Source organism: Hwanghaeella sp. 1Z406, assembly GCF_048892425.1.
Lineage (GTDB): Bacteria > Pseudomonadota > Alphaproteobacteria > UBA8366 > Aestuariispiraceae > Pacificispira.
Genome location: NZ_JBLZHU010000001.1, coordinates 630315 through 743294, shown reverse-complemented (window position 1 = coordinate 743294; position 112980 = coordinate 630315). Strand labels below are relative to the sequence as shown.

Sequence of the window (112980 nt, the reverse complement as noted above, 5' to 3'; positions counted from 1 at the left end):
ACATCGCGGATATAAATTACATCCGTCCGCCGGTTCCCTTCCTGCTCAACCCGGTTCATAAAACGACGAACATACAAATCTGTCGAAACGGGGCGACCAAGATCGAGCAGGCTGTCGATATAGACCTGAATTTCTGGCGGAATGTCACCCTTGGTCGTGTCCAGGCAGAACACTTGCGCATTATAGCTGCTGCGAGACAATTTCACCAAAGTGCCCGAGGATTCCTCAAAACTGTCATCGCGCGTCAATAGATGAATGGCAAGGAACTGTTCCGGCATTTCCGCAGAGCGTTCTTCGTACCACCAGACCGGCCCTGAAAACATACCCGGCGCGTCGATATAGCTATCGCCATCCTCAGATTGGGTAAATTCGTAGGATATGTTGATCCGTTCCGCCTCAGGCAACACAATGCCCAGCTCGTTCTGCAGTTCATACGTATTGCCTGCGATTTTTGGATAATACCGGGCCTCTTTGGGATTAACCTTGCATCCCGCCAGCCCCAGCGCGCCGACCATTATCGTCGCAAAAGTAATCGCCTTGCTGTATTTCACCATTTCATGCCCTCATGCCCAGACGCATCCCATCAAAACCGCTATCTATGTCTTATTACCCGTATTCGCGCCCAACATCTAGTGTTTCTATCGAAATCACCCTCAAATTACAGCAGTCAGACAATATGCAAGGGTCGGTACATGAATTGACTGTCAGGGGGTGCTAAAAATGGGATGTAAAACCCTATCCCCTGGTTTTATGCCCAATCGCGATACAGTGCCGCCCGGCAGTTCCAAAACGCCCCGCACGAAGCCTTTCGCGGATATCGGGTCCAGGGAATGCGGTCTGGCGCGTTCTTTCAGGTTTTTCACAATGCCAGTTCGATCAATAAACAGCATATCCAGGGGAATAAGCGTGTTCTTCATCCACATGCTGGCCTGGATATCGCGTTTGTAATCAAACAGCATACCGTGATCTGCGGCCAGTTTATCGCGAAACATCAGGCCCCGGGCCCGCTGTGCATGATCTGACGCAACCTCAACCGCAAATTCATGTTTTGCGCCATCTGACGTCACAATCGTCAGGGGACTGACCGGAAACGTCATATCCTGCGCGGGGGCGACACCCGGTATCGCGCCCAAAAGGCCAAGGCTCAGCGCCGCGTATAGAAAAAATCTTCGAAACATGATGCATTTCAATTACCGCGAAATGCATCACGGGGAAAGAGCTAGATCCGCTGCGTGTCAGCCTGTCGCATTCAGAACCGCCCGAACAGTTTCCCGAATGCTGTCACGAATGGATCCTGTATTTGGCGGGTCGATCAATTGATCAAACCATCTGGCCGGTGGTGATTTAGCCAGGCTGTGCCGCCAGTGCACACCCTTCAGGACATTCCGTGCTGCTTGGGGAAGCTCCATTTCCGTCCCGTCCCGCCCATCGATGGCAGCCCAGATCAAGGTCCAGGCCCGCGCGACGGCAAAGGGATTGTAGCCACCGCCGCCCAGCACAATGTGCCGTGGGGCCAGTCGCATCAATGCGGAAACCGCTACCGGATAGACATTATTGGACAATGACAATTTGGACATGGGGTCATCCGCCAACCCATCAACGCCACATTGGATAACAATCGCAGCGGGCTCAACATTCTGGACGATCGGCAGGATGGCTGTTTCCAGAATGTAATAGAATTCGTCATCCTGAAAGCCGGGTTCTACGGGAAAATTGATCACCGTTGGCCCCAGATCGTGATGCAACCCGCCGGTGCGCGGCCAACGCCCCGCCTCGTGGATCGATAGGGTGGTAACCCTTGGATCATGCTGGAATGCGATTTCCACCCCATCACCATGATGGGCGTCCAGATCGACATAAACCACAGGCGCAATACCAGCATCCAGTAAGGTCAGGATTCCCAGAACCGGATCATTTAAGAAGCAAAAGCCGCTGGCGCGATCCCGGCGGCCATGATGGGTGCCGCCTGCCGGACTGTGGACCGTCCCCCCGTCGCGAACCATGTGTGCCGCCAGAATGGAGGATCCGGCCGCGGTTGCAGGCCTGCGAAAAACTTCCGGATAGATCGGGTTACCGTTGCGCCCGATGTTCCAGCGATCCTTTTCCGCCTCCGTCAGATTCCCCTCTTCAGCCCGCAGCAACGCCGCGACATAATCCGGATCATGAAATCGATGTAACTGCTCCGGCGTTGCGATTGGCCCTTCAACAAAGCGATCCTCCGGGAACCATCCCATTGCCTTGATAAGATCAACCGCCAGTGAAACCCTTGGAATCGACAAAGGATGCTTCGCCCCATAGCGGGACGCGCGATAGATTTCGGAGGAAATGAGATGCGGGTATTGCAGCATAAATCATGAAGCTAGTCACACGTCAGGCGACGTCAATCTTCCTGATCAGGCGGGCCCGAACAAATCGTTTCCGCAAAGACGGTTTTCGCAGGCGAAATTTTCTGACATTACAGGGGCAATCAGGCCCGTTGAGCCTATGAGACTCGAAACTCTGACATTTGGATCGCCGCTATGACGTCAACACTTCGCCCGGTTCTTGTAATTGGTGGTGGCCTTGCTGGCAGCGAGGCCGCCTGGCAATTGGCCCAACGCGGGGTCCCTGTCACGCTGCAGGAAATGCGCCCGACCGCCAAGACCGCCGCGCATCAAACCGATGGCCTGGCGGAACTGGTCTGTTCAAACTCCTTCCGCTCTGATGATCCAGAGGGCAATGCCGTCGGTCTGTTGCATGAGGAGATGCGCCGTGCCGGATCCCTGATCCTGCAAATGGGCGATCTGGCAAAGGTTCCTGCCGGGGGCGCGCTGGCGGTAGACCGCGATGATTTTTCCAGACGCGTCACCCAGGCCCTGGAAAACCATCCCCTAGTTACCATCGCGCGGGGTGAGATAAATGCCCTTCCCGATCCAAGTGACTATGACAGCGTGATTGCGGCCACGGGTCCGCTGACCTCCTCTGCCCTGACGCAATCAATCCTATCGGTGACGGGAGAGGCGCAATTGGCATTCTTTGATGCGATTGCGCCCATCATTCACCGCGACAGCATCGATTTTGACAAGGCCTGGTTCCAGTCGCGCTATGACAAAGGCGACGGACAGGATTACATCAACTGTCCGATGACAGAAGATCAATACAATGACTTCATCGATAGGCTGCTGGCGGGCGACAAGACCGAGTTCAAGGAATGGGAGAAGGATACGCCGTATTTCGAGGCCTGCCTGCCCATCGAAGTGATGGCGGAACGCGGTCGTGAAACGCTGAGATTTGGCCCGATGAAACCCGTCGGGCTGACCAATCCAAAGACCGGAACCCGCGCCCATGCGGTGGTTCAGCTGCGCCAGGACAACAAGCTGGGCACGCTGTACAATATGGTCGGATTCCAGACAAAACTGAAATATGGTGCTCAGGCGGATATCTTTCGGGCTATTCCGGGGTTGGAAAATGCCGAATTCGCCAGATTGGGCGGCATTCATCGCAATACCTTCTTAAACAGCCCCAGACTGTTGGACCCGCTGTTGCGGCTAAAGGCGCGCCCGACGATCCGGTTTGCCGGTCAAATCACCGGGGTGGAAGGATATGTTGAATCCGCCAGTATCGGCCTTCTGGCCGGTCGGTTCGCGGCAGAGGAACGATTGGGCCAAACCGTAACCCCACCCCCGGTAACAACGGCGCTGGGGGCATTGCTGTCGCATATTACAGGCGGTGCGCAGGCAGAGACGTTCCAGCCGATGAATGTCAATTTCGGTCTGTTCCCAGGACTGGACGGGGACGATCACCGCAAAACCCGCAAACGCGGGCGTGATCGCAAGGCCGCTATTTCCGTCCGTGCCTTACAGGATCTGACGGGGTGGTTATAGCAGGTCCCGAGCAAATGGAACCGTTTGCGACGATCTATGTGCTGAAAATAAAAGTGGTTAAGAGCATCTCGTGCTTGCGCATGATGCTCTAAACCACCCGACCGAACAGGCTGGTGCCTAGCAAAGACCATGCGCGCCGCGCCGGGCCCAGCGTATTAATTTCCAGGTGATACGGATCATATCCGCCCTTCTGCAGCCGTTTGGCATACACGGCTGCCAGTCGCGCCGGGGCCAGGGCGGCCAGGCCTGATTTATCGGTTCTGGCCGCCCCTTTATGGACAGTTGGGAATTCCGCGCGGGCCTGATTGACCAGCCATTCCGTCCAGGCCCTGGACGCCGCCCCGACTTGTGCCAGCGCCACCTCTTTCGATAGGTCTGGATGGCGCGCCAGCCAGGTTGCGGGAATGGTATGGCGGCCCATCACGGAATGAACATGCAGACCGCGCACCAGACCGATCCAGGCCCAGGCCCGACCAGCGGCCCGCCCCGCCTGAAGCCCAATTGGCGTCAAATCGTCTTCGGGCACGGCACAGCGATAGGCCAATTCCCCAAGCGCGCCGCCTGATCCCTCGATATAGGCTTTCAGTTTTTCCTCATCCACCGGGGGGAAGTCGTCCAGGTCACGGGCCCGTGCGTCGATCACTTCCAGAAAACAGGCTTCGGGCAGGTTACTATCCAACATTGCCGTGGCCAGTGGATGGACGACCTGATGGCGCCTTGGATTGCCTGCCCGGCATTCCGCAACAGCATCACGCCACCATTGCAGTCGGATTTCACCAATCATCGGTTCCCGCACTGCTTCGCGGGTCTTGGAGACTTCGATGTTAAAGGCATAAAGGGCAAGCAGCCGCCACCGACCCGGCGTCGGACACAGCATCGCCGTGGCAAATCGATCAGCATCCGCATCGCGCACCAGATCCGCACAATAGGTTAAATCCGACACGCTGTCTGGTGGACCATCCTGCATCAGCCAACAATCCCCAATTTCTGTATCAATTTATCCCTAAGGCGCGCCGTCAGGCCCGTTCTGTCGACCAGGGGCGACGGATCCCGCAACAAACTGTCATGCAGATGTTCATAGATGGATAACAGCGACACCAGAATACGGGCCTCAACACCGCCCAATGTGGTCTTCAGATTGTCAGCCATTCTGCGTGCAGCGACCCGATGTTCCTGCGCCCGAGCGGCCAAATCCTGTAACAGCGGCAGGGCAGCCATTGGATCTGCAGAAACCTGCTGGCGTGTCAGATTATGGGCGACAAAGCATTCCTGGGGTATCGTGACCAATTGCCCGCCCCTGGCAAAATCCTTCGCAAAATCCCTTAAGATGTGAACCAGATAACAAAAGATCGCCATATCGCGGGCCTGCGCAGCCAGCACATCGGCAGGGATGCCCGCCTGAATGGTATCATCAGCCCCTATCCGTGCTTGCAGGACATACAGAAAAACAGCGGCAGGCGCGACAGTCGCCCCTTCGCAATAGGTCTTAAAATCCTGCCAGGAGTCTAAGGCCCTCTCGTCCACATCGAACTGCATCGCTGTCGCCAGATTATGCCAGGGATCTGAGGGTAAATCTCCGCCTCGTGCGGCCTGTCGCAGGGCCCGGCATAGCTGTGCCTCAATTGCAGGAATGCCCGATGTTTCCGGTGCACCGGAAATCGCCGCTTCGGAGGCCGTTAACCAGGCTGCAACCCGATCCCTGGCCGCAGAGCGCGTCCGGATTCTTTCTTCTTCAGATCGCGCCAGAAAATCATCATCGACAAAATCATCAATCACCCGCATGGTCGCATAAGCAGCCTCAAACAGCATTCGCTTTTCAGAAACCAGGGCGCGCCCGACAAACCACAGATTTGACGCACTGCGGCGTGTTACAGACGCCGCCAAGACATCGGGGGCTGGCAATGCATGTTCATTATTCAGATTGGGGATATCTGTGCTCATAGCGGCACTGAACGCGATCAATGCTGGCTTGGCAAGACTGCCGATTGCCGATCATCCCATAGTCCATTAGTTTGCTACGAAAGTTTACTGGGCCTGTAACATTATGACGGATTCAGATAAAGGCGCTCTCCTGCCGCAAGGCCGGGAGTCGGTGATGTTCAAAACCCTCCGTCAGATGATTGATCTTGCGGGGGTAGGCCTGTTTGAAACCACCGTTGATGGGCAATATCGTTTTGTAAATCTGTCTTTGGCTAAAATGCTGGGCTATGAATCCGCCATCCAGTTGATGACTGGAAACCGCACTTCCGGCAGTTACTATGCAGACCCAAAAGATCGAATCCGGTTCATGCGCCAGATTGAAAAGCATGGCGAAGTTCGGGGATTTTTGAGCGCCGCTAAACGTGTCGATGGATCTGTTATCTGGATAACGGAAAACGCGACCGCGTTACAAGACGCCAAGGGTGAAGTTACCGGTTATGTTGGGTCAATATCCGATGTGACCGAACTGGTGGAAACCCAGGCACGGTTGATTGAAACCGAGGCTGATTATCGCCGTATTTTTGAGCGTGTATCGGAAGGTATTTATCGCTCTTCCCTTGATGGCAAACAACTGCGCGCCAATCCCGCGTTGCAACGCTTGAACGGGTATGACAGCGAAGAAGAAACCTTGAAAAAGGTGCATGATATCGCGTCGGAATGGTATGTCGATCCAAACCGTCGGGAAGAATTCAAACGCCTGCTGGACGAAAATGACAGTGTTGAAAATTTCGAATCGGAAATCTATCGACACAAAACCCGCGAGCGTATCTGGATAACGGAAAATGCCTATGTGGTTCGCGACGAGGGTGGAAATCCCCTGTTCTATGAGGGGACCGTACAGGAAATAACCGCCCGCAAAGAGCATGAAAAACTACTGAAGGCCGCCAAGGAATCCGCAGAAGACGCCAATCGCGCCAAATCCCGGTTTCTGGCGAATATGAGCCATGAACTGCGCACGCCGCTGAACAGCATCATTGGATTTAGCGAGCTGATCCAAATGCAGCCACATGGTCCGATCGGATCCCCAAAATATTCGGAATATCTGGGGGATGTGCAAAAAAGCGCCCTGATGCTGTTACAATTGATCGATGACATCTTGGACATCGCCAAGTTGGATGCGGGAAAGATGCAAATCCAACATGAGCTATTAAATGTCGATGATCTGGTTCAGGATGCTATCACCATTCTGGCCCCCAAGGCCCGAAGTGGCGGACTGACTCTGCAAAAAGACGTTCCTGGCGATATTCCAGACCTTCTTGGCGACAGCCGACGCATCTGTCAGGTATTGGTAAACCTATTGTCCAATTCCGTGAAATATACGGATCCGGGCGGCACGGTAACCGTGGCCGCACGGCTGGACAGACCATGGCTAAGCCTGATTGTCGAAGATACCGGTGTCGGCATTCCCAAGGAAGATTTGGCGCGGGTTTTCATTCCCTTTGAGCAGTCAAGCTATGCCATAGGCAAGGCCAAAGACGGGACCGGATTGGGCCTGCCTCTGGCGCGGGAGCTTGTGGAACAGCATGGCGGTCAGATCACGCTGGAAAGCACTGTCGATGTCGGAACGACTGTGACGGTGCGCCTTCCAATGTTGCCCCCACCGGAAGATCCCGCGCCTTAGAAAGGCGGGTCCTAATCCGATCCGCGGACCGCAATCGTTGCGCCTGGCTTTGGTCGAAAGACCCGCTGCACAAAAATGACAGCAGCGGCAATGCCAATCCCAACCAAATCAGTATACAGCCCCCCTTCGATCATCGACAAAGCTGCAATGACCAACGCGATGCGCAGGAACCAGACGGCACGGCTGCCAAAGAACCAGCCCTGCACCCCTGCCGACAGCAGATAGACCCCAACAATCGCAGTCACGGCTGCCCGCAAAATCTCCAGTGTTTCCCCCTCCATCAGAATGGCGGAGTTATAGAAGAACATGAACGGCACGATGAACGCGGATATCCCGATCTTGAAGGACGCGACCGATGTCTCCATCGGATTGGCACCCGATATTCCCGCCGCGGCATAGGATGCCAGCGCGACCGGTGGCGTGATTGCAGAGACCACGGCGAAGTAGAAAACAAAGAAATGCGCCGTCAGCATCGGGATTCCCAATTCAACCAGCCCCGGTGCCACCACTGAGGCCGCCACAGCATAGGCCGCCGTGGTTGGCATGCCCATGCCTAACAGAATGGCAATACACATGGCAAAGAACAGGGCGAGCAATTGCGATGCTTCCGCAAGACCCAGCAGAAGGTTGGAGAATCGCGCCCCGACGCCCGTCAGGGAAATTACGCCAACAATGATCCCGGCACAGGCACAGACCGCAATGATCTGAATGGACATCAGCCCCGCCAGATTAAAGGCCTTTAGAATGGATTTTGGTCCCATTCTGTACGGTGTTAGCCAACTTACCACTGCTGCCGCCGCAATCGCCAATGTTCCGGCGCGGATCACGGAATAGCCCTGAAACAGGGCATAAATCAGAATAATGATCGGTATGAACAGGAAAACCTGCCGCATCATCTTGGCCAGCTTTGGCAATTCCTCTGAGCGCATACCGCGCATGCCCAACTTTGCGGCCTCAAAGTCGACCATGAAATAGATAGAAACGAAATACAGGATGGACGGAATAATCGCGGCAATCGCGATCTCAGTATAAGGAATACCGGTGATTTCCGCCATGATGAAGGCCCCTGCCCCCATGATCGGCGGCATGATCTGGCCGCCTGTGGAGGCTGCGGCTTCGATCGCGCCGGCGGTCTTTTTGTGATACCCGACCTTCTTCATCAGGGGAATTGTCAGGGACCCTGTTGCCACAACATTACCGGCCGATGTGCCGTTGATCATCCCCATCAGGCCGGAGGCGAAGATCGCAACCTTTGCCGGTCCGCCGCGCGCACGCCCGGCCAATGCAAAAGCGAAATTGACGAAATAATCGCCGACTTTCGAGGCCTGCAAAAACGCCGCAAAGATGATGAACAGGATGATATAGGTCGATGAAACCGCCGTCGTCGGCCCCAGAATACCCGCATCCGTATAGACCTGACTGAAGAACCGCTCCCACGCGATGGGGGGAGAATTCAGGAATCCTGGCAGATACTGACCAACGAAGACATAAATCAGGAAAATCACCGAAATCACAACCAGGGCCAATCCGGCAACCCGGCGCGTCAATTCCATGATCAACAGCACACCGGCAACTGCAGAAATGGATATCCCGATCGGCGCGAACGGTGTGCCGGTGGAATTGCGCATCAGTGTGTCATAGATCGTGATCAGATAAAATGCGACGGCAATCCCGCAGACCGTCAATACAATATCAGGCAGTGTATAGCCGCTGCGCACGCGACGATGAAACCAGGAAATGACAATCGAGCCGACTGTCGCGATCATCAGGGGCAGTCCGAACAACCAGGTTTCATTGAACTTGATCGTTGCATCCATGCCATTCCACATGACGCCATTTGAGATCTGGAAGGCGAAATACGCTGCCATCCCGGTCGCCATTAAGGAAAGCGCCAGCAACAGATAAGTCACATAACCAAGCGTCTTTGTTTCCTCTGATGGATCTTCGGCAAATTTGGCCCCTGAAAACAAAAGAAATCCCAAAGCCAATGCACCGGCGACGTGAACGATCCGGAAATTCCAGGTTTCCATAGGGAATGTCGGTAAAAACGGCAGATTGATTAGGTCCGATGTCATGCCGGATACGGAAAAACCATTTAGCGCCAGAATATGAAACAACGAGTAGAGAACCGTCAGGCTGCTCATCAACAACAGGCCGCGCCCTTCGAACAGGCGGCGATTGCCCTCAACCGGTTCCTCATCCACACCATCGGCGTGAATTGGCATGATTTCATCGGTGTCGTCGGATTTATCGTTGCTCATTATCTGCCCCTTTAGCCTTTATGGCGCAGTTCATAGCGCCATCCCTGTTTTTTTATAGTGCCATAGTCTCAGAACGATTGCACAAAATGAAGGCCGCACCCGATCAATCGGATGCGGCCAATCATCATTTCAAACCACAGGCGTCGTCTTACATGCTGCCGTGGATCATGTCTTTGGGAATGGATGCGCCATTCTCATTGAACCACTTTGCTGCACCCGGATGCCAGGGCAGGAAGGTGTTCTTGTCCCAGTTTTCAACAACGGTTGACCGGGCTGCCTTGTGAATATTGACCATGCGGGCATTGTCCGACATGACAACCTTGGTTGCCTCGTAAACAAAAGATTCCGGCAGGTCGCAATTGGCAACGGCAAAGTTCCACATGGACACCGAACGCGCCGGCTCCTTCAGCGTGGTATAGGTATCAGCCTTGATTTGGAAATTGGAAACCGGATAGGCCTCCATGATTTTGGCCTGTTCTTCTTCCGTGAACTCGATGATGTTCACTTCGGTCTGAACTTCCAACTGGCTGACCGCAGGAACAGGCACACCGGCTGCAAAGGCAATCACGTCCAACAGGCCATCCTGAAGTTGCCCGCCCAGATCAGACCAGCCCCCATTGCGGCGTTCAAATTTCACGCCCAGGGTTTCCAGCATTTTCGGGAAATAGGTATCAGAGGTCGATCCAGCCGGACCAAACCCGATTTTCGCACCCTCTGGAATATCAGCAACAGAGGTGATACCCGATGATTTCAGCGTCGTGATTGAAAACGGCGTTTGATACATGGGGAACATCGCGCAGGCATTGGTCATTTTCAGACCAGGCGCAATCGGGTTCGTGCCGTCCAGGGATTCCCGCGCCGGACCCATTGTGGTCATGCCGAAAGCGGCATCGCCGGTATGGACCAGTGCCATATTCTGCATCGGCCCACCGGTGACTTCGCCACCGCCAGAAATGCCCAGCTCTTCGGCCACCAGATTTGCCCAGCCAGAGCCATAGGCAAAGTAAGTTCCACCCTGAGACGCTGTGCCTACGGTAAAGCTGTCAGGCCAGCCGGTGCGATCTTGTGCAAAGGCACCCGTTGCGGAAAGGGCAACAATGGTTGCCGCGCCGATAATCTTTGAAATTTTCATGAATGACTCTCCCTGTTTCGATTGGTTGGGGCTAATTTTGCCATAACCCCTTTGGTTACCCAACCTCGTACATAAATCAAAACGAGAGAGATTCAAGCGATTCCGCGCATTGCAGATCAAATTACTCTTTTTTGTCCAAGCCTGATTTTTCGATCCAATCGGCATAGCTGGGACGGTCTAATTGAAAACTGTCCTGCGTTCGGGTGTACCAGCCACTGCCATGTAGCCGCCCGATCATTCCCAAGGCAGGCGTGTCAATATACCCCTTATCAGCATCCAGAATATAGGCATCATCGATGCGTATGCCCAGAACCCGCCCGATGGCAATGACTTGCCCCGGTCCAGTCACGACCGTTGTATGGGTTACGCATTCGAATGAAACCGGCGATTCAGCAATTTGGGGGGGCGTCACATGCAGGGATGGGCGTGCTGTCAGGCCAGCTGCAGAAAGCTCGCTAACGTCACTTGGCGCATCCATTGAGGTGATGTTCATCTGTTTCGCCAAGGATTCAGGCACCAGATTGACCACGAATTCCCCCCTGCTCATTATATTCGCCGCCGTATCTTTGAATCCCTTCTTTGGATCCCGAAGAAGCCCGACCACCACCGTTGCAGGATTGCTGCCCATGGCATTAAAGAAGCTGTAGGGGGCGGCGTTCACCACCCCCTGCTCCGACAAAGAGGTCACCCAGGCAATGGGCCTTGGCGTGATGGTCGATGTCATCAGCTTATAGGCGATCTGCGGATCGATCTGTGCGACATCGAAATCCATGCTGATTGCTCCCCTTGCCTTGAACCCTAGTCTTCCGCGCTGATCGCAACGACCGGATGGCGGATCTTGCCGATCCCTTCGACGCAGGCAACAACGACATCGCCTGGCCACAGCCATTCCTGTGGTGTCCGCCCTGCCCCGACGCCTTCCGGCGTGCCTGTTGCGATGATATCGCCTGGCTCCAGCGTCATGCCCATGGAAATGTCAGAAATCAGGGTCGGGATTTTAAACAGCATGTGGCGGGTGTTGGACCGTTGCTTTTCCACCCCATTGACGGTCAGCCACAAATCCAGCCCTTGCGGATCGTCGACTTCATCCGCGGTGACAATGCAGGGCCCGAACGGTGCGAAGGTATCCTGACCCTTGGAATAGATCCACTGACCCGCACGACGGTTATCCCGCGCGCTGATATCAATCATGACGCTGTACCCGAACACATGGGACATGGCGGTATCCTCGCCAACCTTGCGGGCGGTGCGCCCGATGATGACGGCCAGTTCAACCTCCCAATCCAATTGCTGGGTTAGGGCCTTGTTGTGCTCAATGGCGGCACCGGGACCGATCACGGTCGTCGGCGGTTTGGAAAAGATCACTGGCTGGGTCGGCAGGTCCTTGGACGTATCCAGGGATTTACTGGATTCCGCAACATGTTCGACATAATTCAGACCGATGCCAAAAATATTCTTTCGCGGGCGGGGAATGGGGGCCAACAGGGTCACATTCTCAATTGGCAATGCGCTTCCAATCGGCCAGCGTCCATCGGCTTCCACCAGGGCATCTTCAACCGCAGCCAGGCCAGCCGGCCCTAAATCAATCAGGTCCAGCATGGATGTCGGGAATTCCTCCCCAAATGCTGCGCCCAGCAAGCCGACATCAATCACCTGATCGGATTTCACAACACCCAAACGGGCCGATGCTTCAACCGAAGCACGGAAGGTAACAAGTTTCATAACACACCCTTTTCGTCAGATTATCTGGGGATCAGGCGGATAGCGGCTGGTTGCCGCCATTATCGCCAAACGCTTCTTCGCGATACAGGCCCAGGGCCTTCATCACGGGTAAATCGTTGAAACAGAACAGACAGGCATCCTCTCTGTCCGATGCATTGGCATGTTCATGCCAGGCCCAGGAGGGGACACAGAAGATGTCGCGCTCCTGCCAATCAAATCGCTGACCGTTTATGATCGAATGCCCGCTGCCCTTGGCCACTTGATACAGATAGCTGCCGGTATGGCGATGTGCCTTCGTCGCCTCGCCAGGTCGCAGCATCTGCATACTGGCTCCAATGGTTTGCATGACCGGGCCAGCAGTCACAGGGTTGATATAGTTCATCATCACGCCATCGAACGGGGACCCATCCGTCGTCGCCGCATATCGGCTCAACGCCTCATAGGTTGGTTCCCATTCGTATTTGAACATCGGGGAATAGGCCTTTTCCCAAGCGCCGCCTACCGGGGTCAGGCCGGGATTGCCCCAGGTCTTGGTCATATCATCCACGGCATAGCCCACAGCTTGACCTAGATCCGGATGCACCTGATAGAAATTTGCTTCCATCGCATTCACGAAGGGGATATCCAAACCATCCTGCCAGATACAGGGGCTGCCCCCTTCGTCCACGCCATGTTCGTGCCAGGTGCCATTGGGGGTGAGGACAAAATCATTGCGCCCCAGGGTCATCTTGTGCCCATCAACGATGGTATAGGCCCCGCTGCCTTCCATGATGAAGCGCAGGGCGGAGGCGGAATGGCGATGCGCAGAGGCCCGTTCGCCCGGATGCATGACTTGCAGACCGGAATACAGCCACCCTACCGCCGCAGCAACATCGGTGCGGCCCGGATTATTCAGATAGATCACGCGACGCCCAGCCTTTTCCGGTGTTACCAGATCAACCGACCGCATCACATGGTCGCGCAGGTCATTATACCGCCACAGCATGGGAACAGAGGAGGACTGCGGCTCCCACGGTTCAATCTTGTTGGCAACCGTCCACAAGGCCCCAGCATTCAGGTCATCCAATTCATCGTAATAGGCCAATAGCTCCGGCGTATCATCGACATTGGCCCGTCCGGCCACATCTTCCTGATAGTTCTGGCGGGTTGCTGGCATCACACACATCCTTCCTGCACAAGCGGGGTGGCACTCAATGACCCGTAGTGTGGCCTGTCATATTTTCGATGTAAATAAAGATTTTCGAAAATATTGCCATAATGAAAAAATCAGGCTAGAAGAAAGTACTGAGAAACAACAGTAATCGAAGTCATGACACTGGCAGAACAAGCCTATCAGCAGGTCCGATGGGATATCATCAGCGGTGCCCTGCCCCCCAATCAACCGCTGCGGCTTGAGCAGTTGAAACAGCGCTATGGCGTCGGGTTCTCCCCGATACGGGAGGCCTTGAACCGGCTGCAAAGCGACCGGTTGGTGGTCAATGTCGCGCTGCGCGGTTTCACCGTTGCCCCGATATCCATTGCCGAAATGTGGGACGCCATCGAAAGCCGCTGCCTGATTGAAGGCGACGCCCTGCGCCGGTCCATCGACAAGGGCGACGATGCCTGGGAGGCGCAAGTTGTTGCCGCCTATCATGCCCTGATGCTGAAGGCGAAAAGCGTCTCAACCCTGCCGCGCCCGGTAAACGATGCGGATCTGCGCGCCCTGGAAGAGCGCCACCATGCCTTTCATCGCGCCTTGATCGCGGGGTGTCAGTCCCAGTGGCTGCTGGATTTTGCCGATAAGTTATATGTCGAGACAGAGCGCTATCGCTTCCCGAACCTGCGGGATTCCAGCCCACTGCCGGACCGGGATATCGGCAATGAACACCAGGTCCTGATGACCACGGTCCTGGCGCGGGATGCCGATAAGGCAACAGAGCTGTTACAGGCGCATTATCGCAGCACCGGGCGAATTCTGGCAGACTTGATCGGCCCCCTCACCGCAGTGTGATTTGCCCCCCAGGCCAATCGCCCCATATCCGCCCCCAACAGCAATCTGTTTCAGGGTCGGAACTCCAATGGTGCGATGGGCGCGCAGAATTCAGTCTGGCAAGCATGACGTGACGCGCCGCCTGTTCAACGGGCTGGCGCTGGGTTGCGGCGTCACTTTCATGGCGGGATTTGGCGGGCTTTCCCGCGCATTAGCCCCCGGCGCCAAGCGTTGGGACCGATGGCAGGCGCACGCCCCCGCATCGACACGCGCGATTGATCACAGCGCATGGAGTGACCTTCTGAACAGGTTTGTGGTCGTGCAGCCCGGCGTTAATCTGGTGCGCTATGGCGATTTTGACGAGGCCGCCACGCAACAATTGGATGACTATCTGACCCTGTTGCACGCGGTGCCTGTCAGCAGCCTGAACCGGGACCAGCAATTTACCTTCTGGGTCAATCTGTATAATGCCCAGACCGTGCGGACGGTGCTGGATCACATGCCGGTATCGTCTATTCAGGACATCAACATCTCGCCAGGCCTGTTCGCCACCGGCCCCTGGGGTGCGGACCTGATGCGCGTTGAGGACCAGGACCTTTCTCTAAATGATATCGAACACCGCATCCTGCGGCCCATCTGGCAGGACCCTCGCATTCACTATGCCGTCAATTGCGCCTCCATCGGCTGCCCGGATTTACAGCCACGGGCCTTTATAGCCGATACTCTGGAACAGCAACTGAATGGGGCCGCAGAAGCCTTCGTGAATTCAGAAAGAGCCATTCAGATCGACGGTGATCGCCTGATCCTGTCCAGCCTTTATGATTGGTTCTACGAAGATTTCGGCGGGACCGACGCATCCTTGCTGGACCATCTCAAGCTCTACGCCGCCCCCACCCTGAAAGCCCGCCTGGACGGGTTCAGTGCCATCTCAGACGACCGGTATGACTGGTCCCTGAACGCCGCCTGAACCCTGTCCAGAGGCACTTTTAGAGATCAGATGTACAATGCGCGCATTTGGTTGCTTTGATTGGCACGCTGGACAAGCACAGGGGACAATCCTTTGTCGTCGGATCTGCCGGTGGCGGGGCCTTTTTCAGCCGGTTCATCTGTTTGACTACAATGAAGATCGCGAAGGCGACGATGATGAAGTTCAAGACATTGTTCAGGAACAGCCCAACATTAATCGTCGCCGCCCCGGCTTCCTGAGCCAGCGCCAGGGTGGCATAGGTCTGGTCGGACAGGTTGATAAAGATTTCGCTGAAATCCACGCCGCCCAACAGCATGCCCAGCGGCGGCATAACGACATCCTGCACCAGGGATGCGACGATCTTGCCGAACGCCGCCCCAAGGATCACGCCGACAGCCAGGTCAATGACATTACCCCGCATCGCAAATTCTTTAAATTCCTTCAGCATTGCTATTCTTCCCTTTCAAGCAACACGCTGCGCCCCCAGACTCGCCCTGAGCGCCAGACACATAGGAAAAACCCTATAAAAAACTCTCCCCCAATTCGCTGAATCGGGCAATTGTTTTGGCATCCCTTATTCTCTGCACCCAACTGGCACTCAGATTCGTTTTTGACAGGATTGAAACCATACTTTATTTGTGGATTTGTATCTTCGTCTATCCATTTGCTGATGCAAACAGATTCGGCGTCACGATCCGCAAAAGGCGCGCGTATGAACACAATCGTTAAGAATACGCTGAAACACTATCACCAATCCGCCTGCGGTAATCTTCTGGTCGGGCACTTGCATAATTCCGGGTCCAGTTTCTACGCGATCCGTACCGAATACAGAGATCAGGACCGATTCCCCGGCGCCTATCTATTAATGCTCAGCACAGAACTGGACGACATTGACCCCCCTTACCTGTTCAAGCCGGCCTATGAATTTCCAATGGTGATTGATCTGGGCAAGGACTGGACCTTTGACATTCAGGTCAATGAACAATTGCCCTTTCTGCCGGTCACCCATCGCCCGCCGCTTGTGCTGAAGGATGGATGCTTCTACCTGCCCCTGCATAATGATGATGTGTCGTATAACTGCGCCACGGGCCAGATCGAAATCGGCACCCTGACCCAGACCATGGAAGATGCCAGCTACATGGTATCGCGCAGCCTCTACAGCATCTCCATCCCAAATCCCCAGACGCCCAACAAACGAACCCCGGTCTTCCACTGGCCCGAAACCAAACTGGAGCCGGTTTCTTAGCGGGACGGGCAACACATGTTTTTATTGTCAATCGTATTAAACGGTTTCAGAGAATAACCCTATCTTTTCAGATCTGATCGGATCAACCTTCCGATAGACGAAACCCATCAAGATCTTCGCCAATAGAAGCCAATGCCTGCTGCAGGATCGTCACGCTTGTGTCGCGATTTTTCTTCGGCATCATTTTAAGGCCCTTATCGATAGCGGCGCGCCATGCTGGACCTCTGTGCCAGGCTTCTGTCAGCGCTTCCGCCAACTCATCCAGGCGATGGGTCACATCCAATGCTTTAATCAGAAGGCTCGCCTGAAGAATATCTTTCTCTCTCTTCGCGGCACCCGCCGCATCTGATCTTCTGCGGGATGCCACAATCAACTTATGGATCGCGAATCGTTCCGGTGAGGGAACGGTGACGGGGACACCGGATCGATGCAACATCACTGTGCGAACGGGTTCATGGATCAGGAAATCCAGAAACCTGAGCGGTTGCGCGGCCGCTCCACCCAGCGCAGGCATTGGGGTTGCCTGATCCAGATATTCATCTGACCCTCGGTTGGGCGTTAAAAACTCTATTCTGTAGCGGGTGGCATTCTCGAATTGTGTTGAATGCTTCGGGTCAGATAGATGCGGAACGGGTCGAAAACTCGGATCGACGCTATGCAGAATATCCATTACCGGTGGCAAACTCTCTTCGATAGAAGAAGACACAGAATAATGCTGTGCGAAATCCGCATCGCCGGTCTGAAGCGCCGCACCCGGTAATTTGACGCCCAGATATCCCGCATAGGTTTGAAAGGCAACGGTCCCGATCAGGACAGCACGAAGACGGAATATCCCGGCAGTTCCCATAGCGTCCACAATATCGCCCGTAAAGCGGTTTGGGGCGGCCAACCCGGCCTCGCGGGTCAGCGTTGACACCAGTTTTCGCAAGGCCCGTTTATCCTGCTTTACCTCTTTGTGGGCCTCGACCCGCTGTGTAATCTCAGGATCCTCCGCAGGTCCGACATATTTTCGCGTTTTTTTTGGCCTGGTAACCTCAAAATACCAGTAATCCCTGCCCTTCACCGGAACCCGGACAAAGTTTCCCTCAATTGAAAACTCAGTTTCAAATGTTGCATCCAGACATCTTTGCACCAATTCGGCAAACATCGTGCGGTATGCAAGATCAATCGTTTTCACGAAACTAACCCCAGCTATAAGAATTTCGCATTTTTCTTATAACGATATTTTGCCCTTACGGCAAGGCCCCGACTTTGTTTGAGATATAGAGATGATTACAATCAGAAGGAAAAAGAGAACCGGATGCAGCACGAACGCAGAAGCGCACGCAACACCCTAGAAACAATGCCCCATAAATTCCCAAAATAGAAACTGCTAAGTCATTGAAAAAAGTGGCGACCCCTACGGCATTCGAACTAATCTTTTATTTTCAATCGCTTTGGAAAAAATCTTATACCACGATTGTATAACTGTTCCTAGCGGTTCAACCTTTTTGAACCAATGATAAAGAGGCTCGATTAGCGTTTTCTAAAGGAGGAAGATTTACGCAACTTAACAGTAGACTTTATAAGGATAGGTTATGTAAGAATTCAATTTAGGATATAATTACGCTTAAGAGTTTCCGCCATGCCTGTATGCCCAAACTGCAGACGAACCGTTCCAAAAAGCGAGATGGTAAGGACCGATGTAATGCGCGGCTACAATGGAAGGCGGCACAAAGGTAGCCTCTTGATGTGCGATAGCTGTAGCCGTTCAGTATCAGACAACAACAAGATTATATCTGTTATTGCGCTAGTAGTTATGGCTGTTATTGCTATTATTTTCATAAAACTAGAAAAATAGTTAGGCGTATATAAAAATATCATATATTTTTACAGTATAGAAAGATAAAATTACATGAAAGATTTAGTCTATTGCCCGTACCTCGGCGAAAAAATCCCCAAAGAAAACTTAAGCATTGAACATATCATCCCAAAATCGTTGGGAGGGCACGACAAATTCACCATCCATGTCGATAGAGAGACAAACTCAAAGCTAGGATCATTCATAGATGGAGCTGTCGCAAATGACCCAATTCTCGGCATGAAAAGAGTACGCTCCGTAAGTTTTAAAGGGAGTGCAAAGACTTTTAATTGGAAGAACGGTAGGACAGAATCTGGTGCTCCATTTCAACTCGTGTTTGACCAATCTACGTTAAAATTTTTCGACCCAATAGCCGGACATGTCGTCAATAGCCTGCCAACTGGCACCGAACAGATAACAAGCAAATTTAAGATTGATCCTTACATAAGAATGCCGTTCAGCGCGAAAGTCGCCCTTGGAACCGGGCACTATCTTTTTGGAGAAGAATTTAGAAAAAATGCTCTCCACAACGAACTTAGGATAGCGCTCAAACCTATTCATGAAGTAGAACAGAGCGTTCTAAGAAAAAATAAAGTTCTATATACGGACTATTTATTTGATAAAAATAATGATAAGCACAAGCAATCACATAGAGTTCACGAGGCTGTAATTAAACATTTTGGAGGTGCGTCTGTATTAGTTGATATTGACCGGAAACATATGATTTTCACCATCGGTTTGTTCGGAGAATGGTTTTCTACGATCTCTGTACCTATCACAAAAGACCGGTTCCCATATGATGGCGAATACGGCTTAGGACATTTCGTTGTGATAAGTGGGGGTAGTTTTTCTCAAATAAGCTATCGAGAGGCTTTGCATAAAGTAGCTACCGAACAGTTTGGAATAAACCTTCCTTCACTTGATAAAATTCAAGACGGTTCGGTCAAACTACGTTCGAAATCGATTGTCTGTCAAAAATGTGGATACAAAGAGCAACTTACCGGCTGGAAGGTAAAAATCCTTCTGGATAAGCGGACAGAGTTTAAGGAATCCATTAGGTTGATACCATGCCCTCAATGCGGTGCAACTACCAGAGAACTCTCGGAATAAAGGCCACTACGTTAATATTCCCCCATACACACAGGGGATGGAACGCGACTCCTAAAGCCACATGGAATTATGGGCGACGCGAACCGCTTTCAGTTTCGTAGCGATGCCGACAAGCGTGGTGTTACAGGTCGTCCTAGGGGGGCGAATGGTCATCGTACTTTGCCGGTATAATTTTGTTATATCGAGAATGGGGCGCTACCGGTGACGTTTAACCGCCGAAGACGGTCAGCATCGCGTAGAGCTAGAGCAACGGCTGCCCAAGAATGGCGAGAACATTTTACTTCGTTGCATCGCAATCGACGCCAAAGACAAGACGCCGAAATAAGCGCGCACTCGGCATCCTTGCCAACATTGCCGGTAGGAATGCATCACCCTACGACATTTCCGCCGCCAACCGTCACAGGGCCAAAAAAGCCAAACCGGACCATAGGAAAAAGTCCTAAAAAAGTCCTAAGTCCTAAGTCCTAAACCAACGCTATCTAAGTCATTGAAAAATTGGCGACCCCTACGGGATTCGAACCCGTGTTGCCGCCGTGAAAGGGCGGTGTCCTAGGCCTCTAGACGAAGGGGTCGCGATCGAGGCGCGGCGGTGACGCCGCTTCGTATGCGCAGGGATTTACCGAGACCCGGGGGCTAGGTCAAGCGCCAGTTTTCATTCTATCGACTTTTCTGAAAAATCTGTGAAATCGCCCCCTAAACTTGGGGCAATGACTAAAACGGCATGGGGATTGCATACAAATCTGTGGGCCCGTCTGTTTGCGGTCCACTTATTAACGGTAAGAGGCTTGCCATGGTTGCTTATTCTATGTTCTCCCCAGCCGTGAGCGCGATGAACGCGCAATCGCTGGCCTTTCAGAACATCAGTGACAACATCGCAAACAGCACGACCACCGGCTATAAGGCCGGACAGGTCCGCTTTCAGGAGATGGTCGCCTCTAAATCCAAAGGCAGCACATTCAGCAATTTTCTGGGCACACAGGCCAATCAGCAGATTTTCCGGGACAAGGAAGGCGTCATTTATGGCACCCAGCGACGCCTGGATGCGGCGCTCTCCGGATCAGGGTTTTTTATCACCTCGCCCAGCCTGACGCCGTCCGATGATACGCTGGAACTGACCGATGCAGGCATATTCGGCGAATCCGTCGTTTCCAATGGTGGGGCCGAAGAGGTCTATCTGACCGACCTTAAGGGCAATTACCTTATGGGCTGGCCGTATGATGTGGCGACAGAGACATATTCCGTCGACACAAACTCTACCGCCGGGCTTCAGCCAATCCGTATCGATCCGGAAGGCAATGTTTATGAGGCCGTGGCAACCACGGAAGGCGGCCTGAAGGTCAACCTGCCCGGCACCGCTGCAACCGGAGAAACCTATAGTTTTGACCTGCCGGTTTATGATGGCACGGGCGACGATGACGGTTTCAGTGACGAACAGCAACTGATCGCGACTTTCGTCAAAAATGCTGCTGCAAATACCTGGGATATGACAATCAGCGGGACAGGCGGTACCGTCGCCACCCCGGCCGTTCAGCCTGTCGCCGTGACATTTGATGCCTCTGGCAATCTGACGACCGTAAACGGTGTCGCCAATACCCCCCTGGACATCTCTGTTTCCTGGGCCGATTCCGGCGCGACGAATACCATGACGCTGGATCTGTCCGGCACCACGCAATATGGCGGCAGCGTCACCCAGGAAAGCTTGTCGTCGAATGGCAGCGTTCAGGGTCAATTAAGCTCTGTCACATTTGGCAAGGATGGCAATGTCATTGGTAACTTCACCAATGGTCTTCAGCGTCCCATCGGGCGGATCGCGGTGGGCGATGTTGTCGAGCCAAACCGATTGGTGCGGACAGGCGATACTCATTTCAAACTGGGCGCGAATTCAGGCACGCTGCAACTGGTTGATCTGGCAAATACCAGCCGCGTCACCTTCTCTGCCAATTCATTGGAACAATCGACAACCGACCTGGCCCTGGAATTCAGCACCATGATCATGACGCAACGGGCCTATTCCTCCGCCGCGACAAGCTTGAAGACGGTGGATGAAATGGTGCGCACGGCAACCGAGCTTAAGAGCTAGTTTTTTAGCAAATACGTCGTCATAAACGAATCCGTTTGTTTGGGATTTGCTCTAGCGGGCCTCGGCCACATCATCGACCATGATCTGAACTCGGTCGACGCCCTGCCAGCTGTCTTTGCGCAGGCGCCCGACCAGATGCACGGCACGGTCGCCCCTTGCGCGCAGCAAGGCCTGCCCCATCGGGGTATCGGCACAGCGAAAGGCGATGCCTTTCAGGCGTCCACCCATCGCATCCCCGATCAACAGCTTCACATGATCCTCCCCCACGATATCGGCCTGATACAGGCGCGCATCGGGTATCACAAATCGCGGCTCTGCATTGCCCTGACCAAAGGGTTGCAGGCGTTCCAGCGCTTCGACCAGCGCCAGAGACGCCCCCCCGACACTGACCGTGCCATCCAGGCGCAGCACAGGCACCAGACCGCCCTGCCCGGCTTCCCTGTGCACCCTGTCCTGCAGGAAGGCTTGAAGGTCCGCCAGGCTGGTGGCAGCAACAGTGAAACCGGCAGCCATCTTATGCCCGCCACCATTGATCAAAAGCTCGCTTTGACGCGCGGCAATGATGGCCGATCCCAGATCAATGCCGGGCACAGAACGTCCAGACCCTTTCCCCATGCCGGTGTCATCCAGCGCAACGACACAGGCGGGGCGGTTATAGCGTTCCTTCAGACGGCCCGCGACGATGCCAATCACGCCTGGATGCCAGCCCTGGGCGGCGACCAGAATTAAGGGGGCATCGGTATCGCCAGACGCCTCAACCTGGGCAATGGCTTCATCCAGGCAGATTTTCTCAATTTCACGGCGTTCTTCGTTATAGGCATCCAGACGCTGGGCAATCACCTGGGCACGGGTCGCATCATGGGTCGACAGCAATTCTGTGCCCAGTGCCGCCTCCCCCACGCGCCCGCCCGCATTGACCCGGGGCCCCATCAAGAAACCGGCATGATAGGTGCCGGGTGCCTCATTCATCCGCGCGACATCCGCCAGGGCATTCAGGCCAATATTGCCGCGTAATCCCATGACCTTCAGGCCTTGCGATACCAGGGCGCGATTGACCCCGACCAGCGGCACGACATCGCAGACAGTGCCCAATGCGACCAGGTCCAGATAGGACATCAAATCCGGGGCCGGTCGGGATTTGAACCAGCCATCGTCTTTCAACAGGCGATTGACCGCGACGATCAGAAGGAAGGTGACCCCAACCGCCGCCATATGGCCATGGGGGCTGTCTTCATCCAATCGGTTTGGATTAACCACGGCCAGGGCGTCGGGCAGGCGGGGTTCAGCGACATGGTGATCAATGACGATGGTTTGCACGCCCTGTTGCGCCGCCGCCGCCAGCACGTCAAAGGCGGTGATGCCGCAATCAACGGTGATCACGACCGCAGCCCCCTTCTCCTTAAGGGAGATCAGGGCGGGCAAGTTCGGGCCATAGCCTTCTGCAATACGGTCTGGGATATGGCTGATAATTCTGCCGCCTGCCGCCTGAACAAAGCGGATCAGCAAGGCCGATGACGTTGCACCATCCACATCATAATCGCCAAAGACGGCAACCAGCTCCCCCGCTTTGATCGCGTCGGCAATCCGGCGGGCCGCCTTGTCCATATCCAGCAGATGCATCGGGTCTGGCAGGTCCCGCGACAGCTTTGGATCCAGAAAGGCCTCTGCCCCTTCCAGACCAATGCCACGGGCCGCCAGGGCGCGGGCGACAGGCTCTGGCAGATCAAACCGTTGTGCCAGGGCGGCGGTCAGCCGGGGTTCATCCGCCCGCGCCTCCCAGCGCTTGCCAGAGGCGGAAAGGGAAACACCCAGATAGCCAGACTGTTGATCTGTCGGCAGTGCATCGGCCTGCATCGGGTGTATTCATCCTTTTCTGCGAAACGCGGTTAAATTTTGATCCAGTCTTTGCGGGAAAAATCATGCACGGTTTCGATTTTGCGCACGGTCCCGGTGGAGGAGCGCATGACCAGAGACTGGGTGCGGGCACCGCCATCGGTCATCTTCACCCCATGCAAAAGATTCCCATCGGTAACGCCGGTCGCTGCAAAGATAACATCGCCTGCGGCCAGTTCCATCATATCATATTTACGGTTCAGGTCCTTGATCCCGATCCGATCGGCGCGGCCCTTTTCCTCATCATTGCGGAACATCAGGCGACCCTGGAATTGCCCCCCGATACAGCGCAGGGCGGCACAGGCCAGAACTCCTTCCGGCGCGCCGCCAGAGCCCATATAGACATCGATGCCGCTGCTGGCCTGGCTGGTTGCCATCACGCCATAAACATCGCCATCGCCAATCAGATTGATACCGGCCCCAGCCTCCCGCACGGCCTTGATCAAATCGGCATGGCGGGATCGGTCCAGAATGCAGACCATCAGGTCGGAAACTTTACAATTCTTTGCTTCGGCAACGCGGCGCAGATTTTCCGCCGGGGTGTCATCCAGATCGACAATCCCTTGTGGCAGACCGCCACCAACGGCAATCTTATCCATGTAAACATCTGGCGCATGCAACAATTTGCCATCTTCTGCAAAGGCAAGGACCGCCAGGGCATTGGGCTCCCCCTTTGCCGTAATCGACGTGCCTTCCAGCGGATCCAGCGCGATATCGACGCGCGGACCCTTGCCGGTTCCGACCTCTTCACCGATGAACAGCATCGGGGCCTCGTCACGCTCTCCCTCACCAATCACGACACGACCGCGAATGTCCAGCCGGTTCAGCGCGGTCCGCATTGCGTCCACTGCTGCCTGATCGGCTGCCATATTGTCGCCGCGTCCGCACCATTTCCAAGAGGCAATTGCCGCCGCTTCTGTCACGCGGGCTGCATCCAGCACCAAATTCCGATCCATATTCACCATTTATCGCTTCCTCTTATCACATGTATTGTTCGGGCCGCTTGGCGACACCGAATGTTTATCAGGCCCCGGTTATCGTTCGATCCGGATCACATGCGGCGGTTCTATCACCGCCGACAGTTCTTCGATCCGGCCCAGCGCCCGCTTCATTGCCGCTTCCGTCGTCTCATGCAGCGTCAAGACGACATCCACAGGTTCATTCGGATCACGGCCCCGTTGTATAATCGATTCCATCGAAACATGCTCGTCCCTCAGCGCGGCTGTCACGCCCGCGATCACACCTGGCTTGTCGATCACACGCAGGCGCACGTAATAGGCCCCTTCCCGCCGTTCAATTGGATGGCTGGCAGAGGGCAATAAATGCGAGACAGGAACACCAAAAATCGGTCCGAAACGCCCTGCGGCAATGTCCATGATATCACTGACAACCGCAGATGCCGTTGGCCCCGCCCCTGCGCCGCGTCCTTCCAGAACCGTCGTGCCCACCGGATCGGCCTGTGTCACCACGGCGTTGAACACGCCTTCAACACGGGCAATCGGCGAATTTGCTGGCACCAGAACCGGATGGACACGCTGCATCACACCCTCACTGTCAGCGGAAGCCATTCCCAACAGTTTGACGCGAAAGCCCAGTTCTTCTGCGAAATCAATATCAACGGCGGCGATGCGGCTGATGCCTTCAATATAGACACCGTCAAAATCAACCGCCCGTCCGAACGCCAATGTCGCCAGAATGGCAAGCTTATGGGCGGCATCGATCCCCTCAACATCAAAGGTCGGATCAGATTCGGCATAACCCAGCTCCTGAGCCTCCTGCAGCACCTCTTCATAAGCACGACCCGTATCGCGCATCGTCGACAGGATGTAATTACAGGTGCCGTTCAGAATGCCCTGAACACTTTCGATCTGATTGCCAGCAAGGCCTTCCCGCATGGCCTTGATAATAGGGATACCCCCGGCAACCGCCGCTTCAAAGCTCAGCGCAGCCCCTTGCTCTTCTGCCAGTTTTGCCAGTTCCGTGCCGTGGATTGCAATCAGGGCCTTGTTTGCGGTCACCACATGACGCCCGGCCTTTAGGGCTGCCTCGCAGACCGCCTTCGCGGTCCCTTCGCTGCCACCGATCAGTTCAACGACCACATCGCAATCGGCCTGCGACGCCATTGTCACAGCATCGTCAAACCAGGCGATCGAGCCGATATCACAGGCGCGCGTGCGATCACGATCCCGCGCCGAAACAGCAGTCACCAGAATGGGGCGACCGCTGCGGTGCGCCACTAATTCCGCCTGTCGTGCCAACAAGGACACAACACCGGCACCAACGGTACCAAGCCCTGCCACCGCAACTTTCAATACCTCGGCCATAGCCGTTTACTACCCCCTATGCGAAGACCAATTCGGCGCCTGCACGGTCATGCATCCGCCCCGCCGAGAAAACTGCGGATGTTGCGCAGCGATTGGCGTATGCGCTGGGTATTCTCCACGAGCCCAAAACGCAAGTACCCCTCGCCATATTCTCCAAATCCAACGCCCGGCGCGACGGCCACTTCCGCCTTTTCCAATAACAGTTTTGAAAACTCCAATGATCCCATATTCGAAAACCGGGGTGGTAAGGGTGCCCAGACAAACATGGTGGCTTCCGGCGATGGAACGACCCACCCAGCGCGGGCCAGCCCCTCAACCAACACATCGCGGCGTTCCTTATACAGGGCGCGAACCTCGGCGACACAATCCTGTGGCCCGTTCAGCGCCGCGGTTGCTGCGACCTGGATGGGGGTGAACGCCCCGTAATCAACATAGGACTTAATCCGCGCCAGGGCCGCGATCAGCCGCTTATTGCCCGCCGCAAAGCCGATACGCCAACCCGGCATGGAATATGTCTTGCTCAGGGACGAAAACTCCACGGCGATGTCTCTGGCATTCGGAACCTCCAAAATCGACGGTGGCGGCACATCGCCAAAATAAATTTCAGAATAGGCTATGTCGGACAGGACGAAGATTTCGTGATGACGACAGAAATCAACGACCTCCGCATAGAAATCCAAATCAACGCATTGCGCGGTTGGATTCTGAGGGAAGTTCAAAACCACCGCCAGGGGTTTGGGGATGGAATGCGCCACAGCGCGGGCCAGCGATTCCATGAAGCTGCGGCGAAAGACGTCCAGCGGCTGATCCATCTCGCCCCCCGCTGGCATACTGCGCACAGCCCCGCCGGCCATTATGAAGCCAAAGCTGTGGATGGGATAACAGGGGTTTGGAACCAGCACAACATCGCCCGGGCTGGTAATCGCCTGAGCCAGATTCGCCAACCCCTCTTTAGAGCCCAGCGTCACGATCACTTCGCTTTCAGGGTCCAGCGACACGTTAAAGCGTCGCTCGTAATACCCGCTCAATGCCTTGCGCAAACCGGGTATGCCGCGGCTGGTGGAATAGCGATGCGTGCGGGGGTCTTTCACCGCCTCAATCATCTTGTCGACAATGTGTTGGGGGGTCGCGGAATCCGGATTGCCCATACCGAAATCGACCACATCAACACCCGCCTGACGCAGCTTGGCCTTTGCCGCATTGACTTCTGCAAAGACATAGGGGGGAAGGCGTTTTATTCTGTGAAAATCGGACATTACAACCGCATCCTCATGCTACGACTGAACACCAGTCTCTCTGTCTAGGTCCCTACAATGAGGCCAAGACGGTCATACTGAAATTCTCTGCTTTTAATATTGCAGGAAGATTTCGGCGCGGCGATTTCCAGCCTCTCCCGCCTCGGTTTCCTCTGAATATTTCAATTCCGTGGAGCCCCTGGCATCAACGACGATATCATCCAGGGGAATGCCCGCATCGACCAATGCCTGGCCAACAGAGGCGGCGCGGTCCAGCGATACCTTATAGTTCACAAGCGCTTGTTGAGATTGCGAACCCTGCGCGCCGGACTGGCTGGAATGGCCCACAACAACGACCCGCTTGCCGCCATCACGCTGATAAATCTGCGCGACCTGCCTCAGAATTCCGCGGTCCCGTTCGGTCAGAGCCTCCCCACCAGACGGAAAGTAAATTGTTGCGATCATCTGTGTTGCCGTGGGGGCAGCGGCCACGCTGGCTGTCTGCTGGGCGATTGGCGCAGCAGAAGGCGGCGGAGCAGAAGGCTGCACCGGAGCCGTCCCGGCAGAAGATGATGTCAAAGGCTGGGGGGTTGGTGCAGGCTTTGGCGCAGGGCTGGCCGTTGCGCTGGGGGCTGGCGCCGGGGTTTGCGCCGGGGTTGGTGCTGGGGTTGGTGCTGGGGTTGGGGCAGTCGCCAAAGGTGCTGGCGCTGGCGCCGGTTTAGGGGCCGGTGCTGGCGCTGAACTTTCCGGCGGTGGTGTGATAGAAGACGCCGTTGGTGGCTCTTCAGGAACCGCGCTTGGCAATGGGGCGGCTGACATGCGCACCGGAGGTGCTTCGCGGCGAATAACTTCGTCCGTATAAAGTGCGTTTTCACGATCTGCGGCCAAAACATCCGACAGCTTCATGTATTCCCGCTTTATCGAAGGTTCTTCCGGCGCTTCGGGCACCGCCCCTAACTGCGGATAGGGCCCGTTGGCTCCTGGAACCGGCTTGGGTTCGGTGTTTTCAGCCGCCTTATCCGCGTCACTGCCTTCAAACCATTTGACGGGGTTGACGGCATCCACAACGTCCTTGCTGGATTCACAGGCCGTCAACAGGACCGGCACGGCTGCCACCAATAGAATATGCATCGATCGCCGCATCACCGTGTCACCCATCGCTCTTAGAACCAACATCAGACCTGTCACCCTTTTAAAATCCCGCCCTTTTCCCAAGCGGCGCATCATAGAAGCCATAGGCGCCAGCGGCAACCGAGCGATTACAAACCAATACCCCTAAATTCGACGTATCAGGATTCACTGGCCTTGGGTTTTACGTTGCAGTTCAGTATAACCAGCATAGCCTTTTATCGGAGAGTCGACGCACGCCGTCCAGCCTTTCGCATTCGGGCGCTATTGGACGATGTGCCGACCCTGAAACGAGTGGTCATAGTGGGAGATCGTGTAGCATGAGCCAGCAAACGCCAGAACCCGACGATCCACAAAACTGGGGTGATCCGGTAGAGTGGTCGCACAATATGGTCGCCATTGCGGAACGCAGCCAGCGACTGGTTCAGGATTTTCTGCAACGCCAGGCAAAAGATACAGAAAGCCCCTTTGGTCACGGCGACCCAATGCATATCGGTCACACCTTCCTGGAAATGACCCAGGCAATGATGCGGAATCCATCGGCTGTCTTGCAGGCGAATTTGAATCTGTGGACGGACTATATGAACCTGTGGACCGCAACGACGCGGAAAATGCTGGGGCAGGAATCCGAAGAAACGATTACACCTGAGAATGACGACCGCCGTTTTAAAGACGCCACCTGGACCGAAAACACCCTGTTTGACTATATCAAGCAATCCTATCTGCTGACCGCCCGCTATATGCAGTCAACGGTGCACGATGTGGAAGGCCTGGACGAGAAGGCGATGAAAAAGATCGACTTCTATACCCGCCAATTCGCCGATGCCATGGCCCCGACCAATTTTGTCCTGACAAATCCGGAAGTTCTGCGTGAAACCCTGGATACCAAAGGGGAAAACCTGGTTCGTGGCCTGGAAAACATGCTGGACGATGTTGAGCGCGGCAAGGGCAAGCTGAAAATTTCCATGACCGACGCCGACGCGTTTGAGGTAGGGGGTAATCTGGCCGTTTCTCCGGGGGAAGTCGTCTATCAGAATGACCTGATACAGTTAATTCAGTATGCCCCGACGACGGAAACCGTCCATAAAGTGCCCTTGTTGATCGTCCCCCCCTGGATCAACAAGTTCTATATCCTAGACCTGCGGGAAAAGAACAGCTTCATCAAATGGGCTGTCTCTCAGGGATTGACGGTCTTTGTCGTCTCCTGGGTTAACCCGGATGCATCCCTGGCCCAGAAGAACTTTACCGACTATATGCTGGAAGGCCCGGTCACCGCGATTGACAAGATTACGGAACTGACTGGCGAGCCTGCGGTGAATATGATCGGCTATTGCCTGGGGGGCACGCTGACCGCCGCGACCCTGGCCTATCTAAAGGCGAAAGGGCAGGAAAAGAAGGTCAAATCTGTCACCTATTTCACCACCATGATCGATTTTGCGGAAGCCGGAGAACTGGAAGTCTTCATCGACGAGGAGCAATTGGCGTCCCTGGAAGCGAAGATGAATGAGCGCGGTTATCTGGAAGGGTCGGAAATGGCGACCACGTTCAACATGCTGCGCGCCAATGACCTGATCTGGTCGTTTGTGGTGAACAACTATCTGATGGGCAAGGATCCCTTCCCGTTCGACCTGTTATACTGGAACAGCGATTCAACCCGCATGCCCGCGGCAATGCATTCCTTCTATCTGCGCAAGATGTATCTGGAAAACAAACTGATCGAACCGGGTGGCATTGAATTGGATGGTGTGCCGATAGATCTGTCGACCATCAAAACGCCGACCTTTGTTCTGTCAACGCGTGAAGATCATATTGCGCCGTGGAAATCGACCTACGCCGCCGTGAATACCTATTCCGGACCCGTGAAGTTCTGTCTGGCCGGATCAGGGCATATTGCAGGCGTGATCAATCCGCCCAATCCCGACAAGCAGAAATATGGCTATTGGCTGTATAACCGCAAGGTGAAGGATCCAGAGGCCTGGCTGGAAAAAGCCACGCATCATGAAGGCTCATGGTGGCCGGAATGGAAAAACTGGCTGGATAAATTCGACGGTGCCCAGATCGACGCCCGCCCGCCCGGCTGTGGCAAAAAGACAATAGAGCCAGCGCCAGGGTCTTACGTGAAGGCCAAGATCGGCTAATTTGCCTGGCGCTGCTTATCCAGTGGCATCCATGGGCAACATTTGCGTCAGCGAACCGGGCCGTATCCGTAGGTGTGCAGCAGGAAACGTTCTATACGGTTCAGCACGGTTGCGGTGAATTGCAACTGTTCTGCGTTGATACCGCTTTCACTGAGCTTCACCTGTTGTTCATCAATAACGTCATTGACCTTGTTGCGAACATTCAGGCCTTTTTCAGACAACCGCACCCGGATCGACCGGCGGTCATGGGTTGAGCGCTCTTGTATAAGATAGCCATTCTCAACCATTTTCCGCACATTATAGGATACGTTGGAGCCAAGGTAATAGCCACGGTGCGTCAACTCACCCACGGTCAGTTCATCCTCTCCAATATTATAGAGAATCAACGCCTGAATGTTGTTGATGTCGCGAATGCCAAGCCGATCAATTTCACCTTTGACCACTTCGAGAAATTGTCGATGCAGCCGTTCGATTAATCGGATGACGCTAAGATACTCCTCCTTCACCGGCACATCTCTTTTATCGTTTTACCATTGCCTTGGCGTATTCGACCAACCGAACCACCAACGACAATTGTGTTACACCCATTTGCTCCCATCGCATAGCGGCAACCTTAATCGACGGGCTAAAGCTTTGTCTAGCCTCGATTTATGGGCCTAGCTGTCGCGCACCATTTTTATGATAGCAGAGAAATCCATACCCTCATTTCCCGAATCGGTAAATCGCTCATACATTTCCAATGCGCGCGCACCCAATTCAGTCTGTGCCTGAAAGCTTTTCGACGCCCCCTGGCTCAACCGCAGGTCCTTAACCATCATGGCCGCCGCAAAGCCAGGCTTATAGTCCCGGTTGGCAGGAGAGGTCAGTACCGGCCCTGGAACCGGGCAATAGGTTGTCAGCGACCAGCACTGGCCAGAAGCCTTGGATGAAACATCGTACAGCTTCTGATGATCGAGACCCAATTTCTCTGCTAAAACAAATGCTTCAGCAACAGAAATCATCTGAATACCCAGCATCATATTGTTACAGATCTTCGCAGCCTGACCGTTTCCGGCACCACCGCAATGCACGATGGTTTTGCCCATCTTTTCCAGCACGGGTTTGGCGCTGGCAAAATCCGCATCGCTGCCCCCCACCATGAAGGTCAAAGTGCCGGCCTCTGCCCCACCAACACCGCCAGAAACTGGCGCATCGACCATGGGATAGCCCTTATCGGCCGCCATCTTCGCCACGATGCGGCTGGTTTCCACATCAATGGTCGAACAATCGATCAACAAAGCGCCCGCCGGCGCGGACCCCAGAATAGTGCCTTCATAGACATTCAGAACATGCGGCCCGGCAGGCAGCATGGTGATGACTACATCGACCCCGCTTACCGCCGTACGGGCGCTTCCAGCGCCTGTCGCCCCGGCATTGACCAGGGATGCGACATGATCTTCCGATAAATCAAAAACAGTCACATCATGGCCCGCCGCAATAAGATTGCGAGCCATGGGTCCCCCCATATTCCCAATACCGATAAATCCAATTTTCATGGCACTTCTCCCTAACAAGTGGCGCGCCCTATCCTAGCGCGTCCATTTCTTCATTTTACTGTTCCGAAACGCCGACGCAAACACTCAGAATTGCAAGTCCCCTTCCAGCGGCCGCTGAAAGAATGCCTCAACATCTGCGTCTTGGACCGCCTCCACTGTATCTGGCGCCCAATGCGGCGATTTATCCTTATCAATCAACAGCGCGCGGACTCCTTCATGAAAATCGGACCCCGCTCGCAGGGCATGGCGAACCATCCTGTATTCCATCTGCATATTCGCATCAAAATCCTGCTGTGCGCCCCGTCGCAGTTGGACCAGTGTGACCTTCAACAAGGTTGGCGACTTTGTCGACAGATGTTTCAGAATGGTTTGCGCGATATCGCCCCCATCCGCCCGCAAGCGGGCCAAAATATCTTCCATCGATCCATCAGAAAATATCTCGTCAATCTGACCCCGCAAGGCATCCAGGGCGGATGCTTCCGCCTTTGCGACATGCTGGGCGGCACAGGCACGAACAATGTCCCCCGGCGATCCGGCGGACCAGTCCACCGCTTCTAGCGCTGAAAAAAACGATTCTCGCGCCGATGCTGGCATGTAGTGATCGGCCAATCCGATAGACAGCATATCAGCCGCCCCCAGACGCGCGCCGGTTAAACCCAGATATAGCCCAACCTGGCCGGGACAGCGTGACAGGAAATGACTGCCGCCCACATCCGGAAACAGGCCGATCCCGGTTTCCGGCATGGCGAAAACAGTTCGTTCCGTGACGATACGACAATTGCCATGCACCGACAGGCCAACGCCACCGCCCATGGTGATTCCATCCAGAAAGGCGATATAGGGCTTTGAATACAGGTGAATGGCCCGGTTCAATCGATACTCCGCCTGAAAAAACTCCCGGCTTAAAGGATCCTGTGCCTGACCGGCCTTACTGACCGCAATAACATCGCCGCCGGCACAAAAGGCCCGGTCCCCTGCCCCTTCAATAACCACGGCCTTGATACCTGGGTCAGCCTCCCATTTGGTCAATGCGGATTGTATGCAGGTCACCATATCAAACGTGATCGAGTTCAGGGCCTTTGGCCTGTTCAACACGATGAACCCGACGCTGCCGCGTTGCGACAGCAAAACATCTTCAAAATCTTCCATCGAAAACCCTACACCAGACCATCGAGAATGAGCTTGTGCGCAGGATACGGGAAGGCAATCGTTAGTCAACAAACTCAGCAACAACAGACCGGTCAGGAACCAGTCCGCGCTTAAGTCTGTCCAGCACCACAGTTATTCACAAATGGACACAACGCAGGGTCGCCAGACGTGACCATGCAGGATAAGGTTCGCCCAATACGCTTTCGGACTGTCTTACGTCAGCGGATATAAAACGAATGATACCGCTGTGTTCCTTTCACTATTCGGGCCCTTACTATGTCACTGACCTTGTATTACGCACCTGACAATGCCTCTCTGGCCCCGCATATTGCGCTGCGCAGAATTGGCGTCCCGTTTGATTTGGTGATGATTGATAAATCCAGAAGTGACCAGAACAGCGATTGGTACAAGGCGTTAAACCCCCATCAACGCGTTCCAACGCTGGTACATCGAAACCCTGCAACCGGGGACACTGTTGTGCGGGAAGCCGCTGCTATCTGCCTGTATCTGGATGACCAGTTTCCCGCAGCCGGATTGATGCCCCCCACCAAAAGCCGGGATCGAGGCGTTGCGCTGGATTGGCTGATATACCTGACCAACACGGTGCAGGCCGACCTGATGGTCTGGAACTACAATTTTCGATACGCACAAACAGACGCGCAAAAAGCGACCTTGCGCGAACTGACCGGCGCCCGACTTGTCGAGATGTTCAAGACCGCAGATCAGCATTTGGCAACGTCGGGCCCCTGGATCAGCGGTATCGCGCCCAGTTGCGCCGACTATTTTCTATTGATGTTGGCGGGTTGGGGGGAACAGTTTGGTATCTCACCCCTGCCCTCCACCAATGTCAGTATCCGACGCCATGCGCTGGCCTGTCAGGCCCTGCCGGAGGTTCAGGCCGCTTTCGAGGCGGAGCAGATCTCCGTGTTTTTCCAATAGAGGCTTGATGGTTCGTGGCATTTAAACTCAAAGGTCCCAACACACTGGGCATAGTATGTGTCCTGCTGGCGGTGATGTTCTTTTCCGCCTCCGACATGCTGATCAAATGGTTGGGCGGCACCTATCCGTTGCATGAAATCATCTTTGTGCGGGCCTTCGTCGCATTGTGCATTATCGCAGGTCTTTTCGTGCCGTTGGAAGGCGGCTATCGCAATCTGCTTACCAAGCGCATGCCGCTGCATATTCTGCGCGGCTGCAGTGTCATTATCGCCAATATGGCGTTTTTTACCGGTGTTGCATCCTTGCCCATTGCCGATGCAACGGCGATCTTCTTTGTCGCCCCCCTGTTCATCACGGCCTTATCCGTCCCCTTTTTGGGTGAAAAAGTGGGGTTTCGTCGCTGGGCAGCGGTCAGTGTCGGTTTGATGGGCGTCATCATCATCATCCGACCGGGCACCGATGCCTTCAAATGGGCCGCGCTTGCGCCAATTCTGGCCGCTTTGGCCTATGCGACGATGCAGATCACGGCACGACGATTGGGGGTCACCGAAAAGGCTTCGGTCATGGCCTTCTATATTCAGCTAACCTTCTTATGCTTTTGCACGCTGGCCGGGCTTACCGTTGGGGATGGCCGCCTCGCAGAAGGGTTGGAAGACCCAAGTTTACTGGCCCTTTTACGGGCCTGGCGCATGCCCAGCACCGATGATCTGTTGGTGATGCTTGGTGTTGGCGCATTATCAGCCTGTGGCGCCTATCTGATTTCACAGGGTTACAGATCCGTCGAAGCCACCATCGCCGCCCCCTTCGAATACATCGCCATGCCCATGGCCGTGATGTGGGGGGTGGTCGTATTCGGCGAGCTTCCAGACAAAGTCGCCATCGGTGGCATTTTGTTGATCGTCGCCAGTGGCCTGTACTCGTTCTGGCGCGAAAACATCCGAGGAACCCCAGTTTCTGCAAAGGCACAAATCATCAAGGGGCGATAACAGGGGCCCGATCCAACGGCCGTGTGAAGAGAACGATTATGCCCGCGCACGCAATGAACACCATTCCAACCAATGTGGTCGCGTCTGGAATTTCTCCAAAGAAAACGTATCCCCAGAAACCAGCAAAGATCAAAAAGGCATAGTCGAAGGTTGCTATCACTTGCGGATGGGGTGACTGATATGCTTTTGCCAGACCGATGCTGATCCCGACCATCAACACGGCTAAAATCCCAATCACCTGCCAGTTTTGCGCCGTCATAAAGCTCCATGCGCCCAATAGGAATGGATAATTCACCGACCAGAATACGTCGCCAATGAAGCTCATTAGCAAGCTGACCACGGATCCAACGGTGAACAGCGTCATATTGAGCCACAGTGCAAGTATGGGTGCCGAGACGTGACTGCACTTTGCCCGCGTTAGAATGGCCGCAATGGCATACATGAAGGCCGCGAAAACCGGAACTAAGGCCAACAGTGAAAAATCACTGGTCGTGGGTTTTACAATAATCAACACACCGGCAAAACCGATCAGAATAGCGATCCAATGCCTGCTGGTGATACGCTCCTTCATAACAAATGCAGACAATCCCGTAATAAAGAGTGGGGCCGTATAAAGTGCTGCGGCAATCACTGACAGGTCCAGGACAGGAAGCACACCATAGATACTGAGATACATCAGGGCGAGTGCGATGCTGCGCAAAAACACCCAGCCAAACCCGGCTACATAAACCTTTCTTTTGGTGATCGAAAAGAGGATTGGGACGACGATCACAGATCGTAGAACATATATCTGCCAAAGCGTCATGTCGGAGCTGGATTTTTTAACGAACGCATCCGCCAGCGCCATTGCGAAAACCGTCGCGAGAATTGTCGCGATACCAATGGCAAGCGGTATAACAGTCTGTTTAGAAACAGAAATAGAATGGGGCATGGCCGATCTCCTAAAGGCTTGCCCACTGTCTATCAGCATTAGATAATAGCGAATAGTAAGCTCAAAATTACTTTAATGTTTGGTGAAATCGAACAATGAACCGATCTGATCTTCACGCCCTGCAAACGTTTTTAGCCATTGCGGATCAAGGGTCCCTAAGGGCGGCTGCGCGTGTTCTTGGTGTCAATCCACCGGCCATATCGCATCAATTAAAGAACTTTGAAGATCGCCTTGGAACGCCGCTATTTGTTAGAACGACACGGTCTGTCACACTCACCGATGCTGGGCAGACTTTGTATGATGGTAGTCGCTATCTGTTGGGAGCGATTCAAGATACTGTTGATAACACCAGAAATGCCGCGCAGGCTAAGACAGGCCAGCTTCGTATAACGCTGCCATTCCGCGCCTGGCAGGTGATCGTGGCGCCAAAACTCGCCGGTTTCCAAGATACCTATCCAGGTATTGAACTGGACTTAACAATCGAAGAATCGCTAACAGATATCATTCAAGGCGGATTTCATGCAGGAATTCGTCTGGGCGACCATTTGCAAGAGAACATGATTGCGACACGACTCTCCGCAACTGAGGAGGCCGCTTATATCGCGTCACCCCGCTACCTCGAAAAACACGGAACACCAAACAGACCCCAGGACCTGCTGACCCATCATTGCATACGGCATCGATGGCAGAGTTCTGGACGCATTGCGACTTGGCAGTTTACGGGCACGAAAGAAAACTACACGGTATCCCCACAGGGTGGACTTATTTTCAATGATTTAAGGTCTGTTGTCGATGCTGCATCTCGTGGGTTTGGTATTGGCTGGTCCCTTAAACGAGGCGTCCAGGAAGACCTTGATACAGGCCGACTGGTCCAAGTCTTAGCGGATTATACGCCGATGCGCCCCGGCTTCTTCCTATATTTTTCCAAGCCACTCAGGTCGCTTCGTTTACTCCGCGTTTTCATCGAACATTTTCGGGCGACCTAAAAGCCCGCCTCTATAGCATCAATTTCATGCCATGGTGGCTGGCGACGAAGCCCACCTGTTCGTAAAAGCGCTTGGCGTCCTGACGAGCGGTGTTGGTGGTCAACTGTACCAACCCACAATTCGCCGCCTTCGCCTGATCAATCGCCCACAGCATCATTTCCTGGCCGATCCCCTGGCCGCGCAAATCACTGCGAACGCGCACGGCTTCTATCTGCAGCCGTTTTTTGGCTTGCTGGCTGATGCTGGGAATAAGGGTCAATTGAAACGTGCCGACGGCCTCCCCATCGCGCTCCACCAACAGGACACGGTTGTTGGGGTCTGCATCGATTTCAGCGAGGGCTTTCAGATATAGCGGATCAGCCGGATCACGGTTTTCCCGGATCCGGCCTAAATCATCATCCGCAAGCAAGGCAATGACCGTGGTCAGGTCGGCGGGGCCGATATCGCGATAGGTCAGTCCCGCCATGATGCGCCCTTACCAGGTATCCATTTCCTTTTTCAGGTTGCCATCAATGGCATCCAGGAATTGGGTTGTGGTCAGCCATTTCTGGTTCTCACCGATCAACAGCGCCAGATCCTTGGTCATGTGGCCGCTTTCGACGGTTTCAACGCAAACGCGCTCAACCGTTTCAGCGAATTTAATGACATCGGGCGTATCGTCGAATGTGCCACGGGCCTTAAGACCGCGCGTCCAGGCAAAGATCGACGCGATCGGGTTGGTGGAGGTTTCCTTGCCTGCCTGGTGTTGGCGATAATGCCGCGTCACCGTGCCATGGGCCGCTTCCGCCTCAACCGTTTTGCCATCTGGTGTCATCAGGACAGAGGTCATCAGACCCAAGGAGCCAAAGCCCTGGGCCACAGAATCCGACTGAACATCGCCGTCATAGTTCTTCGCGGCCCAGACAAAATCGCCAGAGCTCTTCATCGCAAAGGCAACCATGTCATCAATCAGACGATGCTCGTACCAGATGCCAGCCTCTTTGAAGATCGATTCGAATTCCTGTTCATAGACTTCCTGGAAGAGGTCCTTGAAGCGGCCATCATAGGCTTTCAGAATGGTATTCTTGGTCGACAGATAGACCGGGAATCTTCGATCCAGACCATAGGTCATGCAGGCCCGAGCGAAACCGCGGATCGATTCATCCAGGTTGTACATGCCCATGGCGATGCCAGAGCCTTCAAATTTGAAGACCTGGTGGCGAATGGTCTCCCCATCCGGGTCTTCCGGGGTGAAGGTGATCGATAGCAGGCCAGCACCTGGGATCAGGAAGTCGGTTGCCTTATACTGATCCCCGAAGGCATGACGCGCGACAATAATGGGTTTGGACCAGCTGGTTACCAAACGCGGCACATTCTGACAGACGATCGGCTCGCGAAAGACGGTGCCATCCAGAATGTTACGGATCGTACCATTGGGAGAGCGCCACATCTTCTTGAGTTTGAATTCCTCCACCCGCTGTTCATCGGGGGTGATTGTCGCGCATTTCACGCCAACGCCATACTGTTTGATCGCATTCGCGGAATCGATGGTGATCTGATCATCCGTCTCGTCGCGCTTTTCAATGCTAAGATCATAGTATTTCAGATCGATATCAAGATAGGGCAGGATCAGTTTGGACTTAATAAAGTGCCAGATGATCCGGGTCATTTCATCGCCATCAAGTTCTACAACCGGTTTAGCGACCTTAATCTTTGACATGCGTGGGGCTCCCCTCAACGTCAGTGATAGGAGGGACCGCAGACCAAGCCGCATCGCGCGCCCGGCATCGGCCCCAATGACTTTCGGCGCGGACCATACAAGACCGCCCCGGAACCCGCAATCATCCCGCACATGATTGTGGATATGTCATATAATTTTGCCCACGCATCATGCGCCCGCATGAGCGCGATAAAAAACCATCATGCGCCCGCATGAGCACAACAAAACCATCATGCGCCCGCATGAGCGCGATAAAAAACCATCATGCGCCCGCATGAGCGCAACAAAAACCATCATGCGCCCGCATGCACGGCTGGAAAGACCCCTACCGGACGAATTGGCCACGCAGGGCGATTGGGTTCTGTCCGAAGCGATGCCTGAACGCACGGGTGAAGCCTTCCGATGATTTATAGCCATAGCGCCGTGCGATGGTATCGACCCGATCGCCTTTGGCGACATCCTGCTGCGCCAGGGTCAGGCGCCAACTGCGCAGATAAGCACTGGGAGGCTGGCCGACTGTCAGAGCGAAAATCTCGGTAAAACGACTGAGCGATAGACCGGCGATTTCCGCCAGTTCCTGATTGCGCCAATCGCGCCCTGGCCTGTCATGCATCGCGACCAGCGCGCGGCTCAACCGGGGATCTGACAGACCGGCCAGTAAGCCAGACCGATCTGACCCCCGCTCAATCTGCATCCGCATCAAGCGTATGATCAGCACTTCACACAGGCGACTGATCACCGGATCTCCGCCACAGCGTTTCCCCGTTAGCTCACTTTGGATCAGGGCGGCAAGGCTGGCACTTTCCAAATCCTGCTTCAGGTCCAGCGTGACACAATCCGGTAAAGCCGCGATCAAGGGGTTCGACAGGCCGCTCCACTCTATCGCGGCACAGAACAAAAGGGCCGCCTCGTCAATATCACACCAGTCTTTGTCCAGACGATAGTGGACCATTCTGGGCAGACCATCCGGACCGGCCAGCAATACCAGTGTCGCCTGCGCCAAGGGTGCCGGGCGGACATCCAGACTGAACCGTTTCAAAAAGGTCGCAAGGCGATCGTAAGGGCACATTTCGGGTAAACCATCGATTATTTCGGATTTTTCTGACTTTTATATTGTTATACTCATCCCCATATCAACGCAAATACAGATTGGAACGACGATGCTGCTGCCCCGACAAAAGACCCCGTCCCTGACCCTTGAGACCCTGAAAGATGGTGAATTCGATCTGGCCAGCGATGGGGGTGAACGCGGTACTGTGATTTGCTTTTATCGCGGGCTGCATTGTCCGATCTGCGCCAACTATCTGGCAGAGTTTGAAAAGCGCGTTCCTGATTTCGCGGAACGTGGCGTGAAAACCATCGCGATCAGTTCCGATACCAGGGAGCGCAGCCAGGCAATGGCTGATAAGATCGGCGCCCAGGCCCTGCGCTTCGCCTATGACCTGCCCTTGGCAAAGGCACGAGAATGGGGGCTTTACATCTCTACCTCTCGCGGCACCACCTCAATAGGGATTGAAGAGCCTGCATTGTTCTCTGAACCAGGCCTGTTTATGGTGACCCCAGAGCAAACCCTGTATTACGGATCCGTGCAGACCATGCCCTTCGTGCGGCCACATTTTTCCGAACTGGTTGGCGCCCTGGATTTTGCCATCAAGAACAACTATCCGGCGCGCGGAGAATATAACGGCGCCGTCTAACCAACCCGAAAGGTGATCATGACTGATACTTCGACCTATACACCCCCGAAAGTCTGGAAATGGGAAAAAGAAAATGGTGGTGCCTTTGCCAGCACCAACCGACCCATTGCCGGGCCGACCCATGATAAGGACCTGCCGGTTGGGGAACACCCCTTCCAATTGTATTCCCTGGCGACGCCCAACGGGCAAAAAGTCACGATCATGCTGGAAGAACTGCTGGCCCAAGGCTATAGCGGCGCGGAATATGACGCATGGCTGATCAAGATTGGCGATGGCGATCAATTCGGCAGTGGCTTTGTCGACGTTAATCCCAATTCCAAGATTCCAGCCCTGATGGATCACAGCACGAATCCACCGGTTCGGGTCTTTGAATCCGGTGCGATTCTGCTGTATCTGGCGGAAAAGTTTGACGCGTTTCTGCCGTCTGATCCTGCCGCCCGTACCGAATGTCTGAACTGGTTGTTCTGGCAAATGGGCAGCGCCCCGTATCTGGGGGGCGGCTTTGGACATTTCTATCACTATGCCCCCATCAAGATTGAATATGCCATTGATCGGTTCGCCATGGAGACGAAACGTCAATTAGACGTCCTGGACCGTCATCTGGCGGAAAACGAATACATGGCCGGTAAAGACTATACGATTGCTGATATCGCGATCTGGCCCTGGTATGGAAATCTGGTGGCTGGAAAGCAATATGGTGACGCCGCCACCTTCCTGGAAGCCGACAGCTACACACATGTCGGTCGCTGGCAAAAGGCAATTGCCGCGCGTACCGCAGTTCAGCGTGGGCGTATGGTCAACCGGATGTCCGGAGATCCATCAGAGCAACTGCACGAACGTCACAATGCCAGTGATTTTGACACCAAGACCCAGGATAAACTGAACGCGGCAGAATAACCCCGCCGCATTTTTCGAACTGAAGCCGGCTCAGGCGCGATCCAGACGGTCTTGACCCGTCCGCGCCTGAGCCGCGCCTTCCATCAGGGTCGGCAAGACATCGTCGACATGATCAACGACGCGAAACAGCCGCAAATATTGTTCGCGCACAAATCCTTCGCGAACCTGATGTTCGACCAAATGCACAAAATGGTCCCAATAGCCCTCGCTGTTTAACAGAACGATGGGTTTGGTGTGCAGGTTCAACTGCTTCCAGGTCAGAATTTCAAAAGTCTCGTCCAGGGTTCCCAATCCACCGGGCAATACCACGAAACCATCGGAAATTTCCGCCATGCGAGCCTTGCGATCATGCATGGTTTCCGTGCGAATCAGCTCTGTCACATTCATCTTACCGACTTCGGCCTGATCCAGAAAATGCGGAATAATCCCCGTCACACGCCCGCCTGCATCCAGAACGGCCTGGGACACGACCCCCATCAGGCCAACCGCGCCGCCGCCATAGACCAGCCGGATATCCGACTGCGCCAACAAGGTTCCCAAATGTCTGGCCGCTTCTGTAAAGGCCGGTCTTCCGCCGAAACTGGAACCGCAATAAACACAAACCGATCCGATTGAAGAATGCACTGGTTCAATATCCTTTTGCCGCACGGGGCGTCTGATTGATAACGCTGGCAGTGTACCGCCCCTGACCAGACGGGTAAAAGCCGAATTTTCCGTGATCCTGTCAGGGACAGCGTTGGAATTGCACGAAACGGCGTGGCGCATTATGCTGCGGCACGAAACAGGCACTCACGATAGATGTGAGTGTGGAATGAAAGTGGGGGCTAGCGTGAACCGAACAGTATTGATCGGCGTGATCGGGGGCGTGTTGGTTTTGCTCGCCCTGCTTCTGACATGGCTCAGCACGGACAGCACACCGCCGCCCATAGACGCTACCCCGACGGAGCAATCTGAGGGGACGGATACTGGCACGGCGGCGTCAGACAGCAATGCGGCCAGCACTGAGGCACCCCCCAAGGCGGACTCTAGCGCTGCTGACGCGTCGGCTGCCAGTGAAACTGTGACGGACACTCAGCAAACATCCACTGAGACTCCCAACGCAGCGCAACCCGCTGAACCCGCTGCGGTTAGCCCGCCCAGCTTCGACGTTGTTCGCATTGATCCCAATGGGGATACGGTCATTGCTGGTCGTGCTCAGCCTGGGTCCAAAGTCACCATTATCGACAATGAAAAGGATCTGGGGGTAGTTGATGCGGACAGTCGCGGGGAATGGGTCTTCTTACCCGGCAGCCCGTTGGACCCTGGCCCACATGAACTAACCCTGCGATCGAAAATGCCAGAAAATGAGCCTGTTACCGGTGACGGCAAGGTGGTTCTGGTGGTTCCTGCACCGGGCAAAGATATCGCCGGGCGCGACACAGACAGCGAAACACCGCAAGCGCCCGTCGTCGTGCTGGTCCCCGACAAGAACAAGCCGGGCGCGGAATTGCTGCAGGCCCCGCCAAGAAGCAGCGGCCTGTCAGAACCGGGCGGCGTGCAGAATGCAGATGGCACGTTAAGTGTTGAAACCATCGACTATGACTCGGCCGGGAACATTTCTGTTGCGGGCAAAGGCCCCTTGGAATCGGTCATTTTAGGCTATCTGGACAATCGGTTGATTGGCAGCGGCCATGTCAATGAAAGCGGCAAATGGCGCATCAATCCAAGCCAGGAAATCAGCCCTGGCATTTACACGATGCGGTTTGACGCGGTGCGCGGCAATTCAGTGATTGCCCGCTTGGAAATTCCATTCAGCCGCGCGGCTCCGCTGACGGATCTGCAAGGCGATGCGTTCATCATCGTGCAACCCGGCAATAGCCTGTGGCGGATCGCCCGACGGGCCCTGGGCAGCGGTTATAACTATACGGTGATCTATGAGGCCAACAGTGACCAGATCATCGACCCGGATCTGATTTATCCAGGACAGGTTTTCGAGGTTCCAAAGAACTGAGGCAAGGTCACCGGGAGCATTCAACCGCCTGGAATTCAATTTGATTTTCCAGGCAGAGCGCCCATTTTAAGGCTGGTGAACCTTTTGTTCCTGACAACACCGTCGCAGCAATCGACTGGCAAGGATTGAAATGATGAAGAGTGCATTGGAAACAGTTATGGTGCCCATTCACCGTGAAGGGTATCCGTTCATCCTGCTCTTTGCCGTATTCGGATTAGGGATCGGCATGCTGTGGGCCCCGCTATGGGGTGTGGGCATCGTCCTGACGGCCTGGTGTGTCTATTTCTTTCGCGACCCGAACCGCGTTACCCCAACGCGGCAAGGCCTGGTCATTAGCCCGGCCGATGGTGTTGTGCAAAGCGTCGGCAAGGCGGTTCCCCCTGCTGAACTGGACATGCCCGACAAGGCCGTCTGGCGCGTCTGTGTCTTCATGAATGTATTTGATGTCCATGTGAACCGGTCGCCGGTCGATGGGACAATCACCAAAATGGACTATCGCCCTGGCAAATTTCTCAATGCCTCCCTGGATAAGGCCAGCGTTGATAATGAACGTCAGTCCTATCGTATTGAAACACCGACGAACAAGGAACTGGCGGTTATTCAGATCGCAGGGCTGGTCGCGCGGCGCATCCTGGCCGATGTCGAAACCGGGGATGATGTTCAGGCCGGGCAGCGCATCGGCATGATCCGCTTCGGCAGTCGCGTCGACGTCTATCTGCCGCCCAATGTGGTCCCAATGGTCTGTGAAGGCCAACGCGCCGTCGCTGGAGAAACCGTGCTGGCGGATATGGGCGGGGTAAAGGGGAAGGAAGGCGTTCGGGAAGGCGCCATCCGATGATATCGTCATTTCATTCCAAGGCCACTAAAGAGGCTTATTCATGTTAAGGAAACGCCCGTCCGATAAGGATCGCCCGGCCCGGTTCAAGGGCACAACGGTAGCGCGCATGATTCCCAACATGATTACGGTGGCGTCGACTTGTGCCGGCCTAACGGGCATCCGATATGCACTGGAGGCACGATGGGAATTTGCCGTCGCCGCCATTCTGGTTGCCGCCCTGCTGGATGCCCTGGATGGGCGCATGGCGCGGTTGTTGCGCGCCACCAGTGACTTTGGCGCCCAGTTGGATTCTTTGAGCGACTTCGTTGCTTTTGGCGTTTCGCCCGCCTTGATCGTCTGGCTGTGGGGCCTGTCAGAACTGGGCGGTATTGGATGGGGCATTGCCTTGTTCTATGCGGTCTGTGGCGGATTGCGATTGGCGCGCTTCAACAGCCGGTTGGATAAATTGCCCCCCTATGCTTTCAACTATTTTCAGGGGGTTCCCGCCCCGGCGGGGGCAGCGATTGCTCTGTTGCCGTTGGCGATTGGCTTCACGCTGGGTGACCCCAGCACCATTCCGGCCTGGGCCGCCGGCATTTGGATGGTCTGTGCGGCCCTGTTGATGGTCAGCGAAGTCCCGACCTATTCTTTCAAGAAATTCAAACTGGCCCCCAAATTTGTCCTGCCCTTCATGGTATTGATCGGTTTGCTGATTGCAGGTCTTGCCAGTGCCCCCTGGGAGGTTCTCAGCCTGGTCGGCCTTGCCTATCTGGCCACGATCCCTCTATCACTTGCCAGTTATCGACGCCTAAAAAGCGAAGCAGAGCGCCTGCAGGCCGATGCCCCGGTTAACCAGACAGACTCCGCATCTGATCAGAATGGTGCTGCCATTCACCCGCTGAGGAAATCCTAAACCACAACCGTCCTATCACTTGAGACAGCGATAGGTGACGCGGTTTTTTTTGTTGATGGGACAATCATTGAAAAATGTGTCGTGGTCCCAGACCTCAACCCGCCGCGTTTCATCCGGGCAAGCCTCCAGCGCCAGTTCCGCCAATGCTTCCCGTGTTGTGTTGCTGGCGGAATAGCACAGGGCGACACGCGGGTCCTTGGATAAAGGTGTCGCCAATGTCCCGGTTGTCGTTGGCGGTTCCGCACAGGCCGACAGCACACCCGCGCACAGCGCGACGGCGATCAGCAGCTTACCGGGGGCAATTGTCACGATCATTTTCATATCGCGGTTATGGCATGATTTTTCCAAACGAACCAAGTCTGTTTTCATCAAATCAAACCAAAGCCCTCATAGCGTCATCCAGACCTTGCACCGTCATTGGAAACATCCGACCTTCGATCTGCTGCTGAATCAATTTGATGGACTGGTGATAGCCCCAGCGCGCCTGTGGTTGCGGGTTGATCCAAACAGACCGGTCAAAATGATCCAGAATGCGCTGCATCCACACCTGACCTGCCTCCTCGTTCCAATGTTCAACACTGCCACCTGGATAGACGATCTCATAGGGTGACATGGTCGCATCCCCTACGAAGACGACCTTATAGTCCTTTGGATAGGTGCGCAGGAACTCCCAAGTCGAGATCCGACTGCGATGGCGATTGCGCATATCAGAAAATAGATATTCATATGTATAGTTATGAAAATACAGCGATATCAGATGCTTAAATTCCGTTCCCATGGCATCGAACAGCTTTTTGCTGTCCAGGATATGATCATCCATGCTGCCCCCCACGTCATACAGGGCGATGATCTTCACCGCATTACGTTTTTCGCGCTGCCATTGAATATCAACATAGCCGCCATTGTCAGCCGTGCGGCGAATGGTGCCATCCATATCCAATTCCATGCCCGACCCCGTGCGGGCAAAGCGCCGCAACCGGCGCAAAGCCACTTTCATATTGCGATTGGATAGGGGTTCATTAGTGTCCAGGTTTCTGAACTCGCGCTTATCCCATACCTTCACCGCCTTGCGATGGCGGCTCTCATCCTGACCAATTCTGACACCTTCGGGATTATAACCATAAGCGCCAAACGGGCTGGTGCCCGCCGTGCCGATCCATTTGCTGCCGCCCTGATGACGTTTCTTCTGTTCCTCCAGGCGTTGCTTCAGGGTTTCCATCAAATTGTCAAAGCCCCCCAGGGCCTCAACCATCGCCTTTTCCTCGTCGGTCAGGTGCTTTTCTGCCAGTTTCATCAGCCATTCGGTAGGAAGCGCCATGGCTTCGGGACCACCTTCTGATAAGACACCCTGAAAGACCTCTGAAAAGACACGGTCGAACCGATCCAGATAGCGTTCGTCCTTCACCAGGGCCGCGCGCGCAAAATAGTAAAACTGCTCTGTCTCACGCCCACAAATATCCTGAGACAGCCCTTCTAGAACGCTGAGATACTCCCGCAGGCTAACCGGCACACCAGCAGATTTAAGCTTGTAGAATAGCGTGGGAAACATGGACTGCCTCTATGATGTTACACAGGAATACTAACGGTCAAAAGGACATGATCCAAGGATCAAAAGCATTTATGAAAAAATCCAAATAATCGAAACGCTTCAGAATATTTCAAATGAAGCACGAAATAATCAGACTTGCTCCCAGAATCACATTATCTTATTCTCATATGTGGTCTTAAGAAGAAATAAATCTGGACCTTTTAGCGATTGGATATGCGCTTGGATTCGGGATTTTTTCAAATGCATCCAGGTGAAAAGCTATCCAATATTAGGAACGCGGGATGAGAAACATTCCGGTGGAAAATCTGGTGGATGTCGCACGCAGTGGGCGGCGGGAAGATCGTTCTGCTCTGGCGGAAGCGATTGGTGAATTGTGCCTTAAGACCGGGCGCAACCTGTCCAACAAAGAAAAGGCGCTGGCTTATGACATCATATCGGCCCTGATACGAGACGTTGAATCGCAGGTCCGGGCCGCGCTGTCGCATCAGTTGGCAGACCAGAAAGACGCGCCGCATTCCCTGATCGTGACATTGGCAAATGACATTATAGAAGTCGCCCGCCCCGTCATTATGCGCAGTGTTGTTTTGCAGGATAATGACCTGATCGATATGATCGTCAGCAAGGCGGAATCCCATCAGGTAGCCGTGGCGCAACGGGAAAGCCTGCCGCAAAATGTTACTGAATCCCTGGTCCGGACAGAAAATTCTTCGGTGATCGCCGCCGCGCTTTCCAACACAGGGGCGCAATTTTCCGAACGTGTACTTGAAGATGTTGTCGGTCTGTCGCGCGAACATGAAGGGCTGCAAGGTCTATTGATTCAGCGCCAGGAACTATCGACCGCCCAGGCCCGGAAGATGTACGAATTCGTCGGGCAGGCCATGCGCAAAGGCTTAGAAGAGAAAATCGTCGCCAGCGGCAGCGATGTCGAAATGGACATAGAACAGGTTGTTGATCAGGCAATCGCCGAAGCCCTGGAACAGGAAGATTTTCTATCGCATCTGGATCAACCCGATGGGCATAATGAAACGGCGGGATCCGGCCTGCGACCGCATCCCCGGCAATTGGTGGGCGCGCTACAGCAGAATGACCTGTTCCGGTTTGAGGAACTGTTTCAGGAGCTGACCGACCTGACCGAACAAGGCGCCACACGTGTCCTGTATGATTCCGGTCCGGAAGCGATCGCCATTGCCTGCAAGGCCTGTGGTTTTGATCGACGAAATTTTGGGGATCTGCTGGCTCTGTTGCAGGGTGGTGGGGAGCCTGACAAGTTCCGTCAAACATCTGCCTATACAAAGATCATCGATTATTTTGAACGCATCGATGCTTCAGGGGCGGGGCGTGTTCTGGCCGCATGGCGTCGCGCACCCGATGACAGCTGGGTTCGCTGACGGCGCCAGGGTCAGCCAAAATTAAATGACGCCAGAACATCATGTTATCACACAGGGTGCCCTTACCACATTTTTCAGATAATACGACATTGCCAACGGGTCTGTTTGCGCAGGCGTTGCTTTAAGAAAGCGCTGTTACCGTTGCAGTAGTCGATGCCGGCTCTGAGCCTGATTTTTCAGGCTGATGCGTCACCAGATTCGGGGAATTCCCTGGCGCATCTGGCGCATCTGCGACCATCCGCTTGCACAACCCCTGAAGGAACGCCCCGGCGTCAATAGACAGGCTTTTGTGATGGATGTCCCCTATCACCTTTGCCGTCGATGTCAGGATGACTGTGCCGCCCCGGACCTCCCCATTCACGGTGCCAGAAATCTTGATCGTATCACCACAAATGGAGCCGTTTATTGTCGCGCCCTGCCCGATCGTGACCGTGCGGGTCCGTAAATCACCATCGATGCGGCCATCAATCTGAGCATCGCCTTCGGTTTCCAGATCACCCACAATCCGCATATCTGCGGCCACAATAGAGGGCGGCCCAGGACGCTGCGGCTTTCCGGTGTTTGCTGTGTGAGAGGGTTGCTTTGACATAGTACTGTTACGCTTAGATTTTGTGAACATGACGCCCTGCTTCAATAAAGCCGACCGGGTCCATGGCTGCGCCGTCAACGCGAATTTCATAATGGACATGCGGTCCCGTGCTACGCCCCGTGCTGCCCAGTGTACCGATTACGGTGCGATGTTCCAAGACCTCACCCACCTTGACCTTAATGCGCCGCAAATGCGCATAGACGGTTTTGATGCCACAGCCGTGGTCGACTTCAACCATATAGCCATATCCGGCATTGCGCCCTGCGAAAATCACCTTGCCTGGCGCAGAGACATGAACCGGAATACCGGCCCATCCGCCAATATCAATGCCACTGTGCATCGCAAGTTTTCCATTAATCGGATCTTTCCGCTGACCAAAGGGCGATGTCAGTTGGTAGTTATCGACCGGAGAGATCAAAGGCACACAACGCATCAGGTCATTCAAGGCTGACATACGCGCCAGGCGACTTTGCAGGATATCAACATCCGCTGCCAATTCTGCACCTGGGTTACCAATCGCCTCCCCAGCGTCGGCGCTGGCCACCTGAACACCATGATCCGGCAGCGCCCCATTCGTCTCAGGGATAATTTCCAACGGCCCACCCGTCCCGGCCTCGAAACCCGCACTGCGCAACAGCCGATCAACATCCAAACCGGCCATTTCCAACACGGCCTCATTGCGCGAAATGCCAAGCTCTGCCTCGTCCGTCAGGCGAGAGATCAGAACGGCCTGGTTCTGCTGCACACTGGTCACTTCATCCAACAATTCACGGGTCAGTGAAACCTTTTGCTCCGGAGCATTCAGCGAATCCAAACGGGCGGGAGAATCGCCCGCAACCTGCGCCAGCCCGACGACGACCTCACCAATCGCGGTTTCCATATCCACCGCATTATTGCGCGCCGTGCGCAGTTCCGCTGACAAATCCCCGATCTGGGATTCAAGTGCCTGTAATGCACTGACATCCCCCGCATCTTTGGGTCCGGTATAGGTGTCATTGGTCAGTTCCGCCAACCGCGCGACAACCACTTCCAGGCGGTGGCGGGTCTTATCCGTTGCGGCCTGATGCAGGTTCAATTCCGCCTCTACAACTGAAAGATCCGATGTCAACGCCTCCCGCTCCCCAGCCATGGCAACACGTTCGGTTTCCAGTTCCTTCAAACTCTCAGTTAAATTCGCGACATTGTTTGTCAGGCGCTCGCCTCGGGCCTCTGCCGCCGACAGCCCTGATTGCAGGGTTTCAACCTGTTGCGCCAAACGGGCGCGAATGTCATCCAGCCCTTCAACGCGGGATCGTTCCTCCGACAAGGCAGCCGTTGTGATTTGAAGCCGGGTCTCCAGCGTATCAATCTTACCATTTGCCTGAATCAATGAATGATCCAGCGCCGCCACCTTATCGCGCAATACCTCGCCCGTATCGGTCAGGGATACGATTTTCTGTCGTTCCCTGGTCAGAACATCATCGCGCTCGGATACGGTTTGCTCCAGACTGGCGACGGCATTCTGGCTGCCCTTCAGCGCATCTTCCAATTCTGCAATCCGGGCATGCAGTGCATCCCGGCTTTGGATAATACGATCCCGATCCGCCTGTGTCAGATCCAGGTCACGATTGATCTGATCGAATGCGCTTTCAATACCAGTCGTGACACTTGCCAGTTCCTGCAATTCGACGGCCCCCTGAGGCGCCGCGCTGTTATTCTGGCTCAAGATACCCTGCGCCAGACCCGCAATCTGGCTCTGATAATTCTGCAAGTCACCACGCAATTGCTCATAGGCAACACGGGCCTCCAGAATTTCCATCTGCTTTTTATCCAGATGTCGGTTCTGCAGCCAGACAAAACCATTGGCACCGGCAAGCCACAGAAATGTGCCACAAACCGCTGCCGTCATAACCATCTGGGGAACGGGCCTCAGCCGCAAATAGCGGACTTGCCCTTCAGACCGCAAAAGCAGTTCACGCTCCCGAAAAAGCCGCGCCAGCTTCGCTTTAATAGATTTGCCTGTTCCCGAACCTGTCTGGCCCGCCCGTGTCTGGAAATCCGTCATACCTGCCCATTACTGAATACCAGTGACTCAGATTGTGGCGCATCTGCCGGTTCTTGGCTCAGCGATGCGCCGTCAATCGACTCAGTGCGTTGATGGCTTTTAAGTCCCCTAACACCCTTCTGGGCCATCAATACATACCCGATGAAAGCGCGTCATGCGAGTCTAGATTTAACCACGTTCAATCAAGCCCGGCTCCTTCGGCCGATGTCTTCAGACAAGCCTGTAACCAATCCTTGAATTTCAGGATACGCGGTTCGTTCCGACGCTCTTTCGGACATACGAAATACCAGGGTGCGCGGCTTTCGACGGAAAATTCAAAGGGCTTTACCAGGCGACCACGATCCAGATCATCCGCCACAAAAGCCTGGGTCGCCAGGGACACGCCCTCGCCAGCGGCGGCTTCTTCTAAGGCCAGAAGGTAACTGTCGAAGCGCGATCCTTTCGGGGATGGGCTAAGGTCGGATATACCCGCTGCATTCAACCAATCAGGCCAGTCATTTTTTGCCGGATAGACTTCCAGCAATCGGTGATGACGCAAATCTTCAGGCCGCTTCAAGGGCGGGCCGGATTCCAACAGGCTGGGCGCGCAAACCGGAAACAGCTTTGCCTTTCCCAGGGATGTATAGTCCAGGTCTGCGTGTTTTGTCTCAACGAACAAGATTGCCGCATCCACCTCTCCGCGCGCAAAATCCCAATCGGTATAAGATGTCGCCAGGGCTATTTGAACATCGGGATGTTCCTTCGAAAACGCATGAAGGCGCGGCAGCAGCCACTTCACGGCCAGGGTGACATAAACCTGTATCGTCAACGGGCCGGAACTGTGCTGACGGCGCAGCATTTCCGTCCCAGCAATGATGTTATCAAACGCCTCCCGCAGGATGGGAAACAGGATTCGTCCTTCTTCCGTCAGATGCACAGCACGCCCCCCGCGCGAAAACAGGGGAACGGATAAATGATCCTCCAATGCCTTGACCTGATGACTGATGGCGGAATGCGTCACATTCAATTCATCCGCAGCCATCCGAAAGCTGCTATGGCGGGCCGCCGCCTCGAACGCCCGCAAGGCGCTTAAAGATGGCAGACGCCGATGACGGCTGATTGGCGTGTTTGTGTTAGTTTCTGTCACCTTGTGCATCCCCGAAAACATAACGGATCAAGGAAATCCCTGACTGTCAGAGAGTCCTATCAATGAATTCAATTTACCGATATTTGAAATGAAACCCATTGTCGAGCCACAGAATGACCACACGACTGTATGTGAATTTAATTCCTGCTCAACACCGATGTAAGCACCGACTGGATTGGTCGAGAAATTCAAGAGATCATATAGGGCGCGATGCGCAAATTGAACAGTTTGACCTTATTACAAAGTCTTCCTAAAACACTCCCATGAGCAAAACAGACACCCTTCCCCTGCGCGATGCGACCGAACAGGATGGTCCCGCGCTTCAGTCGCTGTATTCCGCCTTTTACGCGGAAGAAGGCATTGTGCTGGACCCAGATCGCCAATGGCAAAACCTGCTGGCCATGATCCGGGCGCCTGGATCCAAAATGCTGGTGGCAGTCGCCCCCGATGGCAGCCTTGTCGGGCTTGTAACCGCTACAATTACCTGGGGCGTGGAATTTGGCGCCTGCGCAGAGGTGGAAGATCTTTTCGTGCTGCCTGCCCATCGTGGGAAAGGTCTGGCAAAGCACCTGATGCGAACGGTCATTGATTTCTGTCAGGATCAAGGGGCAGAAATGGTCAGTGTGGTTGTAACCCCCGATGGATTGGAACAAAATCTAAAGAAATTCTACACGACGTTGGACTTTGTTGAGAGTGATCGGACCGTTTTCTATAAGTCCCTAAAAAGAACTGGCTAGGATCCACCCTATGGGCTTCAAGCGCTATGCCGTCTATTTTGGGCCAAGGCCGAATGAACCTTTACATGATTTTGGGAAATTCTGGTTTGGGATCGATCCCGAAACCGGCGCGTCCCTGCCAACCAGTCCTTTGCCCGGACATTCCGAGGATATGCATTCAGCGATCATCAAGGCACCCAGGCACTATGCCCTACACGGAACATTGAAGCCGCCTTTTGTCTTAGCTGATGGCACAGAGTATGACGCCCTGAAAGAGGCGGTATCAGACCTTGCCGCAACACTAAGTCCAGTAACGCTGTCGCCCTTATATCTGAAAGATTTAAACGGGTTCCTGGCCCTGTGTCCCACGGAACCATCGGCTTCTTTGCGCGCTTTGGCAGGACGCTGTGTCACAGAACTGGACGCCTTTCGACGCCCCGCATCGGAAGGTGAAATTGAAAAGCGACGCGCTGCCGGACTGACGCCCAATCAGGACTCAAACCTGCTGCGCTGGGGCTATCCCTATGTGCTGGATGACTTCCGCTTCCACATCACCCTAACCAGCCGGTTACAAGACAAGGAGAGACAGACAGTCGCTGCGACTTTGTCCCCCAGAGTGAGCCCAATACTGACAGCGCCTACTGTGTTACAGGATTTGTGCCTTTATGGGGAACCGGAAGACGGCAGCCCGTTCCGCATCGTTGCGCGCATCCCCTTAGGGTGACGCCCGCTGATTCAAGGCGGCGATGAATGCTGCTTCTGCGTCCGCTAAAGACCCATTATTCTGGATGGTGACGACATCGGGGCCATGGGGGAACAGCGGGGGCGCCCGACGCAATCTGGCTTCTATATCAGCCGCAGACTCTCTGCCGCGCACACTCAGCCGCTGTGCCAGAATGTCAGGGCTGGCGGTGACAACCAGAATCAGGCGGTTGGGAAATCGCGTGCGGATATCATCGATAACACTGCGCGACAGATTAACGAGGACAGAGCGGCCCAGAGCCAGAGTCTCTTCGATATCAATCGGGATCCCATAAGACAAACCGTGCGCTTGCCAATGCAGGGTAAACCCTCCAGCGGCGGCTCTGGCCTGAAACTCAGCTTCAGAAAGGGCTTCATGGGCCTCTCCGCCTGCATCTTGGGATCGGGTAATCGCCCGTGTGACGAAGCGGACCGGGCCATGCTCCCCGAAATGGCGACGGGCGGCATCAATCAGGCTGTCCTTGCCAGCGCCACTGGGGCCGACCACGCCAATAAAACGCCCCCGCGTCATGGGTCAGGAAACCCGAATGCCGTCGCGCCAGACCCCGCGCAGGATAGGATGGTGCGGATGGTCATGAACCCGCACCACGTCCCCTTTCAACCCCACCGCAATTTCTCCACGATCCGTCAGTTTGGCGGCCCGCGCAGGATTGCGAGTCACTGTCGCCACAGCCGCTGGCAAGTCCATAGTGTCGGCCTGATCGACAAGCAGGAAGGCAGAATGGACCAGGCTGGCCGGGACATAATCGCTGGAGACAATATCCAGAAGTCCCAGTCTGGCCAATTCAATCGCAGCCACATTCCCCGAATGCGACCCGCCACGCACCAGATTCGGCGCGCCCATCAGAACGGCCAGGCCCGCCGCATGGGATGCTTCCGCCGCTGCGACTGTGGTGGGAAATTCCGCAATCGTCATGCGGTCGGATACGGCCTCGGCGACATGGTCTACGGTCGCGTCGTCATGGCTGGCCAGGGCATGCCCGTGCTGATGGGCCAAATCGACGGCATAGCGACGGTTTTTTTCGCCATACAGGCCCTGTTCCACCCGGCGCTCATCCATATAGACCTTCATCTGTTCGTCGTTGAAGCCTTTTTTGTGTTTGTAGTACTGGACATATTTGCTCTCATCGACAAATTGGCGCTGTCCGGGTGTGTGGTCCATGATCGACACAAGTCCGGTCAAGGGGCGATTGATCAATGGCTGTAGTAAATTTTCCAGATCCGGGAAGCATATTTCACAGCGCAGATGCACCAGATGGCGCGCCTTGAACAGGCCGTCCCTTTCGCCCGTCTCCAGCGCATCACAAATATCCTGCAACGCCTTCAGGCGAATATCGCCTTCGTCAAAGGCCCCAACTGAAACGCTGTCATAAACCGTCGTGATGCCCGCAGATATGATTTGCGTGTCATGGGCGATAGAGGCCGCAACAGACGGCCAGACCGCACCAGGGCGGGGCATGATGTGCTTTTCGATATTATCGGTATGAAGCTCGATCATGCCAGGCATCAGATAATCACCCGCACAATCAATGACCTGCGCACCCGGCAGGGACGGAACCGCGTCTCCTTCTTCAATGGCCGTGATCAGACCATCTGTCACGGTCACACGCCCGGCCCCCATCACGCGATCGGCCAGAATTACCCGCGCATTGGCAAAAATGGTTGTCCCGATTGCATCCTGTAGATTGGCGTTCCTGGTGGTGCTTCGAATATCGTTCATGTCCCATTCCATATCTTTTGTTCAGGCGGATACCTTGAAATCGCCAATCGAGAATTCCCGATCACAGATCGCCGCCCGTGTATCGGCATCATGAAAGATGCCAACCAAAGCCCGTCCTGCCGCTTTTGACGATCTGATCAAATCCAGTACCGCCTCGCGATTGGCCTGATCCAGCGATGCGGTTGGTTCATCCAGCAGCATTACCGGATAATCTGCAACAAATCCCCGTGCAATATTCACACGCTGTTGTTCCCCGCCGGAAAATGTCGCGGGGGCAAGGTGCCACAGGGATTCCGGCAAATTGACCCGGGTCAGCATCACGGCGGCCTGATCCCGAGCCGTTGCGCCATCAACGCCGCGCATTATCAATGGTTCTGCAACGACATTCAGCGTCGAAACCCGGGGCACGACCCGCAGAAACTGGCTGATATAGCCCAATGTCCAGCGCCGCACCTGCAAGATGTCGCGTGCATTGGCTTTTGCGATATCGACCCAGCCCCCCTTATGCAAAACCTCTACCTGTCCCCCCTGGCACAGATAATTGCCATAGATCATGCGCATCAGTGTGGATTTCCCCATGCCCGATGGGCCTGCCAGGGCAACACATTCCCCGGCACGGGCCTGCATGGTCAATCCCTTGAAAACCGGCAATGTGATCCCATCCTGATTGTGCAGAGTGAAGGATTTTTCAACATTGGTCAGGCGCAGTAAATCAGTCATAAAAGCTCCCTCCCCGTCTCATGGATGCAAGACAGAGGATACAAGTAGCTGGGTATAGGCATCTTGCGGATCATCCAGGACCTGATCGGTTAGTCCCGTTTCAACGATCAGGCCACGCCGCATCACCACCAGTCGATGGGACAGCAACCGGGCCACGGCCAGATCATGGGTGACGATGATCGCACTGAGCCCCATTTCCGAGACCAGCCCCCGCAACAGATCCAGCAATCGGGCCTGAACTGAAACATCCAGCCCCCCTGTCGGCTCATCCATGAAGACCAGACGCGGACCGGTCACAAGATTTCGTGCGATCTGCAATCGTTGCTGCATTCCGCCAGAGAATGTGTCCGGGCGGTCATCGATGCGGCTGACATCCACTTCGGTCTTTTCCAGCCAATCCAGTGCCTGTTCGCGAATATTGCCATAGTGGCGGGCACCGCCTGCCATCAGCCGTTCGCCCACATTGCCGCCAGCGCTGACTGTCATGCGCAATCCGTCCCGCGCATGTTGATGCACAAAGGCCCAGTCGGTGCGCATCAACATACGGCGTTGAGGCTCTGATACAGTATGCACATTCAATGCGGAGCCGAGGCGATCTGTATACAGAATCTCCCCTGAATCCGGCGTCAGTCGGCCGGCCAGACAATTCAACAGCGTTGTCTTACCCGACCCGGATTCTCCGACGATGCCGATCACTTCCCCTGGATACAGATCAAAGCTGATATCAGAACAGCCAAGATGCGGCCCATATGTCTTGGTAACGGATTGGACCGATAGTAAAGGCGTTTGGGCGTTTTCGGTCTCAGTCATTCTGCGGCCTCCTGCCCTGGGCCTTGATAGCCCTGCTGCTGACGTGTCGAACAATGATCGGTATCAGAACAAACGAACATCCGCGTGCCCTGATCATCCATGATCACCTCATCCAAGAAGCTGTTGGTTTCCCCACATAAAGAGCACGGTTCATCCCAGGCCTGAATTTCAAAAGGGTGATCCTCAAAATCCAGACTGACCACATCGGTATAGGGCGGCACGGCATAGATCCGCTTTTCCCGACCCGCGCCGAACAATTGCAGGGCGGCACAGCGATTCATTTTCGGATTATCAAATTTCGGCGTCGGCGATGGGTCCATGATATAGCGATCATTCACCTTCACCGGATAGGCATAGGTCGTCGCGATATGACCGTGGCGCGCAATATCCTCATACAGTTTCACATGCATCAGGCCGTATTCTTCCAGCGCATGCATTTTACGGGTCTCGGTCTCACGCGGTTCCAGAAAACGCAGCGGTTCCGGGATCGGCACCTGATAGACCAAAATCTGCCCTTCATGCAGCGGCATTTCGGGGATGCGGTGACGGGTTTGGATCAGGGTCGCATCCTCGGTCTTTTCTGTCGTCGCGACTCCGGCGACACGCTGAAAGAATTTACGGATAGAAACCGCATTGGTCGTGTCATCGGCCCCCTGGTCGATCACCTTCAAAACATCGTCAGGTTCCAGAATTGAGGCCGTGACCTGGATACCGCCCGTGCCCCAACCATAGGGCATGGGCATTTCACGCCCGGCAAAAGGAACCTGATAACCCGGCACGGCAACCGCCTTCAGCAAGGCGCGGCGGATCATCCGCTTGGTCTGTTCATCCAGATAGGCGAAATTGTATTCCAGCTCATCGTCTTGTGTTTCCGTACTCATTCTGCGGCCTCCTTTGCTTCGAAGGCTGTACCCTCTTCCACGTGTTTGCGCATTTTCCGCACCAGATTTAGCTCCGACTGGAAGTCCACATAGTGGGGTAACTTCAAATGCTCCACGAAGCCCGTTGCCTGAACGTTGTCACAATGGGACAGGACGAATTCCTCATCTTGGGAAGGCGCTGTGCGTTCCTCTCCCAGTTCCCCTGCCCGCAGTGATCGGTCCACCAGCGCCATGGCCATGGCCTTGCGCTCCCCATGTCCCAGCGCGACGCCATAACCCCGCGTGAATTGCGGCGGCGCAGTCTTGGAGCCCTTGAACTGGTTAATCATGTTGCATTCGGTCATTTCCATCTCGCCGATCTGGATGGGAAATCCCAGCTCTTCTGGCTGAAATTCAACCGCTACCCGCCCGACACGAATTTCACCGGCAAAAGGATGGTTCTTGGCATAGCCACGTTGGGTGGAATACCCCAAGGCCAGCAGGAACCCTTCATCCCCCCGCGCCAGGCTTTGCAATCGGGTCGATCGATCCATCGGGTATTCGACCGGGGTACGGGTAATATCCCCAGGCTGTGCCTGATCCTTGGATGCTTCAGGTGTCTCCACCAGCCCTTCGCCTGCCAGCAGGTCCAGCACGTGCCGCGCCTGAGGCATCGCTTCATCCATGGAAATCGCTTCCTCTGCACTGCCGCCATCTGCCGCCAGTTTGAAGTCAATCAGCCGATGCGTGTAATCGAAGGTCGGGCCCAGAATTTGACCGCCCGGCACATCCTTGAATGCAGCAGAGATACGGCGATCAATTTTCATTGCGCCAGTTTCGACCGGCAAACTATTGCCGAAACGAGCCAATGTCGTGCGATAGGCACGCACCAGAAAAATCGCTTCAATCATATCTCCGCGCGCCTGCTTCAGCGCTAGGGCCGCCAGATCTGGATCATAAACGGACCCTTCGGTCATCACACGCCCCACGGCCAGCTTCATCTGTTCGCGGATCTGATCCACCGTTAAGTCCGGGGTGGACGTCTTCCCGCGCCGATCTTCGGCCAGCAAGCGATGGGCATTATCAATCGCGCGCTCACCGCCTTTTACAGCAACATACATGGGTCTAAGCCTCCAATCGGGTTAGGCGTGTGCTGCGGGGGATCGCGGCAAGACTGTCTGGTCCCGCGAAAATGGTATCCACCCCCAATGGAAACAGCATCGCATTGCGCTCAAGGGCGTCCCAGGCGTCCGCGGTCATTCCACCAGGTGCAAAATCACACGTTGTTTCAATGCCTGGCCCGGCCAAACGCGCGCCCCCGACCACATCGAATCCGGGCACCAATGCTATGGCTGTCGCAGACCGGTCTGGGTATTCATCCGTGCCAATCGCTAAATCCAGCATGACTTGCGGCAGATCCGCGACCGGGAAAAAAGCGAACTGTGCCTTTGCAATATCCGCATCAAAGGGGGCACCGGTATGGAAGCTGAAATGTCCAATGATACGGTCATTGCGCAGATCTGGCGCCAACCAATAGGGCGTATCTGGATCCATCAGGCTTAAGGCAATGCAGACCGCCGCCCCATTCAAGGGGGCAGGAACCGGGGCCTTCACAGGCAGTAATTTCAATTCACCCGGCCGGGCCATCGCATCCAGAATGGTGCGAAAACTGACTGCAGCATCGCGAACCGGATCTGCAAAGCCGGGGGCCAAATCGGTAAGGGTCATCGTTTAATCCTCCCCTCGCACAAGGGTGAAAAAATCAACCTTCGTCGCCGCAACCTTTTTAGCGCGCGCCATATCCCGCGCCGCCTGTTCGGCCTTTAACGGCTCTATGATTGAATTCATGATTTCCAGTCGACGCTCCGGCTGTTGCAGCATCGCGTCCAACAGGGCACAGCAGCGCGCCTTTTTCTTGTCACGGCCCGCCTGATAAGCATGCCCGACTGTCCCATCAGACAATTTCACACTGCAGCGTGTCACCGTCATTTCGCCCATGTTAAAGGCTCCACCGGCCCCACCGATTCGGCCCTGGGTCATGATCAACCCGCTTTCCGGCTTCCGAAGAAATTCATAATCCGGTTTTTCAGGTACCGCTTCGAACAAGTCTGACAAACGGGCGGAAGGGGCCATGGACAAGACCCCTATCCAGGCTTGCCGGGCGCGCTGGTCATCAGACAAAGGCGCCCGCCAGGACCGATCATCCTCTATATCTGGGTTGGAATTTTCATTCCTCACAAACCGCCTCCTGTTAAGACAAAGATGCCACGACACTCAACAAACCAGTCAAAGGTCTAGACAGTCGTCAATTTTTCGTATAGACGTCTAGACAAATATAAGATGCCTAAGCTTAGACCCAATTGCAAGATCGAAGCATGGCATTGATGATGAAATTCTTGTGACGGGTGGCATAACCAAAGGGGCAAGTCGTGTATCTTTCTGATGGAGAACCAATTTGGCGACAGATTGCCGGCTCATTAGAGGCCGAAATCGACCAGGGCGTCTATGAGCCGGGGGACCGTCTTCCCACAGAAGCCGACCTGTCGCGTCGTTTTGCTGTCAATCGCCACACCGTTCGCCGCGCAATGAGTTACCTTCAGGAAATTGGCAAGGTCCGAATTGAACAAGGGCGCGGCACATTTGTCCAAAGTGACCTGATCGAATATCCCATTGGGGAGCGTACCCGCTTCACCCAAAACATCACCAGTGGCAACCGCATGCCCAGCAAGACACTGCTGCGGACCGAACAGGTCCGTGCCGACGCGGTCATTGCCCGAAATCTGGATCTGCGGAAGGGTGCCCCCGTCGTGCTGTTGGAAGCGGTCAGTGAAGTTGATGGTCGCCCGATCAGTGTTGCCACTCATTACTTCCCCGCAAAACGATTTGCGGGAATGATTGCAGCCTTTCGTGACACTTTATCGATCACCGCCGCCCTGGATGCCTGTGGCGTGCACGATTACAAAAGGTTTTCCACACGCATCACCGCCACAATGCCAACGCGCCAACTGGCGATTCATTTACAGCAGCCTCCAACACGCCCCGTCCTGCAGACAGAAAGCATCAATGTGGATCTGGACGGGCGCGCAATTGAGTACGGCCTGTCCTATTATGCAAGTGACCGCACGCAATTGATTGTAGAAAGCGAACCCCTGCGAGAGCACTCGGCCATTAAAAAGCCCAGCTGATCCGCGCGCCATTGGCATAACGCTTGCATAAATACCCTCAATGCAAACCGATTGAGGATTTGGGTTATGCTGGAAGCCGCAGCGTTTAGCCTTTTCAGTGCTGGAGCCTCCCTATTAACGGGAACAGAAAAGCGTCCGGAAAAAGAGGACGTTGCCGATTCTAACGCAAACTCTTTTATCGCCAACCTCTTCAATTCAAATGACAAAGAGGTAAAATCAACCAGCCTGTCCTTTGCCGACATTGCAAAAATGTTCGATGTCACCGGCATATCCCCAACCGAGATTGACCAACTGGCAGGCGCGTTGAAAGACAGCGGTGCTGCCAGTGATCAGGATATCCTGCAGTTACAGACCAAGGGCTCAGAGTTCCTGTCAAATCTGCCGGGCAATTATTACTCTGGCGGAAAACTTGACGAGAAGACCGACCTGCTCGGATTCATGCAATCGGCCCTGTCACAGGCTCAGGCGGCTGGAGAGCCAACAGAATCCCTGGCGTCCCAGGTTTCCCTACTCTCCAATCTGGCAGCAGCAAATTCCGCAGGAACCGCGCAAATCAATGCAGGGTTTTCCTCAAATCTGGCTTCTGGAACATTGCGGACTTTGATCGCGCTTCAAGGCTAGAGTCTTGATTGCGCAAGGGGGGCACACTAGGGTCAGTGACCATCCGTAACCCTTGCCCTCAGGATTATCCTCAATGCGCTTTACCAGCACGTCCAGCTATGTCGCCTCCGAAGATCTTGCCGTCGCCGTGAATGCCGCTGTCACACTGCAACGCCCCTTGCTGGTCAAGGGAGAGCCTGGTACCGGAAAGACGCAATTGGCGCGGGAAATCGCAACCGCCCTGGACCGCCCCTTTATCGAATGGCATGTGAAATCCACCACCAAGGCGCAGCAGGGTCTGTATGAATATGATGCCGTCAGTCGCCTGCGCGACAGCCAGTTGGGCGATGAGCGGGTGCATGACATCCGCAACTACATCATCAAAGGAAAACTGTGGGAGGCGTTCACGACTGATCCGGCCCCTGTCCTGTTGATTGACGAGGTGGACAAGGCCGATATCGAATTCCCCAATGATCTGTTGCTGGAACTGGACCGCATGGAATTCCATGTCTATGAGACAAAGGAAGTGATCCGGGCGGAAAAGCGCCCCATCGTGATCATCACGTCGAATAATGAGAAAGAATTGCCCGACGCCTTCCTGCGACGCTGTTTCTTCCATTTCATCCGCTTCCCTGACCCTGAGACCATGGAACAGATCGTTCAGGTTCACTTTCCCGATATCAAGAAGCGGCTGTTGAGCGAGGCCCTGGCCCTGTTCTTCCAGGTGCGCGAGGTTCAAGGCCTGAAAAAGCGCCCCTCAACCTCTGAATTGCTGGATTGGATCAAGCTGCTGATGGTGGAAGATATCTCCCCCGAAACATTGCGTGAAACAGACCCCAGCAAGGCCATCCCCCCGCTGCATGGCGCGTTGCTTAAGAATGAACAGGACGTACATCTGTTTGAGCGTCTGGCCTTCCTGTCCCGCCGGGAAGGATCAAGAGGCTAAGGATTTGGGCTGGTTGTCAAAGCGAGTTTGATCAGGCCAAAGAACGTTTCGGGCCCACTGAATTCCCACCCGATATGGGTTCCGCATTCAACACACAGCGCAACCCGCCATGCGAGTCCCGGAAACCAGGAAAATTGTGTGCTGGGCCGGCCCAACATACCCGCGCCTGGTGCGTGAATAAAACACTGTACCGTGAAGACGTGGCCTGCCGGATTGAAGACCGTGTGTTGATGTGCGCCGCGCCTATGAATGGCGAAACATTGCCGCGTCACTGTGGCATGGCATTTCGCACAGAAAAGACGATCATCGCCCTGCCCTTCCTGCACTTCATTCTTGTCGCTTTGTTCCGTGTCCAGCATGGTGCGCAAACAGTGTGAGTCCCCACCCTATGAGGCAAGCAAAAATGAGCAGATTTAACGGACAACGCGCCATCGTGACCGCCGCTGGGGGCGGCATCGCACGGACCATCGCGGAACAATTACATCGCGAGGGCGCTGCGGTCTTTGCTGGCGATGTTGATATCAAGGGCCTGTCCAGTCTGCCCGATGGGATATCCTATCAACGCTGTGACGTTTCAAACCGCATAGAAGTTGATGCGTTCTTTGATGCCGCCCTAGCCCATCTGGGCGGTGTGGATATCCTGATCAATGCAGCGGGAATAAAGGGACCAACCGGCGTCATTGAAGATACCGATCCCTCCGCCTGGGCTGCCTGCATCGATGTCAATCTGACCGGTGCCTATCATTGCCTCAGGCGGGTATTGGGCCCAATGAAGGCGCAGGGCTCCGGCTCCATCATCAATTTCTCCTCAACAGGCGGCCTGTATGGCTATCCGGAACGCAGCCCCTATTGTGCGGCGAAATGGGCAATTATCGGCCTGACCAAAACGGCAGCTGCAGAGGCTGGCCCGTCCGGTGTGCGGGTCAATGCCCTGTGCCCCGGCTCCGTCGAAGGCGACCGCATGGACAGGGTAATTGCGGACGAAGCCTTAACGACCGGAAAAAGTGTTGAGCAGATCCGTGCGGATTATGTGAAAGATACCAGCATGCGCTGTTTCGTGACCGCAGAAGACATATCCGAAATGGCGCTGTTCCTGTGCTCCAAGGCCGGTGCACGGGTTTCCGGCCAGGCCATCAGCGTGGACGGCCATACCAGCATGCTATAAGGGCCGCAGCCGCCTTGCATCCAGGGCACCCTGAAGGATGAAGCTGGCTGCCATTTTGTCGACCACCTGACCGCGCCGGGCGCGGGTCATATCGGCCTGTTCGATCAGCACACGTTCCACCGCGCTGGTCGACAGACGCTCGTCCCAGAAGGCGATGGGCATGTCCCATTTCGCGACGGAAATCAGATTGCGGGCGAATTGGCGTGACGACTGACAGCGCTTGCCTTCCGTTCCATCCATATTGACCGGCAGGCCGATGACCAGGCCGCCAATACGGCGATCCGCCACGATTTCAGCCAGCCGCGCGACATCCTGCGTGAACTTTGCGCGCCGGATGGTTTCCAGGGGCGACGCAATGCTGCCGGCGGGATCCCCAATGGCGATCCCGATGGTTTTTTCCCCCAGATCAAGGCCTAAAAGGCTGACCCCGGCGGGCAGGTCATAGACGGTTTCTAAGATCATGACTGTGCATAGGGCGTGATCAGCCTTTGGGCAAGCCTGACGACTTGCCGCGCTGGAAGGCGGGTGATAGTTTCCGCGCACAAATTCATCCCGATATTCAACGCAGAGAGCCGCACATGGCCATTGATACCAAAACCGTCGCCCGCGTTGCCCATCTGGCGCGCATCGCATTGCCAGAAGACCGTCAGAACTCGCTGGCGGCAGAACTGGATACGATCGTCGCCTGGGTCGAGCAATTGTCCGAAGTGGATACGGACGGCGTGCAACCCATGTCATCGGCCGTTGAGATGACCGCTCAATGGCGGGAGGATAAAGTGACAGATGGTGGCTATCCGGAAAAGATTGTCGCCAATGCACCAGACCCGGTCGGTGATTTCTTCTCCGTCCCCAAAGTTGTTGAATAGGAGCTGGGGGCGATGAGCGACCTTCTGGATTTAAGCCTGGCAGATGCCCGAGACGGCCTGCGTAAGAAAGCATTCACCGCTGTTGAACTGACAGAGGCCTATCTGGCCGCCATGGATAAGACCAGGGTGCTGAATGCCTATATCACCGAAACACCGGACCAGGCCCGCGCCATGGCCGCAGACAGCGACAAGCGATTGGCTGCAGGCACGGCGGGGCCATTGGAAGGCATCCCCTTGGGTGTGAAGGATCTGTATTGTACCGAAGGGGTGCTGACGACAGCCGCCTCTCACATTCTAGACGGGTTCAAGCCGCCCTATGAATCGACGGTCAGCGGCAAGCTGTGGTCGGCAGGTGCAGTGCTGTTGGGTAAGACCAATCTGGATGAATTTGCCATGGGGTCGTCCAACACGACCAGTTTCTATGGGCCCGTCCGTAATCCCTGGCAGGATAAGACCGATCCGGACAAGGCCCTGGTGCCCGGCGGGTCGTCCGGCGGGTCGGCGGCGGTTGTTGCCGCACGCTCCGCCCTGGCCAGCATTGGTACAGATACCGGCGGATCGATCCGCCAGCCTGCGGCCCTAACCGGTACTGTGGGCCTGAAACCGACTTATGGCCGGTGCAGCCGGTGGGGTGTCGTCGCCTTCGCCAGTTCCCTGGATCAGGCTGGGCCCTTCACACGAACGGTTCGCGATGGCGCGATTATGCTGGGTGCGATGGCCGGACATGACGCGAAGGATTCAACCAGCGCCAATATCGCTGTCCCTGATTTCGAAGCTGCCCTGAAACGGGGCGTCAAAGGGCTGCGCATCGGCATTCCACAGGAATACCGCCTGAAAAGCCTGGCCGATGAAATCGATGATCTGTGGCAACGCGGCATTGATTGGCTGCGGGCGGCCGGTGCGGAAATTGTGGATATCTCCCTGCCCCATACGAAATATGCGCTGCCCGCCTATTACATCATCGCCCCGGCGGAGGCCTCATCCAATCTGGCGCGGTATGACGGCGTACGGTATGGCCTGCGCAGCGAGGGCAAGACCCTGGATGAGATGTACGCGAACACCCGTCGCGATGGCTTTGGCAATGAAGTACAGCGCCGGGTTCTGATTGGTACCTATGTGCTGTCCGCCGGGTATTACGATGCGTATTACCTGAAAGCGCAGAAGGTGCGTACGCGCATTGCAGAAGACTTCCGCAATGCCTGGTCTCAATGCGACGTCATGCTGACGCCTGCAACACCGTCTGCCGCCTTTGGCATAGATGACAAGCAGGATGACCCGATCCAGATGTATCTGAACGATGTCTTTACAGTGACGGTCAATCTGGCGGGGCTGCCAGGAATTGCCGTCCCTGCCGGATTGGACCACAAGGGCCTGCCGCTGGGCCTGCAATTGATCGGCAAACCGTTTGATGAGGAAACCCTGCTACAGACGGCCCAGGCCCTGGAAGACGCCGCACAGTTTTCCGCCGTCGCAGGATTGCGCGCGTAACGAAAGCATCACGCGGACGCGTGATGCTTTACCGGGGCACCTGCTGGTCTATTTCTTCTGCGATAGCCGGGGCGGCTAAATCCGGGGCATAGGCGGCCTGGGCAGCACGGGGTTCATAGGCTTCCTGATCCTCCTCCGGCACCGGCTCTTTGCGCATAATGCGATAGGCGACAAACAGCCCATAGCTACAGGCGATCACCACTGCCACATACATATAGGCCGTAACGCCCAAAAAACTGGTCAGAACTGTTGTCGCGCCAGGCAGGATAAAGGCCGATGCCGACCAGGCGAACAGCATCGTCATGGACAGTGAAACATAATATTGCGGCTCTGCCCGGTCATTGGCATGGGCAGTAGCGACAGCATAAATCGTCTCCGTCGCCCCGGCCCAGATCCCAAACAAGGCAATCATCAGCCATAGGTTCATTCCTTCCAGCCGCGTACAGATCAATGCAAAAACCACGATGATCACACAGGCAATGATCAGAACGATCCGGCGATCCATTCGGTCCGACAGGGCACCCAACGGCATCTGCACCGCAATCATGCCAAACTGCATCAGGAAAACCAGCAGCCCGATATCAGACTGGGAATACCCTGTTTCCTGGGCATAAATTGGGGCGAAGCCTTGCACCATCATGGTCAATCCACCAACAGCGAGCAACCCAACCAGACCCACAGGGGATATGCGCCACACCGCGCGCAGTGCGACCTTAACGGCCTCTGGCGGTGGCGGGGTGGGTAAATTGGTCAACCCCACCGGCAAAATAGCCAAAGTCCCAAACAGCACCGCGATCATCGGGCCAATCGGTGTTTCAAGGTCAATCCACGCGATCAGATACCCACCAAGTCCGATGCACAGCACATAAGACATATAGAAAATTGCCATAACGCGGCCGCGCCACTCATTGGGGCAGGAATCATTCATCCAGCTTTGCGCGATGATGAACAGGCCCGTCACAGCAAATCCATAGGCAAACCGCGCCCCGATCCACAGGATTGGATCAAGGGTCATGCCGATCAATAGATGGGTCAGCAACATGACCGACGCCAATGTCATGAAGGCCCGCGCATGCCCTACCCGCTTCACAAGGCGCCCAACGGCCAGACATCCCAGGAATCCCCCTGCCGCCATACCTGTCAGTATCCATCCCGCCATCGAGGGGGGATAGCCCAATCCTCCCAACCGGGTCGGCACATAGGCGAATATCAGACCATTCCCAACCGCCACCAATGCCATGGACAAAATCAAGCCCGCAACGGCAAAGGGCGGTGGGGTAATGACGCGCTGTGACGCCGACAGTCGGGATGTTTGGGTCATAAGGCCTCAACGAAAAAAAACGGTCATCCTCTTTCGGACGATCTGGCCCTGGGGTCAATCCGTTCCATGCGGTCACCTTGTGATAAACCGACTGTGATTTGTGCGGATCAAGAACCCGGCCCTATTCTAACGGCGGTTCAACACACCAAGAGATAAGGTAAGGTTTGATGAAGAAACTGACATTTGCACTGTGTTTCGCCCTATCCAGCTTCGCCCTATCCTCAACCCACGCAGCCGAAGGGCAGCGCGTCACCCTGACAGGGGAATTGATTGATACCTGGTGCTACACGTCTGAAATCATGTATGCGCTGGGCACCGCCCATCACAAATGCGCTGTGTGGTGTGCCGTGGGCGGCATCCCCGTCAGCATTCGCACCGACGATGATCAGGTTTATGTGATCCTGAAGGTGGAAGAAGATGACACCAGCGTCGCCAATCCCCGGCTGGTGCAGATTCAAACCCATCAGGTCACCGTGAACGGCGACTTATATGCCCGTGACGGTGTGAATTACCTGATTGTCGATCAGGTCGCCGATGATCATGGCATCGTCCATGTAAATCATGAAGATTTTGGCATTCAGCCGTTCTGAGGAGGAGAATAAGTGATGATGAAGCGGTTCCTTCCTTTCCTGATGCTCAGCCTTACAGGCTTTTCCACCCCCATTCAGGCCGCCGATTCGTGGGGCATTAATGGTGAGGAAAAGGCCCGCATTCAAGTCACCGTGGTAGACCTGTTATGTGAACTGACAGGAAACTGCGCCGACAATTGCGGCGACGGCACACGTCAACTTGGCCTGTTGCAGGATGATGGAACCCTGCTGCTGCCAGCCAAGAATAATGATATTTTTGCAGGCGCAACGGCGGATTTGATCCCCTTCTGTGGCAAGAAGATCGAAGCAGACGGCCTACTGATCAAAAAAGATCAGATCACCATGTTCGCGCTGCAGTTCAAACGGGAATTGCCTGATGGAAAATGGAGCCGCGCCAATTGGTTCACCAAAGACTGGGCCGAACGCAATGGTCAGGATGCGGATCGCTGGTTTGAAAAAGATCCAACGATTAAGGCCGAATTAGAAAGAACCGGTATTCTGGGTCTGCCGGGCGTACCTTATGTCCCGCAATAAGGCCTTTCTGATAGCAGTTCTGATCTTTATCGGGATTGGAACGGCCCGGGCAGATACCGTGTTTCCCCCCAATCTGTTTGGCGGTCCCTTCAGTCTGACAGACGAAAGGGGAAACACGGTCACGAATGCGGATTTTCGCGGTCAATTCATGCTGATCTATTTCGGCTATACATTTTGCCCGGATATCTGTCCCGGCGATTTATCCAGACTGGCAACGGCGTTGGACAGCATGCCACCAGAAAATGCTGATCGGGTGCAGCCGATCTTCATCACCGTGGACCCGGAACGCGACACACCGGACATTACGGGCCCTTATGCCGCCGCCTTTCATCCAAGATTTCTGGGCCTGTCGGGCGCCCCGGACGCTGTGAAGCAGGCAGTTATCGCCTATCGCGTCCATCGGGCAAAGGTTTTCCCGGAAGGGGCCGCGCCCGATGATTATCTTGTCAGCCATTCGCCAAATGCCTATCTGATGGGGCCGGATGGTGGGTTCCTGACCCTGTTCCCCCACGACAGCGATCCTTCAGCGATCGCAGCCGCCATCACGGCTTATGTGCAGGATGCCAGTGGCAGCTAGAGCAAACTCAAATCATTCATGGTTGCTCTGGTTACTTCCCTGACAGACGGGCGATGGTGTTGGTGGTGGATTGCCCCTCCACCAATTGGGCCAGAACGATCCGACCGCCCCAGGATTCCACTTCCTTAGCGCCGACCACGGTTTCCCGGGTATAGTCAGCCCCTTTGATCAGAACATCCGGTTCCAGCGCCTTGATCAGGGTCATGGGGGTGTCTTCGCCAAAGATCACGACCATATCGACATCGGCCAGTGCTGCAAGGACACTGGCCCGTGCGACCTCTGCCTGAACCGGGCGGCTGGGGCCCTTCAGGCGCGCGACAGAGGCATCACTGTTCAAGCCCAGCACAAGGCGGTCACACGCCGCCCGCGCCTGAGAAATCAGGGAGATATGGCCTGGATGCAGCAGATCGAAACAGCCATTGGTAAAGCCAACGGATTTCCCCGCCCGTCGCCAGGCGGCAACCCGATCCTGTGCCTCCGCCAGGGTCAGGACCTTGGCCTCCCCCCGTGCGAAACTTTCTTCATGGCTGTCATTTAAGATTTCGCCGGGATAGGCAACGGCGGTGCCGGTTTTCGCAACAACAATCCCCGCCGCCCGATTGGCAAGCGTTGCCGCATCCTTTTGGGACAGACCAGCGGCAAGCCCCGCCGCCAGGGCCGCAACCACCGTGTCACCGGCCCCCGCCACATCAAACACTTCCCGTGCGCGGGCTGGCAGATGGTCCACGGAAACCGTTCCTGATGGATCCTGCCGATACAGGGTCATGCCCTGTTCGGACCGGGTCGCCAACACGCCCTTCACCCCACTGATGCGAACAACGCTTTCACACGCCGCGATGACAGCCGGATCACTATCGGTTGGTGCATCACTTGCCAATGCCAGTTCCGCCCTGTTGGGGGTCACCAGATCCGCGCCGCGATATTTAGAAAAATCACGCCCCTTCGGATCCACGATAATCGGACATCCCTGGGCCGTCGCTGCCGCAATCAAATCCTGAATCAGGCGGTCAGACAGCACCCCTTTGCCATAATCAGACAAAATCAGGGCACCGACAGAAGGCAGGGCGGACAAGGCCGCATTGCGCACCGCATCCGCCGTCGGGATTTCCAAGGGGCTGCGTCGTTCCTGGTCGGCACGCAACAATTGCGCGCGCCCGGCCATAAACCGCGTCTTGACTGCTGTCGGGCGGTCGCTGGCAGGAATCAAATGGGCCGTCGCCCCCACGACACCATCAATCAGCCCCTGCACCTCTTGCGCCGCACTGTCATCCCCTACCACACCGACAAGAACACAGCGTGTGCCCAGAGCACAGACATTTCGAGCCACATTGGCAGCCCCACCCAGAGCGGCGCGCTCGCGCGTTACACTCAAGACCGGGATCGGGGCTTCAGGCGAAATTCGCTCAACTTGCCCTTCAACGAACCGGTCCAGCATCACATCGCCGACACACAGCACAGCCGCTGCGCTTATCTGCTCCAGAATGGCCGCAAGATCGGTATCTCTCATTGGTGTTTAATCCTGTCTGGATAGGCATGAAGGAAGGATCCCTCGGTACTCCAGAACAGTCCCGCCGTCAAATATCCCCCCTTCCCGCTGCCGGTATCCAAACCGATCCGGTTGGGGTGAATATCCGGCTTGGGGCTGGGCGAATGACCATGAACGACACATCCCCCAAAATCAGCATCAGAGTGAAGAAAGCGGTCTCGAATCCAGATCATGTCCTCATCGCGTTGATCCGCAAATGGAATGCCGGGCCGTAAACCTGCATGCACAAAGATATAATCCCCAGCCCGATAGGAAACCTGCAAGCCTTCCAGAAACCGCCAGTGCGCGTCGGGCACCACGGTGGCCAAGACACTGCGGAATTCAATCAGTGCATTGGTGTCATCAAGATCATTTGGTGTCTCAACGCCATAGCTTGCTGATGTCATGTCACCGCCATTACGCAGCCAATGATACCCCTTGGTCAAATCCCCGGCTTGCAGGAATGCCACCATCATTTCTTCATGATTGCCTTTCAGGAAGACTGCGGTGGGATCATCCTGTTGCACACGACACAGGCGATCAATGACCTGAGCGGAATTCGGGCCGCGATCCACATAATCCCCCAGAAAGATCAAACGATCCGTCCTGCCCTGTCTCCTTCGATCAGGGCGATCAGAAATCTGGCACAGCAGATTATTCAATAGGTCCAAATGACCATGAACATCACCCACCGCGATCAGGCATTCACCCTGCGGTGCATAATATTTCGACGCATGGTCCGGGTCCGGAATGCCTTAAGCTCCTGTTTCCGTGGGGGCCTCGCCATAGCTGGCCCATTCTTCGCGACCGCCGCGGTTATCAAGATAATTGGCCAGCGCCACCACAACGGCGCGGTCATACTTCTTGTTCCCATCGGCCAGCAGGATATCCAGTGCCTTATCGACACTCATGCCCGACCGCCAGGCCCGTGCGCTGACCATGCCGACAAAGGCATTGGCGACGGCTGCAATGCGCGCCGTAATGACAATATCCTTGCCCGCCAGACCATCAGGCGTGCCCGTGCCGTCATAGTGTTCCTGCAAGTGGCGCAAGGTATCATAAACCGGCCCATCAAAGTCGATCTTGGACACCAGTTCAGCGCTGGTCAACACCGACTCCTGAATCATCCTGACCTCTTCATCGGTCAGCTTACCCTGTTTGGTCAACAGTTCTTCGGGTACCGTGATCTTGCCCAGATTCATCAGACTGCCCGCGATCGCAGCGGTTTCCATCATCACCCGCTCGGCCTGCATTTCCTGCGCAACGGCGCGCGATACTTCACCCACACGAACCGAGTGATTGGCAGAGAATGGATCGCGGCGATCCACGACTGACACCAATGTACCGACCAACTGTCGCATAACGGTTTCGCGCTTTTCGCGTTCCAGCACGCTTTCAGTGATGTCCTGGCTGACCATCAGAACGCCCGGCGGGAAATCTTCCCGTGCGGGAAGTGGCTGGAAATCCGTCCGATAGACCTTGGGCCCATCATTCCCCAATTCCATTTCATGGGTGACGGTCAGACGCTCGTTCTTCGCCAATGCCTCTTTGACCCAGGCATGAATACGCTTGCCCTCAATTGGCCCCAAAATGGCGGAGACGTGCTTGTCAAACATGTCAGACCGATCCATGCGGGACAATTGCAGCGCGGTTTTGTTAAACCAGCGGTAATGACCATTTTCATCCAGAATCACGATGCTGTTGGGCTGGCTGTCGGTCACGGTGTGCATAAAGTTCCGCTGACCCTGGAAACGGTTTGCCAGTTCTTCAAACTTGGCCGCCGCTTCCGTCGCACGCTGGGACGTTCCATAATACCACAGCGCCAGCATCCCGATCAGAACCAGGATGATGATCACCCCGAAAACGATCATCAGCAATTGCAGTCGGTCTTCCGATTCCTTCAGGGCTTCTGCGGTATCCACCTTATAGACCAACGTCCACGGTACCTGATTGAAGGCCCGGGAGATTGCCAGCACCTCGTTCCCGGCATAGTCGGTAACGGTCGCAAAGCCCCCCACGGTGCGCACCGCCCAGGCCGACGCCAGATTGGGCGTATCAGCCGCCAGACTTTTCTGCAGCGGGGCCGTCCCATCGGCGCGCGGTGTCAGATATTCGATCTTGTTGCCATTCTGACGCACGATCATGGTCTCAGCGGTTTCTTCGGTCGCGCCTGGCTGTTCCAACAGGGGATACAGTTCGTCGGCAATTTCCTTAACGCCAACCACATACCCCAATTGGGATTCCGCTGACTCATCGGCCTGTACCGCATAAACCGGCACAAGGAAGGCCATGGCAGAATTTCCGCGCTCGTTAATGAATACATCGGAAACTGAGGTCACACCCCGTTCCGCCTGTTCCAAAAAGGCCCGGACAGGCCCTTGCAAAGGGGGGAAACCTGAACTGGAAACGATGATGAAATTGTCCATGTCAATCAGGGCCAAGCCAGCGACGCCCGCCTTTTGCACATTGGCATTCACCTGAGGGCCCTGAACATCGCTTTTAAAACCCGCGCGCTCTCCAACCACTTCCAACAAATTACCCAGATATCCTAATTCTGGCGGGGCATCATCTGCACTGGCGCTGGTGCCGGATTCATGGAAAACGGTCAGATACAACTGCACAGACGCATTATCCGCAATCCCGCGCAAATCTGCCAATTGCCGGTCAATCCAACGATTAATGTCCGTATAACGGCTGTCGATGACGATAGACATACGGCTTTGCCACTGACGCATTTCGCGATCCCGTTCAGACGTCGCGAACTGCATCATCAGAAAGACGCCAACGGCGATGAAAATCGCAACGCCGCCCCCCGTCAGAGCCATTTTCAGGCCGGCGCTCATGCTTGCCTTGCCTGCTTTACTATCGTCTTTGGTCGTGCTGCTCACAAAACCTTCCCCCCGGTCAAATACCTTAAAGCCTGAAACGTTTCTCACCAACGGCGCTCAGACCAATTCGCGTTTTTTCGCGGACCGATAATGCCCAAAAACCGAACGCTCGTACACCCTTTACAGTAAAATTTAAAAGGTCCCTGACATTCGAGCAATTTTTCATGCAAAATTTTTGCAGGCCCGACGGATTGATCCTATAGTCGCGGCGTTGTTGGTTCGACTTTAAGAGGCCTCTATGGCACAAAACAGATCAAATTGGATGTGCATAATAGGGTTGCTGGTCGCCCAACTGACGCTGTCGCTTATCTGGACAAGCGGCGCATCGGCCGCTGTTAATTTGTTTGGCAGCAAAGAACTCAGTTCCACAAAACTGGAAAAGTTTGAAAAGTGGACCGGCGTGCTGGAACGTTATGCCAAGGACGAACCCAATGAACTGGCAAAATGCCAGATCACCGCATCGGAACCCTGTCATATCGCCAAATGGCGAATATTCCTGAATAAATTGAAGGGCTTGGCGCCCCTGGATCAATTGGAATACGTCAATAAGTACCTGAACCAATACGCCTATCTTCTGGATCCCATCAACTATGGCAAAAAAGATTACTGGGCGACCCCAAAGGAATTCATGTATCGCACCGGTGATTGCGAAGACTATGCCATCAGCAAATATGTATCCCTGGTTCATCTGGGATGGCCCAAGGAAAATATGCGCATTGTCGTCTTGCAGGATCAGAACCTGAATGTCGCCCATGCCATCCTGGTTGTGTATATCAACGATCAGGCCCTTGTGCTGGACAACCAGATTCCACAGGTCATCGATTCAACCCGCATCAAACATTACAAGCCCATTTTCTCAATCACCGACGGACGCTGGTGGCTGCATCGCAGCTAACCGTCTTTGGTCGTTTCGGATTTTCAATGATAGCCTGCCTGCAAATAGCGTGTGGGCGTGTCCCCCAAAGTCCGACGGAACATGGCGATAAAAGCAGACGGACTTTCATACCCCAAATCCAGTGCAACCGTTGTCACAGGCGTTCCGGCAGACAGGCGCTCCAACGCCGATAACAACACCCGCTGTCGGCGCCACGCCCCGAAGGTCATTCCCGTTTCCTGCTGAAACAATCGCGCCAGGGTTCGGCCCGCCGCACCAACGCTGTGGGCTATTTCCTCTAGCGGGCGACGATCCGACGGATCGGCAAGCAATGCATCTGTTGCCGCCTTAAGCCGGGGATCGTTGGGCAATGGCAGATGCAGGAATGCGGGCAGTGCTGCGCGAATGCGGTCCAACAGGCACGCCATCAGACGACCATCTGCCCCCTCTTCATCCCAATCACGGGGCAGCGCCGCCGCCGCCAGGATCAGATTCCTCAGCAGCGGGTCAACGGATAGAACCGTGCAGGTTTCCGGCATTCCCCCAATCCGATCCGCTGCAATATACAGGCTGCGAAACTTTGCGAAACTGACGGTTTCAATCGTATGCATGACGCCAGGCGGCAGCCAGACCGCCATGGCGGGTGGGGCCAGAAACCGCCCCTGATCCGTCACGACAGTCAAAACCCCTTCGGCAGAATAAGTAAATTGCGCCCAGTCATGGGCATGGATGTTAAACTGTTCCTCTCGTGCCATATCAAAGGCACGGACTTCTACGGAGCGGGCCAGTGCCGTGGGAACCGGCGAACGTGGGCTTTGTCTCTTTTGCGTCATAATTCAATTATATATCGTAAAACCGCCCAGAAAGCGATATTTCTTTTCAGCGACAGGCTGCTACTGTCCGATACATGTCCGCATAAAGACAACAAGGTTCAGCCGCGCCCATGATATCGATTATGATCTGCAAAACATTGAGGGATATGGCGAAATGGCAATCATGCTTCGCCCAAACTCGCCGCGCCAACCTGTTGCAAAGCATCGAATACGGCCTGTCCTATGGCCAGTTCATGGGTCAGAAGCCGCGTCAGGCCTTCATCCAGATTGATGGACAACCCGCTGGTATATGCCAGTTGATGGAGGCCGGTGTGCTGAACAATGCGATACATGCCATCATTGTGGATCGGGGGCCGCTGTGGCTGGACGGATTTGGTACAAAGGACCACCATGTCGCATTCTGGCAGGAATTTGATCGCCTGTATAAACGCCGATTGGGGCGCAAACGACGCATTTTTCCGGAATTGACTATGCGGGAAGCATCAGTGGCAGATATGGAGGGGCTGGGATTCACGCGCCTTGCCGGTCCAGGCTATCAAACCATCTGGCTGGATTTGCGCCCAGGCCTTGACGTATTGCGCGGGAATCTCAAGAGCAAATGGCGCGGCCCTCTATCCAAGGCAGAACGATCCGATCTGGAGGTTCAGTGGGACAGTGATGGCACGTCCTTCCCAATGCTTTTAAACGGCTATGTCGCCGATAAAGGAAACCGGGGGTATCAGGGGCCTTCGTCAAAGCTGCTGCAAATCCTGGCCCGATATTTCAGTGTCAAACAGAACCTTCTTATCGGGCGGGCCCAGCAAGGGGCGACAACCGTCGCGGCCATCATGATCCTGTGTCATGGGCGCAGTGCTACCTATCAGACCGGCTGGACAACACCCGCAGGCCGCGCCTGCAATGCGCATAACCTATTGTTATGGAATGCCCTGCAAGTGTTGCAGGATCGTAATATACAAGATTTTGACCTGGGGGGCGTCAGCGACGGGGCCGCCCGTGCCGTAAAAAAATTCAAAGAAGGCATGGGGGGAGAGACCGTCGAATTGCTCGGGATATTTAATTAGATCATCTGGCTGTTTCTAAATATCGAATGTCATTATATCGCAAGCAAGCCGATCCAGTGGGGCGTATATCTGTCTCCACACTTTTCTTTGGAGCCCCCTATGTCCCGTTACGTTCCCAAATTCCTGCAAGGCCCACGCGGCATGCTAATCCTGATGGCCTTTGCCATGGCGGTCAGCATGAATGCCTGGTTCGCGCTGCTGAACAATTTCGTGGTGGAACGGGCCGCTTTTACCGGGCGAGAGATTGGCTTCTTACAGTCTATTCGAGAAATTCCAGGCTTTCTGTCCTTTGCAGCCGTGCTGCTGCTGCCCTTCATTCGGGAACAGAACCTGGCCTTTCTGTCACTGGCCTTGCTGGGCATCGGGACCGCGCTTACTGGCTATTTCCCCACTGAATTTGGGCTGTATGCCACGACGCTGCTGATGTCGACAGGATTTCACTATTACGAAACCATGAACCAGTCGCTCACACTGCAGTTAATCGACAAGAAAAATGCGGCTGTTCATCTGGCAACTCAGTTGAAAGCCGCCTCTTTGGGCACCTTGGCAATCTTCATCGTGATCATGATCTGCTTTGATGAAAAGCTTATGCTGTTGGTGCAGGATTTCTTTGGTGTCGAAAACCCCTTTCCCGGGTTCAATCTGGGCTATGTGCCGCTGTATGTTGGGGCTGGTATTTTCACGTTGGCTGTCGCCGTTTTCTGCAAGGCCTATTATCCCTTTTATGAAGGGCCGGAGATTCAGACAAAAACCCTGTTTCTGCGCAGCCGGTACTGGCTGTATTACGCGCTGACTTTCATGGGCGGTGCGCGTCGCCAGATCTTCATGGTCTTTGCCGCCTTCCTGATGGTGGAGAAATTCGGCTATGACGTCACCGCGATCACGCTTCTGTATATGATTAACCTGATTGCCAATATTTTCATCGCGCCGACTTTGGGGCGGCTGATCCGCCGTTTTGGGGAGCGCAACACACTGATCTTTGAGTATATCGGTCTAATTTGCGTCTTCACAGGGTATGCTTTCGTAGACGATCATATCATCGCCGCAGCCCTATATGTCATAGATCACCTGTTCTTTGCCTTCGCGATCTCCATCAAGACCTATTTCCAGAAGATCGCCGCGCCCAAGGACATCGCATCGACCGCGGGGGTCAGTTTCACAATCAACCATATCGCCGCTGTAGGCCTGCCTGCTGTCTTTGGCTTTATCTGGTTGGGAAATCCATCGATGGTCTTTTTCATTGGCGCTGGGATGGCTGTGATTTCACTGCTGCTGGCCCTGCTGATCCCAAGGGATCCGCATGAAGGGAATGAAACCACCTTGTCTGCCTCTCGCCCCCTAGCGCAACCAGCGGAATAGCAGCAGATCGAGTGGACCGATCTATTATCTTTACAAGGCATCCCAGGAGTATCTGTGGCTGTGCGCATAGCCAGCCGCCAGGGCTGGCCACAGAAATCCCGCCACAACTGCCAATTGCTGATTGCATTTCTCTGCGCTATACTTCCAACGAATCGTTTTGGGAGACGCAGATATGAAACAGACGGTGCAAATACTTGTCTTCACGGCACTAATCGCCGGGTTTATGCCGCTTCAATTCGCAGTTGCGCAAGAAACTTCATCCCAATCCACCGGCGCGAACGACGTCGCCGTTGATGCAAGCGATGACACTGATTTAACGTTATGCCTGTGCTCCTTTAGTTATAGCGACGAACCCTGCGTCACCCGCTGTGAACGGACGGGCGGTCCGGGCGCTTTTGCGTCCCTGCCGCAAATTTGGCAGGCTGTAGGCTTAACAACAGATATCGATGTCACAGCGGCCATAGCCGAAAATCCTAATATTCTGGCTAAGGTTTTCAACATCGACATTCCCGAAGAGGCTTCTCAGGCGGAACTGGAAAACTATCGGGAAGGCCTTGAATCCCTGCGTGTTGAGGTTGTTGAAAATTACCGGGAAAAGCTGGATCAACTGTTTGCCACCGGCGATATCGACCTGCAGAAATACAATGAAAATCTGGGCAACTACTTTGTAGGAATTGAAAAATATCGGGAGGGGATTGATGTCTATAGAGACATGACGAACCAACTGAACAGACAAGAATTCCGCGGGTAGGACTCGTCAGCCATGGCAACAAATCCAAACGCCTTTGATCCCTGGCAAACATTGGCTTCTGTTGGCGGCGATATAATGGCACCCTTGCTTGTCGCAGTCCTGATCTCCTCTGTCGTCGGTCTCCTCCCATTCCTTAAATTCGTGACGGGGGCTTCAACTGCCTTTCTACTGGCTATTGCGTTTGGTCTGGTCGGTGGGACCATCGGTTTGTTTACCGGCGCAAGCCAATCACCCGTCGTGGGTGCTGTCTTACCAGCATTGCTTACCTTGGTTGGCGGCTTTGTGACTTATATCATTGGAAAGGATACGATAAAGGCCTCAGACAATGCCCCAGCGCCTGATCCGAATACCAAAAAGTTTGGCATCACGATCCTGATCGCATTGTCATTGTCCAGCGTATGGATGGGCTTTTATGGCAACGCAATTCGAAGCACCGTTGTGCGCAATATAGAGACCGCAGCCTTTGAACGTGCAACCACCGAAAAACTGGTCACCCATTGCCTTGCGAATCCAAGGGACAGCTTCTGCAAGCCTGTCTTTGAGGGGATCTTCAAATAAACCCCTTACTGATTTGCCTTTGGCACCATGCCCTTCATCGGACGTCCGCCGAAAATATGGACATGCAGATGCGGGACTTCCTGGAAGGCTGCGGCGCCATGATTGGCAATCAGGCGATAGCCAGGTTCATCCAGGTCTAACTGACGCGCCACAGTGCCAACGGCGCGATAGAAACCAGCGATTTCGGCATCGCTGGCTTTCTCTGAAAAATCCGCATGGGAAATATAAGGCCCTTTCGGGATCACCAGAACATGGACCGGGGCCTGAGGCGCGATGTCATGAAAGGCCAGTGCATAATCGTCTTCATAGACCTTGTTGCACGGAATCTCGCCCCGCAAAATCTTCGCAAATATATTCTGATCATTATAGGCCATTATCGTGATCCTATTCCCATCTCTAACCGCTATTCCTTCAGCCTTGCGGCTTTCTCCGCCAGGCCGGATGTGCCCTGACGCGCGGCAAGCTTCGCCCAAACATCGTCAGGCTTCAAGCCTGCATCGGCCCATAGGACCAAAAGATGATACAGCAGATCAGCACTTTCCGAGGCCAGCGCATCCTTGTCCCCGCCCAGCGCCTCAATGACAGTTTCCACCGCCTCCTCCCCCACCTTCTGGGCGATCTTTGGGCGGCCTTTGGAAAACAGTTTAGCGGTGTAAGACGTCGTTGGGTCCGCCCCCTTGCGACTTGCCACACGCTGATACAGCCGGTCCAGAATTGTCGAATCTGCGGGCATCGGCATTGTATTACTTCCTTTCTGTAACAGCGGCGCTGCCGCCATCCACGGGGCGCACCAGAATGCCACTCTTCGCCATATGCGCCTTGGCCTGGGCAATGGAGAACTCACCGAAATGGAAAATGGAAGCAGCCAGAACCGCAGAGGCATGCCCATCGCGCACGCCTTCCACCAAATGATCCAAGGTGCCAACGCCGCCTGATGCAATGACGGGCACGGATACAGCATCGGAAATAGCGCGGGTTAGCGGAATGTTAAAACCACTCTTGGTTCCGTCTTTATCCATCGACGTCAACAGGATTTCCCCGGCACCCAGGTCGACGACCTGTTGTGCGAAGGCAATAGCATCAATGCCCGTTGCCTCTCGCCCGCCATGGGTGAAAATCTCCCATCGATCCGGGGCTACTGCCTTGGCATCAATCGCCACGACAACACATTGCGACCCGAACCGCTCCGCCGCCTCGGCCACAAATTCGGGGCGCTTCACAGCCGCGGTATTGATCGATACCTTATCGGCCCCGGCCAACAACAATTTGCGGATATCTTCGACGACACGCACCCCACCGCCCACGGTCAGGGGCATGAAGGCAACCTCTGCCGTGCGGGAAACGACATCATAGATGGTTTCGCGATTGTCAGAACTGGCCGTGATATCCAGGAAGGTTAGCTCATCCGCGCCAGCCGCATCATAAATCCGGGCCTGTTCCACCGGGTCGCCCGCATCGCGCAAATCAACGAAATTCACACCCTTGACCACGCGGCCGTCTTTCACATCCAGACAAGGTATCACGCGGGTGGTCAGCATCGCGCCTAATCCTTCTTCTGTTTCAAGACGGCCAGGGCTTCGGCAAGATCCATGCGCCCGTCATACAAAGCCCGCCCGGAAATCGCCCCAGCGATACCCCCGACTGCCTTCAAGGCCATCAAATCATCCAATGAAGACAACCCGCCCGATGCGATAACCGGCGTCGACAGGGCATCTGCCAAAGTTTTGGTTGCGGTGACATTGACGCCCTGCAAGGCCCCGTCGCGATCAATATCGGTATAGATGATTGCAGCGACCCCTTCATCCTCAAACTTCTGGGCCAGATCCAGGGCTTCAATCTCTGTCGACTCTGCCCAGCCTTCAACAGCGACCTTGCCGTCGCGCGCGTCGATGCCAACCGCGACACAGCCGGGAAAAGCCGCGCAGGCGGCGCGGACGGTACTGGGGTCTTTGACAGCAACTGTTCCCAAAATAACCCGCGACACGCCCCGGTCCAACCAGGCGGATACATGCCCAACCGACCGGATGCCACCGCCCAGTTGAACCCTTGCCCGACTGCCAACGGCCTTAAGGATGGACGACACGGCATCCGCGTTTTCTGACTTTCCGGAAAATGCACCATTCAGGTCCACGACATGGATCCAACTTGCCCCAGCTTCTACAAAAGCCATGGCCTGGGCTGCAGGGTCTTCATTAAAAACCGTTGCCGCCTGCATATCGCCGCGCAACAAGCGCACGCAATGGCCGTCTTTCAGATCAATCGCGGGGTACAGAATCATTGATAACTCACTTTGCCACTCAGGGCGTCCAGGTTAGGAAATTTGAAATCAGTCGCAATCCAGGGGCCTGGCTTTTCTCTGGATGGAATTGGACACCGACCATATTGTCGCGCCCCACCATCGCCGTCAGCCTTTCACCATAGTCAACCTGTGCCAAGCAGTCTGTGGCCTTGTCCGTCTTCAAATGAAAGCTGTGCACAAAATAACAGTAAGCCGACGCTGATATGCCGTCCAAAACAGGATGCGGCGCGCAATTCACCAGATTATTCCACCCCATATGCGGAACCTTCAGCGCAGGATCATCCGGCCGGATCGGGGTCACCGTGCCTGATATCCATCCGAAGCCATCATGTGTTCCGTGCTCTTCCCCCACTGTGGCCATCAACTGCATACCGACACAGATACCCATAAAGGGACGGGCCTGGTCAATCACGGTTTTCTGCAGGGTTTCGTAAAGTCCCTCAACCTTCATCAGGCCTGCACGACAGTCACCAAAAGCCCCCACTCCGGGCAATACGATGCGGTCTGCCGTGGCGATTACAGAAACATCGTCCGTGACACAAATCCGATCAGACGGCCCCGCCATGCGTTCAAACGCCTTTGCGGCGGAATGCAGGTTCCCTGACCCATAATCAACGATTGTGGTCAGCATCAATTACAGGGTCCCGCCCAATGTGCCTTTGGTCGAGGGGATCTGATCCGCCTTGCGCGGGTCCAGCGTCACCGCGGCCTTCAAGGCGCGGGCCAACCCTTTGAAGCAGCTTTCCGCGATATGATGATTGTTTTCCCCATACAGGTTTTCGACATGCAGCGTCGCCCCCGCCGATTGCGCGAAGGCGGCGAACCATTCCTTGAAAAGCTCTGTATCGAAATCCCCCAACTTCGGGCGGGTGAAATTCACCTTCCACACCAGATAGGGGCGGCCGGACAGATCAATGGAGACGCGTGTGAGCGTTTCATCCATAGGGATATAGGCATGCCCATACCGCTCAATCCCTTTGCGATCGCCCAGGGCCTTGATCAGGGCTTCGCCAACCACATAGCCGGAATCTTCCGTCGTGTGGTGATAATCAATATGCAAATCCCCGTCGGCGCGCAACGTTAGATCAATCAGGCTATGCTTGGACAGTTGCTCCAGCATATGATCCAGAAAGCCAATACCCGTGGCGACGTCATATCGCCCTTCCCCGTCGATTCCAACGGTGCCGGATATCTTGGTTTCCTTTGTATTTCGCTCAACCGATGCCTGCCGCATTTTGCTGTTCCTTCCGCGCTGGCGTGACTGCGGACTAGCAGATAGCAGGCGTTGGCGAAAAATACCAGAATTAGAGCAAATTTAACGCTCTATCTCAAAATGCAGCCCGTCCCCATCGGCAAGCACCGTATAGGGACGGGTTAACAATCACCTTGATTACAGGCAGACGGCATCCAACGGAGGGAACCCATTGAACCCAACGGAGCTGTAGGTGGTGGTATAAGCACCGGTCGCCAGGATCAGAACCCGGTCGCCTTCCTGCAGGCTGATCGGCAAGCTATAGGCGTTCTTTTCATACATTACGTCTGCGCTGTCACAGCTAGGGCCCGCGATGACAACCGGGCCTTCCGGGCCACCATTGTCAGGGGTTTCAAAGCGATAACGGATCGCTTCGTCCATGGTTTCTGCCAGACCGGAGAATTTACCGATATCCAGATAGACCCAACGACGGTCGTCGCCATCGCCTTTTTCAGAGACCAGAACAACTTCGCTGACGATACAGCCTGCATCCGCTACCAGGCCACGGCCAGGTTCGGCAATCATGTGAACATTCAGATCACCAAAATGACGCAGCGCATGTGCACGAACGGTTTCTGCATACTGGCGGGGCTCTTGAGCCTTGGACCGGGTCATGGTGGACGGGAAACCGCCGCCCAGATTGATCAGGCCGATTTCAACGCCACGTGCGGCCAAACGGTCGATCAAGGCACGGGCACGGCCAAAACAGCGATCCCAGGCCCCCAGATCGGTCTGCTGAGAACCAACATGGAAGCTGATCCCGGGGCGCTGGAAGCCAAGTTCCACTGCACGAATCAGCAGGTCTTCCGCCATTTGATCGGCACAACCGAATTTCTTACCCAAAGGCCATTCAGCGCCGGTGCCATCCACCAAAACGCGGCAATAAACCGTCGTGTTCGGGGCGACATCAGCTAATTTGGTCAATTCCGCTTCTGAGTCGAACGCGAACATGGTCACGCCAGCAGCCGCAGCAAAGGCGATATCGGCGCGACGCTTGATCGTATTGCCATAGGACAAACGAGAGGCCGGGATACCAAGCGCCAAACACTGTTCGATTTCACCACGGCTGGCGACATCAAAATTTGAGCCTTCAGCAGCCAAGCGGGCCAGCAATTGCGGGGCCGGGTTCGCCTTAACAGCATAGTGAATATGGGCAGGGCTCAAAGCCGCAGCCAACACACGATAGCGTTCGGCGACCGCATCCAGGTCCATCACCAGGGTCGGGCGGTCAAAGCGCGCATTGGCGACGAAATCCGCCAAACGCCCGGACAGCGCGGTTGGAGCCGGTGTACCAGCATCCACCAGATGCAAACCATGGGCATGCACATTGTCGATAGAAATAGCAGAGGTTTCAGCGACCGCTAGGCCGCCGTGTACGATAGTCATATCCCGGCACTCCCTTAAGGATGGGGTAGGACGATCCCACTATTGGAACCGCTTTACCCAAACTGTCCAAAAAGGACGCCTCCGTCGTTACATACACCCATCCTCAAACGGCTTTCGCCGAGGGGGGACAGGATCGGTGGGGCCGGGATATCCAATTTCTTGGGAGGCCTTTCCCGATCGCAGGGGCCAGTGGCACGTGCTTCGAGCGTCTGTCTTCTGAATTTCGATATATAGCCAAGTGACGCTGACGAGTAATCTTCATTACGCAGGGGAGCCATGCGTAAAATGCACGACTTGCCCCTTAAAAATTAAATGGCAAACCCGGCAGGTGTTTCAGCGGCGGACCACCAGGAAACAAGCATGAAAGATCAGTCGCTCGATACCTTCAACAGCACCAACCCTGAAACAATAAGGGTAATAGCAACCAGTCTCAATGCACTAACAGGTTCAGCCAGAAAGACTATCCCGACGATAAAGGCCCCTACCGCGCCTATTCCAGTCCAGATCGCGTAGGCCGTTCCAAGCGGAATGGTTTGCATGGCAAGGGCCAACAGCCAGAAGCTGGCCACCATCGTAGACACTGTGATGAGAGATGGTATGAGCCGACTGAAGCCAAGAGATTGCTTCATTGTGTACGCCCAAACAATTTCGAGAATGCCGGCAACAAGAAGGTAGAACCAGGCCATTGACCCCTCCCAAGTCTAAAGGGTCCAGGTCGTCCTGGTCATTACTGCCCAATATGGGGGAGGTCGTCCTCCAAGGAAGAGGCGCATACTAGCCCGCACGAAACTGTCGATCCACCAGATATTCCAGATACCTAAAACACCACGAAAAGGAATTTAATTCAATGTCTTGCCCGTAAGTGCGGCATTGCCGCGTCGCCGCAGCAAATCCGCCGTATCAGAATTGGTAATCAGTTCAACCAATCGCACGGTCGTTGCCAGATGCGCACTAGCCTCTGGCTTGTTATCAGGGCCAACCTTTGGCAGCTTTTCAATGATTTTGGCCGCATATTGCTCAAGGTCCTTTCGCAGTTGATTGACCTTGCTTTGACAGGCGGATTGCAGCCCGATCTGTTCTGCCATGCGGGAAGCCTCTCCTAAGGCCCGCGCCCGCCGCTCTGCCATTTCGAATTTCGCTTCATCAGGGAAATCTGAAAAGTCCGGAATGCCCTTCCCTTTATTGGGCAGCATATTCAGGATCACGTCCTGCGCATTTGACAGAACAAGGTTTTCGATGGCGTGACTGACTTTGCCGCGGCATCCATACATGCGCTTACCCCAATCGCCATCCCGGCGGATGCCGATATCAGCCGTAATGCCTTTGAACGCCAACGAAAATCGTTTGGCCTTGGCGATCACATCGGTTTCCGTAGCATTGGGGGCGTCGGCGGCTTCGGCAACAGCATCAGCGTCGCGCTCTAACGCCTCTATAACAATGTTTCCCGCAATGCCCAAATCCGTGCTGCTGGTCAGCGTATCATCCAGCTTGCGCGATAAGGCCCGGAACACTTTCAAGATTGGAAAGGGCTGCAGCAACCGGCCCATCAGGGCCAATAACAGATAGACCTCGTGGTCTGCCGCCTGATCACCCACCATGTCATAATGGCGCTTCACAATTGTCACATGTTCGGGGGTGAAATTCAGGATCGGTTTCCGGGGCAGCTTTTCTTTCAGGGATTCGACAATATCAGCGATGGCCAGAATCGCCATCATTTCCCGCAAATCTTCCAGCCGCTTGGTGCCGCCGATCTTTTTGGCCGCCGCGCGAATTTCGCCGGCATCGGTGCCAAGTTCTGTATCCCATTCCTTCAACGTTTGCGCGGCCAATGCCCACAAAGCCGATGCGGTTTGGTTCTTCGTGGTCTCATCGCCTTTTTTTTGCGCCGCGATAAAGGCGTCTGCAATCGGGTCCCATTTTGGCTTAACGCGGTCCATCAACAGGTTCCACATCGGACCAATGGCAGCACGCGCTATTTTTCCAGGCTGTTTTGGATCCGGGTCCTTAAAGATCAGCATATCTTCAAACGGCAGACACAAGACCCGTTGCGGTGTAAAAATGCGCGGCGCCCGCATTTCAGCAAGGCGGGGGCGCAACAGCGCCATTATTGCATCATGGGGAATACCGAACCTGTTTTCGCCGCGATCCAGTTCAATCTTTGCCGCCAGAATCTTCAACTCCTTCTCAGGAAGTTGATTCAGAAACCCCTGTAATTGCTCTCCCGCGTTACTCATACCGGTTCCTTTCGGAACTTGGACAATTTGGTCTTTGTCTCCTGGTCCATTCCGGCATCAATACTGTGTTCGCTGGTCCGGCTCCATCTGTTTTGGCTTTCCCGCAGGTTTTCCCACAACTCTACGTTCTCCCCGACAGCCTCCACCGGCAGGATCGGCAGATACTGCGCAAAACCCTCCAATGTATCGCGTTGGAAGAAACGGTCCCCATCGCGACCCATTTCCCACAGGTCGATGACCCGTTGCCACCCGTCCAGCATCAAGGAAATCCGCTCGATATGCTGTGTGATCTTATTCTCCGATTCATCGAAGCTGCGCAGCGGTTCCGCCATGTCCTGTTCCAGCTCCGCAATCGCATTCAAGTGATCCCGTGCCCTTTGCGCCGCTGCTCGGGCGGCGGTGACGGTGCGCTGTGCCATTTCTGCAGTATCTGGAGGTTCCTGAATCAGCCATTTTGACAGTTCCACCGTCAAGTCTTCCAGCGTCGTCAAAAGGATCATCAACGGCCCCTTGATCGACCCATCCGACAAGCCAAGGGGCGCCAGCGCATTTGCCCAGCGTTCCAGGCGCGCATATATCTTGTTCCCGCTTTCGCCAATGGTTTGACCATAACCACTCAAGGCGTCACGGGCCAAATTCAACCCTTCAGGCGTCGCAATTTTTCGGCCATCCAGTTCGGCAACACCGGGATGACTGGCGGCCAACTGGCTGATTGCATTACGGATTAAGCTAAACAGGATCAATGTCGGCAGTTCCAGTTCCGACTGTTTGTCCTGCTTTGCACGTTTCGCAAGGGCCGGACCACCCAATCCGGTCATCGCAATCAGGTTGGCGGACTGACGCACCCGACCCGGTGAAATCTTGCGCAGATTCAGCAATTCCTCATGCAAGGCGCGATCATGCACCAGCAGATTAAGGACATCGGGCAGAACCTTATATGGAATAATATAGGTTTCAGATCCCCCCGCCAGACCGGGAATCAGCACTTCCAGCGACCCACCGATCGGGCGGCGCAACCGTGCATAGGCCAGAATGGGCGTGGTAAAGGGAACGTAAACCCCTCGTTGCTCGAATGTCTCCGGAAGCAACGGATTATTGGCTTTTCTGTTCGTCACACCTTTTTCTGGCGGGGTAGACATGCGTAACAAACCCTCACAATGATAATAACTTATCAAAAAACATGGCCCGTCATTCTAAAGACGACCCACATTATCACAATGACTGCCCCGCCCTAGGTAAAGTATATTTTTACCAGACCGCAAGTCACTTGTTTACCATAATCATCTCTTGGGTAGAAATAACAGATTGTTCTATAATTGCCGGCACCCGGCTTTCTTCGCGATAAGGCAGATGCCATTTGACACAATCCTCCCCCTCCAGTTTACCGGCCTCCATGACCCTGCGGGAAGCCCAGCCACAGGACAGCGCGCAATTATTGTTGCTTGGCCAATCATTACTCTCGGAAACAGATTACTACACCAGATTACCCGAAGAACGCGCCATTAATGCTCAGGGCATGGCGGAAATTGCCGCCACCTACAAGGAACGACGGGGATGGCACATGATCAATATCTGGCACGGCAATCAGGCCATAGCTGAAGGCATTCTTGTGCCCGGGCCCCTGTATCGTACCGCCCATATCGGAATTCTGGGAATTGGTGTGTTGCGCCGCCATTGGGGCCAAAGGTTAGGCCAGATTCTAATGGCGGATCTGGAAGACCGCGCCCGCAAAGATTCCCTGGAACGGCTGGAATTCACTGTCTTGTCGCATAATCGACGTGCACGGGACTTCTATAAGAGACTCGGCTATTATGAAGAAGGTCGTCGTCGACGTTCAGTACGGTATGGGCCGGAATCGTCATCCGCGCGGATCCGTTATGGTGATGAAATCCATATGGCGAAATGGATTGGGCCCAAAGATTGCATTGACCCGGAATGCTAAAGTAAATCCGCGGGTACGAAGACATTTGCGATGACGCATTAGCAGAAAGAGTGAATGGCGAGAGTATCCTGTGTAAATGCATGATGCTTTGCATCAATTCTGTTGGAGGGACCAATGGCGTGGAACTTATTTGGTGGCAAGAAAAAATCCGAAAAGTCCGCTAAAATACAGGCAAAGGCTGCAATGCCGCCCATCATGGCCCCCGATGAAAGCGTCGAAGCCCCCCCGCGCGGCAAGTCAACCGGGCGATCAAACGAGCCCAGCAAGGATCAAATGGATGCGCTGACCGTGTTGGCCGCCATTGAGACGGCCAAGAAAGAATTAGCCGACCGGGAGGAACGATTACAGCAATCCGCCCGCGCACAGGCTAAAGCCAGATCCAACAGCAGCGGCATATCGGAAGATCCCGCCGCCGCGGTTGAACGCAAACGCCATCTGATCCATGCTGCACTGAGTGTTCATCGTTTCAAACAAAATGCCTTAAGTGACTTGAGCCCCGCAGAACGGGACCGTTTGCGCCAGATGGCCGAAACCTCGCTTGGCGTCTCCTCTAAGCCCAAGAAGTGATCCGTACCATTGTGAGTAAACCTGCTGTCTCCTCCCCACGATCCAAACTTCCCAGCGACCTTGTTGCCAATAGCCTGGCCCCGAAACTATTGGCCGGGGATCGGCGTGCGCTTGCGAAAGCCGTCACCCTGGTTGAATCATCCCGCACCGACCATCGCATCCAGGCGGAAAACCTGATCGCGGAGATCATGCCCCATACGGGCACCGCCATGCGTATCGGGATTTCTGGGGTGCCCGGCGTTGGGAAATCCACCTTCATTGAAGCCTTTGGCGCGCATGTCACCAATCTGGGCCATCGCCTGGCGGTACTGGCCGTCGATCCCAGCTCAAAGCGCGGTGGCGGGTCTATTCTGGGTGACAAGACACGAATGGAAGACCTGTCGCGCAACCCAAATGCCTTCATTCGCCCCTCTCCCGCCGGGCAGACACTGGGCGGCGTCGCCAGACGCAGCCGGGAGAGCATCCTTTTATGCGAGGCAGCCGGGTTTGATATCATCCTGGTGGAAACCGTTGGCGTCGGGCAAAGCGAAACCGCCGTGGCGGATATGACTGACATGTTCCTATTGATGCTGTTGCCCGCCGGCGGGGATGAACTGCAAGGATTGAAGAAAGGCATCGTTGAACTGGCCGATATGATCCTGGTCAACAAGGCGGATGGTGAATTGATCGATCAGGCCAAGCGCACAGCAGCAGATTATCATGGTGCGCTGCGCCTATTGAGCAAGGGTGGAAATAGTTGGAGCGTGCCAGTTCTGTCCTGTTCCGCACTGACCGGCCAAGGCATTCCAGAAGCATGGGAAAAGATCGGCACCTTCCACGAATCCTTAGCCAAGGCAGGCACCCTGGCCGAACGGCGGGCACATCAGGCCAAAACCTGGCTATGGGATGAACTGATAGCGGAATTTGCCCATCGCCTGCGTCAGGACCCGAAACTGCGCGACCTATTGCCTGCCGTACAAGAGGCTGTTGCGACCGGTGAAACCCCTGCCCCGGTTGGGGCACGAAAATTGATTCATGCCTTTTTGAAGGACTAAACACATCGATAAAAGGGGTTGCACACCCCATCCTTTCCCGTGGCAAACTGATGCGTGAAAGGAGAGTTTCATGCGCATCCTTACCGGTGAAGAAGATTTTGATGGTTTGACCCAAACCGTGGCCACCCTGCCTGGCGCTGCCTATTGGGACGACGGTTGGTACAAGCGCGAATTGGATCAGATTTTCTATACCAGTTGGCTGTATCTGTGCCACGCCAGCAGCCTCAGCGAGCCCCGCGCCTTTCGCAGCTTCACCATCGGGACGCAGGGAATTTTTCTGGTCCGGGACGAAGACGGCACCCTGCGGGGATTCCACAATTCCTGCCGCCATCGTGGCTCGATCCTGTGTCAGGAGGCACAGGGAAAGCTGAAAACCCGCAGCATTCGCTGTCCCTATCACCAATGGGCCTATGGGCTGGACGGGCGCCTGTTGGCGACCACATCCCTGGCCGAGGCACCGGATTTCAACAAGGCGGATTATCCCCTGCACCCGGTCGCGGTTCGGGAATGGCGCGGATGTGTCTTTGTCTGTCTGGCCGATGATCCCCCGAAACTGGAAGACAGCTTTGACCGGGGCAGCGACCGCATCGACAATTGGCCCTTGGAATCCCTGAAGGTTGGGCATACCTGGCGCAAGAAAATGCAGTGCAATTGGAAGGTCTTCTGGGAAAACTTCAATGAATGTCTTCACTGCCCGAATATTCATCCGGAATTGTGTGATCTGGTACCGATCTATAAACGGCGTATCTCCGGCCCTCGGGATGATCCTGATTGGTCCCAGCATCAATCGGACCCCGATGCGCGCTATCGCGGTGGCTTGCGACCGGGCGCGGAAAGCTGGTCTTGCGATGGCACCGCCCTGCCCGATGGGTTTAAGACCCTGACTCAGGCGGAAAAAGACCGTGGGCAGGTTTATTTCATCAGCCTGCCATCGGTCTTCATTGCCGGGCATCGCGACTATATGCGCACTGTGCGTGTCCTGCCCACAGGACCGGAAGAGACGGAGATTGAGGTGGAATGGCTGTTCCTGCCGGAAACCCTGGAACGACCGGATTTCAGATTGGAGAATATCACCGATTTCGCGATCATGGTGATGGATCAGGATGCCAAAGCGTCGGAACTGAACCAGAAGGGATTGCGGTCTATGCGCTATGATCACGGTGTCCTGATGCCGGAAGAACAGTATGTGAAGAGCTTCCACGATTGGATCCGCGCCACCCTATCCTAATGCTTAATCCAGAAAGCAGACATTATGTCCATATATTCGCCTGACCTGCTGGCCCAATTCCGGGAAATTACGACAGCGACCCTGACCACCGTTCTGTTGAAAAAGGGATTGCGAAATGTCTGGATCAGGGGCGCATTTCCCCTGACACCGGGGCAGCAGCGCGTCGCAGGGCCAGCCTTCACCCTGCGCTTTATTCCGGCGCGAGAGGATTTGGCGACACCTGCATCCTGGTCCTCCCCCATTTCCACCCGCAGCGCGATTGAGGCGATGCCGGATGGATGTATCGCCGTCATCGCTGCCGATGGCTGTCAGGATGCCGGTGTGTTTGGCGATATTCTGTGCCAGCGCATGCAGGTCCGGTCCGTTGCCGCCATGATCACCGATGGCGTTGTGCGGGATTTGGAGGGGGTTTTGGGAACTGGGCTGCCGGTCTGGTCCTCTGGGGCGGCCGCCCCGCCTTCTGTTGCAGGCCTGACTTTTGTGAACTGGCAGGAACCGATTGGCTGTGGCGGTGTAGCGATTTATCCGGACGATCTGATCGTGGCCGACAAGGATGGTGCCGTCATCATTCCCCAGGCGATGGTCAACGAGGTTTTGCCCCTGGCCCAGGAACAGGAAACTCTTGAAGCCTGGATTTTAGGAGAAGTGAAAAACGGCGCAAAGCTGCCCGGCCTGTATCCTGCCAATGAGGAAAACAAACGACGCTATGAAGCGCATAAAGCCGGACAGGTGACGTGAGCCCCAAAACGCCCTATACACCGCCCCCCGCCAGCACAATCGATATCCTGGCCTATTATGCGGTCACCCGCCCGGAGCATGTTGCAGTTCTGGAAGATGGCGTCGCCTATCGCTATGCCCAGCTTTACCTGGATGTGTGTAAATCAGTCACCTACCTGCGCAGTCTGAACCTGGGCGAAAACCCAAAGGCGGCGGTGGAGGTAAAGAACCTGTATATGCACCTGGTCCTGACCCTGGGGCTGGAAGCATTGGGCATTTGTTCAATGTCATTTGCTGCCAATGAAGCGGCCAGCATTGAACCAATTGTTCAAGATTTCGATCTTGTTTTATGCACCGCCCAGGACGCACCGACGCAATCAAAGAACACGGTAATCCTGGATCAGGCTTGGGCAACCATGTTGAGCGAACAATCGCCAGAACAGCCCCTGATCCAGACCCGATTTGCCCCTGACGCCCCGTACCGCATTATCAAGACATCAGGCACCACTGGTAGCCTGAAAACCCTGACACTAACCTGGGACATGCAGAATCGTCGCCTGCGCCAATTCCAGTTTCTGGCCGGCATGAACGATGCCACGCGCTATGCCGTCGCTTTGGGTTTTTCCATTCAGGCCTATCACACCCATTGCACGGCCTGTTTGCGTGCGGGCGGCACCTGCATAGCAGACAGCCGCCAACCCCTTGCCCATGTGATCCAGCAGCACGATGCCAGCCATGTCACGCTGATCCCCCATGCGCTGATCGATATTCTGGATCGCCTGCCAGCGGCGTATCAGAAGCCGACCAATCTGCGCATCTTCACGATCGGTGCCCAGGTATCCGCGTCAATCCGCCAGCGGGTACAGGACAGGCTGGCGACCAGCCTGATTGAAAGCTATGCAACGAACGAGGCCGCCTATATCTGCACGATGCAGGCCGATGGCATTGGTGCAATCCTGCCCGGTGTCGACCTGGAAGTCGTCAATGATGCGGAAGACCCCATTTACAACCAACCGGGCGTGATCCGGATGCGCAGCGAGACCCTAATTCAGGGGTATCGCGATGACCCCGCCACCACAAAACGGATGTTCAAGCAGGGTTGGTTCTATCCCGGTGATCTGGGAATCCTGAACCAGAGTCGCATCCTAAAACTGATCGGGCGCGCCGATGATCAGCTAAACATACGCGGCATAAAGGTTGCCCCTCAACCCATTGAAGAAGCAATCCTGAATGCCTTTGACTTCCAGGATGTCGGGCTGTGTATGGTGCCGGATGCTGACAAGGGAGATAAGGTCTGGCTGGCTATCGTAACCGGCGGCAAGGATAAGATGACCGAAGCGGAAATCAGCGCCATAACCCCCAAACTAACGCCCCTGCTGCCGTCGGTATTTGGGGCGACACAACTGGTTTTCCTGGACAGAATCCCCCGCACAGCGACAGGAAAGATCCAGCGGGACGTTCTTAGAAAGGCGCTGCGCGATCTTTCATAAGCAGAGGCTTCACCCCGCACGTAAACCCTTCACAAACTCACCCAAGCCGACTTGTCGTTTACGCTTCAGGCGCTCACTGCACAGGATGGCACGGACCTGTTCAACGCTTTCTTCAATATCATGATTGACGATGACCCAGTCATATTCCGCGTAATGGCTCATCTCATCTGATGCCTTGGCCATGCGCGCGGCGATGACGGCCTGGGAATCCTGGGCGCGGGTGTTCAGGCGACGCTCCAGCTCCCGAGAGTTTGGTGGCAGGATGAAGACGCGCACCAGATCATCAATGGCACTTTCTGCCAATTGCTGTGTGCCCTGCCAGTCAATATCAAACAGCGCGTCACGGCCTTCGGCCAGGGCGTCCATCACCGCTGCTCTGGGCGTTCCATAATAGTTGTCGAAAACCTTTGCATGTTCCAGCAATTGACCACGATTGACCATCAGGTCGAATTCGGTGCGATCAATAAAGATATAATCGCGCCCTTCCACTTCGCCCGGGCGCTTCGGGCGGGTGGTGACAGAAACCGACATATCGATTTCCGGATCGCTGTCCAGGATGGATCTGGCAATCGTCGACTTCCCCGCCCCGGAGGGGGAGGACAGCACCAGCATCAGGCCGCGCCGCTTTATGGGAAAAAGGTCGTGCGATGGTTCGGCCATAGGCTTGGCACCCTTATTCTAGATTTTGAACCTGCTCACGCAGGCGGTCGATAACGGCTTTGAGGTTTAGTCCGATTCGGGTGAGGTCCAGAGAGGAGGATTTCGACGCCAGGGTATTGGCCTCGCGGTTAAATTCCTGACATAAAAAGTCAAACCGACGGCCAATTCCGACCCCATCGCGCAGCAAATCGCGGGCTGCATCGACATGCGCCTTCAGGCGGTCAATCTCTTCGCGCACATCTGCCTTTGTCGCCAGAATGGCTGCCTCTTGCGCCAGTCGTTCTGAAGGGATCGCGCCATCCTGGGGCAATAGATCAGAAATCTGGGCCCATAATCGATCCCGAATGGCTTGGGGTGTTGCTTCTTCCGACCGTTCGGCATCTTCGACCAGGGTCTCAATCTCCCCCAAGTGATCCCTCAGGACCGTGTCGATCCGCGCGCCTTCTTCTGCACGGGCATCCGACAGGCGGACCAGAACATCATCCAGGCTGCCCTGAACCGCCGACAGGCGATCTGGATCACTGGCCAGATCACCAGGATCCTGCTCCGAAGCCTCTACAACGCCCCGCACGGTAAACAGCATATCCAGACGCGGGCGTTCCCCAAATGCCTCGCACCGCTGAATCAGATCATCCAACAAGGCGTCGTTAATGCGCACCATGGATTTTCCAAGGATTGGCTTTACCTCCAGATTGATCGTCAGATTGCCGCGCTTAAACCGCTCCTGAACCGCCTTGCGGATCACAGGGTCGAACTGTTCCCAGCCGGATGGCACCCGGATGCGCGCATCCAGCGATTTTCCATTCACACTGCGTGCTTCCCAGACCCAGCGGATCAGGTCGTCTTCCCCCTCCGTCCGGGCAAAACCAGTCATGCTGGATACGGTCATATCGGGCATCCTTTCTGTAATTCAGGGTCTTTTGTCATGATCCGCATGATTATGGAAGCATGATGGGACGCTTGCAGCCCGTGCCCGCCATCGCCACACTACAACTATGATATCGATCCTGATCACCGGCGCGTCCAGCGGCATTGGCGCAGCTGTCGCCCTGGCCTATGCCCAACGCTATGGTCAGGGGGGCTGCACGCTTGCGCTTTCCGGGCGCGATTCGGATCGTTTGCAGGCTGTCGCAACAGCCTGCCGGGATCAGGGTGCCACCGTATCCGCCACGGTTGTTGATGTCACGGACCAGACTGCGATGCGTGAATGGATCATTGATGCAGACATTGCTGCACCGCTGGATATCGTGCTGGCAAATGCAGGCATTTCAGGGGGCGAGGATGAAGCCACCATTCGCCGTATATTCGATGTCAATCTGACCGGTGTCCTGAACACGGTCCATCCGGCCCTGGACTGTATGAGGACGCGGGGGCGCGGTACGATTGGGATGGTCAGTTCCATTGCAGGCAATCGCGGCTTGCCCAGCGCACCGGCCTATAGCGCAGCCAAAGCCGCTGTCTTGGCCTATGGCGAAGGATTGCGGGGGCGTTACGCGCATCACGGCGTGACGATATGCGTGATCTGTCCAGGCTTCGTGCGCAGCCGCATCACGGATCAGAACACATTCAGCATGCCCTTTTTCATGGAAGCGGACCGTGCCGCACAGATCATACTGGCAGGGTTGAGCGCGGGAACGGCAAAGATATCCTTCCCCTGGCAAATGCGCTGTATCGGCTGGATATTGCGGGCCTTACCCAGCGGGCTTGGCACGCGCCTGCTCTCGCGCCTGCCACAGAAGGAATGAAGGGGCTGATCATTGCCCCTTTGTTCATGAAGGTGTCCAGTGCCAGGTATCGGCACGCCTGATCTCTTGCAGTCCATGTTTCTGATACAGACGTAATGACGCAGTATTCGCGGACTGAGTGCCAACCTGCAGGGTCTTAAAGCGCCCTGCCCCATATGCGATTGCGGCTGTAACGAGACGGCTGCCATTTCCATGTCCCTGATGATCCGGTGCAACGGCGATCAGGTCGACAACCAGCGCATCGTCGCGAAACAACAAGGCGTTGAACCCCGTGATTTCCCCAGCAGCATTCAGGGTAACCAGCGTGACACCCGCACGGCCCAAAACATCATTATGGGCCCAGGCCGCCTTATAGGCATCCGCGCGATCATCTGGAATTTCAGGATCACTGTGCCAGCGGTCACTGCGAAAGGCCCTTGCCGCAAGATCCGCGATTGCATCTGCATCCGTGGCCTGCGCGATACCGATCCCAGTTGGAAGCCTTTGCTTCTGACCCGGCAGCGCACAGCCAAGCGTTATCAATGTCTCAATCTTACGAAAACCAAGGGGTTCCAGAATTCCCCCTTCAGAGGCGTCCCCCCGCCGGAACATCAGGCCGATAGACTCTCGTTGGGCATCGGTCACCGCATTTTTTGCCTGCGCGACATCGTCAAGGCACCATACCGGTCTGCCCAGGATAGACGCATCGAAAGGGCGTTCGGAAAAGCCCACAGGGGTCATTGGGGGGTCTCCTCAGGCATCATATACCCCCGCAAAGTAAATTTGCCGCTGGGTTCTATCACCCGGTCCAATCGTTGCACTCTAAAGCCAGCTTTTCGGGCCAGCATGGCATATGACAGGGCCGAGAAGGCGCAGTGATGCTCCACGAAAAATTCTTCCCGGTCTGGTCCAACGGCGGCCAGAGCCCCCTCCCCATCTGGCAGTTCAACATAAACTCCGCCACCAGGCAGCAGGATCGGGCGGGCGCGGCGCAACATGGCGACCGGGTCTGGCACATGTTCCAGGACTTTATTGAATGTCACCAGCGCAAAACGACGAGAGACCGTGTCCGTCATGAAATCTGCGACCATACCCTCTACGCCGGCCTTTTCCATTGCGTGTTGGGCGGAACGGGGATCCGGGTCCAGGGCTGTTGCGGTCCACCCGGCCTGGGCCATTGCCGATGGAAAGACTGCCAGGCCGGACCCGACATCCAGCACGGTGCGATCCCCTCCCCTGGGCCCATAGGTGGACCAAACCGATTGCACATAGGCAACGCGCTGACGGTTGTCGGATTGCTCAGGGGGCAGCGCCATGATCTTGTCATAGGTCTGGGCCATACGACCACCGCCATAGGTGCGATCCCAATAGTCGCCGCTGTACAGACCGGACAGATCAAAATGGTGATGGTTCAGAACATGCCCCGTTGACGGGCTGCGTAACAGATCGCGCCGATAGGGCGTGATGCCAAAGTCCGTTTCACCATCGGGCGGAGCCGTATAGGATTTAACCACTTCCCAATCCATCGCGCCGGTCACCGGGCAATTAATGTCGGTTAAACAGGCGGGATCGAATTGCGGGGGTTCCTGGGTCACAGCGTTGCCGTGAATTCCGCGAATTGTTTGATACAGCGATCCTTCAGCACGGCGGGCATGAAGGAATAATGCCGCCCGATATACAATTGTGGCTGGCTGATAAACTGCCCATAGGTCGCCATCATGTCCAGACCGCGATGCGAGATATCCAAACAGACTTCCGTATTCACCTTGCGCAGTTGATACAGTTGCATATCGCGGGTCAACGGCAGGGGCATTTTCATGATAACGCCGCCCCGATCCAGATTCGGACTGACCTTGTGCAAGGTGGTGATCAGCCCCCGATAGTCACGGTGATAAACCGCCCATAACTGCGTATCCAGCCCGCGATAATGTTCTGGATCTGCGCCATGCAGATTAACAATCCGATCCGGGGTGATGTCTATAACCGATTGTTCCAGGCGACCGGTGCCAAATGCCAGATGCACATCGCAATGGGCATCGCGCATTGCATCCAGCGCGTCCGGATCGTTCAAATCAGCGAATGTCTGTACGTCCGCGACATCAGACAAGCCCCGCGATTTTCCCTCAAACCAACACTCAATTTCGTATTGCGCGCCTTGTTCTTCCAACTGGTGATTGGTTTCAAACGTCGCGCTGGTCGTTCGCTTTTCTTCAAAAACGCGGACGATGTTCCAATTCTTGGACAGGGCCTCGACGAAATGCGTATGATGGGGAGTATCTGTTGTCAGTATCCCCACACGCAGGTTTTTAGGCTCCATCATCGCAAAATATCCAACCAATCAAATCTGTTTAAGTCCATTGCCAGTCTGGTATCAGAAAGTCCGGGATATACCAAACGCCAGCCCTTTTCGTCCAAATATCCGTGTTCCTGAAGCCTTCACATACAGACCAGAACCAGGATTCCGGTTTCCCCTGAAACCGGCAGAAAGCGGCAATATCTTGTTCAGGTGCCTGCCACCCCTTTTCCCTGATTTGGGCAATTGCTTCCCCCCTGTCAATCATGCCATAGCGGATTTGCACAGAAAGGTTATCAAAGTCACGCGTAAATCCAAATTTGTACCATTTTAAAAAATGATGCAATGAAATGAAGTCACAATCAATATCGGCAAAGTCCCAGGTTCCAATTTTCAAATCCTGTTTACCATATTCAAATCCCGAATCTTGCGCGATACGGGCATTCTGGTAACTGTTCCATTTAAAGAATGCTCCCAAAAAGACAGACCGGACTGTAAAATCGGTATCCTTTGGCACCTGATACGCCAGCAGGTCACTTTTCGTCAGCCCTTCTTTGCCACACCAGTAATCCGCATCTGTCGATTCCAGGCAGCCATGCCGCGCCAGCCAATCCGAATCCAGCGTATCCGACAGCCGCTCAAGCTCATTGCCGCCATATTCCAATTGTGGGTTTTCACCCCACAAAATCAACGGGATACGCAGTTGCACCGCCAGTCGAATGGGGATCGCAAACAGGGCCATATGCATCGGCAGCCCTGTCGTCCCGCGCTCTTCAAACGCGGCCTTCATAAAGCGGCGCTCTACATCAGGCGACACAGTATAGTCGATGTGATCGACGCCCAGATTCTGGATCATTCCTTCCAGATTTTTCTGACCAATCTCGGTTCGGGCCGGGGTCCGCCAGGTCACCGCCAGCACCGATAGACCATACTTATTTGCCATGATCACCTGATACCAGCTATCCTTGCCGCCAGAGACCGGCACGATGCAATCATAGCCTTGGGAACGCGCCTTGGTTTGCTCCACCAGGGTCTGGAACGCCGCCTCGCGCGCCGTCCAATCAATCCTGGTTTCCTTATCCCTGTGGCCGTGACAGGCCGTACAGACACCATTCGCATCCAGGCTTATGCCAGGGCGCGTATCGGGCAAAATACACTGGGTGCAATAGCGCATCGGCTTACTCCTTCAACCGTGAATGATGATCCACAAACAAGCGCGCAGCCAGCAATGAAAACAGGAACTTACTGTCACTATTGCGCGCAATGTCAGACCCCAGAAATGCCGCAAATCGATCCCGGTCCACATAGTCAAAAAACGGACTGTCAGCCAACAACGTTTCTTTTATCTGAGGGTCCGTGAAATCGACAAAAGATGTCACCGGCGCATTGATTCCCTGTTTGCGCGGATTGTTCAGAATGACGTCTGGCACCATTCCCCGTCCCGCCTGACGCAACAGATACTTTGGCAAATTCTGTTGGATCAAATGCTGGCTGGGAATGGAAAACAGACACTCAACCAGATCCTTATCCAGATAGGGTGCGCGGTTTTCGACAGACCAGCGCATCCCGGCCAGATCATCATCGTGCAGCATGACCGGAACGGTTTCCCGCGCCAATTCATTCATCATGCGGTTTCGCAGGATTGCCGCACAGAGGTCATCTTCCTGATGCGGTTCCGAAAAGGGCTGTGTCAGGAATTCCGAAAAATCCTCCGCGCCCAGAAAGATATGGTCACGATTATCGGGATGCTGAATAAACGCCCGTGGGTTTTGCAGGAATGGGTTACGCACGAATTGCCCATAGCTGCCGCGCCACCCGGCTATTAGATCCCCAAAATCCGGTTCATCCTGCATTTCTGCCAGCCAGAACAGGTAATGATCATAATAGCCGCTGAACACTTCATCCGCGCCGGTCCCGCCCAGGGACAGCTTGAACCCTTCGTCATGAATTTTCTGGCTGACCAGATAGTGCAGATAATAGGAAATCGTCAAAGGCGGCCCATCGAAATAGGCGATCATGTCCTGCAATCGATCCAGAAATCCCTCCCGTGGAATGGATATCTGGTGATTGGGCACGCCCAACCCTTTCAGGCCTTCGGCGATCATCGCGGATTCATCATAGCGCCAGTCTTCTTCGATAATCGAAAAGCAGGTTATATCCTGACCAAGCCGATGGTGCGCCATGCCCGCAATCACATTGGAATCAATGCCGCCCGACAGCCGGACAGCCACGGGGACATCGGCCCGAAGAGTTCGGAAAATCGCATTCTCCAGCGCGGCATCCACAGCCTCTTGCGCCTGTTTCGCGCTGATATCCTGTGGCTGATAGGTCAGTTGCCAATAGCGCTGCAAAACCGGGGCTTCGCCGGCCTCGACCACCAGGGCATGGGCGGCGGGCACTTCCCGAACATCAGCAAAAAATGTCCGATGGTCTTTCATCAGACCCTTATAGCCATTCACCAGATAGCGTTGCATATGCAGGCTATCAATGGCGGGTACAGCCCCGGCCAGCGCGGTCAGAACCTTGATCTCTGATGCGAAAAACAGCCCCTCTGATCCCCGATCCCAAAGGTATAGGGGTTTTTCCCCGAACCGGTCCCGGGCCAGGGTCAGGGTCCCGCTGTCTTCCTGATAAATCGCAAAGGCAAACATGCCAACCAAACGGTCCAGCGCGCCTAAGCCCCAGGCGCGCCACGCCTCCAACAAAACCTCTGTATCGCCGCTGGTTTGAAATCTGTGACCCTTCTGCTGCAATTGCGCCCGCAGTTCCTGGTAATTGTATATTTCGCCATTATAGATCAGAACCCAGCCATCCTTGCGAAAGGGCTGATCGGATCTGGTGTTCAAATCGATGATCGATAGGCGACTGTGCAGCAGATCCAGGAATTGACCATCCGGGCGTTGCACATCGAATACACCATTGCCGTCCGGTCCCCGCTGGGTCATGCGTGACATGGCAACAGCGCGCCGATCTGGGGACAGCGGCGATGTGGCAAGGCGCCCGGCAATGCCGCACATAATGCCCTATCCCGAAATGGCGGTTCGGCGCAAGGAATGCCCCTTGGCCACCGCTTCTGTCACGGTTTTACCCAATACGTCGTGATAGCAGGACGCCGGAAATTCCGTCGCAGGCCGGGCGAAGAAGATATCAGCACCCGTGATAACATGCCCCACGGGCAGATCTCTTGCCGCGACCAGCCCTTTGCGGATGGCAGGCCCAACCCCGTCTTCACAGGGCTGTGGTCGCTTCACGCCGTCGCCCCGGCTTGCCGCCACGCCCGGCAGGATACGGGCCAGATAGGCCAGATCCGTTGCGTCACAAGATAGGCTGTGATCGCGGAATGCCCTTCCCTCCTTCTGATCCGTGAAATGCACCTCGACAATCTGTGCGCCCAGGGCGACTGCGGCAATCGGGGCCTCTGGTCCCATGACGTGATTGGAATAGCCGATAGTGACATCCGGAAATACTGCCTTCAGTGTCGAAATCGCCAACAAATTCGCCTGTTCCAGGGGTGTTGGATAGGCAGAAACACAATGCAACAGGGCCAGTCGCGCCGACGCTGCCTCCATCCCCATTTCGGAAATGACCCAATCCACCGCTGCCTGGACCTCTTCCAATGTCGCCGTACCGGTCGACAGAATAACCGGCAATCCTGTGGCCGCAGACGCACGGATGACCGGTTCAAAATCCACATCCCCGCTGGCGATCTTTATCGCGGCACAATGCTGTGCCAGAAAGGGCACCCAATCCTCGCTGATTGCAGAGGAGAAGAACGCGACGCCGTGCTGTTGTGCCTCCGCCTTCAAACGCAGATGCGCTGCTTCATCCAGACCAAAGCGCGTGACACGGGCCAGGCGATCTGGATCCGCCGCGCCGATAAAGCGCTCTGGCGTATAGCTTTGAAACTTTACGGCATCGGCCCCTGCCGTCGCGGCCAGGCGCACCAATTCAACCGCTTTATCGACATCGCCTTCATGATTGACGCCAATTTCCGCAATCAGGGCCGGTCGTTCCGCCAGATCAATTCCAAACAGGTGCATTTTAAATCCCGCTCTCCGTGCCTAAGCACTTTTGACCTTCTCTGCCGCTACGGCCTCGACCTCGCCAATCAACTCATCTAGGACGCTCAACAGGATAACTTCCATATCGTTCAGGAACCCCTTCAGCTCATCCAGAAAAAGCTGATAAATGGCGGGTGCTTCCTCTTCCGTCACCCGACGGTGCATTCGGAAATACACATTAAAAAGGGTCATCAAAGTCCCGTAATTGTTCTGCCAGATCACAGCCATGATAGGGTCAAACCCTTCGCCGGGCTTTGGTTGAAACAGGCTCCATAAAGTTCCATAGGATGCGAATGGATCCGGTTTGGTCACGGTCTTCATCTCAGCGATGGCTGCGTAAATGTCCTGATACCAATTGACCGTCTTCTGCCGCAGATCATAGAACCGATCCAGGGGAACGCCTTCACCCTTGGCAAATTTTTCCACTTCACGATCCGCATACATTAAGGCGGTTTCCCGGTCCTTGGGCGTAGATGTCAGTTTAATCGTCTGGGGCAGTTTTGGAATGGCACCCGGAATCTCGACACCATCCGAACAGTTGTAAACCGTGTAACTGCTGAACATTTTTGTCAGTTTCTGCATGAACAGGCGGCTCAGCAGGAACCCATCATGGGTGGTTACTGTGCCGCCAAAATTCCCGTCCATCGTCAGGTTCATTTCGGTCGACTCTTTCGTGCCATGGAAAGAGAACATGAAGTCTTTATCCGTGTAATACCCAGACGACTTGGAATGGTGATAATCTGGTATCCGGCTGCCCAAATCGACGCCGAACAGATAAACCTCCTTAAACGCCATCCCCAAGGCAAAACGGGCGCCCCCATTGGAAACCGTTGGCACCGCCAGATACATCGGTTCTTCGTTCATTTCATAAAAACGAGACGAGCAGACCGTGTCGCGATGAAAGAATATTGCCTTGTCAAAAACAGCGGCGGTGCGCGGGTTAACCGTCGCGGCCCCAACAAAGGTTATGCCCGACAGGTCATATTGGGACGCAACACGCTCTAAGATTTCCGCCTGACCGAAGGTGTTTTCGACCTCGATATGATAATCTGGCCGGATCCCCTGAGACAGCAGAACCTTAAGGCCGGACCCACAGGAAATCAGGACCACCTGATCCTTGTATTTGCGGATCGTATCCAGCGCCATATCGACCGATGGCCCCGCCGCCACAACAAAGGCCGGACATAATTTTTCCCGTCTTGGCCGGGTTCGCCACACAGCATAATCGCGCGCCAGGAAATTGCGCGTTGCGTTCATGATCATGATGTTTTCGTCTTCAAAGAATCCACGATTGGACCCGATATAGGATATCTGATCCGACAGGCCCTTGTGAATTTCCCGCACCAGATGCGACCGGTAATGGGTGTAAACCAGCGTTCCATCCAGCGTGCCGCCATTGTCTGATCGCAAGGCGGTTGTCAGTTCCGAAGACACGGAAACGGCATTGTCATCCAGAATAAAGAAAACCTGACCCTTACGGCGTTCAACCAGTTCAATCCATTCATCCCAGGGGTTCAGATATAAGGAATGCCACAGGAATTCGATGAACTGTTCCACGGCGATCAGGGATTGCGCCTCATAATCATTCAGCATGCGGCCGATATGATCCCCAATACCAACACCGATAGAGACGGCAAATCCAGTTATGCCCTGCTGCTTGTTTTCTTTCTGCTTTTCGATGCCCAGCGCCGTTGCGCCATAGGTCAGGCGCTTAATCGCCATTTTGGTCATCAATTGCGGGGGGAAGTTATCCCGAACAGGCCAGCCAATTTCAATGCGGTAGGGATCGGCGGCATAGGCTGAATACTGTTCATCCACGAATTGTCGGACGCCGGTGTCATAAAATAACGTATGACCGATATCCAGATTAAGATCGTCGCCGACTTCTACGATCTTTGAAACAGGCGTATCAATCGCGCGCAATTGCTGTGCCAGGTCCGGATCATGCCGCGCCAGGGCAGCAAGATTGCGTTCAAATCTTTCGCACGCTTCGGGGTCCTTGGTCAGATCCAGTATCTTAATCATGCTTGCTCCGCCGCCTGTGCCAGAAGTTTATCGAACAGGGCCGCAAATTCCCGGCCACGCTGATTGATCGTCAAAACTGTCCCTGCATCCAGCACACTTTTTGCCAGATCCTGCCGTGTAGATCTTAAGGATTGCGGATCAGCTGATAGATTTGCCAGCTCTTTTGCCAGGCCGGCCGCATCCGATTGAACCCATCTGTCCAGTTTCAGACTGCGCAGCAGACTGACCACCGCCGCATTTTCGGGCCGATCCGGCTGTAGGGTCAATACAGGCACCCCATGGCGCAGCGCTGTCAACGCGACCTCAACACTGGGAAGTGGAAATGTATCCAGCACCAAATCAACGCCATCAATCACTTCATCCAACGGGCTCTGTCTTGAAACACGCTCAACCGTATTCAGATTCAGACCAGCATTTGCAAAACGCTCCCGCAGTATCTCCTGCGTAATCTCGTCATTATCGCCCTCTCCATAGAGGACCAGCGTGCCATGAAAGCCCTGGCGCACGGAATCCGCCACGCATTGCAAGAATGACTCGGACAGTCGACCAACCGGGGCATCGATTAAAACACGCATCGCGCCCGTCACCTTGGAGTCTGGAATATCCTCTTCCATATCCTCGTATAGGGGCCAGGTCGACAGACCGGTGGGGATATCAACCGCCTGTTTTGCGTCGGTATATAGCGGGAAATCTGGTTCCCCTAATGCCAAAGCGCCCCTGTCTGCCCCGGGAATACAGCCCGGCGCGCCAAAGGCGGACAGAACCACCGGGGCCGGCATGCGTTGAACAATTCCAGGGCGCCCCGTCCAATCGAACCCATCCAGATCAATCAGCACCTGAATTTCATCATTGCGCATCATGGTCGCGACAGTTTCATCATCCACGCGATAGATATTGCGCCACGCGGCCGCCCCCCGTCGCAGGCGACGGCATATGGCATCTTCCACCTGATTATTTGCATAGAAGTAAATATGCGCGGTGCGTGACAGGCATTCCTCAATCGTCGACAGGAACGGCGCACGTTCTGAGCGGATATGCATCGACCCACTGAGGATACCGACGCGGAACAATTCATCATCGGAATTCCGTGTGGTGATTTTCAATGGCTCTCTGGGAAGATCAGCAAGGGTATTCCAGGACCGCGCCAGTTCCAAGGCTCGATCTGGCGAAACTGTTTCATCATAGCGCACCAGCCCCGGCAGACATTTTGCGATAGAAACGGGATCTTCCTGCTCAGCCTGCAGTGCCCGCTGCGCGGCGGTCCAGGCATTCCCTGTCATACCGGCATTTACCAAACAACGTGCGTATAGCAACAAATCATCCGCATTATGATCATCTAATTCAACCAGGGCTTCGGCTGCCTTAAGGCTGTGACCGACCTGACCATTTCGCTGTTTTGCTTCGATCAATCCGCGCCAGGCCGACGCGTTCTGGTGATCCAGTTCAATTGCATCCAGGAAACAGGCCGTCGCCTTTGTGACATCGCCATTCGACAGATAGCCATGGCCATAATCCACGAGGGGATTTTCCTCTGTCGCCAATAACGCAGTCCCAGCAGACGTCATCCAGGACGGAACCAATTGATATTGTGGATAATACGGCTTCAATGCGGTAGAGAGTTTCGCGTAAAAAACGCCATCACTGTGCTTTCCAACAGAGGAGTAAAGCACAGACAATATTTCGGCATGCTCATAGGCATCGGGCAAATCTTCATGGGCAGCCCGCATCACTTTCAAAGCAGGAAGCAAACGGCCCAGCCTGAAGATCGTCAAAGCCAGCAAGTGGCGCATGAGAGGGGTCGCGCCAACAACAGACCGATAGGCATCAACCTTATCCAACGCTTCGGCTGTCTTATCCTCTTCCAACAGCGTCAGAATCTCTTGCACGGGATCAGACGTGCTTCCCAATCCCGATGGGGTCGAAAAATCTATGTCAAAGTCAGAAATATTTAGATGGAAATCATCAGACATCGGGCCAAGGCTTTCTGAATGGAGGACGCGCCGAGTGACGGTACAGGACCGCTACCGTGAAAGTCTTATGATTCGATGACTTTCGACAGCTTTTCTTGCAGAGATCCGATAACAGGCACACCCCATGATGGCTGAAACGAAAATGGGGACCCGATAAAAACCGGGCCCCCAAAATCAATAGTCCGTCACAACCCTAAGGCTGTTTTAGTTCAAGAGCGCCAGAATGGCCTGCTGCTGCTGACCGGCGATTGACAGAGACTGAATGCCCAACTGCTGGCGGGTCTGCAAGGCGACCAGGTTGGCCCCTTCTTCGTTCAGATCCGCGAGGGTCAACTTGTCCGAACCACCCTGCAGGGTATTCACATATTCATTCGTGAAGTCCAAGCGGGTCTGCAGAATAGCAACGTTGGTCCCCAATTCAGCCGATGTCGCACGAACGCGGCTAATGGCGGAGTCCAAGTTGGTGATGATCTGATCAACAGCGCCGATATAGGAGTTGTTGGTCCCGATCTGGTTAAAGTTCGAGAAGGTCATTGCGTCGGTAGAGGCCAAGCCGGTACCCGACAAAGCCGAAATACCAACGAAATCAAGCGAAGCGTCAAAACCACCGGCAGCATTGACCGTGTTGATCCCGGTAAACAAAGACCGGGTTCCGGTCGCCGTCACGGATGTCGCGTTCAAGTCAAAACCATCAACCTGCAGGCGGGATGATGTCCGCGTTGAGAAGGCAACATCCAGCTGAGACCCGGTATTGTTCAACAGGTTCAAGCCCTGATAGCTGGCGTCTTCGATCAGCAGGGAAATCTGGTTGCCCAATTCCTGGAACTGAGTGGTTGCAGAAGCACGTTCCGTCGTTGTCTGAGTTTTCGATGCTTCCGCGACACCTTTCATCTGCTTGAGCAACTGATCCAGCTGCTCCAGACCACCAAGAGCGGCGGTAATGGATGAAATGCCCTGATCAATGCCGTCTTTGCGGTCGGTAAAGTCAGCCGCGCGGTCATTCAGGGATTTGGACTGGAAGAACGCCACAGCGTTATCGACAACCGAGTTTACTTTCTTACCGGTCGTCAAACGGTTCTGTGTGCGGTCAGACAAATCAGCAACGTTCTGCAGTGTGAGCAGAGCGCTACGTTGTGCACCTGTGAGGGTAATATCTGAAGACATGGCTATGGTCCTTTCTGGATTGCCAAATATAACGTCACGCTTCTGCGAGACGGACCGAGTTGTTCGGTAACCCGGAAGATAAGGGCGGACCTACAACCCTGTCAAGAGCCTTTTTCAAAAAAATATTCCATCGCCTGACAGAGAAAATACCCCGCCCATGTCGTTCACGCCATATTCTGGCACATAGTTTGCTTAAACCCTATCAGGCTAAACAGTTGTACCCGCAGAAGCGGACCTTCAGGAAACCAGCCAGAACAAGGAACGGACGTCATGGTATCAAGAGTCAGCGCGACAGGCACGCTCAGCCAGAATCTCTTCTTGATCAACAGTGGTCAATCGAAGCTCAATCAGTTGAACTATTCGCTTGGCACCGGGAATAAATTTGAAGAGCTGAAATTCTATGGCAAGGATTCAACGCGAATTGTTGACCTGCGCAAAGATATAGAGGCGCGAAAAGCCTACACAAACTCGATCGATATCACGGAAAGCACGACGGATTCCTATGACGCGATCCTGGAGCGGCTTGTCCAGGTGGCAACGGATGCGCTGAATGCCGCCGAGCCGCTGTCGACCAATGATGTGGACTTTCCGAACACGACAACGGTTCTGGCCAACAACTTCATGCTGGAAGTAGAGGCCAACCTGAATATCAAACTGGGTGACCGGTTTATTTTTGCTGGCACCAATTTCAGCGATGCGCCTGTGCGCGACCTTCGTACCCTGTCGCTTTACAACGCCACCGACCTGGGCTCTGCCCCGGCAGCGGCGAATGCAATTGAAACCGCGGATACGCTGCCGGAGCATGTGGTTGATGCGGGCGGCGCCGCCACGACAGAATCCTATCACACCGGCTTCACAGCGGCAGGCACGGTCGATTCAAAAGCCTATGAGGCGATGAAGGTCACAATCGCCGACTCGCAACCAATCGTCTATAATATCACGGCCAATGAACCCGCCTTCCAGAATTTGATTGAGGGGCTCCTGCGCTTGAAGTCCGCCGCGCAAACTGGTCTGACAGAGCCTGAACGCGAAGAATTCCTGGGGGAAGCCCGCAACACCCTGGATAACGCGCGCGTTGAACTGCGGCAATTACAGGCGCGCAACGGCACAGTTATCAATGAACTGTCGCGCACCAAGGAAATACACACCAGCTTCATCAACATCTCACAATCTGCACTGACCGACCTGACTGTCGCCAATGATGCAGAAGTCGCGACGCGAATTGCCGCATTGCGTACACAGTTGGAAGCGTCTTATTCAACAATCGCCGATACAAACCGTCTATCACTCGTAAATTACTTATAATTTTGTCCCAGGTTACGTTAACGCTCGCTTTACGAATGTATTCTATACTGACAAAGTATAAGGTGGAGAACATCGGAGCAATTCAGCATCTTTAGAGTGATCCCTTTGCCGATAGATTATCAACAAGAGAACGGGTAGGCATGTCCAATCCATATGCAAGTCAACAACGTGCAGCACTTGAAAAAGCGCCTCCTCAAGCAGCGGAAGGATATGCGCTGGTTGAATTAGCACGCCGCATGGATGAGGCTGCACGAAACCCAGACGACGGCGCGGCGATCCGCGATGTCGTTCGATTGAACTGGCGTGTCTGGACAATCTTTCAGGCAGAACTGGTTGATCCAGAATGCCAGACGCCCCGTGAAATCCGGGAAAACCTGATCAACCTGTCAAATTTTATCGACAAGAAATCTGCTGAGTTAATCGGGACTCCAGATGCCTCCAAGCTGCCCGTGCTGATCAACATCAACCGGCAGATTGGCGCAGGCCTTCTGGGCAGCCCTTCGGATGACCCGCAAGAGGCAGAACGGCTGCGAAAAGAATATGCTGAGCTGCATGGATTGACGCCCCCGGCCGACGCGGCAGAGGCCCCGGCAAACATTCCGGCAGACAGTCAGGTCAGCGCCGACAAAACCGATCGAGAGGCGTGAGAGAAGACGCGGAAAAACCAGCGTCTTCGCTACCGCCCGACCCTTTATCGGCGCGCATCCCAATCGATATCGTCCTGCTTATGAATGAACCGGAAGCCGCCTTTCAGGCTGCGGCCTTTTCACGGATCGATACCAGCCTCAGCCTGGCACATGCCAGCACCCTTGAAATGTTAGACCAAGCCCTACCGAAGCTGTCGCCGCGCGCCAGACTGATCGGTTTTTCGACATCCATTATCGCCCCCGCCTATGCTCTGGCCGCCTTTTCCAACGGCGGCTACAATTTTCATCCAGGCCCCCCCAGTTATCCGGGCAATCGCCCGTCTGCTTTTGCCTGCTATGCGGGTGAACAGGAATACGGCGTCACATTCCATCGCATGGTGCCGCGTGTCGATGAAGGGGAAATATTGGATTGTGAGATCTTCTCAATTGCCAACTGCAATACATCTCATGCAATCGCAATCCTGGCCTATCAGCGGTTGGCCCGCTTGTTCCTGATGAACGCAACCGCGCTTGCACAACTGGACCGGGACATTCCTGGGAACGGCGTCCAGTGGTCGGGACAGAAAACGACACAGGCCCAATACAATGCCATGCGTGTTGTCCCGGGAAATGTGGATCCGGTGGAACTGGACCGCCGAATTCGTGCATTCAACTGGATCTACACACCCATCAGCACGTTCGGACGACCGCGATAGGTTCATCAGGAATCGGAACCGCTAGCCGCCCCTTGCGGCGGCCGGCGCTAACAACTGCAATTCAAACAAACCATAGTTTGATAGCGCCGTGCCACCATCTTACCCGAGGCGGTTCGCGTATTCTTCAAGTTGGGCTGCGACCGTCCCCCATCCCTCGAAGAACCCCATTTCTTCATGCGTATGGCGGGCTTCCGGCGAGCGATGCCGAACTGTCGCTGTGTAGGTTGTTCCGCCCTTGTCGTCGTCTTCGAATTCAATAATGGCGGTCATGAATGGATCAGCCGCAGGTTTCCATCCTTCGCTGTACGTATCTGTGAACACCAGACGCCGACCATCCACGATCTCAAGAAATACTCCTTCGTTGGGTATTTGATTACCATCGATATTCATGACGGTATTGAACCTGCCCCCCACCCGCAGCTCAATCTCACAGCTATCAATAGAATGTGGTTTGGGCATGAAGAAATGTTTGATGTGTTCCGGTGTCGTCCAGCATTCCCATAGCAAAGAACGAGGGGCATTGAGCCTGCGGGTAAATGTAAGGTCGGTATTTGGGTCGAGATTCATGTGTTTGGTTCTTTCATCAAGGTGTTGATGTAATTATCAAAACCATCAAGACGCGCTTCCCATACAGCGCTTTGCTCGCTCAACCAGTTTTTTGCTGGTGTAAAAGCGGTCGGGGACAATTCGCATGTCCTGGTGCGTCCTTGCTTTCTGGTCGTTACTAAACCCGCCGCTTCAAGTTTTCTCAGATGTTCCATAAAGGACGGCAACGCCATGTCATGCGGTTTGGCAAGTTCGCTGACACTTGCCTCCCCCTGGGCAAGACGCTGCAGGATCATACGTCTTGTTGGGTCACCAAGAGCTGAGAAGCAGAGGTCTAGATTTGATTCATAGTTAGCCATATCCCTAAGTAACATTACGAAACTAGGATTGTCAACAAAACTTAGGGATATCCCTCACTATGCAATAACTGGATATTAATTGAAATGCGGTCCGTTACAACGCAAACGCCGACAACGCCGTTCACCGAAGCCTTAAATCGGCTTTATGCCTGTAAAAAATCTGTCTAGCTGACGCGGTATCAGGCGTCCTGGTCTTCATCGTAAAATTCAGATTCCTCTTCAAGGCCTGGCCAAAGACCAAGACTTTTGAAGCGTTCTGTTTCGTGCTCGATCAAGGAATGTGACGCCCGCAACGCGTTGTACAGACGCCCTGCACCGATCTCCGTTTGAATTTTTGTAATAATATCTGCACTGCTGGGCGCAGCGGAGCTGTATTGATTGAGCAACTCCTGCGCCATTTGTTGATAGCGTGGACGCTCATCTTCAAACATATAAGCACATTGCAGAGCATAATAGACCCGACGCGCCGGACTTTGCGCGTCGGCCTCACTCATCACTTCCTTGCGGCGCAAGATGTCGGCGTGATTGTGCAGGATGATCGTTGTCGCCTCCCCCGCATTTTCAAGGACGGCCCCATTTATAATGATACGTTCTTTCGATGGTAGTTTAATGCGCAGGGGCATGACCGGTTCCTCTAATAACATCTGCAGCGGGACTAGACCTCACTATAAGCCGTGTCGCCCACAACGCCAACCCGTGCGGCGAATCGACACCTCTTGCAATTTTGCACAAAATCAGCCATATTATGCACTATGGATTAGAGTTTTTAGGAACTTTTGCCGGTTTTTGAATGCTCTAAGGACCATAAGAACGATAGCAGAAGCTGTCGAGGAGGTTTAAAATGGAAATCAACGTTACACCCCCTGTGCCGCTGTCGCAGAATAGCCAGACTCAGCAGGCACCAAACGCAACCACACAAGCCGGGGCCACCACCACGGTTCAGAACGTGCCTGATAATGTCGTCACCGCGACGACTGATTCTGCGCAACCCAATACCCGTGAGGATGATGCCCTGCGTCGTCAGGAACGCTCCGTTCGGGAACAGGGTGTCTCTGCTCTGCCAGAACTGCAGATTCAGGGCCTGAAGACTCGTGTGGGTATTGATGCGGAAACCGATGTGGTTTTCCTGGAAGTTTTGTTGCCCAACACGGAAGAAGTGTTGCGCCGCATTCCATCGGAAAACCTGATTGAATTTCTGCAGTCTCAGGTAGACCGTATCAGCACTCGCGGGGACTCGGCGTCTCGCGCCTTTGATACCTCAATCTGACGCACCGAATTATTCGGCGTAGGACGTTTCAGTAACAGACAGCGCTTGTTTCGGGGCGCTGAGGGGTGCCTTGTATCCAGGGCATTTTTGCTTTTTGGGGATGGGCGATGATGCCGACTGCCCCACGGCAGAAGATTCCCGCTTGCACTAAATCTGCTCGGATGAAACTGCCCACATGGACGCTTCGATACTCCCCCTCATTCTGTTCCGACGTTAAAAATCATATATAATTCATATATTTAAGCATGCCAATTGAAACTGGCCCGGAGATTGCTGTTAACCAGGCAGGAATGACCCCGGAGACACATTATGTCCGTAAACACTGTGAACGACAAAACCCAAGACCTGTTTGGCGCGACGGACACCAGCCGCTCGCAACAAGATCGCGCGAACACCGCAGACAAGGAGACTGCGCCTTCTGCCGAAGCGCGATTTGCCCAGATTCTGAAGGGTCGCCTTGAAACCAATGTCAATTTCACCCGTGCGGACCAACAGCTTAAAATGCCGGAAAAGGCCAGCGCCGACAAGAACCCGACACCGATATACAATCGCCGCGACGACCGTGCGCGCGACCAATCCATTGACGATGCGCCCCGGGATGATCGGGACCAGGATGATCGCACAACGCCAGTTGCCCACGCCCCAGTGGAGCCGTCCCAGCGGCGTGATTTACAGAATGGACCCGCGGATCGCAGTTCCGTCGCGCAGACTGGCACAGGCGCTAACGAGAACACCGCCCCGGCTTCTTCTGAAAAAGGCACCACACAGGCGGGCGACGCGAAAGCCAATTCAGCCGCCACGCAATCCAACGGTTCAGCAAAAGAAGCGCAACAGGCTGCAGCAGCCCAGGTTGCGAAGGGAGAAAGCGTCTCCCCCGAGATTCTGGAGCAGGCTAAGAAGGCCGTCCAGAATTCGGGACCAAAAATGACGGCAACGGTTACGGATGACGCGGCACAGATTTCGTCGCAACCACAAAACACCCTATCGGCAAAGGCCGCAGTGGCCGCCGACACCGCAGCCAAAAAGGGCGATGCCGCCGCCTTGTCTCAGGCCGAGGCGGAAGGCGATGCCACAGCAGAGGCAGACTCTGCGGTCAATAATATCTTTAACCGGGTTAAAGGCGACTCCAAGAAGGCAAATGCACAAGGCGCAAATGCCGCGCAAAATGGCGCGGATCCTTCGAAGGTTGGAGCGGCCGCACAACAGGCCGCCGCCGTTGCTAATCCGACCGTTAATACACAACAGGTCGCGACCAGTATGGGCACACAAGCTTCCAGCCTGACCGGATCAACGCAAAGCGGCACCACTGTCGACGCCGCCACTGGTACGACAGCCAGCCTGGGCGCGAATAACAGCATTCAACAGCGCGGTACGCCCGCCCCCACAGCCAACGCCTCACGCCCGCCGCCCGTTCCTGCACATGTCGTGGCAGATCAAGTGGCTGTAAATATCAGTCGTGGTTTGGCCCAGGGCAATGATCGCATCACCATACAGTTGCGTCCGGCTGAATTAGGGCGCGTCGAGGTCAAAATGGAAATGACCCATGAAGGCAAGATGACTGCGATTGTTTCAGCAGAACGTCCGGAAACTCTGGATATGCTGCGCCAGGATGCGCGCACCCTTCTGCAATCATTAAACAATGCCGGTCTTCAGGCAGACCAG

114 protein-coding genes and 1 tRNA gene (2 of these 115 running past the window's edge) are annotated in these 112980 nt (G+C 54.9%); 46 read left to right on the top strand and 69 right to left on the bottom strand.

The features are described from left to right. From ACOSDR_RS03455 to ACOSDR_RS03445, 3 genes are all read right to left on the bottom strand, one after another. Positions 1 to 554 carry the 5' portion of a hypothetical protein gene (locus tag ACOSDR_RS03455; protein ID WP_420724278.1) on the bottom strand. It extends 121 nt beyond the left edge of the window, so only the first 554 of its 675 coding nucleotides appear in the window; its start codon is at positions 552 to 554; the stop codon falls past the left edge of the window. A gap of 150 nt (positions 555 to 704) precedes the next feature. Then, positions 705 to 1178 (bottom strand): DUF192 domain-containing protein, encoded by a 474-nt coding sequence (locus ACOSDR_RS03450; RefSeq protein ID WP_420730374.1) that lies wholly within the window; start codon positions 1176 to 1178, stop codon positions 705 to 707. 57 nt (positions 1179 to 1235) lie between these two features. Further along, a complete protein-coding gene (locus ACOSDR_RS03445) occupies positions 1236 to 2348 on the bottom strand; it encodes an acetoin utilization protein AcuC (RefSeq protein WP_420730373.1) in 1113 nt (370 codons plus the stop codon). Between the two features lie 171 nt (positions 2349 to 2519). Here ACOSDR_RS03445 and trmFO point away from each other — a divergent pair, with 171 nt between their 5' ends. Next, on the top strand, positions 2520 to 3863 hold the full coding sequence (gene trmFO / locus ACOSDR_RS03440) for a methylenetetrahydrofolate--tRNA-(uracil(54)-C(5))-methyltransferase (FADH(2)-oxidizing) TrmFO (RefSeq protein ID WP_420730372.1): 1344 nt from the start codon (positions 2520 to 2522) through the stop codon (positions 3861 to 3863). 88 nt (positions 3864 to 3951) lie between these two features. Here the strand turns inward: trmFO and ACOSDR_RS03435 are convergent, their stop codons facing one another. Next, complete coding sequence (locus ACOSDR_RS03435; RefSeq protein ID WP_420730371.1) at positions 3952 to 4830, bottom strand: phytoene/squalene synthase family protein; 879 nt, start codon at positions 4828 to 4830, stop codon at positions 3952 to 3954. After that, positions 4830 to 5804: a squalene/phytoene synthase family protein gene (locus ACOSDR_RS03430; RefSeq protein ID WP_420730370.1), complete on the bottom strand. Its 975-nt coding sequence runs from the start codon at positions 5802 to 5804 to the stop codon at positions 4830 to 4832. The genes ACOSDR_RS03435 and ACOSDR_RS03430 overlap by 1 nt, the downstream gene beginning before the upstream one ends. Positions 5805 to 5958: 154 nt before the next feature. Here ACOSDR_RS03430 and ACOSDR_RS03425 point away from each other — a divergent pair, with 154 nt between their 5' ends. After that, the gene (locus tag ACOSDR_RS03425; RefSeq protein ID WP_420730368.1) at positions 5959 to 7464 is read left to right on the top strand and encodes a PAS domain-containing sensor histidine kinase; all 1506 of its coding nucleotides are present in this window, start codon (positions 5959 to 5961) and stop codon (positions 7462 to 7464) included. Between the two features lie 11 nt (positions 7465 to 7475). Here ACOSDR_RS03425 and ACOSDR_RS03420 read toward each other — a convergent pair whose 3' ends face one another. From ACOSDR_RS03420 to ACOSDR_RS03400, 5 genes are all read right to left on the bottom strand, one after another. Beyond that, positions 7476 to 9725, bottom strand: coding sequence for a TRAP transporter permease (locus tag ACOSDR_RS03420; RefSeq protein WP_420730367.1), 2250 nt, complete (start codon positions 9723 to 9725; stop codon positions 7476 to 7478). A gap of 148 nt (positions 9726 to 9873) precedes the next feature. Continuing rightward, positions 9874 to 10857: a TAXI family TRAP transporter solute-binding subunit gene (locus ACOSDR_RS03415; RefSeq protein WP_420730366.1), complete on the bottom strand. Its 984-nt coding sequence runs from the start codon at positions 10855 to 10857 to the stop codon at positions 9874 to 9876. Positions 10858 to 10978: 121 nt separating this feature from the next. Next, positions 10979 to 11629 (bottom strand): flavin reductase family protein, encoded by a 651-nt coding sequence (locus ACOSDR_RS03410; RefSeq protein ID WP_420730365.1) that lies wholly within the window; start codon positions 11627 to 11629, stop codon positions 10979 to 10981. A gap of 26 nt (positions 11630 to 11655) precedes the next feature. Further along, positions 11656 to 12579, bottom strand: coding sequence for a fumarylacetoacetate hydrolase family protein (locus ACOSDR_RS03405; protein WP_420724288.1), 924 nt, complete (start codon positions 12577 to 12579; stop codon positions 11656 to 11658). Positions 12580 to 12610: 31 nt separating this feature from the next. Then, positions 12611 to 13735, bottom strand: coding sequence for a cupin domain-containing protein (locus ACOSDR_RS03400; protein WP_420724289.1), 1125 nt, complete (start codon positions 13733 to 13735; stop codon positions 12611 to 12613). Between the two features lie 153 nt (positions 13736 to 13888). On the opposite strand from ACOSDR_RS03400, the gene ACOSDR_RS03395 reads away from it, so the two are divergent. Both ACOSDR_RS03395 and ACOSDR_RS03390 read left to right on the top strand, forming a co-directional pair. Next, the gene (locus ACOSDR_RS03395) at positions 13889 to 14569 is read left to right on the top strand and encodes a GntR family transcriptional regulator (protein WP_420730364.1); all 681 of its coding nucleotides are present in this window, start codon (positions 13889 to 13891) and stop codon (positions 14567 to 14569) included. Between the two features lie 67 nt (positions 14570 to 14636). Then, positions 14637 to 15515, top strand: a complete 879-nt coding sequence (locus ACOSDR_RS03390) for a DUF547 domain-containing protein (protein ID WP_420730363.1) — start codon at positions 14637 to 14639, stop codon at positions 15513 to 15515. 19 nt (positions 15516 to 15534) lie between these two features. On the opposite strand, the gene mscL is transcribed toward ACOSDR_RS03390, so the two are convergent. After that, entirely contained in the window at positions 15535 to 15969 is a 435-nt protein-coding gene (gene mscL / locus ACOSDR_RS03385; protein WP_420730483.1) for a large conductance mechanosensitive channel protein MscL, read from the bottom strand. A gap of 258 nt (positions 15970 to 16227) precedes the next feature. On the opposite strand from mscL, the gene ACOSDR_RS03380 reads away from it, so the two are divergent. Next, positions 16228 to 16761, top strand: coding sequence for a hypothetical protein (locus tag ACOSDR_RS03380; protein ID WP_420730362.1), 534 nt, complete (start codon positions 16228 to 16230; stop codon positions 16759 to 16761). Between the two features lie 82 nt (positions 16762 to 16843). Here ACOSDR_RS03380 and ACOSDR_RS03375 read toward each other — a convergent pair whose 3' ends face one another. Then, on the bottom strand, positions 16844 to 17938 hold the full coding sequence (locus ACOSDR_RS03375; protein WP_420730360.1) for a GSU2403 family nucleotidyltransferase fold protein: 1095 nt from the start codon (positions 17936 to 17938) through the stop codon (positions 16844 to 16846). 717 nt (positions 17939 to 18655) lie between these two features. Between ACOSDR_RS03375 and ACOSDR_RS03370 the strand changes: the two genes are divergently transcribed. Beyond that, positions 18656 to 19711 (top strand): HNH endonuclease, encoded by a 1056-nt coding sequence (locus tag ACOSDR_RS03370; RefSeq protein ID WP_420730359.1) that lies wholly within the window; start codon positions 18656 to 18658, stop codon positions 19709 to 19711. 496 nt (positions 19712 to 20207) lie between these two features. On the opposite strand, the gene ACOSDR_RS03365 is transcribed toward ACOSDR_RS03370, so the two are convergent. Continuing rightward, positions 20208 to 20283: transfer RNA gene (locus ACOSDR_RS03365), tRNA-Glu, on the bottom strand. 218 nt (positions 20284 to 20501) lie between these two features. Here ACOSDR_RS03365 and ACOSDR_RS03360 point away from each other — a divergent pair. Then, complete coding sequence (locus ACOSDR_RS03360; RefSeq protein ID WP_420724293.1) at positions 20502 to 21791, top strand: flagellar hook protein FlgE; 1290 nt, start codon at positions 20502 to 20504, stop codon at positions 21789 to 21791. A 51-nt stretch (positions 21792 to 21842) separates the two neighbouring features. Here the strand turns inward: ACOSDR_RS03360 and recJ are convergent, their stop codons facing one another. From recJ to ACOSDR_RS03335, 5 genes are all read right to left on the bottom strand, one after another. Then, positions 21843 to 23645, bottom strand: a complete 1803-nt coding sequence (recJ, locus tag ACOSDR_RS03355; RefSeq protein ID WP_420730358.1) for a single-stranded-DNA-specific exonuclease RecJ — start codon at positions 23643 to 23645, stop codon at positions 21843 to 21845. A gap of 32 nt (positions 23646 to 23677) precedes the next feature. Continuing rightward, a complete protein-coding gene (glpX, locus tag ACOSDR_RS03350) occupies positions 23678 to 24640 on the bottom strand; it encodes a class II fructose-bisphosphatase (RefSeq protein WP_420730482.1) in 963 nt (320 codons plus the stop codon). A gap of 78 nt (positions 24641 to 24718) precedes the next feature. Beyond that, positions 24719 to 26008, bottom strand: a complete 1290-nt coding sequence (locus ACOSDR_RS03345) for a homoserine dehydrogenase (protein WP_420724295.1) — start codon at positions 26006 to 26008, stop codon at positions 24719 to 24721. A 47-nt stretch (positions 26009 to 26055) separates the two neighbouring features. Further along, positions 26056 to 27264 carry an LL-diaminopimelate aminotransferase gene (locus ACOSDR_RS03340; RefSeq protein WP_420730357.1) on the bottom strand — a complete coding sequence of 403 codons (1209 nt, stop codon included), beginning with the start codon at positions 27262 to 27264 and terminating at the stop codon, positions 26056 to 26058. 93 nt (positions 27265 to 27357) lie between these two features. Continuing rightward, positions 27358 to 28419 (bottom strand): OmpA family protein, encoded by a 1062-nt coding sequence (locus tag ACOSDR_RS03335; protein ID WP_420730356.1) that lies wholly within the window; start codon positions 28417 to 28419, stop codon positions 27358 to 27360. A gap of 272 nt (positions 28420 to 28691) precedes the next feature. On the opposite strand from ACOSDR_RS03335, the gene ACOSDR_RS03330 reads away from it, so the two are divergent. After that, positions 28692 to 30509 carry a PHA/PHB synthase family protein gene (locus ACOSDR_RS03330; protein ID WP_420730355.1) on the top strand — a complete coding sequence of 606 codons (1818 nt, stop codon included), beginning with the start codon at positions 28692 to 28694 and terminating at the stop codon, positions 30507 to 30509. Between the two features lie 47 nt (positions 30510 to 30556). Here the strand turns inward: ACOSDR_RS03330 and ACOSDR_RS03325 are convergent, their stop codons facing one another. The 3 genes from ACOSDR_RS03325 to ACOSDR_RS03315 form a co-directional block, all read right to left on the bottom strand. After that, the gene (locus tag ACOSDR_RS03325; RefSeq protein WP_420724299.1) at positions 30557 to 31015 is read right to left on the bottom strand and encodes a MarR family winged helix-turn-helix transcriptional regulator; all 459 of its coding nucleotides are present in this window, start codon (positions 31013 to 31015) and stop codon (positions 30557 to 30559) included. 150 nt (positions 31016 to 31165) lie between these two features. Next, a complete protein-coding gene (gene mmsB / locus ACOSDR_RS03320; protein WP_420730354.1) occupies positions 31166 to 32044 on the bottom strand; it encodes a 3-hydroxyisobutyrate dehydrogenase in 879 nt (292 codons plus the stop codon). A gap of 84 nt (positions 32045 to 32128) precedes the next feature. Then, on the bottom strand, positions 32129 to 33193 hold the full coding sequence (locus tag ACOSDR_RS03315) for an enoyl-CoA hydratase/isomerase family protein (protein WP_420730353.1): 1065 nt from the start codon (positions 33191 to 33193) through the stop codon (positions 32129 to 32131). Between the two features lie 276 nt (positions 33194 to 33469). Between ACOSDR_RS03315 and ACOSDR_RS03310 the strand changes: the two genes are divergently transcribed. Together ACOSDR_RS03310 and ACOSDR_RS03305 are read left to right on the top strand one after the other, a co-directional pair. After that, positions 33470 to 34132 (top strand): glutathione S-transferase family protein, encoded by a 663-nt coding sequence (locus ACOSDR_RS03310; protein ID WP_420724302.1) that lies wholly within the window; start codon positions 33470 to 33472, stop codon positions 34130 to 34132. A gap of 14 nt (positions 34133 to 34146) precedes the next feature. Next, a complete protein-coding gene (locus tag ACOSDR_RS03305) occupies positions 34147 to 35118 on the top strand; it encodes a DMT family transporter (RefSeq protein ID WP_420724303.1) in 972 nt (323 codons plus the stop codon). On the opposite strand, the gene ACOSDR_RS03300 is transcribed toward ACOSDR_RS03305, so the two are convergent. Then, positions 35105 to 36049, bottom strand: coding sequence for a DMT family transporter (locus ACOSDR_RS03300; protein ID WP_420730352.1), 945 nt, complete (start codon positions 36047 to 36049; stop codon positions 35105 to 35107). The genes ACOSDR_RS03305 and ACOSDR_RS03300 overlap by 14 nt on opposite strands. Before the next feature lie 95 nt (positions 36050 to 36144). Between ACOSDR_RS03300 and ACOSDR_RS03295 the strand changes: the two genes are divergently transcribed. Further along, positions 36145 to 37035, top strand: a complete 891-nt coding sequence (locus tag ACOSDR_RS03295; protein ID WP_420730351.1) for a LysR family transcriptional regulator — start codon at positions 36145 to 36147, stop codon at positions 37033 to 37035. Positions 37036 to 37045: 10 nt separating this feature from the next. Here ACOSDR_RS03295 and ACOSDR_RS03290 read toward each other — a convergent pair whose 3' ends face one another. The 3 genes from ACOSDR_RS03290 to ACOSDR_RS03280 all read right to left on the bottom strand — a co-directional run bounded on the left by ACOSDR_RS03290 (position 37046) and on the right by ACOSDR_RS03280 (position 39803). Then, on the bottom strand, positions 37046 to 37501 hold the full coding sequence (locus ACOSDR_RS03290) for a GNAT family N-acetyltransferase (protein ID WP_420724306.1): 456 nt from the start codon (positions 37499 to 37501) through the stop codon (positions 37046 to 37048). Between the two features lie 9 nt (positions 37502 to 37510). After that, positions 37511 to 38734, bottom strand: a complete 1224-nt coding sequence (locus ACOSDR_RS03285) for an NADP-dependent isocitrate dehydrogenase (protein ID WP_420730350.1) — start codon at positions 38732 to 38734, stop codon at positions 37511 to 37513. 325 nt (positions 38735 to 39059) lie between these two features. After that, positions 39060 to 39803 carry an AraC family transcriptional regulator gene (locus tag ACOSDR_RS03280; protein ID WP_420724308.1) on the bottom strand — a complete coding sequence of 248 codons (744 nt, stop codon included), beginning with the start codon at positions 39801 to 39803 and terminating at the stop codon, positions 39060 to 39062. A gap of 91 nt (positions 39804 to 39894) precedes the next feature. Here ACOSDR_RS03280 and ACOSDR_RS03275 point away from each other — a divergent pair, with 91 nt between their 5' ends. Both ACOSDR_RS03275 and yghU read left to right on the top strand, forming a co-directional pair. Next, positions 39895 to 40431, top strand: a complete 537-nt coding sequence (locus tag ACOSDR_RS03275) for a peroxiredoxin-like family protein (RefSeq protein WP_420724309.1) — start codon at positions 39895 to 39897, stop codon at positions 40429 to 40431. 18 nt (positions 40432 to 40449) lie between these two features. Further along, complete coding sequence (yghU, locus tag ACOSDR_RS03270) at positions 40450 to 41328, top strand: glutathione-dependent disulfide-bond oxidoreductase (protein ID WP_420724310.1); 879 nt, start codon at positions 40450 to 40452, stop codon at positions 41326 to 41328. 30 nt (positions 41329 to 41358) lie between these two features. On the opposite strand, the gene ACOSDR_RS03265 is transcribed toward yghU, so the two are convergent. Continuing rightward, positions 41359 to 41952 (bottom strand): TIGR00730 family Rossman fold protein, encoded by a 594-nt coding sequence (locus tag ACOSDR_RS03265; protein ID WP_420724311.1) that lies wholly within the window; start codon positions 41950 to 41952, stop codon positions 41359 to 41361. A gap of 205 nt (positions 41953 to 42157) precedes the next feature. On the opposite strand from ACOSDR_RS03265, the gene ACOSDR_RS03260 reads away from it, so the two are divergent. The 3 genes from ACOSDR_RS03260 to ACOSDR_RS03250 all read left to right on the top strand — a co-directional run bounded on the left by ACOSDR_RS03260 (position 42158) and on the right by ACOSDR_RS03250 (position 45048). Further along, positions 42158 to 43318 (top strand): LysM peptidoglycan-binding domain-containing protein, encoded by a 1161-nt coding sequence (locus ACOSDR_RS03260; RefSeq protein ID WP_420730349.1) that lies wholly within the window; start codon positions 42158 to 42160, stop codon positions 43316 to 43318. A 130-nt stretch (positions 43319 to 43448) separates the two neighbouring features. Next, complete coding sequence (locus ACOSDR_RS03255; RefSeq protein ID WP_420724313.1) at positions 43449 to 44156, top strand: phosphatidylserine decarboxylase; 708 nt, start codon at positions 43449 to 43451, stop codon at positions 44154 to 44156. Between the two features lie 40 nt (positions 44157 to 44196). Then, positions 44197 to 45048: a CDP-alcohol phosphatidyltransferase family protein gene (locus ACOSDR_RS03250; protein ID WP_420724314.1), complete on the top strand. Its 852-nt coding sequence runs from the start codon at positions 44197 to 44199 to the stop codon at positions 45046 to 45048. Between the two features lie 15 nt (positions 45049 to 45063). On the opposite strand, the gene ACOSDR_RS03245 is transcribed toward ACOSDR_RS03250, so the two are convergent. Further along, positions 45064 to 45417, bottom strand: a complete 354-nt coding sequence (locus tag ACOSDR_RS03245) for a hypothetical protein (RefSeq protein WP_420724315.1) — start codon at positions 45415 to 45417, stop codon at positions 45064 to 45066. A gap of 4 nt (positions 45418 to 45421) precedes the next feature. Next, a complete protein-coding gene (locus tag ACOSDR_RS03240) occupies positions 45422 to 46597 on the bottom strand; it encodes a vWA domain-containing protein (protein WP_420724316.1) in 1176 nt (391 codons plus the stop codon). A gap of 281 nt (positions 46598 to 46878) precedes the next feature. On the opposite strand from ACOSDR_RS03240, the gene ACOSDR_RS03235 reads away from it, so the two are divergent. Then, a complete protein-coding gene (locus ACOSDR_RS03235) occupies positions 46879 to 47985 on the top strand; it encodes a DUF2336 domain-containing protein (RefSeq protein ID WP_420724317.1) in 1107 nt (368 codons plus the stop codon). A gap of 121 nt (positions 47986 to 48106) precedes the next feature. On the opposite strand, the gene ACOSDR_RS03230 is transcribed toward ACOSDR_RS03235, so the two are convergent. The 3 genes from ACOSDR_RS03230 to gcvA all read right to left on the bottom strand — a co-directional run bounded on the left by ACOSDR_RS03230 (position 48107) and on the right by gcvA (position 51744). Further along, positions 48107 to 48574, bottom strand: coding sequence for a bactofilin family protein (locus tag ACOSDR_RS03230; protein ID WP_420724318.1), 468 nt, complete (start codon positions 48572 to 48574; stop codon positions 48107 to 48109). 13 nt (positions 48575 to 48587) lie between these two features. Continuing rightward, complete coding sequence (locus tag ACOSDR_RS03225) at positions 48588 to 50618, bottom strand: peptidoglycan DD-metalloendopeptidase family protein (RefSeq protein WP_420724319.1); 2031 nt, start codon at positions 50616 to 50618, stop codon at positions 48588 to 48590. 178 nt (positions 50619 to 50796) lie between these two features. Beyond that, entirely contained in the window at positions 50797 to 51744 is a 948-nt protein-coding gene (gcvA, locus tag ACOSDR_RS03220) for a transcriptional regulator GcvA (protein WP_420724320.1), read from the bottom strand. 263 nt (positions 51745 to 52007) lie between these two features. Between gcvA and ACOSDR_RS03215 the strand changes: the two genes are divergently transcribed. After that, complete coding sequence (locus tag ACOSDR_RS03215) at positions 52008 to 52481, top strand: GNAT family N-acetyltransferase (RefSeq protein ID WP_420730348.1); 474 nt, start codon at positions 52008 to 52010, stop codon at positions 52479 to 52481. 10 nt (positions 52482 to 52491) lie between these two features. Then, positions 52492 to 53184, top strand: a complete 693-nt coding sequence (locus ACOSDR_RS03210; protein WP_420730347.1) for a DUF1045 domain-containing protein — start codon at positions 52492 to 52494, stop codon at positions 53182 to 53184. On the opposite strand, the gene phnN is transcribed toward ACOSDR_RS03210, so the two are convergent. Genes phnN through phnG form a run of 8 tightly spaced genes read right to left on the bottom strand, consistent with a single transcriptional unit; the run spans position 53176 to position 59570 of the window. Next, complete coding sequence (phnN, locus tag ACOSDR_RS03205; protein WP_420730346.1) at positions 53176 to 53733, bottom strand: phosphonate metabolism protein/1,5-bisphosphokinase (PRPP-forming) PhnN; 558 nt, start codon at positions 53731 to 53733, stop codon at positions 53176 to 53178. The two genes, ACOSDR_RS03210 and phnN, sit on opposite strands and share 9 nt — an antisense overlap. Positions 53734 to 53736: 3 nt before the next feature. Next, complete coding sequence (locus tag ACOSDR_RS03200) at positions 53737 to 54942, bottom strand: alpha-D-ribose 1-methylphosphonate 5-triphosphate diphosphatase (protein WP_420730345.1); 1206 nt, start codon at positions 54940 to 54942, stop codon at positions 53737 to 53739. Positions 54943 to 54963: 21 nt separating this feature from the next. Next, positions 54964 to 55662, bottom strand: a complete 699-nt coding sequence (gene phnL / locus ACOSDR_RS03195) for a phosphonate C-P lyase system protein PhnL (RefSeq protein WP_420730344.1) — start codon at positions 55660 to 55662, stop codon at positions 54964 to 54966. Between the two features lie 18 nt (positions 55663 to 55680). Further along, complete coding sequence (gene phnK / locus ACOSDR_RS03190) at positions 55681 to 56472, bottom strand: phosphonate C-P lyase system protein PhnK (protein ID WP_420724326.1); 792 nt, start codon at positions 56470 to 56472, stop codon at positions 55681 to 55683. Continuing rightward, positions 56469 to 57353, bottom strand: a complete 885-nt coding sequence (locus ACOSDR_RS03185) for an alpha-D-ribose 1-methylphosphonate 5-phosphate C-P-lyase PhnJ (protein WP_420724327.1) — start codon at positions 57351 to 57353, stop codon at positions 56469 to 56471. The genes phnK and ACOSDR_RS03185 overlap by 4 nt, the downstream gene beginning before the upstream one ends. Further along, on the bottom strand, positions 57350 to 58453 hold the full coding sequence (locus tag ACOSDR_RS03180; protein WP_420724328.1) for a carbon-phosphorus lyase complex subunit PhnI: 1104 nt from the start codon (positions 58451 to 58453) through the stop codon (positions 57350 to 57352). The genes ACOSDR_RS03185 and ACOSDR_RS03180 overlap by 4 nt, the downstream gene beginning before the upstream one ends. A gap of 4 nt (positions 58454 to 58457) precedes the next feature. Beyond that, entirely contained in the window at positions 58458 to 59060 is a 603-nt protein-coding gene (phnH, locus tag ACOSDR_RS03175; RefSeq protein WP_420724329.1) for a phosphonate C-P lyase system protein PhnH, read from the bottom strand. Between the two features lie 3 nt (positions 59061 to 59063). Next, a complete protein-coding gene (gene phnG / locus ACOSDR_RS03170) occupies positions 59064 to 59570 on the bottom strand; it encodes a phosphonate C-P lyase system protein PhnG (protein WP_420730343.1) in 507 nt (168 codons plus the stop codon). Positions 59571 to 59761: 191 nt separating this feature from the next. Here phnG and phnF point away from each other — a divergent pair, with 191 nt between their 5' ends. From phnF to ACOSDR_RS03145, 5 genes are all read left to right on the top strand, one after another. Further along, a complete protein-coding gene (phnF, locus tag ACOSDR_RS03165) occupies positions 59762 to 60517 on the top strand; it encodes a phosphonate metabolism transcriptional regulator PhnF (RefSeq protein ID WP_420724331.1) in 756 nt (251 codons plus the stop codon). Between the two features lie 66 nt (positions 60518 to 60583). Next, entirely contained in the window at positions 60584 to 61138 is a 555-nt protein-coding gene (locus tag ACOSDR_RS03160; RefSeq protein ID WP_420730341.1) for a hypothetical protein, read from the top strand. 73 nt (positions 61139 to 61211) lie between these two features. Beyond that, the gene (locus ACOSDR_RS03155; protein WP_420724333.1) at positions 61212 to 62063 is read left to right on the top strand and encodes an AAA family ATPase; all 852 of its coding nucleotides are present in this window, start codon (positions 61212 to 61214) and stop codon (positions 62061 to 62063) included. Positions 62064 to 62236: 173 nt separating this feature from the next. After that, positions 62237 to 62440 (top strand): hypothetical protein, encoded by a 204-nt coding sequence (locus ACOSDR_RS03150; protein WP_420724334.1) that lies wholly within the window; start codon positions 62237 to 62239, stop codon positions 62438 to 62440. Between the two features lie 26 nt (positions 62441 to 62466). Then, positions 62467 to 63228, top strand: coding sequence for an SDR family oxidoreductase (locus ACOSDR_RS03145; protein WP_420724335.1), 762 nt, complete (start codon positions 62467 to 62469; stop codon positions 63226 to 63228). Here the strand turns inward: ACOSDR_RS03145 and ruvX are convergent. After that, positions 63223 to 63690 carry a Holliday junction resolvase RuvX gene (gene ruvX, locus ACOSDR_RS03140; protein WP_420724336.1) on the bottom strand — a complete coding sequence of 156 codons (468 nt, stop codon included), beginning with the start codon at positions 63688 to 63690 and terminating at the stop codon, positions 63223 to 63225. The two genes, ACOSDR_RS03145 and ruvX, sit on opposite strands and share 6 nt — an antisense overlap. 116 nt (positions 63691 to 63806) lie before the next feature. Between ruvX and gatC the strand changes: the two genes are divergently transcribed. Together gatC and gatA are read left to right on the top strand one after the other, a co-directional pair. Then, positions 63807 to 64094: an Asp-tRNA(Asn)/Glu-tRNA(Gln) amidotransferase subunit GatC gene (gatC, locus tag ACOSDR_RS03135; RefSeq protein ID WP_420724337.1), complete on the top strand. Its 288-nt coding sequence runs from the start codon at positions 63807 to 63809 to the stop codon at positions 64092 to 64094. Between the two features lie 12 nt (positions 64095 to 64106). Continuing rightward, positions 64107 to 65582: an Asp-tRNA(Asn)/Glu-tRNA(Gln) amidotransferase subunit GatA gene (gene gatA / locus ACOSDR_RS03130; protein WP_420730340.1), complete on the top strand. Its 1476-nt coding sequence runs from the start codon at positions 64107 to 64109 to the stop codon at positions 65580 to 65582. 28 nt (positions 65583 to 65610) lie between these two features. Here the strand turns inward: gatA and ACOSDR_RS03125 are convergent, their stop codons facing one another. After that, complete coding sequence (locus ACOSDR_RS03125) at positions 65611 to 66903, bottom strand: MFS transporter (RefSeq protein ID WP_420730339.1); 1293 nt, start codon at positions 66901 to 66903, stop codon at positions 65611 to 65613. A 167-nt stretch (positions 66904 to 67070) separates the two neighbouring features. Here ACOSDR_RS03125 and ACOSDR_RS03120 point away from each other — a divergent pair, with 167 nt between their 5' ends. The 3 genes from ACOSDR_RS03120 to ACOSDR_RS03110 are packed head-to-tail and all read left to right on the top strand — an operon-like array spanning position 67071 to position 68604. Then, on the top strand, positions 67071 to 67493 hold the full coding sequence (locus ACOSDR_RS03120) for a hypothetical protein (protein ID WP_420730338.1): 423 nt from the start codon (positions 67071 to 67073) through the stop codon (positions 67491 to 67493). 15 nt (positions 67494 to 67508) lie between these two features. After that, positions 67509 to 68027 carry a hypothetical protein gene (locus tag ACOSDR_RS03115; RefSeq protein WP_420724341.1) on the top strand — a complete coding sequence of 173 codons (519 nt, stop codon included), beginning with the start codon at positions 67509 to 67511 and terminating at the stop codon, positions 68025 to 68027. After that, a complete protein-coding gene (locus ACOSDR_RS03110; RefSeq protein ID WP_420730337.1) occupies positions 68014 to 68604 on the top strand; it encodes an SCO family protein in 591 nt (196 codons plus the stop codon). The genes ACOSDR_RS03115 and ACOSDR_RS03110 overlap by 14 nt, the downstream gene beginning before the upstream one ends. A gap of 31 nt (positions 68605 to 68635) precedes the next feature. On the opposite strand, the gene rfaE1 is transcribed toward ACOSDR_RS03110, so the two are convergent. The 3 genes from rfaE1 to ACOSDR_RS03095 all read right to left on the bottom strand — a co-directional run bounded on the left by rfaE1 (position 68636) and on the right by ACOSDR_RS03095 (position 73017). Beyond that, on the bottom strand, positions 68636 to 70111 hold the full coding sequence (gene rfaE1, locus ACOSDR_RS03105; RefSeq protein ID WP_420730336.1) for a D-glycero-beta-D-manno-heptose-7-phosphate kinase: 1476 nt from the start codon (positions 70109 to 70111) through the stop codon (positions 68636 to 68638). Then, a complete protein-coding gene (locus tag ACOSDR_RS03100) occupies positions 70108 to 70821 on the bottom strand; it encodes a metallophosphoesterase family protein (RefSeq protein WP_420730335.1) in 714 nt (237 codons plus the stop codon). Before ACOSDR_RS03100 ends, rfaE1 begins: the two co-directional genes overlap by 4 nt. A 63-nt stretch (positions 70822 to 70884) precedes the next feature. Beyond that, positions 70885 to 73017: an HD domain-containing phosphohydrolase gene (locus tag ACOSDR_RS03095; protein ID WP_420724345.1), complete on the bottom strand. Its 2133-nt coding sequence runs from the start codon at positions 73015 to 73017 to the stop codon at positions 70885 to 70887. Positions 73018 to 73255: 238 nt separating this feature from the next. Here ACOSDR_RS03095 and ACOSDR_RS03090 point away from each other — a divergent pair, with 238 nt between their 5' ends. Continuing rightward, entirely contained in the window at positions 73256 to 73912 is a 657-nt protein-coding gene (locus ACOSDR_RS03090; protein WP_420724346.1) for a transglutaminase-like cysteine peptidase, read from the top strand. Positions 73913 to 73935: 23 nt separating this feature from the next. Here the strand turns inward: ACOSDR_RS03090 and ACOSDR_RS03085 are convergent, their stop codons facing one another. Continuing rightward, positions 73936 to 74724, bottom strand: a complete 789-nt coding sequence (locus ACOSDR_RS03085; RefSeq protein WP_420724347.1) for an AraC family transcriptional regulator — start codon at positions 74722 to 74724, stop codon at positions 73936 to 73938. A 146-nt stretch (positions 74725 to 74870) separates the two neighbouring features. On the opposite strand from ACOSDR_RS03085, the gene ACOSDR_RS03080 reads away from it, so the two are divergent. The 4 genes from ACOSDR_RS03080 (at position 74871) to ACOSDR_RS03065 (ending at position 78453) form a co-directional block, all read left to right on the top strand. After that, the gene (locus tag ACOSDR_RS03080) at positions 74871 to 75785 is read left to right on the top strand and encodes a GNAT family N-acetyltransferase (protein ID WP_420730334.1); all 915 of its coding nucleotides are present in this window, start codon (positions 74871 to 74873) and stop codon (positions 75783 to 75785) included. Between the two features lie 99 nt (positions 75786 to 75884). After that, positions 75885 to 77144 (top strand): MFS transporter, encoded by a 1260-nt coding sequence (locus ACOSDR_RS03075; protein ID WP_420724349.1) that lies wholly within the window; start codon positions 75885 to 75887, stop codon positions 77142 to 77144. A gap of 172 nt (positions 77145 to 77316) precedes the next feature. After that, entirely contained in the window at positions 77317 to 77895 is a 579-nt protein-coding gene (locus tag ACOSDR_RS03070; protein WP_420730333.1) for a hypothetical protein, read from the top strand. Between the two features lie 12 nt (positions 77896 to 77907). Continuing rightward, positions 77908 to 78453, top strand: a complete 546-nt coding sequence (locus tag ACOSDR_RS03065) for a hypothetical protein (protein WP_420724351.1) — start codon at positions 77908 to 77910, stop codon at positions 78451 to 78453. Between the two features lie 5 nt (positions 78454 to 78458). On the opposite strand, the gene ACOSDR_RS03060 is transcribed toward ACOSDR_RS03065, so the two are convergent. The 10 genes from ACOSDR_RS03060 to ACOSDR_RS03015 all read right to left on the bottom strand — a co-directional run bounded on the left by ACOSDR_RS03060 (position 78459) and on the right by ACOSDR_RS03015 (position 86763). After that, a complete protein-coding gene (locus ACOSDR_RS03060; RefSeq protein ID WP_420724352.1) occupies positions 78459 to 78827 on the bottom strand; it encodes a histidine triad nucleotide-binding protein in 369 nt (122 codons plus the stop codon). A 29-nt stretch (positions 78828 to 78856) separates the two neighbouring features. Further along, positions 78857 to 79186, bottom strand: a complete 330-nt coding sequence (locus tag ACOSDR_RS03055; protein WP_420724606.1) for a phosphoribosyl-ATP diphosphatase — start codon at positions 79184 to 79186, stop codon at positions 78857 to 78859. Positions 79187 to 79196: 10 nt separating this feature from the next. Continuing rightward, a complete protein-coding gene (hisF, locus tag ACOSDR_RS03050; RefSeq protein WP_420724353.1) occupies positions 79197 to 79991 on the bottom strand; it encodes an imidazole glycerol phosphate synthase subunit HisF in 795 nt (264 codons plus the stop codon). Positions 79992 to 79996: 5 nt separating this feature from the next. Beyond that, a complete protein-coding gene (gene hisA / locus ACOSDR_RS03045; protein WP_420724354.1) occupies positions 79997 to 80731 on the bottom strand; it encodes a 1-(5-phosphoribosyl)-5-[(5-phosphoribosylamino)methylideneamino]imidazole-4-carboxamide isomerase in 735 nt (244 codons plus the stop codon). Positions 80732 to 80750: 19 nt separating this feature from the next. Continuing rightward, positions 80751 to 81383 (bottom strand): imidazole glycerol phosphate synthase subunit HisH, encoded by a 633-nt coding sequence (gene hisH, locus ACOSDR_RS03040; protein WP_420730332.1) that lies wholly within the window; start codon positions 81381 to 81383, stop codon positions 80751 to 80753. 3 nt (positions 81384 to 81386) lie between these two features. After that, positions 81387 to 81986, bottom strand: coding sequence for an imidazoleglycerol-phosphate dehydratase HisB (gene hisB / locus ACOSDR_RS03035; RefSeq protein WP_420724356.1), 600 nt, complete (start codon positions 81984 to 81986; stop codon positions 81387 to 81389). Positions 81987 to 82142: 156 nt separating this feature from the next. Continuing rightward, on the bottom strand, positions 82143 to 83390 hold the full coding sequence (locus ACOSDR_RS03030; protein ID WP_420724357.1) for a type III PLP-dependent enzyme: 1248 nt from the start codon (positions 83388 to 83390) through the stop codon (positions 82143 to 82145). Positions 83391 to 83758: 368 nt separating this feature from the next. Next, positions 83759 to 84076 (bottom strand): DMT family transporter, encoded by a 318-nt coding sequence (locus ACOSDR_RS03025; protein WP_420730331.1) that lies wholly within the window; start codon positions 84074 to 84076, stop codon positions 83759 to 83761. 153 nt (positions 84077 to 84229) lie between these two features. Next, positions 84230 to 85624, bottom strand: coding sequence for a hypothetical protein (locus tag ACOSDR_RS03020; RefSeq protein WP_420724359.1), 1395 nt, complete (start codon positions 85622 to 85624; stop codon positions 84230 to 84232). Further along, the gene (locus tag ACOSDR_RS03015) at positions 85621 to 86763 is read right to left on the bottom strand and encodes a hypothetical protein (protein WP_420724360.1); all 1143 of its coding nucleotides are present in this window, start codon (positions 86761 to 86763) and stop codon (positions 85621 to 85623) included. The genes ACOSDR_RS03020 and ACOSDR_RS03015 overlap by 4 nt, the downstream gene beginning before the upstream one ends. 218 nt (positions 86764 to 86981) lie before the next feature. On the opposite strand from ACOSDR_RS03015, the gene ACOSDR_RS03010 reads away from it, so the two are divergent. The 6 genes from ACOSDR_RS03010 to ACOSDR_RS02985 all read left to right on the top strand — a co-directional run bounded on the left by ACOSDR_RS03010 (position 86982) and on the right by ACOSDR_RS02985 (position 92602). After that, positions 86982 to 87566: a GNAT family N-acetyltransferase gene (locus tag ACOSDR_RS03010; RefSeq protein WP_420724361.1), complete on the top strand. Its 585-nt coding sequence runs from the start codon at positions 86982 to 86984 to the stop codon at positions 87564 to 87566. Positions 87567 to 87680: 114 nt separating this feature from the next. Beyond that, positions 87681 to 88133: a hypothetical protein gene (locus tag ACOSDR_RS03005; RefSeq protein WP_420724362.1), complete on the top strand. Its 453-nt coding sequence runs from the start codon at positions 87681 to 87683 to the stop codon at positions 88131 to 88133. An 11-nt stretch (positions 88134 to 88144) separates the two neighbouring features. Beyond that, positions 88145 to 89167: a methylmalonyl Co-A mutase-associated GTPase MeaB gene (gene meaB / locus ACOSDR_RS03000; RefSeq protein ID WP_420730330.1), complete on the top strand. Its 1023-nt coding sequence runs from the start codon at positions 88145 to 88147 to the stop codon at positions 89165 to 89167. Between the two features lie 70 nt (positions 89168 to 89237). After that, positions 89238 to 90395 (top strand): aromatic ring-hydroxylating oxygenase subunit alpha, encoded by a 1158-nt coding sequence (locus tag ACOSDR_RS02995; protein ID WP_420724364.1) that lies wholly within the window; start codon positions 89238 to 89240, stop codon positions 90393 to 90395. 24 nt (positions 90396 to 90419) lie between these two features. Then, entirely contained in the window at positions 90420 to 91133 is a 714-nt protein-coding gene (locus ACOSDR_RS02990; RefSeq protein ID WP_420724365.1) for a ribonuclease activity regulator RraA, read from the top strand. Continuing rightward, complete coding sequence (locus ACOSDR_RS02985; protein ID WP_420730329.1) at positions 91130 to 92602, top strand: class I adenylate-forming enzyme family protein; 1473 nt, start codon at positions 91130 to 91132, stop codon at positions 92600 to 92602. The genes ACOSDR_RS02990 and ACOSDR_RS02985 overlap by 4 nt, the downstream gene beginning before the upstream one ends. A 9-nt stretch (positions 92603 to 92611) precedes the next feature. Here ACOSDR_RS02985 and gmk read toward each other — a convergent pair whose 3' ends face one another. Beyond that, positions 92612 to 93262, bottom strand: coding sequence for a guanylate kinase (gene gmk, locus ACOSDR_RS02980; protein ID WP_420730328.1), 651 nt, complete (start codon positions 93260 to 93262; stop codon positions 92612 to 92614). A 13-nt stretch (positions 93263 to 93275) separates the two neighbouring features. Next, positions 93276 to 94151 (bottom strand): YicC/YloC family endoribonuclease, encoded by an 876-nt coding sequence (locus ACOSDR_RS02975; protein ID WP_420730327.1) that lies wholly within the window; start codon positions 94149 to 94151, stop codon positions 93276 to 93278. A gap of 106 nt (positions 94152 to 94257) precedes the next feature. Between ACOSDR_RS02975 and ACOSDR_RS02970 the strand changes: the two genes are divergently transcribed. Then, the gene (locus tag ACOSDR_RS02970; RefSeq protein WP_420724369.1) at positions 94258 to 95007 is read left to right on the top strand and encodes an SDR family NAD(P)-dependent oxidoreductase; all 750 of its coding nucleotides are present in this window, start codon (positions 94258 to 94260) and stop codon (positions 95005 to 95007) included. Between the two features lie 24 nt (positions 95008 to 95031). On the opposite strand, the gene ACOSDR_RS02965 is transcribed toward ACOSDR_RS02970, so the two are convergent. From ACOSDR_RS02965 to ACOSDR_RS02925, 9 genes are all read right to left on the bottom strand, one after another. Next, positions 95032 to 95727, bottom strand: coding sequence for a GNAT family N-acetyltransferase (locus tag ACOSDR_RS02965; RefSeq protein WP_420724370.1), 696 nt, complete (start codon positions 95725 to 95727; stop codon positions 95032 to 95034). Next, on the bottom strand, positions 95724 to 96581 hold the full coding sequence (locus tag ACOSDR_RS02960; protein ID WP_420730326.1) for a class I SAM-dependent methyltransferase: 858 nt from the start codon (positions 96579 to 96581) through the stop codon (positions 95724 to 95726). The genes ACOSDR_RS02965 and ACOSDR_RS02960 overlap by 4 nt, the downstream gene beginning before the upstream one ends. Then, the gene (locus tag ACOSDR_RS02955; protein WP_420724372.1) at positions 96578 to 97306 is read right to left on the bottom strand and encodes a hypothetical protein; all 729 of its coding nucleotides are present in this window, start codon (positions 97304 to 97306) and stop codon (positions 96578 to 96580) included. The genes ACOSDR_RS02960 and ACOSDR_RS02955 overlap by 4 nt, the downstream gene beginning before the upstream one ends. 28 nt (positions 97307 to 97334) lie before the next feature. Further along, positions 97335 to 98453, bottom strand: a complete 1119-nt coding sequence (locus ACOSDR_RS02950) for an N-acetyl sugar amidotransferase (RefSeq protein WP_420724373.1) — start codon at positions 98451 to 98453, stop codon at positions 97335 to 97337. A gap of 4 nt (positions 98454 to 98457) precedes the next feature. After that, positions 98458 to 100296: an asparagine synthase (glutamine-hydrolyzing) gene (asnB, locus tag ACOSDR_RS02945; RefSeq protein ID WP_420724374.1), complete on the bottom strand. Its 1839-nt coding sequence runs from the start codon at positions 100294 to 100296 to the stop codon at positions 98458 to 98460. A gap of 6 nt (positions 100297 to 100302) precedes the next feature. Then, positions 100303 to 101319, bottom strand: coding sequence for an N-acetylneuraminate synthase family protein (locus tag ACOSDR_RS02940; protein ID WP_420724375.1), 1017 nt, complete (start codon positions 101317 to 101319; stop codon positions 100303 to 100305). Between the two features lie 21 nt (positions 101320 to 101340). After that, positions 101341 to 103365: a 6-hydroxymethylpterin diphosphokinase MptE-like protein gene (locus tag ACOSDR_RS02935; RefSeq protein WP_420724376.1), complete on the bottom strand. Its 2025-nt coding sequence runs from the start codon at positions 103363 to 103365 to the stop codon at positions 101341 to 101343. Beyond that, positions 103362 to 105335: a hypothetical protein gene (locus tag ACOSDR_RS02930; protein WP_420724377.1), complete on the bottom strand. Its 1974-nt coding sequence runs from the start codon at positions 105333 to 105335 to the stop codon at positions 103362 to 103364. Before ACOSDR_RS02930 ends, ACOSDR_RS02935 begins: the two co-directional genes overlap by 4 nt. A gap of 204 nt (positions 105336 to 105539) precedes the next feature. Next, positions 105540 to 106499 (bottom strand): flagellin, encoded by a 960-nt coding sequence (locus tag ACOSDR_RS02925; protein WP_420724378.1) that lies wholly within the window; start codon positions 106497 to 106499, stop codon positions 105540 to 105542. Positions 106500 to 106769: 270 nt separating this feature from the next. Between ACOSDR_RS02925 and ACOSDR_RS02920 the strand changes: the two genes are divergently transcribed. The 3 genes from ACOSDR_RS02920 (at position 106770) to ACOSDR_RS02910 (ending at position 109146) form a co-directional block, all read left to right on the top strand. Beyond that, a complete protein-coding gene (locus tag ACOSDR_RS02920) occupies positions 106770 to 107804 on the top strand; it encodes a hypothetical protein (RefSeq protein WP_420724379.1) in 1035 nt (344 codons plus the stop codon). 140 nt (positions 107805 to 107944) lie between these two features. Then, a complete protein-coding gene (locus tag ACOSDR_RS02915) occupies positions 107945 to 108451 on the top strand; it encodes a flagellar biosynthesis regulator FlaF (RefSeq protein WP_420730325.1) in 507 nt (168 codons plus the stop codon). Then, on the top strand, positions 108448 to 109146 hold the full coding sequence (locus ACOSDR_RS02910; RefSeq protein WP_420730324.1) for a formyltransferase family protein: 699 nt from the start codon (positions 108448 to 108450) through the stop codon (positions 109144 to 109146). The genes ACOSDR_RS02915 and ACOSDR_RS02910 overlap by 4 nt, the downstream gene beginning before the upstream one ends. A 99-nt stretch (positions 109147 to 109245) precedes the next feature. Here ACOSDR_RS02910 and ACOSDR_RS02905 read toward each other — a convergent pair whose 3' ends face one another. From ACOSDR_RS02905 to ACOSDR_RS02895, 3 genes are all read right to left on the bottom strand, one after another. Then, entirely contained in the window at positions 109246 to 109713 is a 468-nt protein-coding gene (locus ACOSDR_RS02905) for an SRPBCC family protein (protein ID WP_420730323.1), read from the bottom strand. After that, positions 109710 to 110051, bottom strand: coding sequence for an ArsR/SmtB family transcription factor (locus tag ACOSDR_RS02900; protein ID WP_420724383.1), 342 nt, complete (start codon positions 110049 to 110051; stop codon positions 109710 to 109712). Before ACOSDR_RS02900 ends, ACOSDR_RS02905 begins: the two co-directional genes overlap by 4 nt. Before the next feature lie 179 nt (positions 110052 to 110230). Then, on the bottom strand, positions 110231 to 110674 hold the full coding sequence (locus ACOSDR_RS02895; protein WP_420724384.1) for a flagellar biosynthesis repressor FlbT: 444 nt from the start codon (positions 110672 to 110674) through the stop codon (positions 110231 to 110233). A 218-nt stretch (positions 110675 to 110892) separates the two neighbouring features. Here ACOSDR_RS02895 and ACOSDR_RS02890 point away from each other — a divergent pair, with 218 nt between their 5' ends. Together ACOSDR_RS02890 and ACOSDR_RS02885 are read left to right on the top strand one after the other, a co-directional pair. Next, positions 110893 to 111318, top strand: coding sequence for a hypothetical protein (locus ACOSDR_RS02890; protein WP_420724385.1), 426 nt, complete (start codon positions 110893 to 110895; stop codon positions 111316 to 111318). Between the two features lie 309 nt (positions 111319 to 111627). Next, positions 111628 to 112980: the 5' portion of a flagellar hook-length control protein FliK gene (locus ACOSDR_RS02885; RefSeq protein ID WP_420730322.1), read on the top strand. 183 nt of this gene lie beyond the right edge of the window; 1353 of the gene's 1536 nt are visible here — the first part of the coding sequence; it begins with the start codon at positions 111628 to 111630; the stop codon falls past the right edge of the window.

What these genes read in the sequence shown, in the direction of transcription:
- ACOSDR_RS02920 (WP_420724379.1), top strand. Translation starts at nt 106,770, where the DNA reads ATGGTATCAAGAGTCAGCGCGACAGGCACGCTCAGCCAGAATCTCTTC.
- ACOSDR_RS03065 (WP_420724351.1), top strand. Translation starts at nt 77,908, where the DNA reads ATGGCAACAAATCCAAACGCCTTTGATCCCTGGCAAACATTGGCTTCT.
- ACOSDR_RS03285 (WP_420730350.1), bottom strand. Translation starts at nt 38,734, where the DNA reads ATGTCAAAGATTAAGGTCGCTAAACCGGTTGTAGAACTTGATGGCGAT.
- phnN (WP_420730346.1), bottom strand. Translation starts at nt 53,733, where the DNA reads ATGACGCGGGGGCGTTTTATTGGCGTGGTCGGCCCCAGTGGCGCTGGC.
- ACOSDR_RS03225 (WP_420724319.1), bottom strand. Translation starts at nt 50,618, where the DNA reads ATGACGGATTTCCAGACACGGGCGGGCCAGACAGGTTCGGGAACAGGC.
- ACOSDR_RS03235 (WP_420724317.1), top strand. Translation starts at nt 46,879, where the DNA reads ATGAGAAACATTCCGGTGGAAAATCTGGTGGATGTCGCACGCAGTGGG.
- trmFO (WP_420730372.1), top strand. Translation starts at nt 2,520, where the DNA reads ATGACGTCAACACTTCGCCCGGTTCTTGTAATTGGTGGTGGCCTTGCT.
- ACOSDR_RS03200 (WP_420730345.1), bottom strand. Translation starts at nt 54,942, where the DNA reads ATGAACGATATTCGAAGCACCACCAGGAACGCCAATCTACAGGATGCA.
- phnK (WP_420724326.1), bottom strand. Translation starts at nt 56,472, where the DNA reads ATGACTGAGACCGAAAACGCCCAAACGCCTTTACTATCGGTCCAATCC.
- gmk (WP_420730328.1), bottom strand. Translation starts at nt 93,262, where the DNA reads ATGGCCGAACCATCGCACGACCTTTTTCCCATAAAGCGGCGCGGCCTG.
- ACOSDR_RS03310 (WP_420724302.1), top strand. Translation starts at nt 33,470, where the DNA reads ATGTCACTGACCTTGTATTACGCACCTGACAATGCCTCTCTGGCCCCG.
- ACOSDR_RS02900 (WP_420724383.1), bottom strand. Translation starts at nt 110,051, where the DNA reads ATGGCTAACTATGAATCAAATCTAGACCTCTGCTTCTCAGCTCTTGGT.
- ACOSDR_RS03380 (WP_420730362.1), top strand. Translation starts at nt 16,228, where the DNA reads ATGAACACAATCGTTAAGAATACGCTGAAACACTATCACCAATCCGCC.
- ACOSDR_RS03450 (WP_420730374.1), bottom strand. Translation starts at nt 1,178, where the DNA reads ATGTTTCGAAGATTTTTTCTATACGCGGCGCTGAGCCTTGGCCTTTTG.
- ACOSDR_RS03250 (WP_420724314.1), top strand. Translation starts at nt 44,197, where the DNA reads ATGTTAAGGAAACGCCCGTCCGATAAGGATCGCCCGGCCCGGTTCAAG.
- ACOSDR_RS03255 (WP_420724313.1), top strand. Translation starts at nt 43,449, where the DNA reads ATGATGAAGAGTGCATTGGAAACAGTTATGGTGCCCATTCACCGTGAA.
- ACOSDR_RS03070 (WP_420730333.1), top strand. Translation starts at nt 77,317, where the DNA reads ATGAAACAGACGGTGCAAATACTTGTCTTCACGGCACTAATCGCCGGG.
- ACOSDR_RS03410 (WP_420730365.1), bottom strand. Translation starts at nt 11,629, where the DNA reads ATGGATTTCGATGTCGCACAGATCGATCCGCAGATCGCCTATAAGCTG.
- ACOSDR_RS02905 (WP_420730323.1), bottom strand. Translation starts at nt 109,713, where the DNA reads ATGAATCTCGACCCAAATACCGACCTTACATTTACCCGCAGGCTCAAT.
- ACOSDR_RS03020 (WP_420724359.1), bottom strand. Translation starts at nt 85,624, where the DNA reads ATGAGTAACGCGGGAGAGCAATTACAGGGGTTTCTGAATCAACTTCCT.
- ACOSDR_RS03295 (WP_420730351.1), top strand. Translation starts at nt 36,145, where the DNA reads ATGAACCGATCTGATCTTCACGCCCTGCAAACGTTTTTAGCCATTGCG.
- ACOSDR_RS03360 (WP_420724293.1), top strand. Translation starts at nt 20,502, where the DNA reads ATGGTTGCTTATTCTATGTTCTCCCCAGCCGTGAGCGCGATGAACGCG.
- ruvX (WP_420724336.1), bottom strand. Translation starts at nt 63,690, where the DNA reads ATGATCTTAGAAACCGTCTATGACCTGCCCGCCGGGGTCAGCCTTTTA.
- yghU (WP_420724310.1), top strand. Translation starts at nt 40,450, where the DNA reads ATGACTGATACTTCGACCTATACACCCCCGAAAGTCTGGAAATGGGAA.
- ACOSDR_RS03290 (WP_420724306.1), bottom strand. Translation starts at nt 37,501, where the DNA reads ATGGCGGGACTGACCTATCGCGATATCGGCCCCGCCGACCTGACCACG.
- gatC (WP_420724337.1), top strand. Translation starts at nt 63,807, where the DNA reads ATGGCCATTGATACCAAAACCGTCGCCCGCGTTGCCCATCTGGCGCGC.
- hisF (WP_420724353.1), bottom strand. Translation starts at nt 79,991, where the DNA reads ATGCTGACCACCCGCGTGATACCTTGTCTGGATGTGAAAGACGGCCGC.
- ACOSDR_RS03085 (WP_420724347.1), bottom strand. Translation starts at nt 74,724, where the DNA reads ATGACGCAAAAGAGACAAAGCCCACGTTCGCCGGTTCCCACGGCACTG.
- ACOSDR_RS03060 (WP_420724352.1), bottom strand. Translation starts at nt 78,827, where the DNA reads ATGGCCTATAATGATCAGAATATATTTGCGAAGATTTTGCGGGGCGAG.
- ACOSDR_RS03400 (WP_420724289.1), bottom strand. Translation starts at nt 13,735, where the DNA reads ATGCCAGCAACCCGCCAGAACTATCAGGAAGATGTGGCCGGACGGGCC.
- ACOSDR_RS03110 (WP_420730337.1), top strand. Translation starts at nt 68,014, where the DNA reads ATGTCCCGCAATAAGGCCTTTCTGATAGCAGTTCTGATCTTTATCGGG.
- ACOSDR_RS03425 (WP_420730368.1), top strand. Translation starts at nt 5,959, where the DNA reads ATGTTCAAAACCCTCCGTCAGATGATTGATCTTGCGGGGGTAGGCCTG.
- ACOSDR_RS03345 (WP_420724295.1), bottom strand. Translation starts at nt 26,008, where the DNA reads ATGGCCGAGGTATTGAAAGTTGCGGTGGCAGGGCTTGGTACCGTTGGT.
- hisB (WP_420724356.1), bottom strand. Translation starts at nt 81,986, where the DNA reads ATGCGGCAGGCATCGGTTGAGCGAAATACAAAGGAAACCAAGATATCC.
- ACOSDR_RS02965 (WP_420724370.1), bottom strand. Translation starts at nt 95,727, where the DNA reads ATGACCCCTGTGGGCTTTTCCGAACGCCCTTTCGATGCGTCTATCCTG.
- ACOSDR_RS03275 (WP_420724309.1), top strand. Translation starts at nt 39,895, where the DNA reads ATGCTGCTGCCCCGACAAAAGACCCCGTCCCTGACCCTTGAGACCCTG.
- asnB (WP_420724374.1), bottom strand. Translation starts at nt 100,296, where the DNA reads ATGTGCGGCATTGCCGGGCGCCTTGCCACATCGCCGCTGTCCCCAGAT.
- hisA (WP_420724354.1), bottom strand. Translation starts at nt 80,731, where the DNA reads ATGATTCTGTACCCCGCGATTGATCTGAAAGACGGCCATTGCGTGCGC.
- ACOSDR_RS03420 (WP_420730367.1), bottom strand. Translation starts at nt 9,725, where the DNA reads ATGAGCAACGATAAATCCGACGACACCGATGAAATCATGCCAATTCAC.
- ACOSDR_RS02990 (WP_420724365.1), top strand. Translation starts at nt 90,420, where the DNA reads ATGTCCATATATTCGCCTGACCTGCTGGCCCAATTCCGGGAAATTACG.
- rfaE1 (WP_420730336.1), bottom strand. Translation starts at nt 70,111, where the DNA reads ATGAGAGATACCGATCTTGCGGCCATTCTGGAGCAGATAAGCGCAGCG.
- ACOSDR_RS02970 (WP_420724369.1), top strand. Translation starts at nt 94,258, where the DNA reads ATGATATCGATCCTGATCACCGGCGCGTCCAGCGGCATTGGCGCAGCT.
- ACOSDR_RS03335 (WP_420730356.1), bottom strand. Translation starts at nt 28,419, where the DNA reads ATGTTGGTTCTAAGAGCGATGGGTGACACGGTGATGCGGCGATCGATG.
- ACOSDR_RS03390 (WP_420730363.1), top strand. Translation starts at nt 14,637, where the DNA reads ATGGTGCGATGGGCGCGCAGAATTCAGTCTGGCAAGCATGACGTGACG.
- recJ (WP_420730358.1), bottom strand. Translation starts at nt 23,645, where the DNA reads ATGCAGGCCGATGCACTGCCGACAGATCAACAGTCTGGCTATCTGGGT.
- ACOSDR_RS02940 (WP_420724375.1), bottom strand. Translation starts at nt 101,319, where the DNA reads ATGCACCTGTTTGGAATTGATCTGGCGGAACGACCGGCCCTGATTGCG.
- ACOSDR_RS03395 (WP_420730364.1), top strand. Translation starts at nt 13,889, where the DNA reads ATGACACTGGCAGAACAAGCCTATCAGCAGGTCCGATGGGATATCATC.
- mmsB (WP_420730354.1), bottom strand. Translation starts at nt 32,044, where the DNA reads ATGAAAATTGGATTTATCGGTATTGGGAATATGGGGGGACCCATGGCT.
- ACOSDR_RS03315 (WP_420730353.1), bottom strand. Translation starts at nt 33,193, where the DNA reads ATGGAAGATTTTGAAGATGTTTTGCTGTCGCAACGCGGCAGCGTCGGG.
- ACOSDR_RS02895 (WP_420724384.1), bottom strand. Translation starts at nt 110,674, where the DNA reads ATGCCCCTGCGCATTAAACTACCATCGAAAGAACGTATCATTATAAAT.
- ACOSDR_RS02915 (WP_420730325.1), top strand. Translation starts at nt 107,945, where the DNA reads ATGTCCAATCCATATGCAAGTCAACAACGTGCAGCACTTGAAAAAGCG.
- ACOSDR_RS02995 (WP_420724364.1), top strand. Translation starts at nt 89,238, where the DNA reads ATGCGCATCCTTACCGGTGAAGAAGATTTTGATGGTTTGACCCAAACC.
- ACOSDR_RS03435 (WP_420730371.1), bottom strand. Translation starts at nt 4,830, where the DNA reads ATGCAGGATGGTCCACCAGACAGCGTGTCGGATTTAACCTATTGTGCG.
- ACOSDR_RS03025 (WP_420730331.1), bottom strand. Translation starts at nt 84,076, where the DNA reads ATGGCCTGGTTCTACCTTCTTGTTGCCGGCATTCTCGAAATTGTTTGG.
- phnL (WP_420730344.1), bottom strand. Translation starts at nt 55,662, where the DNA reads ATGACTGATTTACTGCGCCTGACCAATGTTGAAAAATCCTTCACTCTG.
- ACOSDR_RS02930 (WP_420724377.1), bottom strand. Translation starts at nt 105,335, where the DNA reads ATGTCTGATGATTTCCATCTAAATATTTCTGACTTTGACATAGATTTT.
- ACOSDR_RS03160 (WP_420730341.1), top strand. Translation starts at nt 60,584, where the DNA reads ATGCTGGAAGCCGCAGCGTTTAGCCTTTTCAGTGCTGGAGCCTCCCTA.
- ACOSDR_RS02950 (WP_420724373.1), bottom strand. Translation starts at nt 98,453, where the DNA reads ATGCGCTATTGCACCCAGTGTATTTTGCCCGATACGCGCCCTGGCATA.
- ACOSDR_RS03215 (WP_420730348.1), top strand. Translation starts at nt 52,008, where the DNA reads ATGAGCAAAACAGACACCCTTCCCCTGCGCGATGCGACCGAACAGGAT.
- ACOSDR_RS03445 (WP_420730373.1), bottom strand. Translation starts at nt 2,348, where the DNA reads ATGCTGCAATACCCGCATCTCATTTCCTCCGAAATCTATCGCGCGTCC.
- ACOSDR_RS03145 (WP_420724335.1), top strand. Translation starts at nt 62,467, where the DNA reads ATGAGCAGATTTAACGGACAACGCGCCATCGTGACCGCCGCTGGGGGC.
- ACOSDR_RS03430 (WP_420730370.1), bottom strand. Translation starts at nt 5,804, where the DNA reads ATGAGCACAGATATCCCCAATCTGAATAATGAACATGCATTGCCAGCC.
- ACOSDR_RS02925 (WP_420724378.1), bottom strand. Translation starts at nt 106,499, where the DNA reads ATGTCTTCAGATATTACCCTCACAGGTGCACAACGTAGCGCTCTGCTC.
- gatA (WP_420730340.1), top strand. Translation starts at nt 64,107, where the DNA reads ATGAGCGACCTTCTGGATTTAAGCCTGGCAGATGCCCGAGACGGCCTG.
- ACOSDR_RS03245 (WP_420724315.1), bottom strand. Translation starts at nt 45,417, where the DNA reads ATGAAAACAGACTTGGTTCGTTTGGAAAAATCATGCCATAACCGCGAT.
- ACOSDR_RS03125 (WP_420730339.1), bottom strand. Translation starts at nt 66,903, where the DNA reads ATGACCCAAACATCCCGACTGTCGGCGTCACAGCGCGTCATTACCCCA.
- ACOSDR_RS02975 (WP_420730327.1), bottom strand. Translation starts at nt 94,151, where the DNA reads ATGACCGTATCCAGCATGACTGGTTTTGCCCGGACGGAGGGGGAAGAC.
- ACOSDR_RS03005 (WP_420724362.1), top strand. Translation starts at nt 87,681, where the DNA reads ATGGCGTGGAACTTATTTGGTGGCAAGAAAAAATCCGAAAAGTCCGCT.
- ACOSDR_RS03280 (WP_420724308.1), bottom strand. Translation starts at nt 39,803, where the DNA reads ATGTGCCCTTACGATCGCCTTGCGACCTTTTTGAAACGGTTCAGTCTG.
- ACOSDR_RS03210 (WP_420730347.1), top strand. Translation starts at nt 52,492, where the DNA reads ATGGGCTTCAAGCGCTATGCCGTCTATTTTGGGCCAAGGCCGAATGAA.
- phnH (WP_420724329.1), bottom strand. Translation starts at nt 59,060, where the DNA reads ATGACCCTTACCGATTTGGCCCCCGGCTTTGCAGATCCGGTTCGCGAT.
- ACOSDR_RS03180 (WP_420724328.1), bottom strand. Translation starts at nt 58,453, where the DNA reads ATGTATGTTGCTGTAAAAGGCGGTGAGCGCGCGATTGATAATGCCCAT.
- glpX (WP_420730482.1), bottom strand. Translation starts at nt 24,640, where the DNA reads ATGGATCGGAATTTGGTGCTGGATGCAGCCCGCGTGACAGAAGCGGCG.
- ACOSDR_RS03015 (WP_420724360.1), bottom strand. Translation starts at nt 86,763, where the DNA reads ATGTCTACCCCGCCAGAAAAAGGTGTGACGAACAGAAAAGCCAATAAT.
- ACOSDR_RS03340 (WP_420730357.1), bottom strand. Translation starts at nt 27,264, where the DNA reads ATGTCCGATTTTCACAGAATAAAACGCCTTCCCCCCTATGTCTTTGCA.
- ACOSDR_RS03155 (WP_420724333.1), top strand. Translation starts at nt 61,212, where the DNA reads ATGCGCTTTACCAGCACGTCCAGCTATGTCGCCTCCGAAGATCTTGCC.
- ACOSDR_RS03185 (WP_420724327.1), bottom strand. Translation starts at nt 57,353, where the DNA reads ATGAGTACGGAAACACAAGACGATGAGCTGGAATACAATTTCGCCTAT.
- ACOSDR_RS03370 (WP_420730359.1), top strand. Translation starts at nt 18,656, where the DNA reads ATGAAAGATTTAGTCTATTGCCCGTACCTCGGCGAAAAAATCCCCAAA.
- ACOSDR_RS03115 (WP_420724341.1), top strand. Translation starts at nt 67,509, where the DNA reads ATGATGAAGCGGTTCCTTCCTTTCCTGATGCTCAGCCTTACAGGCTTT.
- ACOSDR_RS03405 (WP_420724288.1), bottom strand. Translation starts at nt 12,579, where the DNA reads ATGAAACTTGTTACCTTCCGTGCTTCGGTTGAAGCATCGGCCCGTTTG.
- ACOSDR_RS03415 (WP_420730366.1), bottom strand. Translation starts at nt 10,857, where the DNA reads ATGAAAATTTCAAAGATTATCGGCGCGGCAACCATTGTTGCCCTTTCC.
- hisH (WP_420730332.1), bottom strand. Translation starts at nt 81,383, where the DNA reads ATGCTGACCACAATCGTTGATTATGGGTCAGGGAACCTGCATTCCGCC.
- ACOSDR_RS03240 (WP_420724316.1), bottom strand. Translation starts at nt 46,597, where the DNA reads ATGTTTCCCACGCTATTCTACAAGCTTAAATCTGCTGGTGTGCCGGTT.
- ACOSDR_RS03120 (WP_420730338.1), top strand. Translation starts at nt 67,071, where the DNA reads ATGAAGAAACTGACATTTGCACTGTGTTTCGCCCTATCCAGCTTCGCC.
- ACOSDR_RS03090 (WP_420724346.1), top strand. Translation starts at nt 73,256, where the DNA reads ATGGCACAAAACAGATCAAATTGGATGTGCATAATAGGGTTGCTGGTC.
- ACOSDR_RS02890 (WP_420724385.1), top strand. Translation starts at nt 110,893, where the DNA reads ATGGAAATCAACGTTACACCCCCTGTGCCGCTGTCGCAGAATAGCCAG.
- ACOSDR_RS03230 (WP_420724318.1), bottom strand. Translation starts at nt 48,574, where the DNA reads ATGTCAAAGCAACCCTCTCACACAGCAAACACCGGAAAGCCGCAGCGT.
- ACOSDR_RS03030 (WP_420724357.1), bottom strand. Translation starts at nt 83,390, where the DNA reads ATGACTATCGTACACGGCGGCCTAGCGGTCGCTGAAACCTCTGCTATT.
- ACOSDR_RS03300 (WP_420730352.1), bottom strand. Translation starts at nt 36,049, where the DNA reads ATGCCCCATTCTATTTCTGTTTCTAAACAGACTGTTATACCGCTTGCC.
- ACOSDR_RS02955 (WP_420724372.1), bottom strand. Translation starts at nt 97,306, where the DNA reads ATGATGGAGCCTAAAAACCTGCGTGTGGGGATACTGACAACAGATACT.
- ACOSDR_RS03075 (WP_420724349.1), top strand. Translation starts at nt 75,885, where the DNA reads ATGTCCCGTTACGTTCCCAAATTCCTGCAAGGCCCACGCGGCATGCTA.
- ACOSDR_RS03080 (WP_420730334.1), top strand. Translation starts at nt 74,871, where the DNA reads ATGGCGAAATGGCAATCATGCTTCGCCCAAACTCGCCGCGCCAACCTG.
- ACOSDR_RS03330 (WP_420730355.1), top strand. Translation starts at nt 28,692, where the DNA reads ATGAGCCAGCAAACGCCAGAACCCGACGATCCACAAAACTGGGGTGAT.
- ACOSDR_RS02935 (WP_420724376.1), bottom strand. Translation starts at nt 103,365, where the DNA reads ATGATTAAGATACTGGATCTGACCAAGGACCCCGAAGCGTGCGAAAGA.
- ACOSDR_RS03055 (WP_420724606.1), bottom strand. Translation starts at nt 79,186, where the DNA reads ATGCCCGCAGATTCGACAATTCTGGACCGGCTGTATCAGCGTGTGGCA.